Consider the following 80,807-nt stretch of genomic DNA (forward strand, 5'->3'; position numbering starts at 1 on the left):
CGGGTGCGCCCCTGCCGCCCGGTGTGCCGCCGCCGCCTCCGTGACGCAGAGCGCTGATCCGGCGCGCGCCGATTCGGCCGCGCCGGGGTGGGTGTCGCCGGCGCCGTTGGCGCCGGACCGGCGCAGTGCGGACGGCCGCGACCTGCCCAGCCGCACCGACCCGATCGGCGCCGCGCTGACCGACACCATCGGGGGTCCGGTCGGCCGGCATGCGCTGATCGGCCGGCAGCGGTTCATGACGCCGCTGCGGGTGATGCTGCTGATCGCGGTCGTGTTCCTCGCGCTCGGCTACAGCACCAAGGCGGCGTGTCTGCAGTCGACCGGCACCGGGTCCGCCGACCAGCGGGTGGCGAACTGGGAGAACAACCGGGCCTACTACTCGCTCTGCTACTCCGACACTGTCCCGCTCTACACCGCCGAACTGCTCAACCAGGGCAAGTTCCCTTACAAGTCGAGCTGGATCGAGGCCGACGCCAACGGCGACCCGCGCATTCAGCACGACGGCACCGTCGCCGTGCGCTACATGGAGTATCCGGTGCTCACCGGGCTGTATCAGTACGTGTCGATGACGCTGGCCAAGACGTACTCGGCGGTGACGCGGATGGTGTCGGTGCCGGTGATCGCCGAGGTGGTGATGTTCTTCAACATCGCGGCGTTCGGGCTGGCGCTGGCGTGGCTGGCGACGGTGTGGGCGACGGCGATGCTGGCGGTCCGACGCGTGTGGGACGCCGCGCTGGTGGCGGCCTCACCGCTGCTGATCTTCCAGATCTTCACCAACTTCGACGCGCTGGCGACGGCGTTCGCGGTGGGGGCGATGCTGGCGTGGGCGCGGCGAAGACCCGTGCTGGCCGGCGCGCTGATCGGCCTGGGTGTGGCGGCGAAACTCTTCCCGCTGCTGCTGCTCGTGCCGCTGGTGCTGCTCGGGGTGCGCACCGGGCGGCTGCGGGAGGTGGGCCAGACGGCCGGCGCCGCCGTGGTGGCGTGGCTGGTGGTGAACCTGCCGATCATGGTGCTGTTCCCCCGCGGATGGTCGGAGTTCTTCCGCCTCAACACCCGTCGCGGCGACGACATGGATTCGATCTACAACGTGGTCAAATCCTTCACCGGGTGGCAAGGGTTCGACACCGATCTCGGGTTCTGGGAGCCGCCGACGATCCTGAACGCGGTGACCGCGCTGCTGTTCGCGTCGTGCTGCATCGCGATCGGGGTGATCGCGCTGACGGCGCGCCAGCGTCCGCGGGTGGCGCAGTTGGCATTCCTGGTGGTGGCCGCGTTCCTGCTGACGAACAAGGTGTGGAGTCCGCAGTTCTCGCTGTGGCTGGTGCCGCTGGCGGTGCTGGCGCTGCCGCACCGGCGGATCCTGTTGGCGTGGATGACCGTCGACGCGCTGGTCTGGGTGCCGCGGATGCTGTACCTGTTCGGCGAATCGAACAAGGGCCTGCCGGAGCAGTGGTTCACCGCGACGGTGCTGCTGCGGGATCTCGCGGTGATTGGCTTGTGCGCGTTGGTGATTCGGCAGATCTACCGGCCGGAGCTGGATCTGGTCCGGTACGGCGGCCGCATCGACGATCCGGCGGGTGGCGTGTTCGACCGGGCGCCCGACGATCCGCCGCGGTGGCTGCCGGACTGGCTACGCCCGGCCGGGCAGCGGGTGCGGGTCGATGCCGCGCCGCCGGCCGAGCCGGAGTTCGCCGACAGCCGGTGAGCGGGCCGGGTCCCGTTTCCGCGCGAGCAGACACAAAAGCGCCCGTCTTGTCGCCGATTCGGTTCCACTTCGCGTCTGCTCGCCGAGTGATTGCGCGGCGCGATTTCGCAGCTCAGCCCGCTTTCATGTAGCCTGGGCCGGTTGCCGACGCAGGCGACCCTCCTGCCACGGATCGACCGTGGCCGACACGACCATAGGAGGTGATGGGTTTCTCATGCGTCCGTACGAAATCATGGTCATTCTCGACCCCACACTTGATGAGCGCACCGTAGCTCCCTCGCTGGAGACGTTCCTCAACGTCATCCGCAAGGACGGCGGCAGCGTCGACAAGGTCGACATCTGGGGCCGCCGCCGGCTGGCCTACGAGATCGCCAAGCACGGTGAGGGCATCTACGCCGTCATCGACGTCAAGGCCGCCCCGGCCACGGTGTCCGAGCTCGACCGTCAGCTCAGCCTGAACGAGTCGGTGCTGCGCACCAAGGTCATGCGGACCGACAAGCACTAGTCACCGAACGGGTGTGCACGTCGTAGCACTTCCGTAGGCTCGCCTGCGACTAGTGCTCGAACACCACCGCCAGCGCTGAGCGCGTGCGCGAAGAGCTGAACACATCCAGGAGGACCTCGTGGCTGGTGACACCACCATCACCGTCGTCGGAAATCTGACCGCCGACCCGGAACTGCGTTTCACCCCGTCGGGTGCGGCCGTCGCCAACTTCACCGTGGCGTCGACCCCGCGCATCTACGACCGCCAGAGCGGTGAGTGGAAAGACGGCGAGGCGCTGTTCCTGCGCTGCAACATCTGGCGCGAGGCCGCGGAGAACGTGGCCGAGAGCCTGACCCGCGGGTCGCGCGTGATCGTGACCGGCCGGCTCAAGCAGCGGTCGTTCGAGACCCGCGAAGGTGAGAAGCGCACCGTCGTCGAGGTCGAGGTCGACGAGATCGGCCCGTCCCTGCGCTACGCCACGGCCAAGGTCAACAAGGCCAGCCGCAGCGGCGGCGGTGGCGGCGGATTCGGCGGTGGCGGCGGTGGTGCCCGCAGCGGCGGTGGCGGCGGCCAGTCGGCGCCCGCGGAGGACCCGTGGGGCAGCGCGCCCGCGTCGGGTTCGTTCAGCGGCGCCGACGACGAGCCTCCCTTCTGATCAACCTTTGAAGCAGTGAGAAAGAGATAGCGACATGGCCAAGACCAACAAGCGGCGGCCGGCCCCGGAGAAGCCGGTCAAGACCCGCAAGTGTGTGTTCTGCTCCAAGAAGGGCAAGGGGCAGGACATCGATTACAAGGACACCGCGCTGCTGCGGACCTACATCAGCGAGCGCGGCAAGATCCGTGCCCGTCGGGTCACCGGTAACTGCGTGCAGCACCAGCGGGACGTCGCCATCGCGGTGAAGAACGCCCGCGAGGTGGCCCTGCTGCCGTTCAGCTCCTCGACGCGGTAGTCACACGGGATACGGGAGAGCAACGAGATGAAACTGATTCTGACCGCTGACGTGGACCACCTGGGCGTGCCCGGGGACACCGTGGAAGTCAAGGACGGCTACGGCCGCAACTACCTGCTGCCGCGCGGGCTGGCGATCGTCGCCAACCGCGGTGCGCAGCGCCAGGCCGAGGAGATCCGGCGGGCCCGCGAGGTCAAGACCGTGCGCGACCTCGAGCACGCCAAGGAGATCAAGACGGCGATCGAGGGCCTCGAGTCCGTCGCGCTGCCGGTGAACGCCTCGGCCGAGACCGGCAAGCTGTTCGGTTCGGTGACCGCCGGCGACGTCGTCGCCGCGATCAAGAAGGCCGGCGGCCCCAACCTCGACAAGCGCACCGTCGTGCTGCCCAAGACCCACATCCGGAGTCTGGGCTCGCACTCGGTCACGGTGCGGCTGCACCCCAGCGTCGAGGCGCAGGTCGCGCTGGACGTCGTCGCCGAAAGCTGACGCAAGCGTCAATACGCCCGGGTGGGAACCGCTTTGGTTCCCACCCGGGCGTTGCTGTATGGCTGGCGAACTCGTCGGAGCGCGCCGGCCGTAGCGAACAACACTTGCTGTTAACCTGGCCGGTGCGTACCCGCTACACAACACGCCCGACACGGCAACCAACGACGACACGCCGGGCGAGTTCCCATCAACAGGTATCCACCGGTGTTGTAGTGCGTGTATCTGCGGATATATCCGCAGAACGAACAATCATCCACAGGTTCTCCCCAACGCCTCAACATGGGTGTCCAGAGCTATCCACACGCCGTCCACAGGCTTATCAACAAGCCCGCGTTGCGCCCCCTCCAGCAACGCTCTAGCGTGAGCCGTCGCACGGCGTTGTCGGCGTCCTGACCTAGAGTCGCGATCAGCCGAAAACGAACGCACGTTCGAGAGACAGGGGGAGCCGTGGCTGTCGTGGACGACCTTGGTCATCCGGATATGGATGCCCCGCCTCCCAGTGAGGAGTTCGGTCGGCAGCCACCCCATGACGCCGCCGCGGAGCAGGCCGTGCTGGGCGGCATGCTGCTGAGCAAGGACGCCATCGCCGACGTGCTCGAGCGGTTGCGCCCGGGTGACTTCTACCGGCCCGCCCACCAGAACGTCTACGACGCGATCCTCGATCTGTACGGACGCGGGGAGCCGGCCGACGCCGTCACCGTGGCCGCCGAACTGGATCGGCGCGGGCTGCTGCGGCGCATCGGCGGGGCGCCGTATCTGCACACGCTGATCTCCACGGTGCCGACCGCGGCCAACGCCGGGTTCTACGCCGGCATCGTCGCCGAGAAGGCGCTGCTGCGCCGGCTGGTGGAGGCGGGCACCCGCGTCGTGCAGTACGGCTACGCGGGTGCCGAGGGCGCCGACGTGGCCGATGTGGTGGACCGCGCCCAGGCGGAGATCTACGACGTCACCGAGCGGCGGGCGGCCGAGGACTTCGTGGTGCTGGAGGAGATCCTGCAGCCCACCATGGACGAGATCGACGCGATTGCCTCACAGGGCGGGATCGCGCGCGGTGTGCCGACGGGGTTCACCGAACTCGACGAGGTGACCAACGGTCTGCATGCCGGGCAGATGATCATCGTCGCCGCGCGTCCCGGTGTCGGGAAGGCGCTGGCGCTCGACACCCCGCTGCCGACACCGGCCGGCTGGACCACCATGGGTGATGTCGCGGTGGGGGACCGGCTGCTCGGCGCGGACGGTGAGCCGACGACGGTCGTCGCCGCCACCGACGTGATGCTGGGCCGCCCGTGTTTCGAGGTGGAGTTCTCCGACGGCACGGTGATCGTCGCCGACGCCGCCCACCAGTGGCCGACGGCGTCGGGGGTGCGCACGACGGCGCAGCTACGGTCTGGGCTGGACAGCATCGCGGCGGCGGGCTCGCTGGGCCGGTTCGCGGGCGGCCGGGGCACCGCGCTGCTGGCGGCCGCAGTGCACATTGAGGCGGTCCGGCGGCTGCAGACCGTCCCCGTGCGGTGCGTGGAGGTCGATAATCCCGAGCATCTGTATCTGGCCGGGCCGGGCATGGTGCCGACGCACAACTCCACGCTGGGCCTGGATTTCATGCGGTCGTGCTCGATCAAGCACCGGCTGCCCAGCGTCATCTTCTCGCTCGAGATGAGCAAGTCCGAGATCGTGATGCGCCTGCTGTCGGCGGAGGCGAAGATCAAGCTCGCCGACATGCGGTCGGGCCGGATGACGGACGACGACTGGACCAAGCTCGCCCGCCGGATGAGTGAAATCAGCGAGGCGCCGCTCTACATCGACGATTCGCCGAACCTGACCATGATGGAGATCCGGGCGAAGGCGCGGCGGCTCAGCCAGAAGGTCGGGCTGCGGATGATCGTGGTCGACTACATGCAGCTGATGACGTCGGGCAAGAAGTACGAGTCGCGCCAGCAGGAAGTCTCGGACTTCTCGCGAAGCCTGAAGCTGATGGCCAAAGAGCTCGACGTGCCGGTGATCGCGATCAGCCAGCTGAACCGTGGACCCGAGCAGCGCACCGATAAGAAGCCGATGGTGTCGGACCTTCGTGAGTCGGGCTGTCTGACGGCCGATACGCGGATCCTGCGGGCGGACAACGGTGCCGAGGTGACGCTCGGGGAACTGGTGGCCAGCGGTGAGCGGCCGCTGGTGTGGTCGCTGGATCAGCGGATGCGTATGGTGGCGCGGCCGATGACCAACGTGTTCTCCAGCGGTCACAAAGAGGTGTTCAGTGTCCGGCTGGCATCCGGGCGGACCGTCAAGGCGACGGGCAATCACCCGTTCATGACGCTCGACGGGTGGATCGCACTGGACCAGTTGAAGATCGGTGACCGGGTGGCGGCGCCGCGCCAGGTGCCCGAGCCGGTTCAGACGAAGCGGATGGCCGATGAGGAGGTCGTCCTGCTGGCGCACATGATCGGTGACGGGTCGTGTGTGAAGCGGCAGCCGATACGGTACGCCAGCATCGACGAGCAGAACCTCGCCGCGGTCACCGCCGCGGCGCAGCACTTCGGTGTGACGGCGGTGCGCGACGAGTACGCCGCGGCGCGGGTGACGACGCTGCGGCTGCCGGCGCCGTACCGGCTGACGCACGGTAAGCGCAACCCGATCGCGGCGTGGCTGGACGAGCTCGGACTGTTCGGGCTGCGTAGTTACGAGAAGTTCGTCCCCGAGCGGGTTTTCGCGCTGCCGACCGACCAGATCGCACTGTTCCTCCGGCACCTGTGGGCGACGGACGGCTCGGTGCGGTGGGACGCGAAGGCCGGTCAGGGCCGGGTGTACTACGCCTCGACGAGCCGACGGCTGGTCGACGATGTCGCCCAACTGCTGCTGCGGGTAGGGGTGTTCGCGCGAATCAAGCGCGTGATCAAGGCCAACTACCGCGAGTGCTGGCATCTGTACATCTACGGGGCGGAGAACCAGGCGAAGTTCCTCCACGATGTAGGGGTGCACGGTGAGCGCGGGGTCTCGGCGCGGCAGGTGCTCGGGAATCTGACGAGCGTGGTGCGGAACCCGAACTCCGACACAGTGCCCCAGGCGGTGTGGGACCAGGTGCGAGACCTGTTGGCGGCAAGGCAGATGACGCACCGGGAGTTCGCGGCGGCGATGGGTTCGCGGTTCTGCGGGTCGACGATGTGGAAGCACTCGCCGAGCCGGTCACGGCTGGCCCGGGTAGCGGAAGTGCTTGCCGACGAGCACATCACGATGTTGGCGACCAACGACGTGTTCTGGGACGAGATCGTGGAAATCACCAGCATCGGTGAGCAGGATGTCTACGACGGAACCGTCGACGGCACGCACAACTTTGTTGCGCAGGGGATTTCACTTCACAACTCGCTGGAACAAGATGCCGACATGGTGCTGTTGCTGCACCGCCCGGATGCTTTCGACCGAGACGACCCCCGGGGTGGGGAAGCGGATTTGATTCTGGGTAAGCACCGAAACGGTCCGACGAAGACGATCACGCTGGCGCATCAGCTGCACTTGTCGAGGTTCGCGAATATGGCGCAGTCGTAGGGTGGCCTGTGGCTTCCCGAGTTTTATGTCCTTATCCCATATCAAATGTCCACTCGATGTCCATATGGACATGAAAGTGGGATTCTTGATGCGTACCAGATTCGCTCGACGCGCAGTTGCGCATGAGCCGGGGGTAGAGCGGCCGGCATGCTAGAGGCCGGCGCCACCGATTAACGCGTAAGAAGCTGAGCGCTAGGACATCAATGCTAGCCAAACCACTACAGGACGGCCAGCCAGGACCCGTCTGAGTTCGAGGGGGACCCGATTGGTGGTCCAGTCGCTATGCGACTGTCAGTCGATGGGTCGTGGTGCACTGTAGGGCAAACTCTGACGGGGTGAGTTCGCCATGGGCGGAGTGGGGCCGGTTGGCGTTGTAATCGGCTCGCCAGTCCTCGATGATCACCCTGGCCTCCAGCAGCGAATCGAAGCGCCACGCGTTGAGCAGTTCATCCCGCAGGCGGCCGTTGAACGACTCGATCCATGCGTTCTGCCAGGGCGAGCCGGGATCGATGAAAAGCGAACCGGCACTGTCGAATCGGCACCAATCGCTCACGGCATGAGCCACGAACTCAGGCCCGTTGTCGAAAAGCACGTAGTGCGGCGCCCCGTGCATGAGGGCCAGTCGATCCAACACCTCGACAACGCCGTCGGCATCGATGGACCGATCCACCTCGATGGCCAAGGCTTCGCGGGTGAACTCGTCGATCACGTTGAGCATCTTGAGGGTGCGGCCGTCGCCGGTGGTGTCGAACTGAAATCCATCGCCCAGATCACGTTCGGACGAATCGGCGACATCGCACCCACCGCGACACCGATCCCGGTGGAGCTCTTTCGATTCGATGGTCAGGCGTGCTGGTCGGCGTGGATGATCGGCGCGATGGTCCGCTGGAGTTCGTCGAGGTGGTTCTCGTAGACCCCTCGCGGGGTGGTTCCGTGCGTCAGACAGACCTTGGCGGCCGCGGCCGTAGCGATCGCGTGCTGTGCGCCGTTGCCCATGAACTTGGTGACCGATCCAGCCACGTGGGTGACGCTGATGTGCTTGCCCGCCATCATCAGATTCGCGACATCGGCGGAGTATAGGCACCGGAATGGCACTTCGAACGGCTCGTGATCGCGCTCGTCCCACTTCCAGTCCTTGAGGCGGAAGTCGTACGTCTCGTGTCCCGGGTAGTGAAGGCAGAACGCGCCCGCGTTCATGGCAACAGCGTCGGGGAACGATCGATGCTTGCGGATGTCGTTCTCGGTGAGTACCAGATCACCGCGGTACCTGCGGAACTCGCCCTGCGCCGGGACGTGGGCCACCCAATCGAGGGCGAGGTTCGCGTAGGTCTCGGGTTCGAGGACCTTGACGTTGGAGAAGGTGCCGTAGATCGCGCGGAGCAGGTGGTCCCGGATCCGCTCGGCCTCGGTGTAGGGATCCAGGTCCTGGCCGTACTCCCAGAAGTGGCTGGCAGGAAAGAGCATCCGTCGCCGGATCGCGGGGTCGGGGTTCCGCGCGGTGCCGGCGACGGGGCCCGGACCGTTGTCCGAGCCGGGCCGTTGCAGTTGGCCGCCGAGGTTCGCGTAGTCCTTCGCCACCTCCACGGCCCAGGGAACGTCGGGGAAGGGCGTGGGGCGGTCGCTCTCCCGGGTCCGGAAGAACACGGTGTTCCCGTGGTGCGTCTCGACGCGCTCCTCCGGCGCAAGCGGCTCGCCGAATTCCGCGCGGCTCTCCTGACCGAACATGGTGGCTGCGCCGACGAGCAGGCCGAGAATCGCGGTGCCGGTGCAGTCGATGAACATCGATGCGCGCAGCCGAATCTCACGGCCTGTCCGCGCGTCCCGGGCATCCATCGAGACGATCCGGTCACCGTCGAGCACCGCGTCGTACACCTGGTGCTCCAGAAAAACGGTCACCGTCGGCTCCGCCTCGAGGATGTGCAACGCGTGCAGGTCACCGTCCCCCGACCGCGACGCCAACTCCTTGACCAGCGGGCCCGTCACCCCACGCGGGGTGATCCCGATCTCGACGCTGGCGTTCCCACCCAACACCGGGCGGTTCTGCACCAGGGCGACTACCAGACCGAGCCTGCCCGCGGCGAGTGCCGCGGCGGACCCAGTCACGCCCCCGCCGGCGATGACGACGTCGAAGGATCCGGCGTCCACCGGAACATCGGGAAGGCCACGTAGACGGCGGCGCCAGGCACGGGCCTCCGGACCTCCCCCCTCCGGTGGGACGTCGTCAGTGGTGGTGAGGTAGATCGCGTCACATCGGCCGTCGAAGCCGGTCAGATCGCTCAGCGTGATGACCGCAGGCCCGTGGGTGAGGTCGACGATGCCTGCATCCTGCCAGTGCCAATCGAGTCCGTCCGCACCGAATTCCACCGGGAGCGGTTGACCGTCGATCGCGACAGTGAACCGCCCCGGATGATGCTCGGGAACCCAGTCCTTGGCTCGCACCCACACGCGGTAGCGGCCGCCCTGCTCGACGTCGATCGTGGTGGTGGCGTCGGCGACCGGAGTGCCCAGGCCGTGCGCGAGCAGATAGGGTGAACCCATCGCCGACTCGAACTGCGAATCCAGCGTCCAACCGCCGAAGTCGTCGAACTCGGGCGCCGAGACGAGGATGTGGACGGCGTTCATGCCGTCGCAGGCGCGGTGGTCACCTGTGCGTCCGCGCGCTTGTTGTAGGCGTCGAAGGCTGTGTAGGCGCGGTAGTAGGTGAACATCTGCAGGCCCCACGCGGCGAGAGCGAGGGTGTAGAAGAGTGGGCGGTCCAGCATGTCTTCCTCGGGGATCGGGAAGAAGTCGTACGTGATCGCGATGAATGAGGCGAACATCGTCGCCACCCCGGACCAGATTGCGTGGCTGTGCTCACCGATGTCCCAGAGTCGTTTGCAGAAGTAGGCAAGGAAGCAGCTGGTGAGCAGGTTGGCGACGAGCAGGAAGGTTTCCGCGGCGAGCTTGAACGACGACTCCTGGTAGCCGAGGAAGACGAATCCGCCGACGGCGGCGAGCGCGAAGGCGCCGATCTCGACGGCGAGTGACGGCTTGTAGCGGTGTGTGACCTGCATCAGGCCGAGGACGAGGACGAGCGTAATGCCGAAGGATCGCGAGAACGCGTCGAGGAACGCTGCGGCGGTGTACATCGGGCTGTCATGTCCGGCCTTGATCGCGGCGAACACCATGAAGTTGGTGCAGGACGTCGCGACGATGATCCATTCGAGTCCGAGGAGGTAGTTGTGATGTCCGCGGATGAACTTGATGCCGTACGTGTAGCCGACGACGATCGCCCAGACGACGGCGATCATGAACAGGATCTCGATCATGGTGACTCTCCTTGGGGTTATCGGGAGGTGAGGGCGGTCCGGGGTTCCAGGAGTCCGGGCAGCCGGTCGGAGACGATGGCTCGCGCGTCGGCGACGATCTGGTGGACGACGGTGGCGCAGTCCGCGACGTCGTCGATGAGCCCCTGGGCTTGGCTGGCCCACCACATGCCGTCCTCGACGTCGCCGTCGAGGTAGACGTTCTTGCGGGCGCGAGCGCCGCTGGCGAGGTGCGCGATGTCCGCGAACGCCGCACCGGGCCGGGCCGAGATCTCGGCGATCTCGGTGGAGACCGAGTTGCGCGCCGCACGGGCGGTGTTCCGGAACTCGCGGAACACGATCTGTGTGTCGAGTTCGCTGTTCGAGACGATCTGCTGCTTGACGTTCGGGTGGATCGGCGCCTCCGTGGTCGCCATGAACCGGGTGCCCATATTCACCGCGTCGGCGCCCAGCGCCAAGGCGGCGACGAGGCCGGCGCCGGTCGCGATGCCGCCGCTGGCGATGACCGGGATGCTCAGCGCTTTCGCGGCGGCGGGGATCAGCACGAGGCCGGGGATGTCGTCGTCGCCGGGGTGTCCGGCGCACTCGAAGCCGTCGATGCTGACGGCGTCGACCCCCAGTTGCTCGGCCTTGAGGGCGTGCCGCACGCTCACCGCCTTGTGAATCACCTTGACCCCGGCCGCGTGGAAGGCCGGCAGGTGCGGGGCGGGGTTCCCTCCGGCGGTCTCGACGATGCCGATGCCGGCGTCGATGATTGCGTCGCGGTACTCGTCGTAGGGCACTGGATCGATGGTGGGCAGGATCGTCAGGTTCACGCCGAAGGGCTTGTCGGTGAGTTCGCGGCAGCGGGCGATCTCCGCGCTGAGGGCGTCGGGGGTTGGCTGGGTCAGCGCGGTGAGGAATCCGAGCGCTCCTGCTTCGGCGACGGCGCCGATTAGATCGGCCGTCCCGACGGCGGTCATGCCGCCGCAGACGAGGGGGTGCTCGACGCCGAAGGTCTCGGTGAAGCGGGTGGTGAACATCAGCGGGTCCGATCTGTGAGTGCGGAGACGCGGTCGAAGGCGCGGTCGGCGAGCCACCCGGCATACAGTGCGGGGCCGCTGACCACGCTGGGCCAGAAGCGCTTACGGCCGTGCCAGATCGCCTCGAGGTCCGCGTGGCGGGGCGCGCCGCCGACATGATCGGCCAGGAGGTGGCCGACGTACTGGGCCTGGGCGAAGCCGTGACCGTTGCAGGCCTGGGAGTACAAGACGTTGTCCGAGGCCTCGCCGGCCGCGGGCATCCACGTTCCGCTCATGGAGATCCAGCCGCCCCACACGTTCTGGAATCCGACATCGCGCAGACCGGGGAACCGCTCGCGGAAGCCGCGGACCAGATCCTCGGCGACAGCGGGCGAGGGGGCGCGCTCAGGCAGTGGGTTGCGTCCGGCCTCGACCCGGCGCGTGCCGAAGACGATCGTGCCGCGCGGCGTCACCCGGTGGTTCTCGAGGATCATGTGCAGCGACACCATCGGCGCGCGGCTGGTCCAGCCGATCGCGTCGAGACGTTCCGGCGCGATCGGCTCGGTCTCCAGCAGGCACGTGTACGTGGGGGTCGCGAGGTTCTTCGGGGCGATCGAGAACGCACCGTTGTCGGCATTGGTCATCAGGAGTGCACGCTTTGCGTGGACGGTGCCGCCGGGCGTGTCGACGGTGACGCCGTCCCCGGCGTCCGTGACGTCCCGGGCGGGCGTGTACTCGTACACGCGAACCCCGGCGGCGATCGTGGCGCGGCGGAGGCCGAGAACGAAGTCGCCGGGGTTGAGCGTGCCGCCCACCCGTTCGCGCACCCCGCCGAGGAACCCCTCGGGAAGCCCGGCCTCGCGGCCGCCGACGAACTCGGCCGCCGCCCCGTTCTTCTGCAGCACCTTCGCGATCCGACGGGCGCGACGCAGCTGGCCGTGGGTCACGGCGGCCATCACGATGCCGGTCTTGACGTGCCCGCAGTCGATGGCGTGCTTGTCGATGGCCTCCTCGGCGAAGTGCACCGCGTTCTCCGCGTACCGGTACAGCGAACGCAGGCGGTCCGGTTTCACAAGGAGATCGATCATCTCCGGATCGGCGGCGATCGAGTTAGTGATGTAGCCCGCGTTGCGGCCGCTCGCGCCCGCGCCCAGGGTCCGGGCCTCCAGGAGTATGACGTCGGCGCCCTTCTCCGCCAGGCGGATCGCGGCGGCCATGCCACCTCCACCGCCGCCGATCACAACGACGTCGCACCGAACGTCGCCGGCCAGCTGCGGCTCGGTGACGGACGGGGGCGCGGCCCAGCCGGTGTCGTACAGCACCTTCACTGCAGTGCCTCCTTCGGGAGAACTCCGGTACCGCGTGCACGAACGGCGACGATGGGGGGATCAAGTACTAGGGAGTGTCCGGTGTCGTCGGCGGCGCGGCACACGACACGCAGCTCGAAGTCGATGGTCCGGCTGCGGGTGCCCTTCTTAATGAGTACGGCCTGGGCTTCCACGATGTCGCTGCCGCGGATCGGGGCGAGGAACTCCACCGAGGAGTACCCGGCGAACAGGCCTTCGTGACCGTCCACTTCGATCGACAGGTTTGTTCCCACGTCGCCGAACAGCTTGAGTGCGTACGCCCCGTCGACGAGGTTGCCTGCGTAGTGCGCGTCGGAGAAGGCGACGTAACGCCTGTGGATGACGGTGTCGTTCATAGTGATCACTCGATCTCCTGGTCGATGCGGCCGACGCGCTGCGCGCCGGTCTCCCGCGCGTGGTCGATGATGTCGGCGATCCAGTCGACCGACTGCTCGATGGACATCACCACGTTGCTCGCCAGCGCGGGACTCTGGGGTCCGGCGACCATGAAGAAGTTCGGGAAGCCGGCGGTCATGACGCCGAGGTAGGTCCGGGTGCCCTCGTTCCACACGTCCCGCAGCCGACCCCGTCCTCGCCACGAAGGCCGAGGCCATACAAGGGCCCGGTGAACGCATCGAAGCCGATGGCAAGCACGATGGCGTCGGCCTCGTACTCACCCTCCGACGTGACGATCGAGGTGTGGGTGTGCTCATGTGTGCTGCCGCTCTCTAGATGTTCGATTGTCTGGGTCAAATGACTATGAAATGAGAGTGGCAGTGCTCCGTGTCACGGTCAAGGGGCGAAAACCCTAGTGGAGGCTGACCGAGACACCTGACCGGCTTGTCCCCGAATCGGTGTAGTGTCGCCGATGATTGCGGCTGGAGCGCCGTGTTCCCACTGCATGGAGGCTCGAATGACCCGTATTCCCGCCGCCGAGCGGCGTTCCGAGCTTGTGGACGCCGCAGTGCGCGTGATCGCGATCCGCGGGGTCGACGGCGCAACGACCCGCCGAATCGCGGACGCGGCGGACGCGCCGCTCGCCACGCTGCACTACTGCTTCTCCTCGAAGGAGGAGTTGTTCGCGGAGGTCTTCCGATTCGTCGCGGGCCAGTATCGGGAAGTTCTGGCGCGCAACGATTGTCATGGCGACGTGAAGGAGACCGCGCGCTCGCTGATGCGGGGGGTGATGGAGTGGTACGTCGCGAACGAGGACCTCGGCCGCGCGATCATCGAGCTGATCAGCTGGGCGCGGCGGCAGGCCAGCGAGCAGGCGGTGATGGTGTACACCGAGGCGAACTCCGCGCTGCGCACGATCCTGGAGGCCGACGCAGCTGCGGCCGGGCAGTCGCTCGCTCAGCGGGCGATCGACGAGCTGGCGTACATGGTCACGGTGCTCTCGGACGGCTTCGCCATGAACTGGCTGGTGTTCGCGGACCGTGACGCCGCACCCGCCCACATGGACCTCACCGTCCGCGCGCTGGACGCGTGGATGGACGCGAATCTGGACGCCGATCCAGGCGCCGGGCCTGGCGCGCATGACGCGCATTCGGCGAGGTCAGTGGGGGCGCTGCTGTCCTGGGTCGAGCTGGCGTGAGCGCAGCAAAGGGCCGTTCGCCGACTCCCGATTTCCCCGGGTGTCCGGGGGTCTGCGACGCCTCGGGAAGGAGCGGCTCGGTCATTCATGGTCATATGAATAAGTCGCATGACTAGAATCGGGAGGTGCACGTCAAACGGCGAAGCCGGAACCACCGATGAAATGAGAAAGCGATGACCGCACCGAAAACCGTCCGCGAGGAGACCACCCGCGTCGCAGTGATCGGCGCGGGCATGTCCGGCCTCATGGCTGCGACCACGCTGTCCGCACAGGTCGACGACATCTTCGTCCTCGAGGCCGCCGACCGCGCCGGCGGGCGGGTCGAGACGGTCCGCCAGGGCGACTACTGGATCAACGTCGGAACGCAGTTCACCGAGGGCACGGGCCCGCTCATCGAGGCTCTGGACCGCCATGGTGTCGCGCGGGGCAGCCTCGCTGGCAAGGGGGTCGCGCTCGGCCTGAACGGCGAGGTGATCGATACGTCCAATCCGGTGCAGCTCATGTTCTCCAGGGGCATGACCTTCGTCGATCGAATCGGCATGGCCGTCGTCGGCGCCCGGGTCGTCTCAGGGGCCGTGGCGCTGGGCCTGAACCCCGACGGCGCGATCGGCCGCCGGGTCCGCGCGTCGCTCGACCGCAAGCCCGGTACCTCGCTCGTGCGCGGCGTGCGGTCTTCGGCCGCCCGCGCCGTCGTCCGGGCGTGGGCGGCGCAGTGGATGGGCTGCGAGCCGGAGGAGACCGCCGCGACGCAGTTTGTGTACTCCGTGGGGATCGCCATCGCGGATCCGGAGAAGGTACCGAACTTTTCGCTCCCCGTCGGCGGCAACCAGACGCTGACGGACATCCTCGCCGAGGACCTGGGCGAGAAGATCCGGCTGGGCGCCACCGTGAACACGGTCGAATGGGACGACGACGGTGTCGTGATCGAGTACGAGGACGCGAATGGCCCGGTGCGTCTTCGCGCCGAGCGCGCGGTCGTCACCGTGCCCGCCGACGTCGCCACGCGGATCCTTCCGGGCCTCCCGCAGTCATACCGGGACGCGTACGACGACATCGACTACGGCCGCTACGTCGTCGTCGGGTTCTTCACCGAGGAGGCCGGCGAACGCCAGGCGTGGGACGACTTCTTCGCCGTGTCGACCCCCCTGCTCGAGTTCCAGGCGGTGTTCAACCACGCCGCGGCGCAGCGCGGCAAGGGCCCGCGGAAGCCGGGCGGCGCACTGGCGTGCTTCGCAGGCGGGGCGAAGGCGGACGCCCTGCTCGATCTACCCGACGAGGAGATCGCCGAGCGGTTCAGCCGGGACCTCGTGGCGCTGTACCCGCAGCTGAAGGGCAAGCTCGGGACTCCCATCGTCCGCAAGCACCACCGCGTCGTCCCGTTCTGGGCGCCGAACAAGCGCGCGTCACTGCCGGTGCTGCGCGAGCCGATCGGCCCGATCCACCTCGCCGGTGACTTCCTGCTCGACGTGCCGTCGCTCGCGGACGCGACGGCGTCCGGCGAGCGGGCGGCGAAGGCCGTTCTCACCGAACTCGGCATCGCCGCGGCGGACTGAGCAAGAACGGTCAAGCGGCGGTGGACCAGGCGGTCATTCGGACCTTCGCCCTCGCCTACGGACATTCGCCCTCGCAGCTTCCGCCACCGTCGGGGCGGGACGGGCTGTTGTTCCCGCGCGCCTTCGACTTCGAGCTCGTCGAGTGGGCGCGCAACAAGGCCTACCTGTGCGGCCGCTACCGGTTGGTCCGCGCCCGCTCGTGACGATCGGAGTGGGTGGTGCACAGTGCACCGGTCCGTCACAGAACACGGAGCACTGCGCGGTAGCTCACAGCAGGAGTGCACAGGCATCGTCGAAGCATCACAGCTCCGCCCGTCACGGAAGGCCCCACGATGAACGCATCGACCCACCAGACCGACGAGTTCGACATCGTCATCATCGGCGCGGGCATCGCCGGCATCGGCGCCGCGAAGTACATCACGGAGGCCTTCCCCGGCAAGCGGGTGGTGATTCTCGAGGGACGCGCGAACATCGGTGGCACGTGGGATCTGTTCAAGTACCCCGGGATCCGCTCCGACAACGGCCTGCACACATATGGCTACGAGTTCAAGCCGTGGACGGACCCCGACGCGATCGCGGAGGCTCCGAAGATCCTGAACTACCTCCAGGAGACGGTCGACGAGTACGACCTGAGCCGGCTCATCCGGTTCGAGCACGCCGTGGAGCACGCCTCTTGGTCGTCCGCCGACGCCCGCTGGACCCTCGACGTCCGGACCCCCGACGGCGACCGGACCATCAACACGAACTGGGTCTTCGCCGGCACCGGCTACTACCGCTACGACGAGGGTTACACCCCGCACTTCGAGGGCCGCGAGGACTTCCAGGGCGACATCATCCACCCGCAGCACTGGCCCGAGGGCTACGACTACGCCGGAAAGAAGGTCGTCGTGATCGGCAGTGGCGCCACCGCCGTGACGATGATCCCGTCGATGCTGAACCATGCGGGCGCCGCCGCGCACGTCACGATGCTCCAGCGCACCCCTACCTACGTGGTCGCCTGGCCAAAGGTCGATTCCACGGCGCTCCTCTTCACCAAGTGGTTCGGCGAGAAGCGGGGCTACGCCATCACCCGGTTCGCCAGCATCTGGGCCGAACGCGGCCAGGTGAAGTTCATGCGCGCGTTCCCGCGGATCGCGCGTGCTCTGGTCCGCAAGCAGAACCGGTCCCTGTTGCCGAAGGGCTACGCGGTGGACACCCACTTCAACCCGCCGTACGACCCGTGGGATCAGCGTCTGTGCCTGTCGCCCGACGGGGACTTCTTCGAGGCGCTGAGCGGTGGCGGCGCCTCCGTCGTGACCGACCGGATCGAGCGGTTCACCGAGACAGGGATCGCGCTCGAATCCGGCGAGCACCTCGACGCCGACCTCATCGTCACGGCGACCGGCCTGAACATGCGCCTGCTCGGCGGGATCGACTTCGACGTCGACGGCGAACCGGTTCACATCCCGGACACCGTCGCCTACCGCGGCACCCTGCTCACGGGGCTGCCCAACCTGTCCATCGCGATCGGCTACACCACGTCCGCCTGGACGCTGAAGATCGGCATCGTCGCCCGCTACCTCTGCGACCTGATCAAGCACATGGACGCCTTCAGCTACGACAGCGTCCGGGTCGACGCCGATCCCACGATGGAGCGCCGGCCGATCCTCGACCTCGACTCGGGCTACGCCCAGCGCGCCCGCGACGTCATCCCGAAGCAGGGCACGGGCATGTTCCAGATGTCGATGTCGTACCAGCAGGACGCGAGAATCCTGCGCGGCCCCTTGCTCGACGACGCCCTGCAGTTCGGCTCCACCCGCGACCAGACCGCCGGCGCGTCCACCAAGGAGCGGGTCGATGCCTGAGGACCTCGACCGGTTCGCCGCCCTCCCCTGCGGAACCCGCGTCTGCTTCCGCATCGACGGCCCCGCCGACGGCACGCCGGTCCTGCTGGTCGCGGGCCTCGCCGAGGACCTCACCACCTGGTCCGAGCGGTTCGTCTCCGCGCTCGTCGCGACCGGTTTCCAGGTGATCCGGATGGACAACCGTGACTGCGGACGGTCGACCTACGCGACGACCCCGCCCCCGAACAGGCTGCGCCAGCTGCTCGGCCGGCCGCGCCGGGACTCCTACACGCTCGCCGACATGGCCGCCGACACCGCGCAGCTGATCGAGCACCTGGGTCTCGGCCCGGTGCACCTCGTGGGACGGTCGATGGGCGGAATGATCGCGCAGACCGTCGCCGCTCGGTACCCGCACCTCGTCACCACCCTCACCTCGCTGTACTCGACCACGGGCGACCCGAAGGTGGGACAGCCGGCACCGTCGACCTGGGTCCTGATCTCGGCGCCACCGCCACGCAACCGGGTGGGCGCGGTCCGCGCGCACCTGCGGATGACCGCGCATTTGGCCGGCACCGCGTACCCGATCGACGAGGCGGAGGAGGCCGCGCACGCCGTGACGACCTTCGATCGCACCGCCGGCGACGCGGTGGCCGGGACTTCCCGCCAGCTCCAGGCGATTCAGGCCTCGGGCGACCGCACCGAGGAGATCTCGCGGATCGCGGCCCCCACGCTCGTCATCAACGGCGACCGGGACCTCATCGTCGCGCCGTCCGGCGGCGACGCCACCGCGGCGGCTATCCCCGGGGCACGGCACATCGTCATCCCCGGCATGGGCCACCACCTGCCGGACGCGCTCGCGCTCCGCATCGCCGATCTCGTCGTCGGCCATCTCGAACGAGCGGTGGTGCGATGACGGCGACGGTCGGGCCGGCAGCCGCCACCGGCACCGAGTTGCAGCGGCCCCTCGGAGTCTCGCAGATCGTCTTCATGGTCGTGGCCGTGGCGGCGCCGCTGACGGTGTTCGCGCCCTGGCGAACGTCCTTCTGGGCGTGATCGGCGCGTCGGTTGTCACGGGCCGGTCTGGGCCCTCGTGCTGCACCGGCGTCGGCCGGACGTGTGCCGCCTTCGAGTGACCCGACCGTCCGGGGATCAGGAAGCACCGAACGGGATTCATCTCAGTCCATCGAGCAAGGAACCACCATGGAAACCACCCTCTCGCCCGCAACGCAGGTCCGGGTCGCGATCGACGACGACGCCACCCCCGTCGTCCGGCTGATCGGCCGCACCCTGCGCGACGCGGCCCGGATCGATCACGCCCCCGACGTCCTCGGGCGCGGGGCCGGCACCGTCGCCGTCCGCTCACACGCCACCCCGCAGGCCGCCACCGTCACCTTCGCCGATGGTGCCGTCGCCGTGACGGGCGGCGTCTTCGGACCGACCGATGCGACGGTCACCGTCGACCTCGACTCACGGTTCGCCGCGACGGCCATCGAGGGTGATGCGGAGCTAGCCGACGCCGTCCTGCGCGTCCTGCAGGTCCCGCTGCCCGATTGGCGCGAAGCCGGCGCGCGGTTCTGGGACACCACCCGCGCCGTCCGCGGCGTGCCCGACGTCCTCGTCGCCGTGGCGACGGGACCGCACCGCCGCGAGGAGGCCCGCTTCGGGACGGGAGCCACGACCTACCGCATGGTCGGCACGGCCGACGCGCTCGCCGGCGTCTTCACCGGCGCCGACTTCCTGTTCACCGCCCTGGAACGCGGTCTGGGCGTCCAGGGCAGCATGGCCCAGCTCTCGGCCATGACCGCCGCGTCCTGGAAGGCCCGCTACGATGTCTGATCCCATCCCGCCCAAGGCGTATCGCGTGGAGGCCACCAACCACGACGGCAGCTTCATGGGCAAGTACGTCACAGCCGCGAAGTTCGACTCCGGCAAGACCTCCGGGTTCGCGTTCGCCGACGTCCTGTTCGCCATCGATATGGGCACCGACCTCGTCTTCGGCGACCCGTACCCCGAGTGGCGCGGCAACCTCTACGACATCGCGCTGCTGCCCGACATGACCACGCTCGTGGAATGGAAGCCCGGCGTCCACTCCGTGATCGGCGACTTCTGGCTCAAGGACGGCAGCCCCAACCCGATCTGTCCGCGCAACCTGGTGCGCCGGCAGATCGCTCGACTCGCCGCCCTCGGGTACACCGCGACGGTCGCCGTGGAGATCGAGACCACCCTGTTCGAGGAGTCGATCCAGGAGGCCCGGGCCCGCGGCTACCGCGACCTGACCCCGCTGGGCGGCGAGACGGGGGCGACCTACAACCTCGCCCGGTCGTCGGACTGGATCGACTACATGGAGGCCGTCACCGACCGGCTCGACGAGCTGGGCATCGTGTGGGAGGCCTGGACCGACGAAGCCGCCCCCGGCCAGACCGAGCTGAACATCGCGCCGAATGACCCGCTGACCCTTGCCGATTCGTGGGTGCGCACCAAGCAGGTCATGCGCGAGATCGCCTGCGAGAAGGGCCGATCGGTGACCTTCATGGCCAAGCCGACCGCGGGCTTCGGGCAGGGAGCTCACCTGAACGTCTCGCTGCAGCGCGACGGTGAGAATCAGTTCTACGCGCCGGACGGGCCCTCCGAGCTCATGCTCAACGCGATCGGCGGCCTGATGGCGACGATGGCCGGCAACACCCTCATCTCGCTGCCGCAGATCACGTCGTACCGACGCCTCGTCGACGTCTCGGGACCACCGACGACCATCAGTTGGGGTGTCAGCAACAAGACGGCGGCACTGCGCGCCGTCGTCGGACACCCCAAGTACTCCCGCCTCGAGTACCGGGTGCCCGGCTCGGACGTCAACCCCTACTACGCGCTCGGCGGCGTCCTGGCCGGGATCGTCGCGGGCATCGAGAAGAAGCTGCAGGCGCCGCCCCAGGTCGAGGACATGGCGTGGTGCCTGCCCGACGACTGCGGCGTCGAGCGGATCCCCGACTCGATGACGAAGGCGATCACCGCGCTCGACGCCGATGAGCTCCTCCGCGAGTACCTCGGCGACGAGTTCGTCGACTTCTGGACGGCGTCGCGCCGGTGGGAGTGGATGCAGTTCCACACCACGGGCGGTGACCCGTACGCCGAACTCTCCGAGTGGGAGTCCCGTCGCTACTTCGAGTTCTCATGAGCCGCAAGCCCCTCGTCGGTATCACCGGCCGCAGATTCCAGCTCAGCCTGCTCGCCGGCGCCGACCCCCGGTACGGCAAGGCGTGCATGGACTCCTTCATGTCCTCGTTCGCGACACGCATCGCGCAGGCGGGAGGCGTGCCCGTGCACCTGCCCTACGACGCCGATCCCGCCGACGCCTGCGAATGGCTGTCCGGCGTCGTCATCACCGGCGGTCAGGACGTGCACCCCGCCCGCTGGGGCGGCGACGCCTCCGTGGTCCGCGACATCGACCCCCGCACCGACACCAACGCCCACGACCCCGAACGCGACGAGTACGAGTTCGTGCTCACCCGCGCCGCGATCGACCGCGGCATCCCACTCCTCGGCGTGTGCCGGGGAGTCCAAGTGCTCAACGTCGCGCTCGGCGGCACTCTGATCGCCGATCTGCCGCCCGGACCGGTCCCGCACCTGTCGCAGCAGGGCGCGCCCACCGACGGCGACGCCGAGCACGTGGTGACCTTCGAACCCGGATCGACCGCGGCACGGATCTTCGGCCCGAGCATGCTCACCAACTCGTGGCACCACCAGGCCTTGGACCGGTGCGGATCGGGTCTCGTCGTGACCGGCCGCACCGCCGACGGGGTGATCGAGGCGGTCGAGGTGCCCGGTGCACCGATCCTCGGCGTGCAGTGGCACCCCGAGTGGATGGCGAGCGACGACCAGGCCATGGCCTGGATCGTCGACGAATCGACGAAACGACAGGAAGCCTGAGGATGACCCTCGACACGACCCGACTCGGCGGCGCACCGCCAACGCGGCGCGCCGTCGCCGCCGACGAAATCGGCGACCCACCCCGCATACGGACCGTCACCGGTCTGCTCGCCGACGGTGCCGCCGACACCCCCGACGCCGAACTACTACGCTTCGGCGACGAGTCGTGGACCTACGGGCAGGCTGACGCGGCCTCGTCGCGGCTCGCGCACCGCCTCATCGAGACCGACGGGATCGCCCCGGACGACCGCGTCGCCATCATGCTGCCCAACATCGCGGGCTGGCCGCTCACCTGGCTGGCCGCGCTCAAGGCCGGAGCCGTGGCGGTGCCCGTCAACTCCGCCTATCGCGCCGCCGACCTGCAGTTCGTGCTCACCGATTCCGGCGCGCGGGTGATCGTGACCGACGCCGATCATCTCCCGCTCGTGCGTGAGGTGATCGACGGAGACCCCGACCTCATGGGGATCGCGGTGGTGGACATCGCGGACACGGCCGACGCCTCGTTCCCCGCCACGCCGCCCGAGGTCACGGTCGGACCCGACACGCTCGCCAACCTGCAGTACACCTCCGGCACCACGGGATTCCCGAAGGCGTGCATGCTGACCCACGACTACTGGACGCGGATCGGCTGGGCGTGCGCCGCCGCGGTGGGGCTCGGCCCGGACGACGTCCTGCTGACCGCGCAGCCCTTCTCGTACATGGACCCGCAGTGGAACACGGTGCTGGCGCTCACGACCGGCGCCCAGCTGGTGGTGCTGCCCCGCTTCTCGGCCTCCGGGTTCATGGCCGACGTCCGTCGCCACGGGGCGACGTTCTGCTACGTGCTCGGCTCCATGCCGACGCTGTTGTTCAAGCAGTCGCCCGCCCCGGAGGACCGGGACCACCGCCTGCGCGCCGTGTTCTGCTCGGCGATACCCGTGGCACTGCACGCCGATCTCGAGGAACGCTGGGGCGCGCCCTGGCGCGAGGTGTACGGGATGACGGAGACGGGGATCGACCTGTTCAGCCCGTTCGACGACGCGTCCGCCGTCGGCACCGGAACGCTCGGAGACCCCCTGCCCACCAAGCGGATCCGGATCGTCGACGCCGACGGCGCCGAGGTGCCCGACGGAACGCCCGGCGAGCTGACGGTGTCCGGCGCCCCGATGATGCTGGGGTACTGGAACCGGCCGGACGCCACGGCGGAGACGCTGCGCGACGGGTGGCTGCACACCGGCGACGTCGCGGTGCACGACGAGCACGGCTACCGGCTCGTCGGCCGGCTCAAGGACATGGTGCGCCGCGGAGGCGAGAACGTCGCCGCCGTCGAAGTCGAGGCCGCGCTCGAGCACGACGACGCCGTGGTCGCGTCCGCGGTCGTCGCCGAGCCCGATCCGGTGCTCGGCGAGGAGGTCAAGGCGTTCGTCCAGCTCGCCCCGGGGCTCGCCGCCGATCGTGCGGCGGCCGCGGCGATCATCGCCCGGGTAGCGGGCCGCCTCGCGAAGTTCAAGGTGCCGCGGTACGTCGAGTTCGTCTCGGACTTCCCGCGCACCCCATCCCAGCGGGTGTCCAAACCCACTCTCAAGGCCCGTGCCGCCGAGGTGCCCGGCACGGTCTTCGACCTCCGCGCCCCGGCACCGTCGAACAAGGAGAACCCCGTGCAAGAGACCGTCGATCCCACCGAGCACGTCCTCGTCGAGGTGGTGCGCGAGGTCGCCGTGATCACGCTGCGCCGCCCCGACAAGCTCAACGCGCTGACTGTCGGCATGCGGCGTCGCCTCGCAGCCCTCATCCGTGAGTACGGCACGGGCGAGCGCGCCCGCGGCATCGTGCTGACGGGTACCGGTCGCGCGTTCAGCGCCGGCGAGGATCTCTCCGCGGCGCCGACGAGCTTCGGCGAGATGCGGGTCAGTTTCGAGAGCTTCCACGATGTCACGCGCGCCGTGATCGAGACACGCGTGCCGGTAGTCGCCGCAGTGAACGGGATCGCCGTCGGCGGCGCCTCGGAGATCACGCTGTGCTGCGACGGCCGGATCGGTGTGCCCGAGACGGTGTACTACCAGCCGGAGAACTCCCGCGGGCTGACCATCTCGAACGCGTCGAGCCTGCTGCTGCCGCGGATCGTCCGCGGGCACGCGATGCGGATGATCCTCGGATCGGAGCGCATCGCTGCCGATGAGGCGCTCCGCATCGGCCTGCTCGACGAGGTCATCGAGCCGACCGTCCTCGTCGATCGCGCCGTCGACACGATCCACGCCTGGACGCCGGAGGGCGCGAACACCACCGCCCTGCACCTGGAACTGCTGCGCCCGACGCTCGACGAGATCGAGCGCGCGTTCGCCCGCGAGGACGCCGCGGCCGACGAGGCGTGGAACAGCGGCGCCCTGACCGCGGGCGTCCAAGGCTTCTGGGACGCCCGCAGCACACCCGCCGCCGCTACCACCGGAGGAACCCGATGATCACCACCCGCGCCGCCGTTCTCACCGCCGTGGGCGAGTCGCTGCAGCTCACCGGCATCGTCGTCGACGATCCTCAGCCGCACGAGGTCCGCATCGCCGTCACGCACGTCGGCCTGTGCCACAGCGACCTGCACTACATTTCCGGCACCGTCCCCACCGAACTGCCGGTCGTGGTCGGGCACGAGGTCGCGGGCGTCGTCGAGGCCGTCGGATCCGCGGTCACCGGGCTGCGCCCGGGGGACCGGGTCACCGGTGCGCTCACGCCGTCGTGCGGGCAGTGCCGGAACTGCGACGCCGGGCACTCCACGCAGTGCCAGCGGCAGGACGAGATCCGCCGGCGCCCGCGGCCCGCGTACGCGCTGCCCGACGGGGCACCGATAGCCCGGCTGGGCGACGTGGGCGCGTTCTCCGAGCACATCCTGCTGCGCGCCAACGCCGTCGTGAAGCTGCCCGACAACGTCTCGACCCGCGTCGGCTGTCTCCTGTCGTGCTGCATCGTCACCGGTGTCGGCGCCGTCTTCCGCGGGGCGCAGGTGCGGGCCGGTTCCACGGTCGCCGTGATCGGCTGCGGCGGCGTCGGTTCCGCCATCATTCAAGGCGCGCGACTGGCGGGCGCGTCGGCGATCGTCGGCATCGACCTCGACGACGCGCGGTTGGCGGCGGCGCGCTCCTACGGCGCCACCCACACGGTGAACGGCGCCTCGGACGTGCCGGCCGCGATCCGCGAAATCCTCGGCGACGGTGTGGACTACGCCTTCGAGGCGGTCGGATCGGCCCGGACGGCGGCCACCGCGCTCGCCGCGGTGCGCGGTACCGGCACCGCGTGCCTCGTGGGGATCGCCCCGATGGGTACCGACGTCGCCGTGCCCGCGCACGACTTCTTCTTCTCCGAGAAGAAGCTGATCGGCTCGTACATGGGCTCCGGCCAGGCGCGGGAGGACATCGCGCAGATCGCCCGGCTGTACGAGCAGGGCCGTCTGCTACTCGACGAGATGGTGACCGATGTGATCCCGTTCGAGCGGATCAACGAGGGCTTCGAGGCCATGAAGTCGGGCGATGTCACGCGCATCGTCGTCGCCATGCCCGCCGCGTCGGACGCCCCCGTCCGAGCCGACGCCCGACCCGAGACCGCGGAGGCGATCCGGTGACCACCACGAACACCACGCTCGCGCAGCCGCGCAGCTACATCGCCGGCGAATGGATCGACTGCGAGACGCTCGACACCTGGAACGTCGACCCCAACACGGGCGAGCCAGTGCACCGGATGGTGACCACTGCCCCCGCCGACCTCGAGCGGGCGCTGAAGCTCGCGGAGCGGGTGTACGAGCGCACCGACTTCACCGCCGACGACTTCCGCCTCGAGCGCGCCGACGCGCTGGAGCGGGCCGCGGCGAAGGTGGAGGAGCGGCTCGAGGAGATCGCCCGCACCGACGCGCTCACCAGCGGCACGGCCATCAGCGCGACGCGCAAGGTCGCGGCGTTTCTGCCGTACCGCCTGCGCGGGGCCGCCGCCGAGGCGCGGAACATCGCTCGCGTCACGCCGCTCGCCGCCGACGGGCGCGACGTCCGGCTGCACCGGATCCCGTGGGGGCCTACCGCGATCCTCACGCCGTGGAACGGGCCCAGCTTCATTCCCGCGGCGAAGACGGCCAGCGCGATCGCCGCCGGCTGCCCGGTGATCCTCAAGCCCTCCGAGCACGCCCCCGCGAGCGCGCAGGTCATCGTCGAGTGCTTCGCCGACGCCGGCCTGCCCGAGGGGGCCCTGCAGCTCGTGCACGGCACGGGCGACATCGGCGCGGCGCTCACCGGGGACCGGCGCGTCCAGGTCGTGTCGTTCACGGGCGGCCCCGGCGCCGGGCGGGCCATCGCCCGCGCCGCCGCGGAGGACTTCAAGGTCCTCCAACTGGAGCTGGGCGGCAACAACCCGGCGCTCGTCCTCGACGACGCCGACGTCGACGTCGCCGCCGACGGAATCCTCACGGGCATGACGAACCTCAACGGTCAGTGGTGCGAGGGGCCGGGCAAGGTGCTGGCACCGCACCGGCTGGTGCAGCCCCTGCGGGAGGCGCTGGCCGCGCGGATCGCGAAGCTCCGGATCGGGCACTCGCTCGACGAGGGCACCGACATCGGCCCCATCTCCAACGAGCCGCACTACCGGACGCTCCTGCAGCGGATCGACGGCCTGCGCGCGCTGGGCGCGAACATCGACCAGCCTGGCGAGCTGCCCGAGCTCGCCGGGTACTTCCTGTCCCCGACGATCGCCACCGGTTCCGACCCCGACCGCACCACCGCCGAGCTGTTCGGTCCCGTGATCTCGCTCCACGGGGTGGATTCGGACGAAGAAGCGCTGCGTGCCGCGAACGCCCACCCGTCGGGCCTGGACGCCTACGTCTTCAGCACCGATACCGATCGTGCGATCGCCGTCGGTGCCCGCGTCAAGTCCGGCGAGGTACGGGTGAACGGAGCGAAGGTGGCCGACCTCGGGGATGACTCCGCGCAGAGCTTCTGGGGGACGTCCGGCATCGGCGGACACGGACCCGCTGAGTCGGTCCGGGTGTTCTGTGGCCACCGGGTGGTCGGCGTCGACTCGCCCGATCTGCCGATGTGATTCCGCGGTGGCAGCCCTCAGTCGCGCAGTTGCACGAGCATGAGGGCGGCCACCACGCTCGCCGCGTTGTCGGCGAGCGGCATGGGCAGGAGCTGATCGACTCGGGCCAGCCGTCGTTCGACGGTGTTGCGGTGCGTGTACAGCTTCTCCGCCGCCGCCGACGCGTTGAACCGCTCCCGGACGTACGTCAGCGCGGTGTCCCGGAGCGTGGCGTCCGCGGCGGCGAGATCTCCGAGAGTGTCGCTGACGAACTGATCCGCCTGACCCATGTCCGCCGTCAGAACCGCTATCAGGGCGACGTCCTCGTACCGGACGACCCGATGCGCGGACCCCACCCGTGCCAGGACTCGCTGCGCGGCAACGGCGTCGAGGTGGCTCCGGCGGAAGCCCTCCAGCTCCCTTCCGGGGCGCCCGAAGGCCACGTGGATCCCGGCGTGACCGGCGAGCCCCGCCACCGCCGCCGCGACCGACGGCGCCACCTCGGTCGGGATCCACACCCACAGCGCGGTCGCGCTCGCGTTGAGCGTGAGTCGTCGGGTCGCACCGCACGCGCGCATCATCGCCTCCGCCGCGGCGTCAAGACTCGCCGCCTCGTCGGCAGAATCGCGCCAGACGATCGCGGCGAGATGACTTCCGGTGAGGGCGTAGCCCAGCCGGGCCTCCGCTCGGTCGCCGCTGATCGGCGCGCCCTCGAGCAGGAGCTGGACCGTCGCGTGCCGCTCCGCACTGGCACCGCGGGCCAGCTCGGCGCGCTCCTGTTCGACGTACTCGTCGAGCGCAGCGATGGAATCGTCGATGAAGGTCGACATCGACCGCTCGGAGATCTTCATCAACTCCCGCAGCTCGTCGAGGTCGCTCGTCGCCGCGAAGCACTCGTCGACCCACGCCGACCACGCACCGTGTTGGGCGCCGCGCCACGAGCCGAGGTCGTGCATGTCCAGGCCGCGCCGGACCACGTCGCGGGCGAACTGCAGGATGTCCGGGTCGGTGCTGGGCGGCACTCGCGCGCCCGGGTCCTGCAGGTTGCCCGACAGCCAGTGCACCATGTTGGTCTTGTTCATCCGACGGTCCGCGGCCACGAGCTGCGGGTCGTCGAGGACGGTGCGGTAGTCGGCCGCCTCGTGCGCCGCAGCGGTCAGCTCGGCCACGGCGGCGTCCGAGGACGCGAGCAGCCGCTCGGCGACCTCACGGATCAGCGCCGCGATGCGCCGCTCGGGGCGCGGCCAAGACGGGTCCATCGTCGCACTGTATCGCCGACGGCCGCGGTCGCCGGCGAGATCCGGGGCGCGACATCGTGATCCGCGCAGCGTGATGCAACGCGGGCATGTTGCTCTCCGCCCGCCGCCTTCACGGAGCGAACGATCATCCCGACGCGCTCCAGGGCCGCGGTGCTATAGGCGCTCTTGGGCCCAGAACTCTGTCTGCTCCACGCCAAGACGCTGGTGCGAGACTAAAGCTTTTCGATTGCGGTGACAGCCGTGGTGGTGCCGTCCTCATTGTTGATGCGTTCGCCGAGTGCATGGGCGGTCAAGGCGCGCTGCGGTAGAACTGTTGATGCGGCGCCGAGGGGTGGAGGCGTTTGGCCCAGAACGGTTGATCGGTGGCCGGTCCTGGGAGTGGGATGCTGGGTCGTCCGGCGCGCAGGGCGGCGGCGGTGGTGCCGGCTCCGCAGTGGTGGGCGATCGCGGCCATGTGGGGGGACAGCCAGTCGTGCGGTGCGCCACCGATGGTGAGGATGTCCTGCCGGTGACATTGAGGTCTGCCCAGCCGGATTGGACGATGCCGCGTACTCCCGCCTGGTGCAGCCCGGTGGCGATGATGTCGCACAGTCGCTGGGCGCGTGCTCGGGTGAGGACGGTGTTGCCCAGCCCGGACCTATTCGGGCGCATCGTGGGCAGGACCCGATGAGCACCGTCGCAATCGCCGCGGTCGGCAGCCGCGGGGGCCACATCGAATGTTGGGTCGCGCAGCACTGGTTGGACGACGCCGTTGACCGTGCCGCGCAAGGCGATGGCCGTCGCGGGGACGTAGGTGGTGCCGAGGGAAGCCAGTGCTTTCAGTGCGACGCGGTGGGTGGCGAATAGGTGATGCTGGAACGGATGTAGGCGTTCAGCTTGGCTGAGGCGGTGCTTTCGGCTGCCACCGCGGGGGCGACCGAGTCCAGCATGGTGCGGTACATGTGCTCGACGATGGCTTCGACAAGTTTGGCCTTGGTGCCGAAGTGATAGAGCACTGCGCTCATCGCGATACCGACGCAGTCGGCGATCTTGCGGATTGATGCCTGGGCGAACGAACCCGACCTCGCCGATGACCTCGATGGCTGCAGCGACGATCTGGCTTCGTCGGGCGGAACGAATGAAGGACTGCGCGTGCTCTGGGGTGGCCGGCGGCTGGCAAATGCCACGCTGAGGGACCGCGTTGGTCTGGGAAACGTTTGTGGACCCAAGCCTGCGACCGCAGGAGCATTACGCCGACCGGCACGTTGACGGCGACACGACCGCCCGACTGTTACCCGTAGGCGCGAACCTGTGTTGCGCGACGGGCGTCCAAGCGGCTGACGGCATGAGCGACGTAGCAACAGTGACGAAGGTCTGTCGGGGACTTTGTCAAGGTGACGAAAGGGAGTGGACAAGTTTGCCGACCATACGGCTCGGGAAACATACGCGCTCTACCGTTATTCAGTTCCCTTCGAAAGTGGACATGAAAATGAGAATCTCAGGTGTGGACATCGAGTGAGAACGCTGCCATCAGCGCACTTCATAGAGGTACGTGCGGACACGAAACTCGGGAAGCCACATGTGTGCCCTGTCGCTTCTCAAGCTTGATCTCGAACTCTCAACTTAAATGTCCACCCGAGGTCCAATGGGACATGAAAGTGAGAATTCGTGCCGCGATGCCCAGCGGACCAGCTGGCGGGTGACGAATCCTCAAGGCCCGCGTCTTGAGACAGGAAGTGAGACACGCGACCTGATGTGATGTGCCCACAACGCGGGCCGCGCGGGGCCGTCCCCTTCCTCTGCAAAGGCGACAGCGGATGTTCACGGATGGCGTACTTCCGGTGATCGGGGTAGAGATTTGTGAAGTCGTGCTGCGTGACACCGTTGAATCGGTTCTGGGCTGGGTGTATTGACTCAACGAATACGGGGAGGGAAAGAACGCGTTGTCCTCCGCCTCATCCCGGCGAAGTTCCTTGCTCAGGTCATCAGTGGGTGTGCTCATCGGTCATTCCCTTCTCTTCGGCCGCCGTGTTGTCGGGTGCCATTCGAGCTGACGTGCTGCTGAACGGGCTGAAGTCGGATTGACGTCGACGTCGGGAGGTTTGCCCAAGGCCCTGGCATGGTCTCTGGCGCGCTCATCGCTTCGAAGCCGGTACCGCGGCGCTGGGTGGAATGCGGAGATCCCGCCGAGTGTCGCGCTCGTTCTGCGGTTGTCGCCACGTCGATAACAGCATTCGGAAGCCCCGCAGCTTCGTCGAGTGAGGGAACGTCGGGCGATCAGCTCGAACCCCACGGTGAGCGCCGGAGCCAGGAACAGGCCACGGTGCGGCGGCCTTTCTCGAACCGTTCTTCTGCCGGTGAGAGCCGCTGTTCGCCTGAGGCTGCGCTAGGTGGCGCTGTCGAGCAGCGCCTTGTCGACGTCCGTCGAGGCGCTCCTGGGTGTGGTAGTCATGTCGCCTCCGTAGCGCGGTGTTCGACGAAAGCGACTGATGTAAACCGCATCCTCGTCATGTTCACACTGCAGAACACAGCGACTGGATCATCCAAGACGGACATCCGATGCGGGGTATAGGACTCACCTATCCCTGCGGTTGATGGCGGCTACCCGTCGCCTCCCGATTGAGCGCGGTATTTCTTGGCCTGGCTCATCAGGGCGGTGGCCGGGGCGGTGAGGTGATCCCGTCGGCTGACCGCGGCGACGTGCAGGTACGACTCGGGCACGATGCGCTGCACGGTGGCTCCAGCGCGACGGGCAGACTCCGTCCATGACGAAGGCATCACCGCACGCCCGAGCCCCTTGAGCACCATCGGCAGGATGGAAGTCCGGTGGGCGACCTCGGCGACGACGGTGATCCGGGTACCCTCGGCGATCACGTCGTCAACCAGGGCGCGCATCAGCGATCCGCGTTGAGACACGATCAGTCGGTAGCCGTCGAGATCCTCGCGGCGAACCGTCGCACCGTCCAGGGTGGGCTCGTCCGGACCCGAAATCAGGACCAGCGGTTGGCTTTCGAGCGCGACCACCGTCAGGTCGGCGGCGCGGATGGGCTCGGGCGAACCCAGGATCCCGATCTCACAGGCGCCGCTGCGCACCGCGCTGAGGATTTCCTCCGGTGTGAATCCCGCTTCGGCGTTGATCGTCACGTCGGGGTGGCCCACGGCAAAGGCGGTCAAGATGGTCGTCAGCGGCTCCATGCCGGGTGACGGCATGGTGATCAGGTCCAGGCGTCCCCCGCGTAGCCCTTTGAGCTCTCGCATGGCTGCGGCGGCTTCGTCGACGTCACGCAGCACCACCCTCGCCGGCCCCACCAGGGTCTTGCCGGCTTCGCTGAGCACCACCCCCCGCCCGACCCGATGAAACAGGGGGCTGCCCAGGTCCCGCTCGAATGCAGCGATGGCCTGGGAGAGGGATGGCTGGGCGATCATCAGGTGCTCGGCAGCCTTGCTGAACCCGCCATGGTCCACCACCGCCAGGAAAAACTTGAGCTGGCGAACATCCATCAAGGGCCTCCTCGCAGCAGGGATAGGTAGAGCCTATGCCCCGTATCGCGTCTTCGTCTTGGACGTTGTGCGCAGCTGTGGCCCCTAATGGATCGCAGACAGATTGTGACGCACTACACCCCAACTGGAGAATCATGACCGACAACACTTTCAAGATCGCCGCCATCCCCGCCGACGGTGTCGGCAAGGAAGTGGTAGCCGCCGGCCGCCGCGTCCTCGACACCCTCGCCGAGCAGTCGAACGGCCGCTTCTCCTTCGAATGGACCGAATTCCTTTGGGGCTGTGAATACTACGAGCAGACCGGGAAGATGATGGCCGACGACGGCCTGGACACCCTGACAGAGTTCGACGCCATCTACTTCGGGGCGGTGGGCTGGCGCAATGTCCCCGACCACATCAGCCTGTGGGGCCTGCGCCTGAACATCACGCAGAACTTCGACCAGTGGGCCAACATCCGGCCCGTCACGTTCCTGCCCGGTGTGGTGTCACCGCTGCGCAAGGCCGACGACACCGAACTCGACTGGATCGTCGTGCGGGAGAACAGCGAAGGGGAGTACGCCGGCCTGGGTGGACGCAACCTCAGCGGCCGCGGACCGGGTAACGAAGTGGCGCTGCAAACGGCGCTGTTCACCGAAAAGGGTTGCGAGCGCATCATGCGATTCGCGTTCGACCTGGCGCGGACCCGCCGCGTCAAGAAGGTCTCCAGCGTCACCAAGTCCAACGCCCAGCAGTACGGCATGGTGCTGTGGGACGAAGTGTTCAACCGTGTCGCCCTGGATTACCCCGACGTCGCCACGGAATCGGTTCTCGTCGACGCGATGAGCGCGAAGTTCATCCTCCATCCCGAGGACCTTTCGGTGGTGGTCGCCTCCAATCTGAACGCCGACATCCTCTCAGACCTGGGCTCGGCCCTGGCGGGAAGTCTCGGTGTGGCCGCGAGCGCCAACCTCAACCCGGAGCGCCGATTCCCCAGCATGTTCGAACCCGTTCACGGCTCGGCCCCCGACATCGCCGGGAAGGGCGTGAGCAATCCGATCGGTGCCATCGCCAGCGCGGCGTTGATGCTCGATCACTTCGGACTGCACGACGAGGCCCGACGCGTGGAGGCCGCGATCGGAGCGGCAACCGCAAGCGGTGTCCGTACCCGCGACATCGGTGGAACGGCCGGCACCGACGCCATGACCGACGCGATCATCGCCGCGCTCACCTCCGCCCTCACCCCGGCCTGACTCCTGCCGCGCCGAAGAAGGGATAGTTGATGATCGACATCGATGCGGACGCCGAGTCGCGTCCCGTGCAGAAAAAGCGGTGGTACCGGCAGCTGTACTTCTGGGTGATCGTGGCCATCGTCGTCGGCATCCTGGTGGGCTGGCTCTCGCCATCCACCGGCGAGGCGATGGAGCCCATCGGTACCACCTTCATCACCGCCATGAAGATGCTGATCTGCCCGATCATCTTCCTGACGATCGTCGGGGGGATTGCCGGCGTCGCCGACCTGAAGAAGGTGGGCATGACCGGGATCAAGGCGCTCACCTACTTCCAGGTGGGCACCATTATCGCCATGATCACCGGGTTGGTGGCGATCAACCTGTTCCGACTCGGAGACGGCGTGAATGCCGACCCCGACCAGATCGAAGCCAGCGACTCAGCGCAGAAGCTCATCACCGCCGGCGAGGAGAAACAGTGGTGGGAGTTCATCACCCACCTGGTGCCCGACAGTGTGTTCGGCCCCTTCGTCGAGGGCGACATCCTGCAGGTGATCTTCCTGGCTCTCATCTTCGGTGTTGCGCTCAACGCTGTCGGCAAGCTCGGCGCGCCGGTGCTCGATGCCGTCAACCGGCTCACGGCCATTGTGTTCAAGGTGCTGAGCTACATCATGAAACTGGCGCCGCTGGGTGCCTTCGGCGCCATGGCCTACGCCATCGGCAAGTACGGCATCTCCACGCTGACCAGCCTGGGCAGCCTGATCCTGTTGTTCTACGTGACCTCGGCGCTGTTCGTGGTGGTGGTCCTCGGCTCGGTGATGGCCTACCTGCGACTCAACATCTTCTCGATGCTGAAGTACCTTCGCGAAGAACTGGTCCTCATCCTGGGTACCTCGACCGCTGAACCGGCACTACCGGCGCTGATGCGCAAGCTGGAGTACGCCGGTGTCAGCAAGCCCACGGTCGGATTGGTGGTGCCCACCGGATACAGCTTCAACCTCGACGGTGCGGCGATCTACCTGTCGCTGGCGGCGCTGTACATCGCGCAAGCTACCAACACCGACCTGACCATCGGTCAGCAGATCGGTCTCCTGGCGGTCATGCTGTTGACGTCGAAGGGCGCAGCCGGTGTTGCCGGCGGTGGCTTCATCGCGCTCACCGCCACGTTGAGCACGCTGGGCACCATCCCGGCCATCGGCATCATGCTGGTCTTCGGCATCGACAAGTTCATGTCGGAGTGCCGCGCACTGGTCAACTTCATCGGCAATGCGGTCGCCACTCTCTTCGTGGCGAAATGGAACGGCGAGGTCGACATCGACCGGGCGCGAAAAGTGTTCGCCGGTAGGGATGTAGCGCCGCTGTCGACGCCCGCTGACGACGAGCCGCAGCACTCTCACCCCGATGAGGATGCGGGCCACCCCGAAGTGATTCAACCCACCAGTGAGCACGCGAGCGCTCCCGTTCTGGTCCGCTCCGCGGTGCAACCCTGACCGGACAAGGAAACGCAGTGACCACCGTGTTGATCGCCCCGGACAAGTTCAAAGGCAGCCTCACCGCAACCGAAGTGGCACAGAGTCTGTCGGACGGGCTTGCCGCAGCGGGCGTGAACACCATTGCACTGCCACTCGCGGACGGCGGCGACGGTAGCGTCGCCGCCGCTCTGGCCGGCGGGTACCGCGGCCATCGGGTGGTGGTGCACGGCGCAGACGGCGACGAGCATCCCGCCGCAATAGCGCTCGACGGCAGTACCGCAGTGGTGGAGATCGCCAACACCTGCGGCCTGGGGACGGTCGCGGGGAAGGCTCTGTCGCCCATGTCGGCCTCCAGCTTCGGCCTGGGGCAGGCAATCCGCGAGGCCATCGGACTCGGTGCCACGCGCGTCATCGTGGGCCTCGGCGGAAGCGCCAGCAGCGACGCAGGCATCGGAATGCTGGCCGCGCTGGGATTCCGGTTCCGCAACCACGAGGGCGGCGAGGTGATCCCCATCGCCGCGAACCTCGGTGCGATTCACCGCGTCGACGACGCCGGCGCGGTGACCGGGCTCAGCCAGGTCGAACTGATCGTCGCCAGCGACGTCACCAATCCGTTGATCGGCCCACAGGGCGCTGCGCCGGTGTACGGACCGCAGAAAGGGGCGAGTGTCGCCGATATCGACGCCCTGGAGAACGGCTACGACCACCTGATCACAGCTCTCACCGACTCAGGTCACCGCGATGCGGCAGCAGTGGCCCAGATGACGGGTACCGGCGCCGCCGGAGGTTGCGGTTTCGCCGCAGCCCTGATCGGAGCCCGGCTGGTGTCGGGGGCGAACTTCTTCCTCGATCTTCTCGATTTCGAGAGCCACGCCGCCGCAGCCGATCTCGTCATCACAGGTGAAGGATGCCTGGACTCGCAGACGCTGTCCGGGAAGCTGCCAGCCGTGGTGGCCCAGCGATCGGGCGCCAAACCTGTCGTGGCCGTGGTCGGCGCAAACCGCCTCGCGTTGTCGCAGACGGCATTCGCCCGGATCTACGCTGCCGGCGACTACACCCTCGCTCAAACCGCCAACGATCCCGCTGCGACACACGAGGTACTGGTGCGTATCGCCCGGGATATCGCCGACTGCTGCTCGGACGGCAGCAGAACCACGGGCGGACCGACTGGGCGACACAGTGGTGCCGTGCGGGCCGCGAGCGCCGCCGCCGCGCGGACTCGCCTTCGTTCCTGAGATGGGTTTCGGCCCGGAGCACCGGCGACGAATACCATCCTAATGTAGGGGGCTTCCGTGACCGTCGACGCCGGGAGCAGGCTCAAGTAGAGGTGTCAAGCTGGGCCAACAGCCTCTGCGCGAAGGCGCGCAGTTCGGTGTGGCCCTGGGTGACGCCGACTGCGTCCTCGTTGCACAGGCTGCGCGCGGTCTGGGTGATGAGCATGGAGATGGCCACGGGGGGATAGCGCTCGAGGTCGATGTCGTGGGCCCGCAGCACCATGGTGACCGCGGCGGTCTCGATGTCGCGGACCCGTTCGGCGTACGCCTTCAGTTCGGCACGAATTGCTTTGCGGTGGTTGGCCAGAGCCGTGAACTCCGTACTCAGGATGGTCCACTGCGATTCGCTGTTGATGTCCCACAACGCCTGCAGTGGGTCCTCGGCCGTCAGGGTCGCGCGCATGCGCTCCAGCGCCACGTCGGCGCCGGCACGCATCACCTCGACGAACAGGTCGTCCATGGTGGGGAAGTAGTAGTAGACCAGAGCCTGTTTCACACCGGCCGCCGCGGCCACCCTGCGCGAGGTCGCTGCGGCGTAACCCTCGGTACGCATGACCTCCGCCGTCGCCTCGATCAGCCGGCGGCGGGTGTCGGAGTCGGCATTCGTGGTCCTGCGATTTCGTGACCCTGTGGCTCCCGGGGTAGTGGGCATGGTGCACTGTATCAGTTTGGTCGATCGACAAAACTCTCCAGTTCGCGTAGGTCGATGTCCGGCTCGGACCGATCAGGTGCCGTTCGCGGGCTGGACGAAGATGCTGCCTCCGATGGTCGTGGTGATGGTGCTGTGGCCTGTAGGTTGTTCTCCATCACCGACGACTCAGAGCCGCAACCCATCGGGACTGGTCACCCTGGTACCGATCTGACGGCGCGTCAGCCTAAGGTGGGAGTGAAATGTGGTGGCGCTCAACGTCAAACCGGGCTACGTGTCCAGTTGCGTCGCCGGCCTGATGCGGCCCGGGCTGCTGGTCACCGCGGCCGACGAGCAGGACCGCCGCCGCACCCTCATCGGGCCCCGCCCTATGCTGGAAGGCGCCGCGCAGCGGCGCACCCCACCGCTGTCGCCGGTGTTGGCCAGGGCGCTCGGTGACCGCGCCGAGGCCGATAAGGTGCTCGCGGTCCTCGACGACCTCGCCGACCGCCTGCTGGACCGATCGCTACTTCAGCATGCTCCCGGCATCCACAGTGACGGGAAGACCTGTGATGTAGCGGGACTCGTCGGATGCGAGGAACAGTACGGCATTGCTGATGTCCACCGGTTCGACCCACCCGATGGGCAGGACATGCATGAACTGCGCGGCCACCATCAGGTCCTCCGGGCCCGGGTTCTCCAGATCGGGGCGGAACAGCTTCATGGTGCCCTCGTTCATGAACAACGGGGTGTTCACGTTGGTGGGATGCACGGAGTTCACGCGGATGAAGTGCTGACCCAGTTCTACCGCGAAGGTGCGCATGAGGCCCACGACACCGTGTTTGGCCGCGATGTAGTGTCCGGTGTGCGGGTAGGCCTTGAGGCCACCCACCGAACTGGTCAGAATGATGGACCCACCCTCGCCCTGTGAGATCAAATGGGGTACTGCGGCTTTGACGGTCTTCCAGACGCCGGTCAGGTTCACGTCGATCATGTCGGTCCAGTCGGCTTCACTGGTGTGGTCCAGGGTCTGACCACCGTTGCCGATACCGGCGTTGGCGCAGATGATGTCCAGCCGGCCCAGCTGCTCGACTCCGCTGTCGACGGCGGCCTTGATGGAATCGTAGTGGCGAACGTCCACCTCGGCGGTGACGATGCGTCGGTTCAATTGCTTGACCAGATCTGCGGTCTCGGCGAGGTCGTCGGGCGTGGCGGGCTCGATTTGAGGATTGCTGCTCACTGGTCCGCAGATGTCGACGGCGATGATGTCGGCGCCCTCTTCGGCCAACCGGACCGCGTGGCTGCGCCCCTGACCTCGCGCTGCGCCGGTGATGAACGCTACCTTGCCCTCGACCCGTCCAGCCATGATCCCACCTCGTCGCTGATCTGAAACCGACCTTTGTCGATCGATCAGTAATCGTGACACTGCGGGTATGAGCTGTCAATACTCGGCTATAGCGCGATGATGTGCTGCCACGCGGTGCTTTGCATGGCCGTGGACTCGCGAGAGTGAGCGGCTCAGTGCACCACACCGCAGTGGGCCCTTGACCCCCTTGTGGGCACTCTGGTAAGCATGGCGCATTCTACCGTTGGTCGATCGATCAGTGTTTGCGTCGCTGAACCGAGGCCCCTGCGACTGGAGGTGGCAGATGACGGAACACGAGTCCCGCGTGAAGGTGGTCGTCGACCCGCATCTGTGTGAAGGCCATGCCCTCTGCCTGGAGACTGCCCCCGGAATCTTCAACCTATCCGAGGACGATGTCGCCACCTGTGTCGAGCAGCCGGCCGGCGATCAGTGGGATCAGGTGTGGGCTGCTGTCGACGCCTGCCCACGCGGGGCGATCTCCGTCGTCGGGGCCTAGCGACTCGACTCCTGCGCGTTCTCAGCCCCCATAGTGATCGAAAGGACAGCCCATGGCCGATCTCGCTTCTGTTGATTTCTTTTCGGATCACGCGGTCAGTCAGAATCCCTATGACTACTGGGATGCGGTGCGCGAGCGGGGCCCCGTGGTGAGGGAGCCGCACCACAACGTGATTGCCGTGACGGGCTACCAGGAAGTGATGGCGGCCTTCAAAGACCACGATTCGTTCTCGGCGGTCAACGCAATCGGGGGCCCGTTCCCGCCGCTGCCCTTCGAGCCGGTCGGTGACGACATCACCGAGCAGATCGAGGCCCACCGTCACCTCTTCCCCATCTATGAGCACATGGTGGTCATGGATCCGCCTGCTCACGAGAAGGCCCGTTCGCTGCTGAGCAAGCTGCTGACGCCGCGGCGCCTTAAGGAAAACGAGGACTACATGTGGCAACTGGTCGATCACCAGATCGACCAGTTCATCGACAACGGCCGCTGTGAGTTTCTCTCCGAGTATGCGAAACCCTTTGCGACATCCGCGATCATCGATCTGCTCGGTGTGCCTGACGCGGACCGGCCCGAGTTCCTCGCCGCGCTGGGTGCTGAGCGCCCGGACGGCAACCGGGTGGGTGCACTCGACGGTGAGCCGGTGGGGCTGGACCCCCTGAAGTATCTCGACGACCGCTTCGTCGGATACCTCGCCGAACGCCGGCGCGATCCGCAGGGCGACGTGCTCTCGGGTATGGCCACCGCCGTGTACCCCGATGGCACGACGCCGGAGCTGATCGAAGTCGCCAAGCCCGCGACGTTCCTGTTCGCAGCCGGACAGGAGACGGTCACCAAGCTGCTCAGCGCGGCGGTGCAGACGCTGGGGGACCGGCCCGAGTACCAGCAGTTGCTGCGTGAGAACCCGGACCGTATACCGACGTTCATCGAAGAGGCGTTGCGGATGCACGCGCCGACCAAAGTGGACTTCCGGCTCGTGCGCAAGACGACCACCTTGGGCGGAGTTCACCTCTCGGCGGGCACCATCGTGATGCTGTGCCTCGGCGCCGCCAACCGTGACCCCCGGAAGTTCGAGGATCCCCACGAGTTTCGACCCGACCGCAAGAACGTACGTGAGCACATCGCCTTCGGGCGCGGTATCCACACCTGCGCCGGCGCGCCGCTGGCCAGGGTGGAGGGGCAGATCACCGTGCGTCGCCTCCTCGACCGGATGAGCGAGATCAGGATCGACGGGGCGAGCCACGGCCCGGCCGGCAACCGGAACTACGCCTACGAGCCCACTTTCCTGCTGCGGGGCCTCACCTCCCTGCACATCGAGTTCGACAAGAGATGAGGAGGTTTCGGTGTCCTTGCAGTCGGTGCTGGACGAGCTGCGGCGGCGACCGGCGACAGGGGAGAGCATCGCCATCGTCGACCCGGCCACGGAGGAGACCATCGGCGAGTTCACCGACGGCGGCGCACAGGCGGTCGACGAGGCGGTGGCGCGAGCCCGCGCCACCTTCGACTCGGGGGTGTGGCACCGCAAACCCGCCGCCGAACGTGCGGAGGTTCTGTGGCGGGCGGCCGACCTGATCGAGGACAACGCCGCCCTGCTGGCGGAAGTGCATTCCCGTGAACACGGGAATGCCGTATGCGCAGGCGCACATGATCATGGCCACCAGCGCCGAGATCTTCCGGCTACTCCCTGCCGGCCGCTCGTGTTGTTCCACAGGCGTCGGTGGGCTGGGACGGGATCGGCACGGTGTGCGCTCCTGTCGTCGAGCATCGGGTACACCAGAACCTGTGCGGTCAAATCGACTTCGCCGCGGTCGCGCGCCAGTAGGGCGAGGGCCGCAGCCAAAACTCCACCAGCGCTGGCTCCGGCGATCGCGACCCGGGCGCGATCCAACCCCGGGAGGTCCGCCAGCCAGCGCAGGGCGTCGTAACAGTCCACCAGCGGCACGGGGTAGGGGTGCGCGGGCGCCAGCCGGTAGTCCACCGCGACCACTGTGGTGTCGAGTTCCCCAGCCAGTCGATGACACCGGGCATCGTCCATCCGGGCATTCCCCAGTACGTAGCCTCCGCCGTGAATCCACAAACGCCGCTGCTGCACTCACCGTCGGCCGGCCGGTGAACGCTCACTCCGGCACCTCAACGCAGAGTCACGACGACTTCCACCCCTGGTCGGGAGGTGTTGCGTCCGGCCGGGGAGAGCAACCGGAAGGCCTTCACAGTCAGGGGAGTGACCAGTGTGCGTGGCAACAGGCGGGCGTGGCCGCGCAACTCGGGGTGGAAGACCGCTGCTCCGCGAAACCCCGTCACTCCAGCCTGTTTCGATAGATCTCGATGGCGCAGGCACTGGCCGCGCGTTGTCCGGCCGCGGCCAGCGCGTGGAGTTTGAATGCCCGCGCGGCGACGCTGGGGCAGTACGGCAGGTAGCCATGGACGACCGAAGCGGTGAGTGGTGCAGCACCCCATACCGTCACCTCGGTGTCTCCTTGCGCAAGTACGCTCCGCACACCATGACGGATCCGGCTGTCGCGGGTGTAGAGGTCGTCGGCCACGGCGAACGCCCGAGGCCGGTTCCGGTGCGGAAGAAAGCGCTCGGCCACCCTGTCCAGGGTTACCACCGAGGCTCCGAGAATCTGCAGCGGGAGTGGGTCGACGTCCGCCGTCCCGACCAGGACTGCGACGTCCCAGCCGGCCGTGGACCGGTCGAAAAGCCAGCCGCCTGAGGACCGCACGATCTCGACGACCCACGCCGTCGGCACCGCTGCCGCAGTGCGTCCGCAACCTCAGGAACTCAACGTATTCCGATGCGGATGTTCTTGACCTGCTGGAACTCGTGAAGGCCTGCTTCACCGCCGGTACGTCCGAAACCGCTCTCCTTATAGCCGCCGTAGGGGCCCTGCGGGGAGATCCGGCTGTTCTGGTTGACCCACACCGAGCCGGCCTCGAGCTGTCGCGCCACCCGATGAGCGCGGTTCAGATCGTTGGTGTGGACAAAGGCGTTGAGGCCGTAGCGAGTGTCGTTGGCGATACGGATCGCCTCGGCCTCCTCGCGGAACCGCATGAGGGACACCACCGGACCAAAGGTCTCGGTCTGGGCCAGCTCGGATCGGGGGTCGACGCCGCCCAGAACCGTGGGTTCTACGAAGTAGCCGCCGGCGAGGTCGCCACCCAATCGGGTTCCGCCGGTGAGGACTTCCCCTACCCCGTCCTCCACCGCCCGGTGCACCGCAGCGAGGATGCGGTTCGCTGAACTCTCACTGACCACGGGTCCGAAAGACACTGCCGGATCGAAGGGGTCTCCGATCCTTGCGGCGGCGATCACAGCCAGGAGCTTGTCGGCGAAGGCGTCGTACACCGACTCGTGGACCAGGAACCGGCTGGCGCACGCGCAACTCTGCCCGGCTTGCATCAGCGGGCCCTGATGGGCCGACAGCGCCGCGGCGGTATCGAGATCGGCGTCAGCGAAGACGAGGCTGGCCGACTTGCCTCCCAGCTCGGCGACCACCGGGGTGAGGTGGGCGGACGCAGCGTTGATGACCCGGCGGGCGGTATCGCCACCGCCGGTGAACCAGATCTTGCGGATACCGGGATGGCTCACCAGGGCATGCCCACCGTCGGCCGCCGCGGGGATGACATTGACCAGGCCCGCCGGTAGCCCGGCTTCGATACACAGCTCACCGAAGCGCAGTGCCGCCAACGGCGCCAGCTCGGAGGGCTTGAGCACCACGGCATTACCGGCGGCCAGAGCCGGGGCGACGCACGAGGCCGTGACCGCCAGTGCCCCGTTCCACGGGGCCAAGACGGCCACCACCCCGTATGGCTCCCGCTCGACGAAGTTCAGGTCGAATGAGCCGCTGACGGGAGTGCTCGAGCCGTGCGGCTTGTCGGCGTATCCGGCAAAGTGACGGAGGAACTGTTCGAGCATGACAGCGGTACCGGCGAAGGACACCGGTACCGCGTAGTCGTGCACATTGAGTCGGGCCAGCTCACCGAGATTCTGGTGCACACAGTCAGCCAGGTCGATCAGCAGGTCCCGTCGCCTGTCCGCGGTCCACGACCGCCACTCCCGCTGCGCCTCCGAGGCTGACCGGACAGCCCGGTCCACCTCGGGTTCCCCGGCCAGTGCGATCCTGGCATTCGGTAGGCCGGTGGCGGGGAAGATGTGCTGGTGCGGGGCGATCGACGTCGCGTAAACACGGTCGCCGCCGATCAACAGGCCTGCCGGCTGCTCAGTAGAGAGGGGCATCGCGGTGTCCGTCACGACGCCTGACCGGCTTCGGCGGCCCACTCTTCGGTGACGCGCGCCTTCTGCTCGGCAATCACCTGACCCAGATGGGCGCCCTTGGCCCAGCCGTAATAGGCAGCGAATTGCACTGCCACTTCATCTATTTCGGTGAACGAAAGGTCGCGGCTCTTCAGTGCGGCGTACACGTGACTCAGGATCGGGTACGGCGCATCCTGGAATGCCACACAGGCGACGGTGACCAGGCGGCGTTCCTTCATCCCGAGGCCCGGCCGCAGCCACATCTCGCCGAAGACGTAGTTCAGGATTCCGGCGCCTTGGAAAGGGTTGTCGCGCAGCGGTGCATAGGGCAGACAGTTGATGTCCTTGAAGCATTGCTCGCCCACGGCCAGTCGGGCTTCGGGGTCGCTGGGCGTGGTCAGCGGTAAGAGCGGATCCGGCGGCGGCACCGGCTGTCCGCGCTCCTGGTTGATGCGGGCCCACTCCTGGTCCACCACCATGTTGAACCGGGAGGCCTTCGGCCACCCGCTGTAGACCGCGAAATGCAAAACCGTCTCCTGCATCTCGGTGATGGAGACGTCGCCACTGTTGAGCGCCGCGTACACATGGTCGCGCAGCGGCTGTTCGGCGTCGGCGGCCGCCACGCACGGCAGCGTCACGAACCGGCGGTCGCGGCGGCTCAGGCCCGGGCGCTGCCACACCTCGCCGAAGACGTAATCGAGGAGATGGACCGCCGCGGGCGTGGTGTCGTCGGGCGGGTCGAAGGTCATCACGTCGGTGAAGACACGTCTGGCATTCATCGTAAGGTCACTCCTGCATCGACTTTGAGCTCCAGACCCGTCACGTGGCGGGATTCGTCGGAGATCAGGAACAGCACGGCATTGCTGATGTCGACCGCCTCGGTCATCGCAATCGGTAGTGCGTTACCGAACAGCGGCGCCAGATCGGGCCGTTGCTCGGCGAGCAGCGTGTGCAGCGAGTCCGGACGCATCCCGGTGGCGACGCCGGTGGGATGCACCGTGTTCACTCGAACGTTCTGTGCCGCAAGCTCATTGGCCAAGGCCCTGCTGAGCCCCACCACGCCGTGTTTGGTCGCGGTGTAGGGCGTGTGCAACGGCGTTCCCTTGAGGCCGGCCGCCGAGCTGATGTTGACGAGGCTCCCGCCGTGCTCCACCAGGTAAGGCAGCGCCGCTGCGCAGGTGTTCCACGTGCCGATCAGGTTGACGTCGACAACGGTGCGCCACTGCTGCGCGGTGGTGGTGTCCCATGTTCCGGCGGTCAGCACCCCGGCATTGGCCACTGCGGCCTCCAACCCGCCGAGTTCCGCCACCCCGGCGGCGACGGCCGCCGTCAGGGCGTCACCATCACGGACGTCGACCGCGAAAACCTCGGCCCGCCTCCCGGTGTCGCGCACCAGGCGGGCGGTTTCGTCGAGATCGGCACGCGTGGCCAGCGGATACTCGACCTCCGGAAGTGAGGCGCATAGGTCGACGAGGATCAGGTCGGCGCCCTCCTGCGCCAGCCGGACGGCGTGACTGCGTCCCATCCCGCGTGCGGCGCCGGTGACCAGGACGCGCTTGCCCGCTACGCGGTCGCTCACAGCTTGTTGCAGAAGCCGGCGTCGACGGGGAAGGTGACCCCCGTGACGTACTTGCCGGCATCGGACACCAGATAGGCGATGGCGGCACTGATGTCCTCGGGTTCGAGCAGCGACACCGGTAGGGGGTTCTGCAGGTGCGGGCCGCCGTCGGGGTAGTTCTCCAGGAACGCCGTCATCGCGGGATTGACGGCCATCATGGTGTTGACCGCGGTGGGGTGGACCGTGTTGACCCTGATGCTGTGTGGTGCAAGCGCATTGGCGAGCGTGCGCATCAGTCCGACGATGCCGTGTTTGGATGCCGCATAACCCAGGCCGCCGCCTTGCATGCCGCCGAACCCCACAAGTCCCGCCGTGGAGCTGGTGAACACGATCGAGCCGCCCCGTTGACCGGCAATCAGGTGTGGCATCGCTGCCCTGGCGGTGTGAAAGGCGCCGACGAGGTTCACGTCCACCACGTCGGTCCACATCTCGAGTTCTTCGTCGATGGTCAGCTCTCGGAATCCCATTGCCGCGATGCCGGCATTGGCCAGCACGATGTCCAGGCGCCCGAAGTGTTCGACCCCGGCGTCCAACGCTGCGCGCAACGCGTGGAAGTTCCGGACGTCGGCCACCGAGGCGAGCATCTTGCCGCCGTGGCTCTCGACCAGGGCGACGGTCTCGTTTAGCTCGTCTAGTGAGGCCATCGGGTACCCGTTGGACTCGATGTCGGCGCAGATGTCGATCCCGATGATGTCGGCGCCCTCGGCAGCCAACCGGGCCGCGTGACTGCGACCCTGGCCGCGCGCAACGCCGGTGATGAAGGCGACCTTTCCCTCCAGTGAACCCATCAGTCCTCGCTTCGCCGCGGTAGTCACAATAAGTCGTGGGTTGTGAGCTGAGTAACTCGGTTACCGGCGGTACAGTAACGCGGTTACTGACGGCTGGCAAGGGGGATACGCATTAACGGTGCCGACCGTCGAGACGCGACGTCACGTCGGGCTGACGACAGGATCTTGGAAATCGTGGTCGAGATCCTGGAAGCAGAGGGATACGACGCGGTCCAGTTGCGCGAGGTGGCGCGCCGGGCGCGGACGTCGCTCGCGACGATCTACAAACATCACGCCAACCGTGACGACCTAATCTTGGCCGCGCTGCAGAAGTGGATGGACGAGAACAGGTACTCGGGATTGCCGCGGGCGTCAGGGGGGCCGGCGGGCGAGTCGCTGTACGTCGCAATGATGCGGCTGCTCCGTGCCCTGTTCGAACCCTGGGAGCGGCATCCGGCGATGTTGACCGCGTTCTACCGTGCCCGTTCGTCGCCGAATGGGAATGTCCTGTTCCGCAGCGGGTTGAGCATCGTGCTGCCTGCGGGGCTGGAGGTCTTGGCCGACGTCGACGAAGAGTTCGTTCGAGACCTCGACACCGTCCTCTCCAGCATGGTGTACGGCTTGCTGGGACGGTACGCCATCGGCGAGATCGCGATCACCGACATTCTGCCCGCGTTGGACCGCACGGTCTTCTGGCTCACTGCGGGGTACGAGGCGCGAGGGCAATCGCGCCGTTCCGGTTGACGGATCAGGTGCCGCACTGTAGGTCATGCACGGTCAGAGATCCGTAGGGCTAAGACACCCGCAAACCTCGAGGCCGGGATCGCCCGGACTGCCGAGCCAGGCGCCGAACTTGTCGACGCACTTACTGTGCCTGTCGCCGTCGGCGGTCCGAACGTCGATGGTCCACCGCGCGTCGGTGCTGGACCATGCGGCGCGCTGCACGCTGTGCCCGAGCCGAATCAGCTCACCGAGATTGTTCTCCTGGACCGTCTCCCGCAGGTAGTCCAGGATTCTGGGGGCCTCGGCGATGGCGGCGCGATCCTTCCAGGGTTTGAACTCGTAGCCGAAGGTGTGCAGATCGGAATCGGACCGGATGCCGGGATACCTGAACAGGTCCCAGGTGCCGCCGATGTTGTCGCGTCCCTCGAGCACGACGACACGCTTGCCCGGGAATGCCTCGGTGAGGTAGCGCGCGGCGCCGATGCCGGAGATTCCGGCACCGATGACGACGACGTCGAATTCTTCCGGCTGCGATTGTGCACTGCGGCGGCGGATGGGACGCCCGCGTGGTGCGCCATGCTGCAGCTTCCGCGATTCATGGGGCAGCCCGTGGTGGCGCGGTGATCCGGTGCCGCACGACTGTGAGTGCGTACAGATCACGGTCACCTTCGAACAGGAAGCGCTGCCAGTGCGCGACCTACTCTTCGGCGCCGCGGACCTTTGGATACTCACCACTGGAATGGATCATCATGGGCGTATCGGGATCGAATTCCTGCTCTACGGCCTTCTCGAGGCCGGGCAGGATTCACCGATGTACCGCGTCGCGTTCGTCCTCGACGCGTTCTCTCGTTCCGTCGGGTTCACCCTGATCCTGGTGTTGGGTTTGTTGGTGCTCACCCACGGCTACCGGCCCTCGACGCGGGTCGAGGTGGGGGTCTTCGCCCTGGCGGCGGTGCTCGGCTTCGTCCTTTCGGAGTTCGCCGAGCAGATCGGCACGCCCGGCAAGGTGTTCTTCCTGCTGACCGCACTGGCCACTTCCGCATTCCTCGGCTATTTCGCGTGGCGGCTCTGGTTGATCGCGGAGCGTGCACACGCAGTGTGGGTGGGTATCGCGACGGCGCTCAACGTCGTGGTCGCGTCGATCTACGACTTCTGGCCAATCCCCGGCGATGACGCCGACCACACCCTCTTCTATAGCCTCGCACTCTTCGTCTGGGGCCTGGCGATGCTCGCCATCTACCGCGCCTACGCCGCTGTCGACACCGCCACCCAAGCACTTCGGGAGGCTGTGCGACCTCGTCGCCTTCCCGCGGATCATTAACAGTCGCGCCCAAAGAACGGCCTCATGCGCCACATGACTTGTGCCCACGATCCGCATTCGAATGTCAGACTGAATGCGAATCTGGACGCCGCCTCGCCTCTTCCGGCAAACGGCAACACTCCATGCACAGACCGGGATCGATCGAGGCGGGCGAAGGGCCCATCACTCTCGAGCAGGACGCGTGAACGAAAGGCCGGACGTCGACGGCTCGCCGACATCGATCAGGTCGCCGCCGGCCTCGAACAACACCTGCTCGGCTTGGAACCCGCGGAACTGACCACGCCGCACACGCTCCTGGCCAAAGCCATGGCCAACCTAGCCAATGGCCTCCAGTAGGTTTTCCGCGCGTCAGGACGGCCGGGAGTAGCGCGCGCTCAGGCCGGCCGCACCTTGTGCACCCAGCGGTTCGGGTCGGTCTCGAGCGCGCTGCGGTCCCAGCCCAGTAGGTCGGCGGCCGCGCCGTAGGTGAACTCGAGGAAGTCCATCACCGCCCGGTCGGGGTCCGCCGACTGACGTGCCACCTCGTACGGCAGGAGGAACTGCCGCAGCGCGGTGTCGTAGAAGACGCCGTCGGGGCGGCCCGGGGCGTCGGCGAAGCCGGCCGGTTCGGGATAGGCGTACGAGTAGAACGCCCCCTCGTCCCCGCCGCCGGGCCAGAAACCGCAACTGCTCAGCTCGTGCGAGTACCCCTCCTCCATCACCCAGTCGCCGCAGTTGGGCGCACCCCCGGGATGCGTCGGTGCCGGGCGGCCGGAGAACCGGGTGCACGCCATGTCGAACGACCCCCAGAAGAAGTGCACCGGGCTGACCTTGCCGAGGAAGCCGGCACGGAACCGCCCGATCACCCGGTCGGCTTGCACCAGCTGCCGCCAGAAAGCGTTGGCCGCCGCGGGGTCGTAGCCGGCGTGCTGATCCTCGGCGAACGGGATGGCGGGGTCTACTTCGTTGGGTCCGTCGGAGATTCGCGCCTCGATGCCGAGGCCGCCGAGCGTGTCCAACACCGCGCGGTGGAACCCCGCCACCGACTTGTCGCGCAGATCGATGCGGCCGGCGCCCCCGTCGCTCATCCGGACCGCGAGCACATGGTCGACGAAGTCGAACTCCATGTCGAACGCGTTGGTGCCGACGGGGATCGCCGAGGTCGTCAGACCTCGCGCCGACACGTAGAGCGGCACCTGCCACCAGTGGTTGACCAGCGGCGCGTACGCCATGCGCACCTTACCGACGATCTGGGTCCACATGTGCAGGGATCTACGCGTCGGTTCCCAGTCGTCGACGCGTAGCGCCGGCCAACCCTCACGCCCGTGGCCGTTGGTCATTCGAACCTCCTCGTTGTGGCGAACCGGTGCCGCATACCGATGTCATTGTGGCCTTAGAGAGTGTGGCCCGCGATCGTCCCCGAGTCGGCTGATCGGCCCTGCAGTGCCGTGACGTCCACGGCGCATCAGAATTGGCTGACCCCGCCGTCGACGTAGATTTCGGACCCGGTCATGTATGAGCTGCCGTCCGAGGCGAGGAAGGCGACCACACTGCCGATCTCCTGCGGGCGGGCACGGCGCTTCATGGGCACCGTGGAGGTCAGGTCGGCGAGAGCATCATCGGAGTCGGAAAAGAGGCCGGCCAGGCCCGGTGTCTCCGTGAGTCCCGGAGCGACGACGTTGACGCGGATCCCACGGTCGACGAGTTCCGCGGCCCAGCTCCGTGCCAGGGACCGGATCGCGGCCTTGGACGCGGCATAGACGCTCGCCCCGGGAGCCGCTTTCACATCGCCGTTGGAACCGCACAGGATGACCGACGCGCCCTCGTTGAGCAGCGGAAGCGCGGCCTGCACGGCGAAGATGATGCCGCCGACGTTGGTGGTGAAGATCTTGGTGTGGTGCTCCCAGGTGATCTCCCCCAACACCGCGAACTCGTTGATGCCCGCATTGGCGAAGACGATGTCGAGCGTGCGTCCCGTCGCCTCGATGGTGGACGCCACGCGGTCGAGATCGGACTGTTCGGTCACGTCGGCTCGAATGGCGCTGGCCCGGCTGGCTCCGATGCCGTCGACGGCCTCGTCGAGGGCCTCTTGCCGGCGCCCCACGAGGAAGACATAGGCCCCCTCCCGGGCGAGGGCGCTCGCCGCGGCGAGACCGATCCCCGAGGTCGCCCCGGTGACCAGTGCGGTTTTGCCTGCTAGGTATGTCACAGCACTCTCCGCTATCGAGCGACTGCCGTGCGGGCGTTGAGAAGCTGCGTCTCCCAGGCGTATGCGATGCCGCTACCACCGGCGTGCTCCAGGACGACGTCCGTCAGGGCGGCCGCGGTGTTCTCGCGTGCCCAATCCCGCTGCCACTCGGACAGCACCGCCAACCACGTCATCGGCACCGCCCCGGCGGCGACCATGCGCCGCACCGCCATATCGTGGGACTCGGCCGAGACGCCGCCGGAGGCGTCGGTGACGATGAAGACGTCGTAGCCGTCGGCGAGTGCCTGGATCGTCGGCATCGCCAGGCAGATCTCGGTCCACAGCGCCGCCAGGATCAGCTGCTTGCGGCCGGTGCCCTTCACGACCTCGACGACCTTCTCGTCCTCCCAGGTGTTGATGAACGTGCGGTCGATCGGCTTCTGATCGGGGAAGACGTCCTGCAGCTGCTTGATCAGATACCCGCCGCGCTCTTCGAGCACCGTGGTCAGAATCGTCGGCACGTCGAAGGCCCTCGCGCCTTTCGCCAGGCCGACCACGTTGTTCACGATCGTCGCCGGATCGTGGCTGTTGAGATTGGCGAACTGGTACGGCTGGTGGTCGATCAGGACGAGGACGCTGTCCTCCGGGCGGAGCAGGGCATCGAGGCCGGTCTTGGGCACGGGTCTCCTTGGGCGAGGCACGACAGACGGTGAGGGACGAACGTTGGCGGTCAAGAGATGAATGACGCCGGTGAGGGTCACTCCCGAAACAATACGGTCCGTCCCGTATCGACGCAATACGGTTCGTTCCGTATCGGGTTGCGGTACGCGTTCGTGCCGACGACGTCGCCGTCGCTACCGTTGCGGCATGCCTGCGAGCCGCAACGAGGAGTCACGTCGCGCCATACTCGATGCGTCGATTGCCTTGATCTGCGAGGTCGGCTACGACAAGGTCTCGATCGAGGCGATCGCTCGCCGGGCGTGCGTCAGCAAGCAGACGATCTACCGGTGGTGGCCTTCAGTGGGGGCGGTGATCCTCGAGGCGGCGACCCGAAGTCTCGACCCGGTGGTCACCTTCCCCGACACCGGTGACATCCTCGCCGACCTGCGAACGCAGCTGACGGGGATCATCGAACTGATCTCGACCACCGGCTTCGGGGCGGCGTATCGCGGGCTGATCGCCGCAGGCCAGTCCGATCCGCGGCTCCTGTCCGCCCTGTTCGACCAGATCATCGAACCCAACGTCACGGCGTTCACCGCGCGCATGGAGCTGGCGCAGGAGCGCGGTGAGCTTCGTGCCGACGCCGACGTGCAGACGCTGCGCGACGTGCTGTACGGGGTCATCGAGTACCGACTGCTGCACGGGATGCCCATCGAACCCGGATACATCGACGCTGTTCTGGACATCGGGTTCCGCGGAGTCCGCTAGCGGCGTCGCGATACGCGACAGACGGTTGGACATCGCCAGGACCAGTTCGTACCCTGGCCGGGTCGTGGAAATCGGACCAGAACCGGTCCTGGCAGCGAAGGATCGTGGCTTTCCGTATGACGCGTGTGCGCCGTTCACTTCGGCGATTGGCGTGCGGTTCGGCGGCCGTCGTCGCGGCAGTGGCCTTGTCGATGGGCGACGTGAACGCGGACCCGGCGGCTGACGCACTGTCCAAACTCGACGAGTTGTCCAGTCAGGCGGTGCAGACGCGTGAGGCCGTCACGGCCGCGCAGCGCGATGTCGACGCCAGATTGGCTGCTCAGACCGCGGCCGAAGACCGCCACCGCCTCGACTCCGAGGCCGTTGCCGTCGCGAACTCCCAGCTTGCGCCCTATCAGGCGGCCGTCGACCGGATTGCGGCGATGAACTACATGAGTGGCAATCACGGCCAGATGACGGCGGTGCTGACCGCCGGCTCGCCGCAGCAACTGATCGACAGGCTGTCGGTGCAGCAGATGGTGGGCGCCACGACAGCCGACCAGATGAGAGCCTTTCGAGCAGCGAAGGAGCGCGCGGCGGCCGCCGCCCAGGCGTCCGAGAGGTCGGCCGCCGACGCCCGCGCCGCGGCCGAACAGGCCGCCAAGGGACGTGCCGATCTGCAGGCCAAACTCAAGGAACTGCTGGCAAAGATCGCCGCCGCCGAGGCGCAGTACGCGGCGCTGACCCCGCGACAGCAGGCGATCGTCGACAACGCACCTGCGATCGCCGCTTTGCCCGGCATCCCGCCCGGGGACGTCGCTCCGCCCCCGGCAGCCGCCGTGCCGGGGATCCCCGAGGCGCTGCCCGTGGGCGTCGCATCAGAGGTCGGATTACAGCCCAACACCATCCTGGCCGCCAGGGCGGTCAGCCAGCAGTTCCCGCAGATCGCCGAGATCGGCGGCGTTCGGCCGGACTCGAAACCGTGGCATCCGAGCGGTCTGGCGATCGACATCATGATCCCGAATCCCGAAAGCCCGGAGGGCATCGCTCTCGGCGACCAGATCATGGCGTTCGCGCTGGCCAACGCCGCCCGATTCGGGTTGCAGGACGTGATCTGGCGCGGCACCTATTACACGCCTGCCGGTCCGCAGGGGTCAGGTTACGGCCACTACGACCACGTCCACATCACTACGACTCCCCGCCGCTAGCCAGCCACTTCCGCACCAGTCCGCCTTCGGCGGCTTCGACTGACCGCAGCTCCGTCAGTGTCGGATGTCCGGCGTCCAGGAGTGCGCTGTCGGTGTCCTCCTCCGGCTCATCGGAGACCTCGATCTCACTCATGCGCACACCGCCGTCGCGGATCTCCTCGACCCGGGTCTGCACGGCGCCGCCCCGGGCCAGCCGCGCGTGGCGGATCGGACCCACTTCCGCTGCGGGCCGGTCCGGCACGTTGAGCGACAGCACGGTTCCGTCGGGCGTGTCGAACAGCAATTCCAGCACCGGTGCCACCAGGCCGGCGGCCGTCTCCCAGTACCGCTCACCTTCCGGGTGCAGGGCGACGTCCAGCGACACCGCCAGTGCGCGGGTGTCGCTGATCTTGGCGGTGAGTGCCGCGCCGACGGTGCCGGAGTGTAAGACGGCCCGGCCGACGTTGGCGCCGTGATTGATTCCGGACAGCACGAGGTCCGGACGCGGATCGAACCAACCGTTGAGCGCGGCCGCGACGATGTGTCCCGGATGGGCCCGAACCGCCCACGCCTGCACGTCGAGGCCGGGTAGCTCTCTGCGTTCGACGACCGTGTGCCCGTCGCGGCGGACGGCACTGAGCGCGGCGCTCGCGCCGCTCGCCTGCTCGGCTGGGGCGGCCACGATGACATCCAATCCGGCCCCTTGCGCCGCCACCACCAGCGCGTGCAGGCCCGCGGAGTCGATCCCGTCGTCGTTGGTCACCAGTGCGAGTGGCACGCGGCCACCTCCTGCGTCCTAGTCGGCGCTACTTCCATGGGTGCAGCTCCACCCGCTCGGCGAGCGTCTCGACGGCACGCGCGCCGCCGGTTCCCAGCCCGTGGCGCACGACGTTGAGCGCCCCGCAGGCCGCGCCGATCTGCAGCGCCCGGCGCAGCGGGCGACCGCTCGCGAGCGCGGAGACGATGCCTGCGGTCATCGAGTCCCCGGCGCCCGCCGAATCGGCGGGCTCCAACGCCGGCATGCAGATCTCGACGACGTCACCGCCGCGCGTCCCGCCGCCATCGGGCTCACGGTCGTCGAGCAGAGCCAGCGCCGGGGCGGAACCCGACCGCGACACCACGATCGTGCCCGCGCCGTCGTCTCGCAGCGAGCGCATGGCCGCGACCAGATCCTCAGCGTCCTCGGACTTCGCCCGGCCGTCGTCGAGCAGCTCCTCGTGGCTGACCTTGATCAGGTCCGGCTTGCCGGCGATCACCGCTTCGAGCCGCTCGCCGGAGAGGTCGGCGGCCACCTTGCACCCGTTGGCGCCGAGGTCGGTGGACAGCCGTCGGTAGAGGTCGGCGGGCACCACGTCCTCCTCCTGCGGCCCCGACAACAGGACCCGGCCGTGGATCAGCCCTTCGGTGAGGGTGAGCTCGTAGAGGGAGTCGAGTTCGTGGCGGTCCAGCGGGCTGCCGGCGGCCTCGGCCACGACCTCCCGGCTGCCCGTGCGGCGGTCGTGAACGTATGAGCCGTTGCGTGCGCTGACCGGCACGATCCGCATGGTGACGTTGCGCATGGGGAGCAGGTGACCGAGGACGTCGCCGGTCTCCCCGCCGAGCGCCGAGCACAGCACGACCGGCACACCGAGGGAGGACATCATGCGGGACTGCCAGACACCTTGGCCGCCGGCGTGGACGTGGATGTCGGCCGCCCCCGAACGTTTCTCGACCGTCACGGTGAGAACGGGCAGCGGGGCGAAGATGACGACCGGATCGACGTCGTCCGAACCCTCGGTGCTGGGTTTCTCGTCTGCCATGGGCTGGGGGATACCCACCTGTACAGGCACCCACCCGAGAGAGTTCGGCGGTCAGACCCTCCCGCCGGGGAACATCGTCTTGACCGCCGCGGTGAGGTTGTCCCGCGCGGCGGCGGCACCGGTGGGGTCGAGGGAGCTGATCGCCATCACGTAGCGGCGTTCGGGTCCGATCGCACCGGTGGAGACGTGCACCTGATTGGCCCCGTTCCAACAGCAGAACCACCCCTGCTTCACCGCGACTGGCTCGGCGTAGAGCCCGTCGGGGATGCCGAACCGCTGCGGGTATCCGTCGGCTCCCCTCGGTGTGGATTGCGCGAGGTTGCCGATGATGACGTCGGCCCGTTCGGGTGGCAGCCCGCCCGCGCCGTCGAGCAGCATGTCGTAGTAGCGGACGAGATCGGCAGCGGTGCTCTGCGCGACGTCCCACCCACCGTCGTACGGCGCGATCGTGCCCGCCAGGCCGTACCGGGCCTTAACGCGGGCGATCACGTCGTTCCCACCGCTGCGATCCCAGAACACCTGCGCGGCACTGTCATCGGAGGACCGTAACATGGCGTCGAGTGACGCCCGGTCGGCAGGGGACAGTCCGGTCTTGCCTTCCGACTCCTGCAGCAACAGATCGTCGGCGATGAACAGCTTCACCACCGACGCGATCGGGAACGGGGTGTTCTCCCCGCTCGAGAACCTTTGTCCGGTGGTGCGGTCCAGAATCGCAACATGGATGTCGGCGCCGGACGCGGCCGCGCCGGCGACGGCTTGCCGGACGCGGGCGTCGAGTCCGTCCAACGACGGTGCCGGCTGGGCGGGTGGGGCCGCGGCGGTGGCCCGCGGGGCATCGTCGGCGGCCGGCGGCGCCCCCCGGACCTGTGCCGTGCATCCCCCGACGACCAGCGCGATACCGACGATCGCCGTTCCGGTCGTCGCCCGATTGAGTAGCCGCCGGCGCATGAGTCTCCTTCGAACAGTCCCGAACCACGAGCAGGTCAACGCTGCGCCTACCGGTTACCCCAGCCTAAACCGCTCACCCATTACGGTTTCTGCCTACTGCGGGTGTGGGTCAGACCTCAGGGATGTAGATTCCACTGGCCGACATCCTGGGCCAGGACGTCGTTGACGTCGACTTCGTATCCGCCGACCAGCGGGCCCGGATTGGCCTTCGTGGCCACGATGCGCTGGTAGAGAACGGCGTTGGGGTGGATCCGATCACCGGACCAGGCTTTGGTCTGCCACGCCCAGACGCGTCCGCGCGTGCGGGAGTTGCCGATCACGCCGGCGGTGGCGGCCCAGTGGCATACGTCGATGCCCCCGTAGACGCCGGTGCGTTGCACACCGAGGACCGAGTTGATGCCGCGGAACCACTGCAACGCAACGGTGTTCCAGGTCTCGCGGCTGATGTCCTCGTCGATGGAGAAGAAGATCGGCGCGCTCTGGCCGCCTCCGGCCGCGGTGTGGATCTGCCACGCGGTCCTGGCGTCGGCGACGCCGCCGGCGAATCCGCGGGTGTAGTCCGACGGTGCGGAGCCGCCCGGCTTGCCGTACTGGTAGTTGCTGACGATCACCAGCCCGGCTTTGGTCAGCGACTCGGCGTAGGGCCGGGTGATGGGCTTCGCTCCGAAGTTCGTGCCGGGGCGCGACATCGAGACGTAGTTCACCACGCCGGCGTATCCGGCCGCGCGAATGTGCTCGGCGGGAATCTGATGCGCGGCGAAGTCGATGAGCATGGGACCGGCTGCCGCGGACGTGGGAATGCCGGTGTTCACTGCGGCCGCGCCCAGTCCGGTCAGCGCGGACACCGCCGCGGCGTAGCGCAGCGCGTCGCGCCGGGTGACCGGGCGCGAGAGCCGTGGGCCGAGCGTCTCCGGCGAGTCGTGCACGGCCAGATGTTAACGATGGGACTGCTGTCAACGATGGAGCCGCGCCGGGCGCATTCCGCCCGCCCCTTTCACACTATGGCGCACAGGGGGTCTTGCGGCAAGGGCCCGGGTGTGGCGCACACTCGTGCGTCCGAGCCGTCCGACCAGGGGAGTTGTTGTGCCGCAGAGTCCGAAACCGTTCGAGGTACACGAGTCAGGTGCGTATCTGCACGGCACCAGGGCCGATCTCGCCGTGGGTGACCTGCTCGTGCCCGGCCGCGAGTCGAACTACGAGGCGGGGCGCGTGATGAACCACGTCTACGTGACGCAGACCTTGGACGCCGCCGTGTGGGGTGCCGAGATGGCCGCCGGGGACGGCCGGTGCCGCATCTTCGTCGTCGAACCGCTGGGTCCCCTCGAAGACGATCCGAACGTGACCGACAAGAAGCTGCCGGGCAATCCGACCCGCTCCTACCGCACGCGCCAACCGGTGCGGATCGTCGGGGAGATCACCGACTGGGTCGGACACACCGACGAACAGCTCGAGGCCATGCGCGCCGGCCTGGCCGACCTCAAGCGCCGCGGGCTCGACGTCATCTACGACTGACGCCTGCCGCCGTGGCGGCGTACCGACGTTCGGGACGACGGGGCACGATAGGGCCGATGGACGTTCTGGTGGTCGGCGGCGGACCCGCGGGATGGGCGCTGGCCGGATCGTGTGCGCGCCTCGGACTGACCACCGGGCTGCTCGATCCGGCCCCGGAGCGGCCCTGGACCGCCACCTACGGGATGTGGAGTCGCGAACTCCCCGCGGATCTACCGGAAACGGTGGTCGCGGCCCGGGCCGCGGGCCGCGTGATCGCGCTCACCGAGCACCGCCTGGGCTGGAACTACGCGGTGCTCGACGTGCCGGCCCTGCGTGCCCACCTCACCGACCGACTGGCGGGAGTGCAGGTCCACCAGGGGCGCGCCGTCGGATCTCCCGAGCGCGGCGTCGTCGCCCTCGCCGACGGCTCCCGACTGCGGGCGTCGGTCGTGGTGGATGCCGGCGGCTGGGCGCGCCCCCTCAACTCCAGCTCGCCCCGCCGCACCGCGGCCGCGCAGACCGCCTACGGGATCGTGCTCGACGAAGCGGCGGCCTCGCCGTTGATCTCCACGGGTGAGGCGCTGTTCATGGACTGGCGCGCCGATCACGGTGAGGGTGGGTGGCCGACGTTCCTCTACGCGGTGCCGCTGGGCGGCGGCGACATCCTGCTCGAGGAGACCTCGTTGGCGCGACGGCCAGGGCTGACGCTGTCGACGCTGCGGCGGCGGCTGCACGCCCGACTGGCCCACCACGGGATACATCCGTCGGAAGATGTTCGGGCAGAACGGGTGTCGTTCCCGGTGGACCAATCGCGACATCGCGCACCCGGTGTGCTCGGGTTCGGCGCGGCCGCACCGCTCATCCACCCGGCGACCGGCTTCAGCGTGGCGGCATCCTTGGCGTTAGCCCCACGGGTGGCCGCGGCGATGGCCGCGCACCTCCCCGGGAATCCGGCCACGGCGTTGGCGGCGGCACAGGACACCGTGTGGCCCACCTCGGCGAAGGTGGTCCACGGTTTCCGGCGTATCGGCCTGGAGGCACTGCTGCGGATGCCACCGCCGGATGTGCCCGGCTTCTTCGAGCAGTTCTTCTCGCTGCCGGAACGCCACCGGTGGACATACCTCACCGGTCGGGACGACCTCCGCGGCACCATCGCCGCGATGAACCACCTGTTCCGGATCTCGGACGGCCGGTTGCGACGGCACCTCGTCACCTCGGCGTTCGTCCGCCCGGTGCGCACGAATGATGCGCAACACGACGGTATTGACCTCAAGTGAACTTGGGGTTCTACCGTCTCGACACATGGAGATCACAGACACACCAACTGCTTCGAAAGTTCCGAGTCGCACCCTCACGGCCGATGTCGGCGTGCTTGTCCTGCGCGTCGTCTTCGGCGGACTTCTCACCGCCGCCGGGCTGCAGAAGCTCCTCGGCTGGTTCGGTGGGCCGGGCCTGACGGAGACGGGCGCAATGTTCGAGCAGATCGGTTACCGCCCAGGCGTCTTCTTCGCCGGCGTCGCCGGCCTGCTCGAAGTTGTCGGCGGGTTGCTGCTGCTGCTGGGACTGTTCACACCGTTGGCCAGTGCCATCGTCATCGGAGTGATGATCAACGCCGCGAGTGCGACCTGGTCGGCTGGGCTCTTCGGTCTGGGCGGCTATCAGATGGCGCTGCTCTACGGCACGGCCGGCGCCGTCATCGCCTGCACCGGCGCAGGAGTACTGGCGCTCGACCAAGGTCGTCCCTGGCAGCGGACGGGGCCTCGATGGGCGGCGGCGAGCATCCTGACCGGCGTCGCATCAGCCGTCGCCGTGCTGGTCCTCAAAACGCTGATGTGACGACGGGGTGGAGGCGCCGCCGCCTACGCACCTGGCTCGGCCTTCCCGAACCCTCTTGCCAGGGGCAGGAATACGTCGTCCACGATCTCGCGGATGGTTCTCGGCGACGCCGCGGCCATGGTCATGAACAGTTCGTGGCGCAGCAGATCGGCGGGCAGCGCGACGATGCGGGCCGGCGGTGTGGTCGCCAGCTCGCCGCGGGTGACGGCGCGCGCGACGATCGTCTCCATCACGCTCGGCCCGTCGGGGACGAACAGCGCGCGGAGCTGGTGCGGTGAGCCGCCCGCCTCGTCGAAGTACGCACCGATCAGCGCGGCGAAAAGGCCGATGGTCCGCGATCGCCGCTCGTTGAAGTCGGTCAGCACAGCCAGGACGTCGCCGCGCAGGGTGCCGGTGTCCGGCACCGGAATCACCTCCACCTCGCCCCGGTGGCGGATCACGGCTTCCAGCAGCGCCATTCGAGTCGGCCACCGTCGGTACAGCACCGAGCGGGCAGACGCCGACCGCGCCGCGACCGCCTCGATGGTGAAGCGGTCGTAGCCGCCGTCGATCAGCTGATCCCACCCGGCGTTCAGGATCGCGGACTCCAGCGCGGCGCCGCGGCGCCGTTGCACACCCGAAGTCTTAGAGGACACTTGCGTAGCTTATCGCATCCGGCTAGTGTCGCCGATAAGCGACGGCCGTGTAGCTAAAGAGGCGGGCGTCGTCCGGGCGAAGTCCCCCTCGCACCGCTCGCACATGCCGACGCAGAACGGAACCGGAGATTTCCATGACCACGCGCACCGCACTGATCTCCGGCGCGAGCATCGCCGGTCCCGTGCTCGCCTTCTGGCTGGCCGAGGCGGGTTGGGAGGTCACGGTCGTCGAACGCGCCGAGCGCCTGCGCATGGGTGGTTACCCCATCGATGTCCGTGGCACCGCAGTCGACGTCATCCGGCGGATGGGGCGGTACGACGAGGTCGAAGCGCAGCGCTACCGCCACGTTCCGGTGAATCTGCTCGCGCCCGACGGACGCCGTCTGTGCACACTGGACTACGGCAACGTGCTCGGTTCCTCGAGCAGCGCGGACGTGGAGTTGACGCGGGGTGCGCTCAGCGACATCGTCCACCGGGCCTGCACCGATCGCGTGGCCTACGTCTTCGGTGACTCGATCACCTCGCTCACCGACACCGGCACCGGCGTCGACGTCACCTTCGGCCGCCGTCGACCTCAGCGGTTCGACGTGGTGGTCGGTGCCGACGGTATTCACTCAACGGTGCGCGCGCTCGCCTTCGGGGAGGCAGGCCGGTACGTCCGCCACCTCGGCCCCTACGTGGCGGTGTGGGATCTGCCGGCCGACATGTTCGATCCGGGAACCGGCGTCATGTATTCGCACCCTGGACGCACCGTACTGGTCGAACGTCCCTACGACGGCGGTGCCGCCCGGGCATTCCTGACCTTCCTCCACCCCGCACCGGGTGCCGTCGACCGGCACGACACCGGCCAGATCCTCGACACCATGCACGCCGCGTTCGCTGACGACCGTTGGTGCACAACCGAAGTGATCGACACGCTGCCGGATGCCGATGACGTCTACTTCGACACGGTGAGCCAGGTCCGGATGGACCGCTGGAGTTCCGGTCGAGTGGCACTCGTCGGCGACGCCGCGTACGCGCCGGCGTTCCTGTCCGGACAGGGCACGAGCATCGCGATCGCCGGCGCCTACGTGCTCGCCAGTGAACTGGTCGCCCGAGACGACCCCGAGCGGGCCTGCAGGGGCTACGAGCACAGACTGCGCGGCTACGTGCAGAGAAATCAGCGACTGGCGTTGCGTACGGACGGCACCGTGCTGGCCCGCACCCGCGGCCGGCTGTGGCTCCGGAACGCGAAGCTGTGTGCGGTGCCCCTGCTGCAGCGGCTCGGCCTTGTGCGACTCCTGCGCACCGAGCTGCGGTCCGCCGCTGCGGACCTGTCGCTCTCCGGGCACGATCTTCGTCGCTGCGCTGACCACACCCGCACCGGCGACGCCCGGTGACCCTCCCACTGGGCGAGAAACCCGGCGAGCAGCACTGGAACATGCGACTCGTCGGCTGGGCGGCCGTTCTCACGCTCGCCACAGTGCTGGCCGACGTGGTCATCGGTTCGCCGATGATGGTCGTGCCACAGTTGCTCAGCCACTTCGACACCGGCCAGGCCGCGTGGCTGAATGCCAGCGCGATGCTGGCCGGCGCCATCTGGTCGCCGCTGCTCGCCAAGTGCGCCGACAACTACGGCAAGCGCAGGACACTCGTCGGCACGCTGCTGCTCGCCTGCGTGGGTGCGCTGATCTGCCTCGCCGCCCCGACCATGTGGGTCTTCCTGGTGGGTCGGTTTCTCCAAGGTGCCGCCTTCGCCGCGGTCTTCCTGACGGTGGCATTGGTCCTGCAGATCTGTGCCGCGCGCGTGGCGATGACCGTGGTGGGCGTCGTGACGTCCGGCTCGTCGATCGTCGGGATCGTCGAGCCGTTCCTGATGAAGCCGGCCATCGACGTGTTCGGCTACCGGGGAGTCTTCATCGCGGCGGCCCTGCTGTCCGCGGTGGCCGCGCTCGGCGTTCGTGTCTTCATCCCGGAGTCGCCGATCCGCAGCACCGGCCGGATCGACGTGTGCGGTGCGATTCTGCTCGGCGGCGGCCTCGGCGGGGTGCTCGCCTACCTCAGCCTGGGCAGCGACCGCGGATGGCTGTCCGCGGGCATGATCGCGTTGCTGGCCGCCGGCGCTGTGGCATTGGCGGCCTGGGTGTTTCGCACGCTGCAGGTCGACGAACCGATCGTCGACATCCGGTCCCTCAGCGGACCGATCCTGCTGACGCTGCTGGCGCTGGTGCTGGCGGCGGGCTCCTTCCGGAGCATGTTGCAGCTCGTGGGCATCGTCGCCTACGTCCCGCCCGGCCTCGGGCTCGGCTACGGGCTGGGCGAGGGCGAGGCGGTCGCAGTCCTGTTCGCCGCGACCAACCTCGGCATCGCCGTCGGTGGTGTCTGTGCCGGATGGGTCGCGGCGAAGATCGGGCCGGCCTGGCCGCTCCTCGGCGGCATCGCGGTCGGGACGACCGCAACCATCGCGATGCTGGCGGGTGTATCGGTGCTGCCACTGGCGGTCGTCTCGGGCGCTGTCCTCGGCATGGCCGCGGGCGCGATCGGAGCCTCCGGCTACAACGTGGCGGCCGGCCTCGCGGCACCCACGGGACAGGGCACCGTCGCCGGTCTGGTGTCGGTGATGACCGCGCTCGGCTCGGTCACGTTCACCATCGTCGGCGCCGAGGTGCTCAAAGCGACCCCAGTGTCCGATGTCGGCGCGCCGGTCAGCACGTCGGCGGGCGTGCACCTCTACGTCGCGCTTGCGGCGCTGCTCTTCGTGCTCGCGGCGATACCCGCGGTGATGTTGATCCGCAGTGCTCGCCGTCCGGGCAGGGTCCCGGCCGCGGCACCCCGGTTGGTCACACAAACCGATCTCCGACGCTGATCGTGCCCGCGGTGATTACCTCGAAATAGGCTCCGGCACAGGGCAACCGTCCGAGGCCGAACGAGTCGACGAGATTCTCCGCGGCCGGGGTGCGCAAGGCGTGGTTCGCGCGATCGAGGCCCCCGTGTTCGAGGGTGGGGATCACGCATCGCGGCGTCGGCCCCATTCCCTTCAACTGAGCGGATCCAACGGTGAATGTGCGCTCGGTCCAATCGTTTTCGGTGTAGGGCGGATAGCCGGGCGGCGTCGTGATGACGATGTTCGGTCGGTAGCGCTCCGCCTCTGTGCCGATCCGGTCCAGCGTGGCGCTGGTGATCACGTGCAGTGGAGCCAGATCGACGAACGAGTCACCCGGTGTCCCCTCGGCCAGCTCGAGCAGCGGGGCATCCACGACCGCTTCGAGTCCCTGGGTGAGAACCTGCTCGGGGTCGGCGCGTTCCAGGCTCGCTCCCGCCGGCCGCGTCGTGGCCACCCGCACCGGCCGAGACACCAACTCGGAGATCGCGTCGCCGAAGCCGTCCTCGTCGGGGGTCACGTCGGTCCCGTCGGGCAGGCGCACCCGCACGCGCCCGCCGTCGATACGGGCGGTGCACTTCAGGAGCCGGCGCCACAGGCGGGCCTGTTTGGCGCTGGCCACCCGCCCGGTCTCCGCGTCGATCAACGCCAGCCGCCGATCTCCCGCGGCACCCTCAGGACCGACCTCGAGCGTGGTGAGCGTTTCACCGAGCATCGACTTGACGGGGTAGCGGTGCAGGCTTCCCACGAGCAGGTGTTGTCCGGCGGTCATGCTCGCACCATAGTCCGGCGTGCTCGTGAACTTAATGTGCGCAACCTGGCGGGGGCGCGCGCAGGGCCGGACGATGAGCGTGGAGCCGTCTAATGAGAGGTCGTGAGCGTGGGTTCACCGCAGGTCGCCGAGCGAGTTCGGAAACCGCACTGGTCGCTGGCCCGGACCTGGTTGTTGCAACCGGGACTCCCCGACAGCGGCGACATCTTCGACGCCGCGGTGGCCGGCCGCGCTGACGCCGTGGTCCTCGACATCGAGGACGGGCTGCCCGACTCCAAGAAAGCAGCGGGTCGCCGCGCGGTGGCCGAGTGGTTGAACGACGCGGGTCGTGCGTGGGTGCGGATCACCAATGCCGGCACGGACACCTGGACGTCGGACCTCGACGCTCTCGCAGGCGCCCCCGGGCTGGCGGGTGTGATGCTGGCCAAGGCCGAATCCGTCGACGACATCGCCGCCACCGCCGCCCGCTTACCCGCCGGCACACCCATCGTGGCGCTGATCGAATCGGCCTTGGGCATCGAGTCGGCGTTCGACATCGCGCGGACGCCGGGGTGCTGCCGCATCGCCTTCGGGATCGGGGATTTCCGCCGCGATACCGGGATGAGCGACGACCCGGCGGTGCTGGCCTACGCGCGGGCCCGACTGGTGGTCGCCAGTCGTGCCGCCCGACTGCCTGCGCCGATCGACGGACCGACCCTGCGTACCGCAGCGCACCACCTGGTCCGTGACACCGAGGTGGCCAAGGCCGCCGGGATGGCCGGCCGGCTGTGTCTGGATCCCGCGCACGCCGAGACGGTCAACAGCCTGCTCAGCCCTTCTGCGCTGGAGATCGACGAGGCGCGCCGCACGCTGGCGCGGCTGGACGCGCCCACCGGCGTCTACGACGGCAGTGTCGGCCCCACCCGGGCCCGCGCCGAAGCGGTGCTCGACCTCGCCGCCAAGCTCGGTCTGGACTGACCTCCACGGCACTGCGCCGGCCCCACGACATCGGGTGTGTGTCGGTGCCGGGTGCTACTCCTATCGGCAGCAGGCCGAGATGGAGGTAGTCATGACGAATGGTGTGCCCGTGAAGGTTGTCGGAGACCGGCTGGATCTCGGTGCGGCAACGGTGACATTCCAGCGGACACTGCGTATCCCCGAGACGGGGTTGCATCCGCTGCCGCCGGGGCTGGGCCGGTTCCCGTTGCGCCGGGTGGCGGACTATCCCGATACCGCACCGGCCGACTGGCTCTCCCGCGGCGGCGTGATGCTGCCGATCTATCAGCGCGAGGCGATGTGGTTGTCCTTCGACGCGTCCGAGCCCACCGCGCTGCAGGTCGGCGTGGGCAAGGTGTGCGCGGTCAGCGGGTTGCCGTGGATCGAGCAGCTCGTGCGTGATCCGCAGAACTACGTCGCGCTGCCGCGCCAGCCGTGGTTGGACGGCATCAACGCCGGCGACGGCTTCATCCGCCAGTTCGTCGCCGTACCCCTCGGTTCGGGCGCCACCGTGGAAGGCCAGGTGACGGGGCAGGAGACGCACGGCGGAGTGCAGCTGCGCGCCGTCGGCCTGACGCCCGAGGCGCTCGCACAGTGGCGCGCCGCCCAGCAGGTGCTCCGGTCGTATCGTCCGGACTCGCTGGAGTGTGACGGGATGCCGTTGCCCGCGCCGATGGGCGCGAGTATGGGCCTGGGCGCCGGCGGGCGGATGCGGCAGGAGGTGTACGCCGATGACCGGCCCCTTGCCGACTACGACGACGACGGGGCCCTGCGGGTGTTCGTGCACCTGTGCTCGGCCGCGCAGTGGACGGCCATCACCGGTGAGGTGCCGCCCCCGACGCCGGTGGACCGCGACGCCTACGTCGACGCCGGCCTGCCGTGGTTCGACTTCTACGACGCCGACGCCTCGGACCTTCCCGCATCCCAGACGTTGGCGCGCGTGCAGACTGTGGGCACGAAGCTTGGGATTGAGGAGGATCCGTTCGTGCCCGTCAACCCGAATACGGTGATCACGCTCGGCGGCGCCGGTTCCGACGTGGTCACCGACGGCACGTGGTGACCAGGCTCGGCCGTTAGGTTGCACTTCCGGTCCGGGAATGCTTCGAACTCGAAGCGAGTTGCACCCCGTGTAGCTGCTTCGACATCGAAGCAACCGAACCGAGGAGGAGATCATGAAGGCTGTGCGGCACCACGAATACGGTGGCAGCGACGTTCTGAGATACGAGGAGGCTCCCCGGCCGGTCCCGGGACCGCGGCAGGTGCTGGTGAAGGTGGCCGCCACCGCCTTCAATCCCGTGGACGCCGGCATCCGCGGCGGTTATCTGGCGCAGGTCTACCCGGTCAACTTCCCGCACGTTCCCGGAGTCGACGTCGCGGGCACCATCGCCGAGGTCGGTGCGGGCGTGGAGGGATGGAATGCCGGCGACGCGGTGGTCGCCTTCCTCCCGCTGGACGCGGACGGGGCGGCCGCACAGTACACGCTGGTGCCGGCCGAATCGCTCGCCGCCGCACCGGTTGCCGTGCCGCTGAGCGATGCCGCGGCGCTGCCCGAACCGGCGCTGACGGCCTGGCAGGCGCTGTTCGAGGTCGCCGGGCTGACCGGTGGTCAGTCGGTGTTGATCAACGGCGCCTCCGGCGCGGTCGGCGGCTACGCCGTCCAGCTGGCCAAGCAGGCCGGTGCCGTGGTCACCGCCACGGCCACGGAGCGCGACGCCGAGCGGCTGCGCGGCCTGGGTGCGGACCGCATCGTGGACTACATCGACTATTCGCAGTCACCGATCGTGGTCGATGGCGCTCCGTTCGACGTGGTCCCCAACCTCATCAGCACCACCGACGAACAGACCGAGGCGCTTCTCGATGTCATCGCCGACGGCGGCTTCCACGTCGGCACCATGGTTTCCGGACCCGCGAACCCGCCCCGAGGGATCCGCACTCAGCGGGTGTTCGTCCGTAGCGACGCCGCCCAACTCGCCGAGTTGGTCAGCCGCGTGGACGAGGGCCGACTGCGCATCGAGGTGGCGCACCGCCGCCCGCTCGAGGACACCGCCGCGGTGCACGACGACTCCGACAACGGCCGTCTGCACGGCAAGACCGTCTTGATTCCGGCAGCGCTCTGACGCTGTCCGGCTGACTGGCCGGTGCCGTCCCACCCACACCGGCGGGACGGCACCGTCATCACATCAACACGTGGATATCGACGCACTACATTGACGCGCATGGCCGACACGCTCAACCCCGTTCAGCTGCGCGCCTACTTCGCCCTGATGGAGGCGGTGAGCCTGCTGCAGTACGCGGTGCGTCAACAACTGCAGGACGAGGGCGGGCTGAGCTACGTCCAGTTCGAGATCCTCGCCAAGCTGGCCGACGCCGACGGCACGCTCACCATGACCGACCTGGCCGATGGTGTGGTCTACAGCCGCTCCGGCCTGACGCACCAGGCCGGGCTGCTGGAGAAGCAGGGACTGATCACTCGCGCGGTGTCTTCAGAAGACCAGCGCGCCACCGTCGTCGACATCACCGCCAAGGGCCGCGCCCTCGTCGCGAAGGTCCTGCCCGGACACGTCGAGGTGGTCCGCGGACTCCTCTTCGACTCCCTGTCCGAACGAGACGCACGCATTCTGGGAGACATGATGACGAGGGCCCGGGATCACATGCGGTCGCTGCCGCCGAGATCGACGGTCGCGCGGAATCGTCACGCAGGCAGGCGATAACGGCATCGCCGCGCCGGTCAGCCGCGATCCGGAACGGAATCCCACCATGCGAGCACGCGGGTCGCGAACAGCGTCAACCACTTCGACGGCGCACCCGCCGGCGCGTCGACCTCGAACCACACCCGTCCGGGTGGCCGCCCGGCCTGCAGCCAGGTGCCGTCGGGCTGCCGCGCCGCCCGGATCATCTCGACGGCCTCGGCCATCCGTGGGTCCGGGGTACCACCGTCGAACCGGACGGCCTGCCGGAAATACTCGGCGGCGTTGAGCACGCTGTAACGCCAGTAGTACGGGTAGCCGAAGTGGTCGATCCACGCGGCGACCGGCTCACCCGTGGACAGCCGTCGGAACAGACCCCGCTGCAACAGATACTCCTCAGCGCGGCGGCGCGCCTCGGTCACCTCGGTGGTGCGGCCCACCGCCGTTTCGTGGGCGAGTAGACCCTTGAGTGAGTTCAACGTCGAGTGAAACGACGACCGTGTCGAGCCCTCGACCCATGCGCAGTTCCATCCGCCGTCGGGAAGCTGGTGCTCGAGGAACCAGTCGACCAGGCCCATGGTGTCGACCCCGAGCCACACACCGTTGGCGACCGTCCACGCGTTGATGCAGCAGTCGACCTCGCCGCCCCAGTACGGCAGGTCGTCGTACTCCCACCGGCTGTTCGCGGCCAGCAACTCCGCGGTCCGCCGCTCCCGCAACGTCTTCGGATCGAGCCCCCACTCGCGCAGCATGTTCAGCGTCCACGTCGTCGCCGTCCAGGGCTGTTCGCCGCGCGCCGCCTCCGGTCCGTCAAAGTCGAAGTCGGCGGGGAAGAAGGCTCCGCCGGCCCACTGACCGTCTGGATCCTGTCGTTCGAGCAGCTGTGCGCCGAAGCCCTCGGTGGCGATCCGGGCCCGGGTCGCCTCCCAGACCGCGGGCGGACGTCCCGCCAGATCGCGCTCGACCTGCCAGCGCAGCGCCGGGTCGGAATCCAGCAGCCAGGCCAGGGAAGCGTCAGCCGACACCCCGCGACCTTATCGAATGACGCGGCGCAGGACGCCGTGCTTGTTGTGATCGGTAGCCCTCGAGCGCCCGCACGCTGTGCCGGTGTCCCGCAGAACCGCCGGGATCCCGAGTCAGGAGGAAACGCATGACCCACAGCCGCTTCCGCGTCGCCCTCACCGCTGCCGTGCTGGCATCGGCCACCCTGAGTGGATGCACAAAAGTCACCGAGATCAGGGAGGTGGCCTCCCACGCGGCCGAGGAGATCGCCACCTCGGGCACTGCGCAGATTGTCGAGACCGTGTCGGGGAACCTGTTCACCGCCGAGGGGATCGACGCCGCCTACGCCGCGCTCTCGAACGACGTCGGAGCGAGCCCCGTGCGGGTGGTCGAGGTGACCATCGTGCCCGGTGTGCTGACCGTCCAGGCCATCGACCCGGCGGCGCCCACCGAGCTCAATCAGTGGAGCTACACCGCCGGCGCGGTCGGGCCGTCCCGACCCGTCGACTACGACGACGACGTGGAGGCGTTGCGGCAGAACCTCTTCGCGGTCACCGATGTCCCGACCACCGCCGTCGCCGCGGCGGTCGACGGCGCGGTCGCAGCGAGCGGCGTTGAGGCCGGCGAAGTCCAGAGTGTGATCGTCAAGCGGAACCTGCCGTTCGACGAGAACCTGATCATGTTCGTCAACGTCGTGGGTGAGCGCAGCACCAAACAGGTCCGCGCGGACGTCACCGGCCGCATCACCGACGTCGTCTGAGTGCCGCGGATTCCATCCCGCAGATGGGGCCGAACATCGACGGAGTGCTCAGCTGCCGGACACACCCGGCGCCATCTGGGAACGCCGATCCGCTCACCGCTAACGTCGCCGGCACGTCCGCCGATGACACAACCATGAGAGCGATCCGTGCCGTTGCGCTGGCCGCCGCGCTGACCGCGCCGTGGGTGTCGGTGGCGCCGGCGCACGCCCAGCCCGCCGCGCAACTGGATCGGGTGCCGGTGGTGGCGTCGCCGACATGTGGCGGGACCGTCAGCGCCGACGCGCAGGTGGTGCCGGTTCAGGTGGGCGATCGCGTCGGCAACGGTGTCCGCGTCGCGATCTCTTACGACGCCGGCATCTATGACGGCTCCTGTGCGCTCACCGTGACCGCCGACTGGCGAAACCTCGACAGCGGCGCCACCGGGAGCGACGACATCACCGCGGTGTCGACGATCGACGGGCATTACGGGTTCATTGGGTACGCCAACGCCACGTTCGACACGGGCAGCGGCACGGTGGTGATCACGCTGAGCTCGCATCCCGGCGCCGAGATGCGGATCACCACGTAGTGCGGTGGGGTGGACGTGGGCCCGGTTCCGTATTCCCGCAGCCCTGAACCTCGACGCAGAACACGAAAGGCTGACCCGTGTCCGAACCTGTTGCCCCGGAACCCTGCACACCGCCGCCCACCACGCGCGCCCGAACCGTCGCCCGGTTCGCCCTGGCCGGCGCGATGATCTTCGCCGGGTTCAGCCACCTGTTCTGGGCCCGCGAAGAGTTCCAGGCCCAGGTCCCGCGATGGGTGCCGATGGACGCCGACGGCGTGGTCATGGCCTCCGGCGGCGTCGAGATCACCCTGGGCGTCGGGCTGGCCGTGCTCAACCGCGACCGGGTCCTCGTGGGCCGGTTGCTGGCGGCCTTCTTCATCCTGATCTTCCCCGGCAACCTCGCGCAGTACCTCAACCACGCCGACGGCTTCGGCCTCAACAGCGATACCAGCCGCTTCGTCCGGCTGCTCTTCCAGCCCGTGCTGATCGCCTGGGCGCTGTGGGCGACCGGCATTCCCCGACACAAGCGCTGAGCGCTGCGCGGCTCCCCACGCCGACGGAATCAATCCGACGACGGTCCTGTTTCACGGGAAGTCGCGGACATGTCGCCCACGACGGAGTAGCGAAAGAGGGCGAGACAGATGAAGAAGTTCGGATTGGTGGGCATTGTCGCCAGTGCGTTGTCCGCCGCGGTGATCGGCTTCGCCGGTCCGGCGCAGGCCGATGACGGGTACGGGTTCGGCGGGCACGGTGACGACCGGATCTTCAGCATGGACCGCGGAGACGACGGTCAACGGCACCGCCGCGACCGGGACCACCGCAACAACCCCTGGTACGACCTGCTGGTGCCCAACGTGAAGGTGCCGCACGTCGACACCACCGTGCGGAACTGATCGCCGGCACGGTGACGCCGCGCTCGACATCCCCATCACCGACAACGGGGGTTTCGTGATCCCTGGCTGACGGCGATCCGCGTCCGGATACTGGGCTGATGGACCAGACGCAGTTGGCGGACTTCCTCCGGACCCGGCGTAGCGCCCTCGCACCCGAGGATGTCGGGCTACCGCCGGGATCCCGGCGGCGGATACCGGGCCTGCGCCGCGAGGAGGTCGCACGCCTGGCGATGATCTCCACGGACTACTACTGCCGGATGGAGCAGCAACGCGGCCCCCAACCCTCGGTCGAAGTCCTGGCGTCGCTGGCGCGGGCGCTGCGGTTGTCGCTCGATGAGCGGGACCACCTGTTCCGGCTGGCCGGTCATAACGCGCCGGCCCGCACCTACGTGAGCGAACACGTCAGCCCTGCCACGATGCGGATTCTCGATCGGCTCCAGGATACCCCGGCTCAGGTGATGTCCGCGCTGGCAGAGACTCTGGTCCAGACTCCCGCTGCGCGCGCACTGCTCGGCGATCAGACGTCGCACCGTGGCCATGCCCGCAGCGTGGTGTACCGGTGGTTCACCGACGAGGCGTCCCGCGAGGTGTACCCCGTGGAGGACCACGCTGCCGTCGCGCGGTCCTACGTTGCACGGGCACGCTTCGCGTACGCCCGCGACGGCGCCGGGTCGCGCGCCGCCGACATCGTCGAAGACCTGCTGAAGTGCTCCGCCGAATTCGCGGCGCTGTGGCAGCGCCACGACGTCGACGCGCCCGTGGAACTCGACAAGCGCATCGTTCACCCCACGCTCGGAGTGCTCGACGTGCAATGCCAAGTGCTATACGACGCAACGCAATTGCACACCTTGCTCGTCTTCACCGCCGAACCGGGAACGGCCAGTCACGAGAAGCTCGCGGCATTGGGTGCCGACCCGCAGAGATACGCACGCGACGGTGTCCTCGAACCGCCGGTCGACATGCACGCCTGACCCGACCCACGCAGGTTCTTCAGCGGGAGAACCACTGGTATCCGAGCACCGTCGACAGCTGCAGCTTGGTGTGGCTCTCGGTGCCGGGGACGGCCAGCCAGATCAGCAGCCGATGGTCGAGGGAAACGGTGTGCAGTATCTCGCGCTGCACTTCGACGATGCCCACGACGGGATGCACAATCTGACATCGCCTCGGGCCCAGCGCACCAAGCAGAGGGGGCTCCCGTCGCCACAGTTCACCGAACTCCGTGCTGTGGTTGAGCAGGGTCGTGACGAGTTCGCGCGCCCTACGGTCCCCGTCACCCGAGCACAGTGTGTGGCGGAGATCCGCAACGATCTCCGCGCCGATCACGGCCTGCTCATCGACGGAAAAGCGCTGCCGTTCGAAAAAGTCCAGAAACCATCGGTGATAACCACTGCGCGCCTGGCCGCGGTGGTGGCTGTGGTCGCCGAACAGGTAGCACGCCGACGGTGTCTGGTGCAGGATCTCCCCGATGGGGCCGACCGCCATCACCGGGGTGTCGGCCAACCTGCCGAGCACATGCATCGATCCGGGAGTGACGTGCGCGGTCCCGCGGGCATGACGGCCCTCGTCATAGCCCGCCGCGCTGAACAAGTGGTCGCGGTCGGCACGGGTGAAACGCAGACCGCGCGCGATTCCGGCCAGCACGGTGGGGGAGGGCCGCGGCGGGTTCCGCTGTTCGAGCCGGCTGTAGTAGGCCGGCGAGATCGCGCACAGTGCGGCCGCTTCCTCGCGACGCAGGCCCGGTGTGCGTCGACGCGGCCCGCGTGGTAACCCGACGTCCTCGGGTTGCAGCACGCGGCGCCGCTCCCTGAGCAGGCGCGCCACGTCGGCGAGATCGTCCTGCCGAGCCACGTCCGTACTCACGGTGGCCATCCTCAGACCCGCTGCGGCTCGGGGGTGGAGCGTCTCGCGAGTTCGAAGCACGGGTACGTCCTTCGCGTCCGTCGTCGCGCTCACGCCGCCACGAACTGCGCGCCGACCAGCCGTTCGGACAGGCTCCACAGTCGTGCCGCCTCGGCCACATCGCGCGCGGGTCGGTACACCGCCTGCTCGGCTGGTCGCCCCGACAGATGGCCCAGGCCGCTCGGTCCGTAAAAGCGGCCGCCCTCCGCGGCGGGGTCGGTGGCCGCGTACAACGCCGGCAACATGCCTTCCTCGGCGTTTCGATTCACCAGGCCGATACGCGCGGACACGCGGACCATGCGCAGCGCGGTCGTCGGGCGGTGGCGGCCCATGTGCGACTGCGCGTTCAGAAGATTGGTCGGTGTCACGCCGGGGTGAGCGACATTGCTGGAGATGCCCCAGCCGCCCTGCCGGCTGCGACGGTCGAGTTCCAGACCGAACATCAGGTTGGCGATCTTGGACTGACTGTAGGCCTTGCGCACCGAATAGGACTCCTCGAAGTCGAGGTCGTTCCAGTTGATCGCGTTGGTGGCGGCCGAGATGCTCGACTGGGTCGTCACCCGAGCCCGGCCGGCCGTCAGCAGGGGGAACAGTCGGGCGGTGAGCGCGAAATGCCCGAGATGGTTGGTGCCCCACTGCAGTTCGAAGCCGTCGGCGGTAGTCCGGCGGTTGGGCGGATTCATCACTCCCGCGTTGTTGATCAGCAGTCTGATCGGACGCCCCTCGGCGACCAGTTCGCCACTGCAGTCGGCGACCGACTGCAGTGACGACAGGTCCAATCGACGGGCGGATACCTGCGCTCCGGATACGTCGGCGCGAATGCGCGCGACTGCGGCGCCGCCCTTGTCAGCGTTCCGCACCGGCAGCATGACCTCCGCGCCGGCCGCGGCAAGCCGCCGGGCCAGGCTGAAGCCGATACCGTCGCTGCCGCCGGTGATGACAACTCGCTGTCCGCTCAGGTCGGGTACTCGAACCGATCGGCTGTCTGACATGTGGTCTCCTCGTGCTGGGCGTCTGTCGGATGCCCGCCACAGTCACAGGAATCCCGCCGCACATTCAGGTCGCAACCATCCGCGGATCGGCGGTCCCTGGTTCCCGGGCGACCAGGGACACACAATCGAGACGACCTCACCGCAGCGATACGACAGGAGTACGGATGCCCGACCTCCACGAGGCCTGTCACCGCCACTGGTTCGTCACCGGAGCGGCGGGAGGCATCGGCCGCAACATCGTGAGCTGTGCCTTGGACCGCGGCGATCACGTCACGGCAACCGTGCGCCGGGGAGCAGCTGGGCGCCACCCGCACCGAGTTCCTCTCGGGTATGCGATTCACCGACGCATCGCCGCCGTATCAGACGGGTGCCGTGGGTACCGTCCGAGACGCCCTCGAGAACGCTGACCGGAATATCCTGACGGCGGATCCGAGCAAGGTGGCAACGCTGATCTACGACACGACACGGGTGCCGAATGCGCCCCGCCGCCTCACATTGGGACGCGACAGTTATGAATCAGTGCACCGCGCACTGACCGGGCGCATCGCCGCGCTGGAGTCCCAGCGTGCGCTCGCTGAATTCGTGAATCTCACCGACTGATCACCCGCCGCGTCGCGTGGGAGCAGGCTGGAGCCACTGGTCGACGGGCGCGTGGTCGTCGGTGAGGGTGCCGGCGGACCCGACCCACGCGGCGAGATCGGCGCCGCTGAGCGTCGACCAGTCGGTTCCGCTGTCCTGCAACCCCGTTCGGACCGCCGACACGTTGATCGGTCGGTCGGAGGCGACGGCTACGACGTTGCCTCCGCGGGGCGCGTCGGCCGGCGCCAGGCCGAGGTCCTGCGGTTCGCCGCACAGCAGGACGTGGGGGAAGACCCGTGCCAGCGTCGCGAGCTCGGCCCGCACGAACGTCATGTCGCCGTGGTCGATGAGGTTGGCCACGTAGATCCCGTCGTCGTCGAGGACGCGGCGGATGTCGGTCAGCGCCTCCACCGTGGTGAGGTGCCAGGGCACGCTGACGCCGCCGAAGGCGTCACCGACGACGAGATCACGGCTGCCGCCCTCGAGGGCGCGCAGCCCGATCCGGCCGTCCTCGACGCGGACCTCGACGGCCTCGTCCGGGGAGAGACCGAACCGCTCGTGGTCGACGCGCGCGACGCCACCGTCGATCTCGGACACCACGCTGCGCGTGCCCGGGCGGGTGGCCGCCAGGTAGCGGGGGAACGTCAGCCCGCCGCCGCCGAGGTGGTACGCCGCCAGCGGACGGGGAGACGGGAACATCGCATCGATCACCGCGGCGAAGGCGCGGACGTAGGCGAACTCCAGATGCGTCGGATCGTTCAGGTCGACGTACGAGTGGCGCAGGCCGTCGAGCACCAGGGCGCGGCCGCCGGTCCGCTCGGGATCGGCGGTCACCGAGACGCAGTGATAATGGGTCTCGACGTCACAGCCGCCCGGCGCGACCACGCCGGCCACCCCGCCCGCCAGTGCCAGCGCCGCGAGCGTGGCGGCGGCGGTGCTGCGCCACCGTCGCGTCCGCCACTCGACCGCGGCGGCGCCGATCAGCAGCAGTACGCCCAGCCCCATCAGGATGCCGCTGACCGGGAGCCGTGAGATCAACACGAACCCGGTGAGGACGGTGCCGGCGATCGCGCCGACGGTCCCCACGCCGGACAATTTCCCGACGACGGTGCCGGTCTCGGCGAGCCGGGTCAGCCGGATCTTGGTGACCATGGGCGTCACCGCCGACAGCAACGCACCCGGCAGCAGAATCGACAGCGACGCCACGAGCAGCAGCAGCGGCGGCGCCCATTCGCCCGCGGACCGAACCACCGCCGGGGTGACCGCCACGACCGCTCCGGAGACACCCAGCGCCGGACCGAGGAACCGGCGCGGATCGGTCCGGTCGGCGAGCCACCCACCGGCCCACGAACCGGCGGCGATCGCGGCGAGCGCGATCCCGATCACCAGCGTGCTGGTCTCCAGCGTCAGGCCGAGATAGGGCGCAAGCAGGCGCAATGCGGTGATCTCGACGACCAGCACGGCAGCCGAGGACCCGAAGACCAGGGCCGCCGCCGCCCGCGGACCCATGTCACCGGGTGGCTCGGGTGGGGCAGGCGGCGTGGGCGGTTCCGTCACGCCCTCATCCTCGCAGGAGTGCCGCTGCGACCGGGCTGTCGGATAACGATTCGAAACCCGTTGTATTGCAGTCCGGCTCACGGGCGTCGGCGCATCGGGCCGCGCCACTATGGTCACGTGGTGCACCGGCGAACCGCACTCCAGCTCCCGCTGTACCTGGCCGCAGCCGCCGCACTGTCCAAGATCGCGCCCGCGGCCGCCCAGGCGTCCCGCTGGTCGGCCGATCGCGCACACGCCTGGTACGAGGCGCACGGCTGGCTGGTCGGTGCCAATTACGTGACGTCGACCGCGGTGAACCAGATCGAGATGTTCCAGGCGGGAACCTACGATCCGCGTCGCATCGACGGTGAACTCAGCGTGGCTCGACGTATCGGGATGAACACCATGCGGGTGTTCCTGCACGACCAGCTGTGGGCCACCGACCGGGCGGGATTCAGTCAGCGGCTGTCCCAATTCGTCAGCATCGCGGCCCGCCACCAGATCAAGCCGTTGTTCGTCCTGTTCGACTCGTGCTGGGACCCGCAACCCAGGGTGGGCCGCCAGCGCCCGCCGATCAAGGGCGTGCACAACTCCGGGTGGGTGCAGAGCCCCGGGGCCGCCCGGCTGCAGGATCCCGCCTACACCCGGGTGCTGCAGAGCTACGTCACCGGCGTGGTCGGCCTGTTCCGCAACGATCCCCGCGTCCTCGGGTGGGACGTGTGGAACGAGCCGGACAACCCGGCCAAGGACTACCGCAGGACCGAACACGAGGACAAGCTCGAGTTGGTCACCGCGTTCCTCCCGCACGTGTTCGGTTGGGTGCGTGCCGTCAACCCGGTGCAGCCGCTGACCAGCGGTGTGTGGCAGGGCCATTGGCGGGATCCGTCGCAGCGCAGCAAGATTGCCAGCCTGCAGCTCGAGCACTCCGACGTGATCAGCTTCCACAGCTACGGCGATCCCTCCGAATTCGACGCCCGCATCGACGAACTCACTCCGCTGGGGCGGCCGATCCTGTGCACCGAGTACCTGGCCCGTAACCTGGGCAGCACCGTGGAGGGCGTGCTCCCGGTCGCCAAGCGGCGCAACGTCGCCGCCTACAACTGGGGCTTCGTCGCCGGGCGGACGCAGACCTATCTGCCGTGGGATTCCTGGCAGCAGCCGTACGCAGAGCTGCCCGAGACCTGGTTCAGCGACCTGATCCACCCGGACGGGACGGCCCATGACGACAACGAGATCCGCGTCATCCAGAAGCTGACGGGCGTGGCGGCCGCCGGCTGAGGCGGTGAGCCTAGTGCGTGATGTCGAACGCCTTGATGACCTTGGCCGGGGCCACGCGCACCACCAGTTCCCCGGGGACACCGTTGCGCCGGCCGAACTCCTCGGCGCGGTCGGGTCCCACGTAGCGCCGCGCGATGCGGGTGGCGGTGTCGAGCAGTTCGGCGGGATTTTCGCCGAGTTCGGCGATGCCCTGGACCTGCACGAACGAGTACGGCGGGTGCGGATCGTCCACGGTGATCGTCACCCGTGGATCACGCTGCAGCGCCTTGCCTTTGGCGGTGTCCCTGCCGGTGTTGAAGACGAGGTGCCCCCGGTCGACGATGAACCACACCGGCGCCACGAGGGGGCGGCCATCCGAGGCCAGGTAGCCCAGCATCCCGGTGCGCGTGCCGTCCGAGAGGAAGTCGGTGACGTCGGGTTCGAGGTCGGTCACGTCCACATGGTCCCACGCATCGACCGGGAGGGTCTCGCCGTCAGCGGAAGCGGACGTGCATGGTCGCGAGACCGAAGATCTTGCGGCTTCCGGACTTCGCGCCCACCAGGACGACGCCCGTGCGGGTCTCGGGGTCCAGCGATTTGATCTTGCCGGTGAACTCGATGTCGGCACCTTCCTTGGCCGACACGATCGCGGGCGCGGACAGCCGCACCGCGTAGCGGGTCACCGCACCGGGGTCGCCCGACCATGCCGAGTGGAATCCGGCGCCCAGGCCCATGGTGAGCATGCCGTGGGCGATCACATCGGGCAGCCCGGCCAGTTTGGCGATGTCCTCGTCCCAGTGGATCGGGTTGGCGTCCCCGGCCACGCCGGCGTAGTTCACCAGGTCACCGCGGGAGAGCCGGGTGTGGTGGCTGGGGAGTTCGTCGCCCACCTTCAGGTCGTCGAAGTTCGCCGTGCCGGGGATACGGCCGCTCGGATCGGCGATCCGCACCTCACCCTCGGGGCGCACCTCTTTGGCGTAGGCGGTGTCGGACTGGCCGACCTCGAGGATGTTGACGTCGTGCATCATCGCGTGGTGCACGGCGGTCTTGATCGCCGGATCGACGTCTTCGGCGGTCACCCCGACCACGGTGGTGTGCAGGGTGTGCACGCGCTCGCCGGCGGTGTCGGTGAACGTGTTGGTCACCGTGATCAGGTCACGGCCGGCGATCCGGCGCACCGAGGTGAGCTCGACGTCGATGCGCAGCTCGTCGCCGGCCACGATCGGGCGGTGCTGCTCGAAGACCTCTTCGGTCTGCATGTAGGTGTCGTAGCCGACGACGATCTCTTCGAACATGCGGCGATTGCACGTCATGCCCGGCGTCGACGTGAACGTCAGCGGCGCCACGAGGTCCGGGTACCCGAGCTCCTCGGCGGCGGCGACGTTCCAGTGCGCGGGGTGGTAGTCCTGCACCGCGCGGGCGTACTCGCGGAGCTTCTCGCGGCCCACGAGGTACGGCTCGTCCATCTGGTACCAGTGGCCGACGCGCGCTTCGAGCGGCGACGTATCTGCTGCTGCAGTCATAGAAAGGCTCAACTCTTCCGTCGGCGGGTTCGCTGGAAGCCGACCCCAGCACAGTAACGCGCCCGCTGGTGCGGGGTTGTCGAGGCGTGACCTTCCTGACCGTCGGGCCTGGGAGGTGAGCTCGGGCACATGACGCCGCCTCGAAGACGGCGGCCACGTGGCGGGGCCGGTAGCGGCGATACCTGGAACGACGCGGCGCGCGCCGGTGCACACGCCGCTCAGCGATGCGCAGTTGGTATTGATTAATGCAGATTTGCGGTTGGACCAGCATCAATGCTCGGTCTACATTCTCGCCTTGGCCATGCCAGACGAGAGGAGACACACCATGTCGGCTGTCGCCGGAGTTTCACCCGAACTGTCGTCGGCAGTGTCGAAGTTCTTCCGCCGCGTGGTCCCTCTGCTGATCGTCATGCTGGTCTGCAATCAGCTCAACCGGTCCAACATCGGCTATGCCCAGGAGTACCTGGAGGCCGACGTCGGCATCGGTGCGGCCGCATACGGTTTCGGCGCCGGGGTGTTCTTCGTCGCCTACGCGCTGTTCGAACTCCCGAGCAACGTGCTGATGGAGAAGTTCGGTGCCCGCGTCTGGCTCACCCGGATCATGATCAGCTGGGGCCTGATCTCGGCGGCCATGATGTTCGTCAGCAGCGCCGAGATGTTCTACGTCCTGCGCTTCCTGCTGGGTGCGGCCGAGGCCGGCTTCTTCCCCGCGGTGATCTACTACATGGCGAAGTGGCTGCCGAACAGTCACCGCGGCCGGGCGACCGCACTGTTCATCGCGGGTTCGTCCATCGCGGCGGCCATCTCGGGCCCGCTGTCCGGACCGCTACTGTCCCTGCACGGTCTGGCCGGCCTGCGCGGCTGGCAGTGGCTGTTCCTCCTGGAGGGCCTGCTCTCGGTCCTCGTGGGCGTCATCGCGTTCTTCATCCTCAACTCGCACATCCGCGAGGCGAAATGGCTGACCCGCGGCGAACAGGATGCGCTGATCGAGGCAATCGAGCTCGAAGAGGCGGAGAAGGCGATCTCCTCCGGTGTGGAGGGCAAGGGCAACCGCTGGAAGATGCTCGCCGACCCGAAGCTGCTGCTGTTCTGCTGGATCTACTTCGCCATCCAGCTCTCGATCTACGCCAACACCTTCTGGTTGCCGTCCATCGTGCGCCGCATCGACGGCCTCAACGACATCACCGTCGGCCTGCTGTCGAGCCTCCCGTGGATCAGCGCCGTCGCCGCGATGTACCTGTCGTCGCGTCTGGGTGACCACAACACCGCGTGGCGCCGCCCGCTGCTGATCATCGCGCTCGTCACCGCGGCCGTCGGCACCTATCTGGCCGCCGTCACCTCACCGCTGCCCGCCCTGCTGTTCCTGTGCATCGCCGCGATGGGGTTCAAGAGCGCGAGCCCGCTGTTCTGGTCGATCCCGCAGTCGACGCTGCACCCGATGGTCCTGGCGCCCGCCATCGCGATCATCAACTCGCTGGGCAACCTTGGCGGTTTCGTCGCACCGTTCGGCTTCGGCCTGATCAAGGAGGCCACCGGTGAGGTGACGTGGGGCCTCTACGCGCTGGCCGCGGCCAGCCTGATCGCCGCCGCGTCCGTGCTGCTGTTCCGCAGGCGGTCCGTGGACGTCACCGACGTCGTCGTGCCGCCGACACCCGGATCCCCGGTCGACACGCCCACGCGCTGACGTCCGGGCGTAGCGTCGGAGGATGAAAACGCCCGACATCGTGCGCACCCTGCCGCTGGCCGAGGAGATCCTCGAGGCACACCGCGAGCGGAGCCGCGGCGACGACGCCGGGTGGGACGCGTACACGGCGCACGTCTACCGCGTGGTGAACTTCGCCCGGGCGTTCTGCCCTGAGTCCCCGGACCGCGACGAGAAGCTCGCAATCGCCGCGGCGTTCCACGACCTGGCCGCGTTCGACACGCTCGACTACCTCGTGCCGTCGATCGAGGCGCAGGACCGGTGGCTGGAGGAGACCGGTCGGCAGGCCTGGTCGGACGAACTCGCGCTCGTCATCGCCGAGCATCACCGCGTCCTTCCGTACCGGTCCGACCGGCCCCATGCCGCGCTGGGAGGCGGTGCGGCGGGCAGACCTGATCGACGTCAGCCAAGGCCTGGTGCGGTTCGGCTTGCCGAAGGCCTACGTCGACGAGGTGCGCGGCAGCTTCGATGCGGGAGCGTTCTTCCGACGCGTCATCCCCGCGGGTGTGGTCCGTGCGATCCGCACCCGGCAGCGCCCCGGTTTCCTGCAACCCGGGAACGCACTGTCCCGCTCGGCGCATGCGGGGGCGGATCGCTGACGGTCAGTGGCCCAGCGTGGGCAGCGCGTCGAGCACCGCGGCGTCCTCGATGGTCGGCGGTACCTTGTACTCCTCGCCGGAGGCGATCTGGCGCATGGTGCGGCGCAGGATCTTCCCCGACCGGGTCTTCGGTAGGGCCGGCACGACGTAGACGTCCTTGAGCGCGGCGACCGGTCCGATGTGGTCGCGGACCAGCGCCACCACTTCGGCCTGGAGTGCCGCGGCGTCCGCGTCGGCGCCCGATTTGAGCACGACGTACGCCACCGGCCGCTGACCCTTCACCTCGTCCGGCACCCCGATGACCGCGCACTCGGCGACCGCGGGATGGGTGGCGACGACCGCCTCCATCGACCCGGTGGTCAGCCGGTGCCCGGCCACGTTGATGACGTCGTCGCTGCGGCCCAGGATGAACAGGTAGCCGTCGTCGTCGAAGTACCCGGTGTCACCGGTGGTGTAGTACCCGGGGAACGCCTGCAGGTACGACGAGATGAATCGCTCGGGTGAATTCCACAGTCCCTGAAGCGAACCCGGCGGCAGCGGCAGTTTGATCGCGATGTTGCCCTCTTCGTTAGCGCCGACCTCGTCACCGTTCGCGTCGAGCACCCGCACGTCGTAGCCGGGCACCGGTACCGACGCCGACCCCGGCTTCACCGGCAGCGGATCCAGGCCGCGGGGGTTGGCGCAGATCGCCCAGCCGGTCTCGGTCTGCCACCAGTGGTCGATGACCGGTCGGTCGAGGACGCCGGCGGCCCAGTGGTAGGTCTCCGGGTCCAGCCGCTCACCGGCGGCGAACATCGTGTGCAGCGAGGAGGTGTCGTACTTGGCGAGTTCGGCGCCGTTCGGATCCTCCTTGCGGATGGCGCGCAGCGCGGTCGGCGCGCTGAACAACACGTTGGCCCGCGCGTCCTGCACGACGCGCCAGAACGCGCCGGCATCGGGGGTGCCGACCGGTTTGCCTTCGTACAGCACGGTTGTCGCTCCGACGATCAGCGGCGCGTACACGATGTAGGAGTGGCCGACCACCCAGCCGACGTCCGACGCGGTCCACATGACGTCTCCCGGGCCGACCCCGTAGATGTGGGCCATCGACCACGCCATCGCGACCGCGTGTCCGCCGTTGTCGCGCACCACGCCCTTGGGTTTGCCGGTGGTGCCGGAGGTGTAGAGGATGTACAGCGGGTGGGTGGCCGGCACCGGTACCGCGACGGCGGGGATCGCGTCGGCGACCACGGTGTCCCAGTCCAGCCAGCCGGTATGGTCCGAAGCGTCGCCGGGGATCTCGGGGCGATCCTTGACCACGACGGTTTCGGGCGGAGACGCGCTGAGCTGCAACGCCTTCCGCACCGTCGGCAGGTATTCGACGACACGCCCGGGTTCGAGGCCACCGGAGGCGGTGAGCAGCACCTTCGGTTGCGCGTCGTCGATGCGCGCGGCGAGTTCGGCCGCGGCGAATCCGCCGAACACCACCGAGTGGATGGCGCCGATGCGGGCGCAGGCCAGCATCGCGATCAGGGCCTCGGGAATCATCGGCAGGTAGATCACCACCCGGTCGCCCGTGGTGACACCCAACCGGACCAGCGCGCCCGCCAGCACCGCCACACGGTCCCGCAGCTCCAGATATGTGAATTCGCTGCGGGTTCCGGTCATCGCCGAGTCGAAGATCAACGCCACCCGGTCGCCGTGGCCCGCCTCGATGTGACGGTCGAGCGCGTTGTGGCTGGTGTTGAGCATCCCGTCCGGGAACCAGCGCCACGCGTGCGGATCGCTGTGGTCCAGCGCGACGGTGGGTGCGGTGTGCCAGTCGATGGCCTCGGCGGCACGCAGCCAGAACCGCTCGGGGTCGGTGGTGGCCTCGCGGTGCGCGTCGGCTGCGGTGGTGACGAAGTCCGGGGCGCTCATCAGTCTCCTAAGTTCTCGCAGGGGGTCACTCTCCTGGCGCGAGCAGACGCAAAAGTGTCTCTTCCGAGCAGCTTTCGGGCACTTTTGCGTCTGCTCGCGGGGGAACGGGACCTGTCAGAAGAAGCCTTGGGCTTTGTTGCTGTAGCTGACGAGGAGGTTTTTGGTCTGCTGGTAGTGGTCGAGCATCATGGCGTGGTTTTCGCGGCCGATGCCGGATTGCTTGTAGCCGCCGAACGCGGCGTGGGCGGGGTACATGTGGTAGC

At 68.2% G+C, this 80,807-nt stretch carries 79 protein-coding genes and 5 pseudogenes; 47 read left to right on the top strand and 37 right to left on the bottom strand.

Translation table 11 applies throughout. From position 1 onward, the window contains the following. The first annotated feature begins 91 nt into the window (after positions 1-91). The 6 genes from E4P42_RS18445 (at position 92) to E4P42_RS18470 (ending at position 7,162) form a co-directional block, all read left to right on the top strand. A complete protein-coding gene (locus E4P42_RS18445; RefSeq protein WP_135127591.1) occupies positions 92-1,705 on the top strand; it encodes a glycosyltransferase family 87 protein in 1,614 nt (537 codons plus the stop codon). Positions 1,706-1,919: 214 nt separating this feature from the next. Next, positions 1,920-2,210 carry a 30S ribosomal protein S6 gene (rpsF, locus tag E4P42_RS18450; RefSeq protein ID WP_135127529.1) on the top strand — a complete coding sequence of 97 codons (291 nt, stop codon included), beginning with the start codon at positions 1,920-1,922 and terminating at the stop codon, positions 2,208-2,210. A 118-nt stretch (positions 2,211-2,328) separates the two neighbouring features. Then, a complete protein-coding gene (locus tag E4P42_RS18455; RefSeq protein WP_135127530.1) occupies positions 2,329-2,844 on the top strand; it encodes a single-stranded DNA-binding protein in 516 nt (171 codons plus the stop codon). Positions 2,845-2,878: 34 nt separating this feature from the next. Beyond that, the gene (rpsR, locus tag E4P42_RS18460; RefSeq protein WP_135127531.1) at positions 2,879-3,139 is read left to right on the top strand and encodes a 30S ribosomal protein S18; all 261 of its coding nucleotides are present in this window, start codon (positions 2,879-2,881) and stop codon (positions 3,137-3,139) included. A 27-nt stretch (positions 3,140-3,166) separates the two neighbouring features. After that, positions 3,167-3,625, top strand: coding sequence for a 50S ribosomal protein L9 (rplI, locus tag E4P42_RS18465; RefSeq protein WP_135127532.1), 459 nt, complete (start codon positions 3,167-3,169; stop codon positions 3,623-3,625). Between the two features lie 447 nt (positions 3,626-4,072). Then, positions 4,073-7,162, top strand: coding sequence for a replicative DNA helicase (locus E4P42_RS18470; RefSeq protein ID WP_167759540.1), 3,090 nt, complete (start codon positions 4,073-4,075; stop codon positions 7,160-7,162). Positions 7,163-7,442: 280 nt separating this feature from the next. On the opposite strand, the pseudogene E4P42_RS18475 reads toward E4P42_RS18470, so the two are convergent. The 7 genes and pseudogenes from E4P42_RS18475 to E4P42_RS27455 form a co-directional block, all read right to left on the bottom strand. Further along, a pseudogene (locus E4P42_RS18475) lies at positions 7,443-7,996 on the bottom strand (integrase core domain-containing protein); the annotation flags it as partial. A gap of 9 nt (positions 7,997-8,005) precedes the next feature. Continuing rightward, complete coding sequence (locus E4P42_RS18480) at positions 8,006-9,784, bottom strand: FAD-dependent oxidoreductase (protein WP_135127534.1); 1,779 nt, start codon at positions 9,782-9,784, stop codon at positions 8,006-8,008. Further along, positions 9,781-10,470 carry a transporter gene (locus E4P42_RS18485; RefSeq protein WP_135127535.1) on the bottom strand — a complete coding sequence of 230 codons (690 nt, stop codon included), beginning with the start codon at positions 10,468-10,470 and terminating at the stop codon, positions 9,781-9,783. The genes E4P42_RS18480 and E4P42_RS18485 overlap by 4 nt, the downstream gene beginning before the upstream one ends. Positions 10,471-10,487: 17 nt before the next feature. Beyond that, positions 10,488-11,489 carry a nitronate monooxygenase family protein gene (locus tag E4P42_RS18490; protein ID WP_135127536.1) on the bottom strand — a complete coding sequence of 334 codons (1,002 nt, stop codon included), beginning with the start codon at positions 11,487-11,489 and terminating at the stop codon, positions 10,488-10,490. Then, the gene (locus E4P42_RS18495) at positions 11,489-12,796 is read right to left on the bottom strand and encodes an FAD-binding oxidoreductase (RefSeq protein ID WP_135127537.1); all 1,308 of its coding nucleotides are present in this window, start codon (positions 12,794-12,796) and stop codon (positions 11,489-11,491) included. The genes E4P42_RS18490 and E4P42_RS18495 overlap by 1 nt, the downstream gene beginning before the upstream one ends. Next, a complete protein-coding gene (locus tag E4P42_RS18500; RefSeq protein ID WP_135127592.1) occupies positions 12,793-13,170 on the bottom strand; it encodes an acyl-CoA hydrolase in 378 nt (125 codons plus the stop codon). The genes E4P42_RS18495 and E4P42_RS18500 overlap by 4 nt, the downstream gene beginning before the upstream one ends. Positions 13,171-13,175: 5 nt before the next feature. Then, a complete protein-coding gene (locus E4P42_RS27455) occupies positions 13,176-13,385 on the bottom strand; it encodes a hypothetical protein (RefSeq protein WP_245234095.1) in 210 nt (69 codons plus the stop codon). Between the two features lie 342 nt (positions 13,386-13,727). Between E4P42_RS27455 and E4P42_RS18510 the strand changes: the two genes are divergently transcribed. From E4P42_RS18510 to E4P42_RS18560, 12 genes are all read left to right on the top strand, one after another. Further along, positions 13,728-14,408: a TetR/AcrR family transcriptional regulator gene (locus tag E4P42_RS18510; RefSeq protein ID WP_135127538.1), complete on the top strand. Its 681-nt coding sequence runs from the start codon at positions 13,728-13,730 to the stop codon at positions 14,406-14,408. A gap of 173 nt (positions 14,409-14,581) precedes the next feature. After that, the gene (locus tag E4P42_RS18515; RefSeq protein ID WP_135127539.1) at positions 14,582-15,961 is read left to right on the top strand and encodes an NAD(P)/FAD-dependent oxidoreductase; all 1,380 of its coding nucleotides are present in this window, start codon (positions 14,582-14,584) and stop codon (positions 15,959-15,961) included. A gap of 20 nt (positions 15,962-15,981) precedes the next feature. Continuing rightward, a complete protein-coding gene (locus tag E4P42_RS18520) occupies positions 15,982-16,164 on the top strand; it encodes a hypothetical protein (RefSeq protein ID WP_209305811.1) in 183 nt (60 codons plus the stop codon). 129 nt (positions 16,165-16,293) lie between these two features. Continuing rightward, positions 16,294-17,805 carry an NAD(P)/FAD-dependent oxidoreductase gene (locus E4P42_RS18525; RefSeq protein WP_135127540.1) on the top strand — a complete coding sequence of 504 codons (1,512 nt, stop codon included), beginning with the start codon at positions 16,294-16,296 and terminating at the stop codon, positions 17,803-17,805. After that, entirely contained in the window at positions 17,798-18,697 is a 900-nt protein-coding gene (locus E4P42_RS18530) for an alpha/beta fold hydrolase (RefSeq protein ID WP_135127541.1), read from the top strand. Before E4P42_RS18525 ends, E4P42_RS18530 begins: the two co-directional genes overlap by 8 nt. After that, entirely contained in the window at positions 18,694-18,837 is a 144-nt protein-coding gene (locus tag E4P42_RS27040; RefSeq protein ID WP_167759541.1) for a hypothetical protein, read from the top strand. The genes E4P42_RS18530 and E4P42_RS27040 overlap by 4 nt, the downstream gene beginning before the upstream one ends. 147 nt (positions 18,838-18,984) lie before the next feature. Next, a complete protein-coding gene (locus E4P42_RS18535) occupies positions 18,985-19,620 on the top strand; it encodes a hypothetical protein (protein ID WP_135127542.1) in 636 nt (211 codons plus the stop codon). Then, positions 19,613-20,953 carry a glutamine synthetase family protein gene (locus tag E4P42_RS18540; RefSeq protein ID WP_135127543.1) on the top strand — a complete coding sequence of 447 codons (1,341 nt, stop codon included), beginning with the start codon at positions 19,613-19,615 and terminating at the stop codon, positions 20,951-20,953. Before E4P42_RS18535 ends, E4P42_RS18540 begins: the two co-directional genes overlap by 8 nt. Next, a complete protein-coding gene (locus E4P42_RS18545) occupies positions 20,950-21,705 on the top strand; it encodes a gamma-glutamyl-gamma-aminobutyrate hydrolase family protein (RefSeq protein ID WP_135127544.1) in 756 nt (251 codons plus the stop codon). The genes E4P42_RS18540 and E4P42_RS18545 overlap by 4 nt, the downstream gene beginning before the upstream one ends. Positions 21,706-21,707: 2 nt before the next feature. Continuing rightward, positions 21,708-24,143 carry an AMP-binding protein gene (locus E4P42_RS18550; protein WP_135127545.1) on the top strand — a complete coding sequence of 812 codons (2,436 nt, stop codon included), beginning with the start codon at positions 21,708-21,710 and terminating at the stop codon, positions 24,141-24,143. Beyond that, positions 24,140-25,291, top strand: coding sequence for a Zn-dependent alcohol dehydrogenase (locus E4P42_RS18555; protein WP_135127546.1), 1,152 nt, complete (start codon positions 24,140-24,142; stop codon positions 25,289-25,291). Before E4P42_RS18550 ends, E4P42_RS18555 begins: the two co-directional genes overlap by 4 nt. After that, complete coding sequence (locus tag E4P42_RS18560; protein WP_135127547.1) at positions 25,288-26,751, top strand: aldehyde dehydrogenase; 1,464 nt, start codon at positions 25,288-25,290, stop codon at positions 26,749-26,751. Before E4P42_RS18555 ends, E4P42_RS18560 begins: the two co-directional genes overlap by 4 nt. A gap of 17 nt (positions 26,752-26,768) precedes the next feature. On the opposite strand, the gene E4P42_RS18565 is transcribed toward E4P42_RS18560, so the two are convergent. The 4 genes and pseudogenes from E4P42_RS18565 to E4P42_RS18585 all read right to left on the bottom strand — a co-directional run bounded on the left by E4P42_RS18565 (position 26,769) and on the right by E4P42_RS18585 (position 31,469). Continuing rightward, entirely contained in the window at positions 26,769-27,989 is a 1,221-nt protein-coding gene (locus E4P42_RS18565) for a helix-turn-helix domain-containing protein (RefSeq protein ID WP_135127548.1), read from the bottom strand. A gap of 818 nt (positions 27,990-28,807) precedes the next feature. Further along, positions 28,808-29,155 (bottom strand): TetR/AcrR family transcriptional regulator, encoded by a 348-nt coding sequence (locus E4P42_RS18575; protein WP_245234097.1) that lies wholly within the window; start codon positions 29,153-29,155, stop codon positions 28,808-28,810. 1,097 nt (positions 29,156-30,252) lie between these two features. Then, positions 30,253-30,420, bottom strand: a pseudogene (locus tag E4P42_RS27730) (anion transporter); the annotation flags it as partial. 149 nt (positions 30,421-30,569) lie between these two features. Further along, positions 30,570-31,469 (bottom strand): LysR family transcriptional regulator, encoded by a 900-nt coding sequence (locus E4P42_RS18585; protein ID WP_135127550.1) that lies wholly within the window; start codon positions 31,467-31,469, stop codon positions 30,570-30,572. A 134-nt stretch (positions 31,470-31,603) separates the two neighbouring features. Here E4P42_RS18585 and E4P42_RS18590 point away from each other — a divergent pair, with 134 nt between their 5' ends. The 3 genes from E4P42_RS18590 to E4P42_RS18600 are packed head-to-tail and all read left to right on the top strand — an operon-like array spanning position 31,604 to position 35,381. After that, positions 31,604-32,698 carry a tartrate dehydrogenase gene (locus E4P42_RS18590; RefSeq protein ID WP_135127551.1) on the top strand — a complete coding sequence of 365 codons (1,095 nt, stop codon included), beginning with the start codon at positions 31,604-31,606 and terminating at the stop codon, positions 32,696-32,698. 29 nt (positions 32,699-32,727) lie between these two features. Further along, positions 32,728-34,164, top strand: coding sequence for a C4-dicarboxylate transporter DctA (gene dctA / locus E4P42_RS18595; RefSeq protein ID WP_135127552.1), 1,437 nt, complete (start codon positions 32,728-32,730; stop codon positions 34,162-34,164). A 17-nt stretch (positions 34,165-34,181) separates the two neighbouring features. Next, positions 34,182-35,381, top strand: coding sequence for a glycerate kinase (locus E4P42_RS18600; RefSeq protein ID WP_245234098.1), 1,200 nt, complete (start codon positions 34,182-34,184; stop codon positions 35,379-35,381). 82 nt (positions 35,382-35,463) lie between these two features. Here E4P42_RS18600 and E4P42_RS18605 read toward each other — a convergent pair whose 3' ends face one another. Beyond that, positions 35,464-36,072: a TetR/AcrR family transcriptional regulator gene (locus E4P42_RS18605; RefSeq protein WP_135127553.1), complete on the bottom strand. Its 609-nt coding sequence runs from the start codon at positions 36,070-36,072 to the stop codon at positions 35,464-35,466. Positions 36,073-36,574: 502 nt separating this feature from the next. Beyond that, positions 36,575-37,414, bottom strand: coding sequence for a mycofactocin-coupled SDR family oxidoreductase (locus tag E4P42_RS18610; RefSeq protein WP_135127554.1), 840 nt, complete (start codon positions 37,412-37,414; stop codon positions 36,575-36,577). Between the two features lie 283 nt (positions 37,415-37,697). On the opposite strand from E4P42_RS18610, the gene E4P42_RS18615 reads away from it, so the two are divergent. From E4P42_RS18615 to E4P42_RS27735, 3 genes and pseudogenes are all read left to right on the top strand, one after another. Beyond that, positions 37,698-37,910 (top strand): ferredoxin, encoded by a 213-nt coding sequence (locus tag E4P42_RS18615; protein WP_371287050.1) that lies wholly within the window; start codon positions 37,698-37,700, stop codon positions 37,908-37,910. 52 nt (positions 37,911-37,962) lie between these two features. Next, a complete protein-coding gene (locus tag E4P42_RS18620) occupies positions 37,963-39,240 on the top strand; it encodes a cytochrome P450 (protein ID WP_135127555.1) in 1,278 nt (425 codons plus the stop codon). Between the two features lie 25 nt (positions 39,241-39,265). Then, positions 39,266-39,478: pseudogene (locus E4P42_RS27735) on the top strand (aldehyde dehydrogenase family protein); the annotation flags it as partial. Positions 39,479-39,555: 77 nt separating this feature from the next. On the opposite strand, the gene E4P42_RS27740 reads toward E4P42_RS27735, so the two are convergent. The 6 genes from E4P42_RS27740 to E4P42_RS18650 all read right to left on the bottom strand — a co-directional run bounded on the left by E4P42_RS27740 (position 39,556) and on the right by E4P42_RS18650 (position 44,568). Continuing rightward, positions 39,556-39,942, bottom strand: coding sequence for an alpha/beta hydrolase fold domain-containing protein (locus tag E4P42_RS27740; protein ID WP_371287051.1), 387 nt, complete (start codon positions 39,940-39,942; stop codon positions 39,556-39,558). Between the two features lie 262 nt (positions 39,943-40,204). After that, on the bottom strand, positions 40,205-40,657 hold the full coding sequence (locus E4P42_RS27465) for a hypothetical protein (RefSeq protein WP_245234100.1): 453 nt from the start codon (positions 40,655-40,657) through the stop codon (positions 40,205-40,207). Between the two features lie 32 nt (positions 40,658-40,689). Beyond that, positions 40,690-42,144 (bottom strand): aldehyde dehydrogenase, encoded by a 1,455-nt coding sequence (locus E4P42_RS18635; RefSeq protein WP_135127556.1) that lies wholly within the window; start codon positions 42,142-42,144, stop codon positions 40,690-40,692. 11 nt (positions 42,145-42,155) lie between these two features. Continuing rightward, on the bottom strand, positions 42,156-42,941 hold the full coding sequence (locus E4P42_RS18640) for a carboxymuconolactone decarboxylase family protein (protein WP_135127557.1): 786 nt from the start codon (positions 42,939-42,941) through the stop codon (positions 42,156-42,158). Further along, complete coding sequence (locus E4P42_RS18645) at positions 42,938-43,741, bottom strand: mycofactocin-coupled SDR family oxidoreductase (protein ID WP_135127558.1); 804 nt, start codon at positions 43,739-43,741, stop codon at positions 42,938-42,940. Before E4P42_RS18645 ends, E4P42_RS18640 begins: the two co-directional genes overlap by 4 nt. Next, positions 43,738-44,568, bottom strand: coding sequence for a mycofactocin-coupled SDR family oxidoreductase (locus E4P42_RS18650; RefSeq protein WP_135127559.1), 831 nt, complete (start codon positions 44,566-44,568; stop codon positions 43,738-43,740). Before E4P42_RS18650 ends, E4P42_RS18645 begins: the two co-directional genes overlap by 4 nt. 111 nt (positions 44,569-44,679) lie before the next feature. On the opposite strand from E4P42_RS18650, the gene E4P42_RS18655 reads away from it, so the two are divergent. Beyond that, on the top strand, positions 44,680-45,291 hold the full coding sequence (locus E4P42_RS18655) for a TetR family transcriptional regulator (protein WP_135127560.1): 612 nt from the start codon (positions 44,680-44,682) through the stop codon (positions 45,289-45,291). A 129-nt stretch (positions 45,292-45,420) separates the two neighbouring features. On the opposite strand, the pseudogene E4P42_RS18660 reads toward E4P42_RS18655, so the two are convergent. Further along, positions 45,421-45,825 (bottom strand): annotated as a pseudogene (locus E4P42_RS18660) (FAD-dependent oxidoreductase); the annotation flags it as partial. A 73-nt stretch (positions 45,826-45,898) separates the two neighbouring features. On the opposite strand from E4P42_RS18660, the gene E4P42_RS18665 reads away from it, so the two are divergent. Further along, positions 45,899-46,591 carry a transporter gene (locus E4P42_RS18665; RefSeq protein WP_245234104.1) on the top strand — a complete coding sequence of 231 codons (693 nt, stop codon included), beginning with the start codon at positions 45,899-45,901 and terminating at the stop codon, positions 46,589-46,591. Positions 46,592-46,965: 374 nt separating this feature from the next. On the opposite strand, the gene E4P42_RS18670 is transcribed toward E4P42_RS18665, so the two are convergent. The 3 genes from E4P42_RS18670 to E4P42_RS18680 all read right to left on the bottom strand — a co-directional run bounded on the left by E4P42_RS18670 (position 46,966) and on the right by E4P42_RS18680 (position 49,438). After that, positions 46,966-47,910: a DUF5996 family protein gene (locus E4P42_RS18670; protein ID WP_135127561.1), complete on the bottom strand. Its 945-nt coding sequence runs from the start codon at positions 47,908-47,910 to the stop codon at positions 46,966-46,968. Between the two features lie 125 nt (positions 47,911-48,035). Then, the gene (locus E4P42_RS18675) at positions 48,036-48,779 is read right to left on the bottom strand and encodes an SDR family NAD(P)-dependent oxidoreductase (RefSeq protein WP_135127562.1); all 744 of its coding nucleotides are present in this window, start codon (positions 48,777-48,779) and stop codon (positions 48,036-48,038) included. Between the two features lie 11 nt (positions 48,780-48,790). Further along, the gene (locus E4P42_RS18680; protein WP_135127563.1) at positions 48,791-49,438 is read right to left on the bottom strand and encodes a hydrolase; all 648 of its coding nucleotides are present in this window, start codon (positions 49,436-49,438) and stop codon (positions 48,791-48,793) included. Positions 49,439-49,625: 187 nt separating this feature from the next. Between E4P42_RS18680 and E4P42_RS18685 the strand changes: the two genes are divergently transcribed. Continuing rightward, positions 49,626-50,186 carry a TetR/AcrR family transcriptional regulator gene (locus tag E4P42_RS18685; RefSeq protein WP_167759542.1) on the top strand — a complete coding sequence of 187 codons (561 nt, stop codon included), beginning with the start codon at positions 49,626-49,628 and terminating at the stop codon, positions 50,184-50,186. A gap of 116 nt (positions 50,187-50,302) precedes the next feature. Then, positions 50,303-51,373 (top strand): glycoside hydrolase, encoded by a 1,071-nt coding sequence (locus tag E4P42_RS18690; protein ID WP_135127565.1) that lies wholly within the window; start codon positions 50,303-50,305, stop codon positions 51,371-51,373. Here the strand turns inward: E4P42_RS18690 and surE are convergent. The 4 genes from surE to E4P42_RS18710 all read right to left on the bottom strand — a co-directional run bounded on the left by surE (position 51,354) and on the right by E4P42_RS18710 (position 55,025). Continuing rightward, positions 51,354-52,130, bottom strand: a complete 777-nt coding sequence (gene surE / locus E4P42_RS18695; RefSeq protein ID WP_135127566.1) for a 5'/3'-nucleotidase SurE — start codon at positions 52,128-52,130, stop codon at positions 51,354-51,356. The two genes, E4P42_RS18690 and surE, sit on opposite strands and share 20 nt — an antisense overlap. 28 nt (positions 52,131-52,158) lie before the next feature. Further along, positions 52,159-53,151, bottom strand: a complete 993-nt coding sequence (locus tag E4P42_RS18700; protein ID WP_135127567.1) for a 1-phosphofructokinase family hexose kinase — start codon at positions 53,149-53,151, stop codon at positions 52,159-52,161. A 51-nt stretch (positions 53,152-53,202) separates the two neighbouring features. Next, positions 53,203-54,099, bottom strand: a complete 897-nt coding sequence (locus E4P42_RS18705) for a serine hydrolase (RefSeq protein ID WP_135127568.1) — start codon at positions 54,097-54,099, stop codon at positions 53,203-53,205. A 116-nt stretch (positions 54,100-54,215) separates the two neighbouring features. Continuing rightward, positions 54,216-55,025 carry a DUF1906 domain-containing protein gene (locus E4P42_RS18710; RefSeq protein WP_135127569.1) on the bottom strand — a complete coding sequence of 270 codons (810 nt, stop codon included), beginning with the start codon at positions 55,023-55,025 and terminating at the stop codon, positions 54,216-54,218. Between the two features lie 157 nt (positions 55,026-55,182). Here E4P42_RS18710 and arr point away from each other — a divergent pair, with 157 nt between their 5' ends. From arr to E4P42_RS18725, 3 genes are read left to right on the top strand one after another with little or no spacing between them, the layout of a single operon-like run. After that, positions 55,183-55,611, top strand: a complete 429-nt coding sequence (gene arr / locus E4P42_RS18715) for an NAD(+)--rifampin ADP-ribosyltransferase (RefSeq protein WP_135127570.1) — start codon at positions 55,183-55,185, stop codon at positions 55,609-55,611. A 56-nt stretch (positions 55,612-55,667) separates the two neighbouring features. After that, positions 55,668-56,867, top strand: coding sequence for a lycopene cyclase family protein (locus E4P42_RS18720; protein WP_245234105.1), 1,200 nt, complete (start codon positions 55,668-55,670; stop codon positions 56,865-56,867). Between the two features lie 25 nt (positions 56,868-56,892). Continuing rightward, a complete protein-coding gene (locus E4P42_RS18725; RefSeq protein WP_135127571.1) occupies positions 56,893-57,426 on the top strand; it encodes a DoxX family protein in 534 nt (177 codons plus the stop codon). 23 nt (positions 57,427-57,449) lie between these two features. Here E4P42_RS18725 and E4P42_RS18730 read toward each other — a convergent pair whose 3' ends face one another. Continuing rightward, positions 57,450-58,061, bottom strand: coding sequence for a TetR-like C-terminal domain-containing protein (locus E4P42_RS18730; RefSeq protein ID WP_245234106.1), 612 nt, complete (start codon positions 58,059-58,061; stop codon positions 57,450-57,452). 134 nt (positions 58,062-58,195) lie between these two features. Here E4P42_RS18730 and E4P42_RS18735 point away from each other — a divergent pair, with 134 nt between their 5' ends. Together E4P42_RS18735 and E4P42_RS18740 are read left to right on the top strand one after the other, a co-directional pair. Continuing rightward, positions 58,196-59,440 (top strand): FAD-dependent monooxygenase, encoded by a 1,245-nt coding sequence (locus tag E4P42_RS18735; protein WP_135127572.1) that lies wholly within the window; start codon positions 58,196-58,198, stop codon positions 59,438-59,440. Further along, the gene (locus E4P42_RS18740) at positions 59,437-60,906 is read left to right on the top strand and encodes an MFS transporter (RefSeq protein ID WP_245234107.1); all 1,470 of its coding nucleotides are present in this window, start codon (positions 59,437-59,439) and stop codon (positions 60,904-60,906) included. Before E4P42_RS18735 ends, E4P42_RS18740 begins: the two co-directional genes overlap by 4 nt. On the opposite strand, the gene E4P42_RS18745 is transcribed toward E4P42_RS18740, so the two are convergent. Continuing rightward, positions 60,881-61,693, bottom strand: coding sequence for an MOSC domain-containing protein (locus tag E4P42_RS18745; protein WP_135127573.1), 813 nt, complete (start codon positions 61,691-61,693; stop codon positions 60,881-60,883). The genes E4P42_RS18740 and E4P42_RS18745 overlap by 26 nt on opposite strands. Positions 61,694-61,801: 108 nt before the next feature. Between E4P42_RS18745 and E4P42_RS18750 the strand changes: the two genes are divergently transcribed. The 4 genes from E4P42_RS18750 to E4P42_RS18765 all read left to right on the top strand — a co-directional run bounded on the left by E4P42_RS18750 (position 61,802) and on the right by E4P42_RS18765 (position 65,379). Further along, a complete protein-coding gene (locus E4P42_RS18750) occupies positions 61,802-62,650 on the top strand; it encodes a CoA ester lyase (RefSeq protein ID WP_135127599.1) in 849 nt (282 codons plus the stop codon). Positions 62,651-62,741: 91 nt separating this feature from the next. Next, positions 62,742-63,728, top strand: coding sequence for a hypothetical protein (locus E4P42_RS18755; protein WP_135127574.1), 987 nt, complete (start codon positions 62,742-62,744; stop codon positions 63,726-63,728). A gap of 112 nt (positions 63,729-63,840) precedes the next feature. Further along, the gene (locus E4P42_RS18760; RefSeq protein WP_135127575.1) at positions 63,841-64,785 is read left to right on the top strand and encodes an NADP-dependent oxidoreductase; all 945 of its coding nucleotides are present in this window, start codon (positions 63,841-63,843) and stop codon (positions 64,783-64,785) included. A gap of 99 nt (positions 64,786-64,884) precedes the next feature. After that, complete coding sequence (locus E4P42_RS18765; protein ID WP_135127576.1) at positions 64,885-65,379, top strand: MarR family winged helix-turn-helix transcriptional regulator; 495 nt, start codon at positions 64,885-64,887, stop codon at positions 65,377-65,379. A 17-nt stretch (positions 65,380-65,396) separates the two neighbouring features. Here E4P42_RS18765 and E4P42_RS18770 read toward each other — a convergent pair whose 3' ends face one another. After that, a complete protein-coding gene (locus tag E4P42_RS18770) occupies positions 65,397-66,380 on the bottom strand; it encodes a squalene cyclase (RefSeq protein ID WP_135127577.1) in 984 nt (327 codons plus the stop codon). A gap of 125 nt (positions 66,381-66,505) precedes the next feature. Here E4P42_RS18770 and E4P42_RS18775 point away from each other — a divergent pair, with 125 nt between their 5' ends. From E4P42_RS18775 to E4P42_RS18795, 5 genes are all read left to right on the top strand, one after another. Beyond that, entirely contained in the window at positions 66,506-67,117 is a 612-nt protein-coding gene (locus E4P42_RS18775) for a hypothetical protein (RefSeq protein ID WP_135127578.1), read from the top strand. Positions 67,118-67,251: 134 nt separating this feature from the next. Continuing rightward, positions 67,252-67,686, top strand: coding sequence for a hypothetical protein (locus tag E4P42_RS18780; RefSeq protein WP_135127579.1), 435 nt, complete (start codon positions 67,252-67,254; stop codon positions 67,684-67,686). Between the two features lie 164 nt (positions 67,687-67,850). Beyond that, positions 67,851-68,198 (top strand): hypothetical protein, encoded by a 348-nt coding sequence (locus tag E4P42_RS18785; protein WP_245234113.1) that lies wholly within the window; start codon positions 67,851-67,853, stop codon positions 68,196-68,198. 108 nt (positions 68,199-68,306) lie between these two features. Further along, entirely contained in the window at positions 68,307-68,558 is a 252-nt protein-coding gene (locus E4P42_RS18790; protein WP_135127581.1) for a hypothetical protein, read from the top strand. Between the two features lie 98 nt (positions 68,559-68,656). Continuing rightward, positions 68,657-69,529, top strand: coding sequence for a helix-turn-helix transcriptional regulator (locus E4P42_RS18795; protein WP_135127582.1), 873 nt, complete (start codon positions 68,657-68,659; stop codon positions 69,527-69,529). 19 nt (positions 69,530-69,548) lie between these two features. Here the strand turns inward: E4P42_RS18795 and E4P42_RS18800 are convergent, their stop codons facing one another. Next, positions 69,549-70,418 carry a helix-turn-helix transcriptional regulator gene (locus tag E4P42_RS18800; protein WP_167759543.1) on the bottom strand — a complete coding sequence of 290 codons (870 nt, stop codon included), beginning with the start codon at positions 70,416-70,418 and terminating at the stop codon, positions 69,549-69,551. 89 nt (positions 70,419-70,507) lie between these two features. Further along, positions 70,508-71,449, bottom strand: a complete 942-nt coding sequence (locus E4P42_RS18805; protein WP_135127584.1) for an SDR family oxidoreductase — start codon at positions 71,447-71,449, stop codon at positions 70,508-70,510. A 330-nt stretch (positions 71,450-71,779) separates the two neighbouring features. Between E4P42_RS18805 and E4P42_RS27215 the strand changes: the two genes are divergently transcribed. Continuing rightward, positions 71,780-72,049, top strand: a complete 270-nt coding sequence (locus tag E4P42_RS27215; protein ID WP_209305812.1) for a hypothetical protein — start codon at positions 71,780-71,782, stop codon at positions 72,047-72,049. Here E4P42_RS27215 and E4P42_RS18815 read toward each other — a convergent pair whose 3' ends face one another. Then, positions 72,050-73,585, bottom strand: coding sequence for a fused MFS/spermidine synthase (locus E4P42_RS18815; RefSeq protein ID WP_245234108.1), 1,536 nt, complete (start codon positions 73,583-73,585; stop codon positions 72,050-72,052). It lies immediately after the preceding gene. A 120-nt stretch (positions 73,586-73,705) separates the two neighbouring features. Here E4P42_RS18815 and E4P42_RS18820 point away from each other — a divergent pair, with 120 nt between their 5' ends. Further along, positions 73,706-74,842, top strand: a complete 1,137-nt coding sequence (locus E4P42_RS18820) for a 1,4-beta-xylanase (protein WP_209305813.1) — start codon at positions 73,706-73,708, stop codon at positions 74,840-74,842. A gap of 10 nt (positions 74,843-74,852) precedes the next feature. Here E4P42_RS18820 and E4P42_RS18825 read toward each other — a convergent pair whose 3' ends face one another. Continuing rightward, entirely contained in the window at positions 74,853-75,275 is a 423-nt protein-coding gene (locus E4P42_RS18825) for a PPOX class F420-dependent oxidoreductase (RefSeq protein ID WP_135127586.1), read from the bottom strand. Positions 75,276-75,315: 40 nt separating this feature from the next. Further along, the gene (locus E4P42_RS18830) at positions 75,316-76,344 is read right to left on the bottom strand and encodes a fused (3R)-hydroxyacyl-ACP dehydratase subunits HadA/HadB (RefSeq protein ID WP_135127587.1); all 1,029 of its coding nucleotides are present in this window, start codon (positions 76,342-76,344) and stop codon (positions 75,316-75,318) included. 325 nt (positions 76,345-76,669) lie between these two features. Here E4P42_RS18830 and E4P42_RS18835 point away from each other — a divergent pair, with 325 nt between their 5' ends. The 3 genes and pseudogenes from E4P42_RS18835 to E4P42_RS27470 all read left to right on the top strand — a co-directional run bounded on the left by E4P42_RS18835 (position 76,670) and on the right by E4P42_RS27470 (position 78,645). Beyond that, positions 76,670-78,028, top strand: a complete 1,359-nt coding sequence (locus tag E4P42_RS18835) for an MFS transporter (protein WP_135127588.1) — start codon at positions 76,670-76,672, stop codon at positions 78,026-78,028. Positions 78,029-78,050: 22 nt separating this feature from the next. Further along, positions 78,051-78,326: pseudogene (locus E4P42_RS27745) on the top strand (HD family phosphohydrolase); the annotation flags it as partial. 79 nt (positions 78,327-78,405) lie between these two features. Then, entirely contained in the window at positions 78,406-78,645 is a 240-nt protein-coding gene (locus E4P42_RS27470; RefSeq protein WP_245234109.1) for a hypothetical protein, read from the top strand. A gap of 3 nt (positions 78,646-78,648) precedes the next feature. Here E4P42_RS27470 and E4P42_RS18845 read toward each other — a convergent pair whose 3' ends face one another. Both E4P42_RS18845 and E4P42_RS18850 read right to left on the bottom strand, forming a co-directional pair. Then, positions 78,649-80,544 carry a propionyl-CoA synthetase gene (locus E4P42_RS18845; protein ID WP_135127589.1) on the bottom strand — a complete coding sequence of 632 codons (1,896 nt, stop codon included), beginning with the start codon at positions 80,542-80,544 and terminating at the stop codon, positions 78,649-78,651. 114 nt (positions 80,545-80,658) lie between these two features. Next, on the bottom strand, positions 80,659-80,807 hold a 149-nt coding region (locus E4P42_RS18850), incomplete at its 5' end, for an aldehyde dehydrogenase family protein (protein ID WP_135127590.1).

It is taken from the genome of Mycobacterium sp. PS03-16 (assembly GCF_004570325.1).
In the GTDB taxonomy this organism is placed as follows: domain Bacteria; phylum Actinomycetota; class Actinomycetes; order Mycobacteriales; family Mycobacteriaceae; genus Mycobacterium.

Coding starts and splice junctions, on each gene's coding strand:
- E4P42_RS18735 (WP_135127572.1), top strand. CDS start 58,196: ATGACCACGCGCACCGCACTGATCTCCGGCGCGAGCATCGCCGGTCCC.
- E4P42_RS27740 (WP_371287051.1), bottom strand. CDS start 39,942: ATGGACGATGCCCGGTGTCATCGACTGGCTGGGGAACTCGACACCACA.
- E4P42_RS18590 (WP_135127551.1), top strand. CDS start 31,604: ATGACCGACAACACTTTCAAGATCGCCGCCATCCCCGCCGACGGTGTC.
- rpsF (WP_135127529.1), top strand. CDS start 1,920: ATGCGTCCGTACGAAATCATGGTCATTCTCGACCCCACACTTGATGAG.
- E4P42_RS18720 (WP_245234105.1), top strand. CDS start 55,668: ATGGACGTTCTGGTGGTCGGCGGCGGACCCGCGGGATGGGCGCTGGCC.
- E4P42_RS18705 (WP_135127568.1), bottom strand. CDS start 54,099: ATGCGCCGGCGGCTACTCAATCGGGCGACGACCGGAACGGCGATCGTC.
- E4P42_RS18490 (WP_135127536.1), bottom strand. CDS start 11,489: ATGTTCACCACCCGCTTCACCGAGACCTTCGGCGTCGAGCACCCCCTC.
- E4P42_RS27470 (WP_245234109.1), top strand. CDS start 78,406: ATGCCGCGCTGGGAGGCGGTGCGGCGGGCAGACCTGATCGACGTCAGC.
- E4P42_RS18610 (WP_135127554.1), bottom strand. CDS start 37,414: ATGGCTGGACGGGTCGAGGGCAAGGTAGCGTTCATCACCGGCGCAGCG.
- E4P42_RS18525 (WP_135127540.1), top strand. CDS start 16,294: ATGAACGCATCGACCCACCAGACCGACGAGTTCGACATCGTCATCATC.
- rplI (WP_135127532.1), top strand. CDS start 3,167: ATGAAACTGATTCTGACCGCTGACGTGGACCACCTGGGCGTGCCCGGG.
- E4P42_RS18790 (WP_135127581.1), top strand. CDS start 68,307: ATGAAGAAGTTCGGATTGGTGGGCATTGTCGCCAGTGCGTTGTCCGCC.
- E4P42_RS18485 (WP_135127535.1), bottom strand. CDS start 10,470: ATGATCGAGATCCTGTTCATGATCGCCGTCGTCTGGGCGATCGTCGTC.
- E4P42_RS18500 (WP_135127592.1), bottom strand. CDS start 13,170: ATGAACGACACCGTCATCCACAGGCGTTACGTCGCCTTCTCCGACGCG.
- E4P42_RS18545 (WP_135127544.1), top strand. CDS start 20,950: ATGAGCCGCAAGCCCCTCGTCGGTATCACCGGCCGCAGATTCCAGCTC.
- E4P42_RS18540 (WP_135127543.1), top strand. CDS start 19,613: ATGTCTGATCCCATCCCGCCCAAGGCGTATCGCGTGGAGGCCACCAAC.
- E4P42_RS18745 (WP_135127573.1), bottom strand. CDS start 61,693: ATGACCGCCGGACAACACCTGCTCGTGGGAAGCCTGCACCGCTACCCC.
- E4P42_RS18690 (WP_135127565.1), top strand. CDS start 50,303: ATGACGCGTGTGCGCCGTTCACTTCGGCGATTGGCGTGCGGTTCGGCG.
- E4P42_RS18510 (WP_135127538.1), top strand. CDS start 13,728: ATGACCCGTATTCCCGCCGCCGAGCGGCGTTCCGAGCTTGTGGACGCC.
- E4P42_RS18640 (WP_135127557.1), bottom strand. CDS start 42,941: ATGAATGCCAGACGTGTCTTCACCGACGTGATGACCTTCGACCCGCCC.
- E4P42_RS18565 (WP_135127548.1), bottom strand. CDS start 27,989: ATGGACCCGTCTTGGCCGCGCCCCGAGCGGCGCATCGCGGCGCTGATC.
- E4P42_RS18795 (WP_135127582.1), top strand. CDS start 68,657: ATGGACCAGACGCAGTTGGCGGACTTCCTCCGGACCCGGCGTAGCGCC.
- E4P42_RS18480 (WP_135127534.1), bottom strand. CDS start 9,784: ATGAACGCCGTCCACATCCTCGTCTCGGCGCCCGAGTTCGACGACTTC.
- E4P42_RS18830 (WP_135127587.1), bottom strand. CDS start 76,344: ATGACTGCAGCAGCAGATACGTCGCCGCTCGAAGCGCGCGTCGGCCAC.
- E4P42_RS18670 (WP_135127561.1), bottom strand. CDS start 47,910: ATGACCAACGGCCACGGGCGTGAGGGTTGGCCGGCGCTACGCGTCGAC.
- dctA (WP_135127552.1), top strand. CDS start 32,728: ATGATCGACATCGATGCGGACGCCGAGTCGCGTCCCGTGCAGAAAAAG.
- E4P42_RS18845 (WP_135127589.1), bottom strand. CDS start 80,544: ATGAGCGCCCCGGACTTCGTCACCACCGCAGCCGACGCGCACCGCGAG.
- E4P42_RS18635 (WP_135127556.1), bottom strand. CDS start 42,144: ATGCCCCTCTCTACTGAGCAGCCGGCAGGCCTGTTGATCGGCGGCGAC.
- E4P42_RS18835 (WP_135127588.1), top strand. CDS start 76,670: ATGTCGGCTGTCGCCGGAGTTTCACCCGAACTGTCGTCGGCAGTGTCG.
- E4P42_RS18605 (WP_135127553.1), bottom strand. CDS start 36,072: ATGCCCACTACCCCGGGAGCCACAGGGTCACGAAATCGCAGGACCACG.
- E4P42_RS18780 (WP_135127579.1), top strand. CDS start 67,252: ATGAGAGCGATCCGTGCCGTTGCGCTGGCCGCCGCGCTGACCGCGCCG.
- E4P42_RS18700 (WP_135127567.1), bottom strand. CDS start 53,151: ATGGCAGACGAGAAACCCAGCACCGAGGGTTCGGACGACGTCGATCCG.
- E4P42_RS18760 (WP_135127575.1), top strand. CDS start 63,841: ATGAAGGCTGTGCGGCACCACGAATACGGTGGCAGCGACGTTCTGAGA.
- E4P42_RS18765 (WP_135127576.1), top strand. CDS start 64,885: ATGGCCGACACGCTCAACCCCGTTCAGCTGCGCGCCTACTTCGCCCTG.
- E4P42_RS18535 (WP_135127542.1), top strand. CDS start 18,985: ATGGAAACCACCCTCTCGCCCGCAACGCAGGTCCGGGTCGCGATCGAC.
- E4P42_RS18585 (WP_135127550.1), bottom strand. CDS start 31,469: ATGGATGTTCGCCAGCTCAAGTTTTTCCTGGCGGTGGTGGACCATGGC.
- E4P42_RS18530 (WP_135127541.1), top strand. CDS start 17,798: ATGCCTGAGGACCTCGACCGGTTCGCCGCCCTCCCCTGCGGAACCCGC.
- E4P42_RS18515 (WP_135127539.1), top strand. CDS start 14,582: ATGACCGCACCGAAAACCGTCCGCGAGGAGACCACCCGCGTCGCAGTG.
- E4P42_RS18755 (WP_135127574.1), top strand. CDS start 62,742: ATGACGAATGGTGTGCCCGTGAAGGTTGTCGGAGACCGGCTGGATCTC.
- E4P42_RS18725 (WP_135127571.1), top strand. CDS start 56,893: ATGGAGATCACAGACACACCAACTGCTTCGAAAGTTCCGAGTCGCACC.
- E4P42_RS18785 (WP_245234113.1), top strand. CDS start 67,851: ATGATCTTCGCCGGGTTCAGCCACCTGTTCTGGGCCCGCGAAGAGTTC.
- E4P42_RS27040 (WP_167759541.1), top strand. CDS start 18,694: ATGACGGCGACGGTCGGGCCGGCAGCCGCCACCGGCACCGAGTTGCAG.
- E4P42_RS18685 (WP_167759542.1), top strand. CDS start 49,626: ATGCCTGCGAGCCGCAACGAGGAGTCACGTCGCGCCATACTCGATGCG.
- E4P42_RS18650 (WP_135127559.1), bottom strand. CDS start 44,568: ATGGGTTCACTGGAGGGAAAGGTCGCCTTCATCACCGGCGTTGCGCGC.
- E4P42_RS27215 (WP_209305812.1), top strand. CDS start 71,780: ATGCGATTCACCGACGCATCGCCGCCGTATCAGACGGGTGCCGTGGGT.
- rpsR (WP_135127531.1), top strand. CDS start 2,879: ATGGCCAAGACCAACAAGCGGCGGCCGGCCCCGGAGAAGCCGGTCAAG.
- E4P42_RS18555 (WP_135127546.1), top strand. CDS start 24,140: ATGATCACCACCCGCGCCGCCGTTCTCACCGCCGTGGGCGAGTCGCTG.
- E4P42_RS18550 (WP_135127545.1), top strand. CDS start 21,708: ATGACCCTCGACACGACCCGACTCGGCGGCGCACCGCCAACGCGGCGC.
- E4P42_RS18620 (WP_135127555.1), top strand. CDS start 37,963: ATGGCCGATCTCGCTTCTGTTGATTTCTTTTCGGATCACGCGGTCAGT.
- E4P42_RS18775 (WP_135127578.1), top strand. CDS start 66,506: ATGACCCACAGCCGCTTCCGCGTCGCCCTCACCGCTGCCGTGCTGGCA.
- E4P42_RS18805 (WP_135127584.1), bottom strand. CDS start 71,449: ATGTCAGACAGCCGATCGGTTCGAGTACCCGACCTGAGCGGACAGCGA.
- E4P42_RS18615 (WP_371287050.1), top strand. CDS start 37,698: ATGACGGAACACGAGTCCCGCGTGAAGGTGGTCGTCGACCCGCATCTG.